104 protein-coding genes (2 of these 104 only partly in view) are annotated in these 115,343 nt (G+C 57.9%); 64 read left to right on the top strand and 40 right to left on the bottom strand.

Annotated elements, in window-relative coordinates; translation table 11 throughout:
- From ACR0B0_RS03605 to pyrH, 4 genes are all read right to left on the bottom strand, one after another.
- Positions 1–90: the 5' end (the start) of a cryptochrome/photolyase family protein gene (locus ACR0B0_RS03605; protein ID WP_480646448.1), read on the bottom strand. Its footprint begins 1,332 nt before the window's first position; only the first 90 of its 1,422 coding nucleotides appear in the window; its start codon is at positions 88–90; its stop codon lies beyond the left edge, outside the window.
- Positions 91–138: 48 nt separating this feature from the next.
- Positions 139–1,365 (bottom strand): aminotransferase class V-fold PLP-dependent enzyme, encoded by a 1,227-nt coding sequence (locus tag ACR0B0_RS03600; RefSeq protein WP_170348478.1) that lies wholly within the window; start codon positions 1,363–1,365, stop codon positions 139–141.
- Positions 1,366–1,623: 258 nt separating this feature from the next.
- A complete protein-coding gene (locus ACR0B0_RS03595; RefSeq protein ID WP_170348477.1) occupies positions 1,624–3,210 on the bottom strand; it encodes a BCCT family transporter in 1,587 nt (528 codons plus the stop codon).
- A 210-nt stretch (positions 3,211–3,420) separates the two neighbouring features.
- On the bottom strand, positions 3,421–4,173 hold the full coding sequence (gene pyrH / locus ACR0B0_RS03590; RefSeq protein ID WP_170348476.1) for a UMP kinase: 753 nt from the start codon (positions 4,171–4,173) through the stop codon (positions 3,421–3,423).
- Between the two features lie 96 nt (positions 4,174–4,269).
- Between pyrH and miaA the strand changes: the two genes are divergently transcribed.
- From miaA to ACR0B0_RS03565, 5 genes are all read left to right on the top strand, one after another.
- Complete coding sequence (gene miaA / locus ACR0B0_RS03585; RefSeq protein WP_480643718.1) at positions 4,270–5,175, top strand: tRNA (adenosine(37)-N6)-dimethylallyltransferase MiaA; 906 nt, start codon at positions 4,270–4,272, stop codon at positions 5,173–5,175.
- Positions 5,176–5,487: 312 nt separating this feature from the next.
- Entirely contained in the window at positions 5,488–7,158 is a 1,671-nt protein-coding gene (locus ACR0B0_RS03580; protein WP_170348474.1) for an ABC transporter substrate-binding protein, read from the top strand.
- Between the two features lie 136 nt (positions 7,159–7,294).
- Complete coding sequence (locus tag ACR0B0_RS03575; protein WP_170348473.1) at positions 7,295–8,341, top strand: ABC transporter permease; 1,047 nt, start codon at positions 7,295–7,297, stop codon at positions 8,339–8,341.
- 13 nt (positions 8,342–8,354) lie between these two features.
- Entirely contained in the window at positions 8,355–9,818 is a 1,464-nt protein-coding gene (locus tag ACR0B0_RS03570) for an ABC transporter permease (protein WP_170348472.1), read from the top strand.
- Positions 9,819–9,915: 97 nt separating this feature from the next.
- Positions 9,916–12,003, top strand: a complete 2,088-nt coding sequence (locus ACR0B0_RS03565; RefSeq protein WP_480646446.1) for a dipeptide ABC transporter ATP-binding protein — start codon at positions 9,916–9,918, stop codon at positions 12,001–12,003.
- Between the two features lie 127 nt (positions 12,004–12,130).
- Here ACR0B0_RS03565 and ACR0B0_RS03560 read toward each other — a convergent pair whose 3' ends face one another.
- Entirely contained in the window at positions 12,131–12,709 is a 579-nt protein-coding gene (locus ACR0B0_RS03560; protein WP_480646444.1) for a lytic transglycosylase domain-containing protein, read from the bottom strand.
- 206 nt (positions 12,710–12,915) lie between these two features.
- Between ACR0B0_RS03560 and ssb the strand changes: the two genes are divergently transcribed.
- Positions 12,916–13,410, top strand: a complete 495-nt coding sequence (gene ssb, locus ACR0B0_RS03555) for a single-stranded DNA-binding protein (RefSeq protein ID WP_170348469.1) — start codon at positions 12,916–12,918, stop codon at positions 13,408–13,410.
- Positions 13,411–13,428: 18 nt separating this feature from the next.
- Positions 13,429–14,499: a site-2 protease family protein gene (locus ACR0B0_RS03550; protein ID WP_170358112.1), complete on the top strand. Its 1,071-nt coding sequence runs from the start codon at positions 13,429–13,431 to the stop codon at positions 14,497–14,499.
- On the opposite strand, the gene aroB is transcribed toward ACR0B0_RS03550, so the two are convergent.
- Both aroB and ACR0B0_RS03540 read right to left on the bottom strand, forming a co-directional pair.
- Complete coding sequence (gene aroB, locus ACR0B0_RS03545; RefSeq protein ID WP_480646441.1) at positions 14,500–15,612, bottom strand: 3-dehydroquinate synthase; 1,113 nt, start codon at positions 15,610–15,612, stop codon at positions 14,500–14,502.
- Complete coding sequence (locus ACR0B0_RS03540) at positions 15,612–16,199, bottom strand: shikimate kinase (protein WP_170348466.1); 588 nt, start codon at positions 16,197–16,199, stop codon at positions 15,612–15,614. Before ACR0B0_RS03540 ends, aroB begins: the two co-directional genes overlap by 1 nt.
- 79 nt (positions 16,200–16,278) lie before the next feature.
- Between ACR0B0_RS03540 and ACR0B0_RS03535 the strand changes: the two genes are divergently transcribed.
- The 4 genes from ACR0B0_RS03535 (at position 16,279) to ACR0B0_RS03520 (ending at position 20,268) form a co-directional block, all read left to right on the top strand.
- On the top strand, positions 16,279–16,428 hold the full coding sequence (locus ACR0B0_RS03535; RefSeq protein ID WP_170348465.1) for a hypothetical protein: 150 nt from the start codon (positions 16,279–16,281) through the stop codon (positions 16,426–16,428).
- The gene (locus ACR0B0_RS03530; RefSeq protein WP_480646439.1) at positions 16,418–17,941 is read left to right on the top strand and encodes a hypothetical protein; all 1,524 of its coding nucleotides are present in this window, start codon (positions 16,418–16,420) and stop codon (positions 17,939–17,941) included. Before ACR0B0_RS03535 ends, ACR0B0_RS03530 begins: the two co-directional genes overlap by 11 nt.
- 2 nt (positions 17,942–17,943) lie before the next feature.
- Positions 17,944–18,897 (top strand): tyrosine recombinase, encoded by a 954-nt coding sequence (locus ACR0B0_RS03525; RefSeq protein WP_170374983.1) that lies wholly within the window; start codon positions 17,944–17,946, stop codon positions 18,895–18,897.
- 63 nt (positions 18,898–18,960) lie between these two features.
- Positions 18,961–20,268, top strand: coding sequence for an HlyC/CorC family transporter (locus ACR0B0_RS03520; protein ID WP_170358106.1), 1,308 nt, complete (start codon positions 18,961–18,963; stop codon positions 20,266–20,268).
- Between the two features lie 55 nt (positions 20,269–20,323).
- Here ACR0B0_RS03520 and ACR0B0_RS03515 read toward each other — a convergent pair whose 3' ends face one another.
- Complete coding sequence (locus ACR0B0_RS03515) at positions 20,324–21,892, bottom strand: ABC transporter substrate-binding protein (RefSeq protein ID WP_480646437.1); 1,569 nt, start codon at positions 21,890–21,892, stop codon at positions 20,324–20,326.
- A gap of 194 nt (positions 21,893–22,086) precedes the next feature.
- Between ACR0B0_RS03515 and ACR0B0_RS03510 the strand changes: the two genes are divergently transcribed.
- From ACR0B0_RS03510 to ACR0B0_RS03490, 5 genes are all read left to right on the top strand, one after another.
- Positions 22,087–24,504 carry a GcvT family protein gene (locus tag ACR0B0_RS03510; protein ID WP_170348460.1) on the top strand — a complete coding sequence of 806 codons (2,418 nt, stop codon included), beginning with the start codon at positions 22,087–22,089 and terminating at the stop codon, positions 24,502–24,504.
- A 31-nt stretch (positions 24,505–24,535) separates the two neighbouring features.
- On the top strand, positions 24,536–25,135 hold the full coding sequence (locus tag ACR0B0_RS03505) for a nucleotidyltransferase family protein (protein ID WP_170348459.1): 600 nt from the start codon (positions 24,536–24,538) through the stop codon (positions 25,133–25,135).
- Positions 25,136–25,902: 767 nt separating this feature from the next.
- The gene (locus ACR0B0_RS03500; protein ID WP_170348458.1) at positions 25,903–27,339 is read left to right on the top strand and encodes a DegQ family serine endoprotease; all 1,437 of its coding nucleotides are present in this window, start codon (positions 25,903–25,905) and stop codon (positions 27,337–27,339) included.
- 181 nt (positions 27,340–27,520) lie between these two features.
- On the top strand, positions 27,521–28,201 hold the full coding sequence (locus tag ACR0B0_RS03495) for a response regulator transcription factor (RefSeq protein WP_170348457.1): 681 nt from the start codon (positions 27,521–27,523) through the stop codon (positions 28,199–28,201).
- Positions 28,194–29,564: a sensor histidine kinase gene (locus ACR0B0_RS03490; protein WP_480646434.1), complete on the top strand. Its 1,371-nt coding sequence runs from the start codon at positions 28,194–28,196 to the stop codon at positions 29,562–29,564. The genes ACR0B0_RS03495 and ACR0B0_RS03490 overlap by 8 nt, the downstream gene beginning before the upstream one ends.
- Here ACR0B0_RS03490 and ACR0B0_RS03485 read toward each other — a convergent pair.
- The 3 genes from ACR0B0_RS03485 to ACR0B0_RS03475 are packed head-to-tail and all read right to left on the bottom strand — an operon-like array spanning position 29,561 to position 32,280.
- Complete coding sequence (locus ACR0B0_RS03485; RefSeq protein WP_425080781.1) at positions 29,561–30,022, bottom strand: CYTH domain-containing protein; 462 nt, start codon at positions 30,020–30,022, stop codon at positions 29,561–29,563. The genes ACR0B0_RS03490 and ACR0B0_RS03485 overlap by 4 nt on opposite strands.
- A 2-nt stretch (positions 30,023–30,024) precedes the next feature.
- Positions 30,025–30,780, bottom strand: coding sequence for a ParA family protein (locus tag ACR0B0_RS03480; protein WP_480646432.1), 756 nt, complete (start codon positions 30,778–30,780; stop codon positions 30,025–30,027).
- A 3-nt stretch (positions 30,781–30,783) separates the two neighbouring features.
- The gene (locus ACR0B0_RS03475; protein WP_480646430.1) at positions 30,784–32,280 is read right to left on the bottom strand and encodes a CHAD domain-containing protein; all 1,497 of its coding nucleotides are present in this window, start codon (positions 32,278–32,280) and stop codon (positions 30,784–30,786) included.
- A 244-nt stretch (positions 32,281–32,524) separates the two neighbouring features.
- Between ACR0B0_RS03475 and ACR0B0_RS03470 the strand changes: the two genes are divergently transcribed.
- Entirely contained in the window at positions 32,525–32,872 is a 348-nt protein-coding gene (locus ACR0B0_RS03470; protein ID WP_170505042.1) for a TfoX/Sxy family protein, read from the top strand.
- A gap of 53 nt (positions 32,873–32,925) precedes the next feature.
- Here the strand turns inward: ACR0B0_RS03470 and ndk are convergent, their stop codons facing one another.
- A complete protein-coding gene (gene ndk, locus ACR0B0_RS03465; protein WP_008757405.1) occupies positions 32,926–33,348 on the bottom strand; it encodes a nucleoside-diphosphate kinase in 423 nt (140 codons plus the stop codon).
- A gap of 102 nt (positions 33,349–33,450) precedes the next feature.
- Positions 33,451–34,653 carry a multidrug effflux MFS transporter gene (locus ACR0B0_RS03460; protein WP_480646427.1) on the bottom strand — a complete coding sequence of 401 codons (1,203 nt, stop codon included), beginning with the start codon at positions 34,651–34,653 and terminating at the stop codon, positions 33,451–33,453.
- A 104-nt stretch (positions 34,654–34,757) separates the two neighbouring features.
- On the opposite strand from ACR0B0_RS03460, the gene ACR0B0_RS03455 reads away from it, so the two are divergent.
- The 7 genes from ACR0B0_RS03455 to ACR0B0_RS03425 all read left to right on the top strand — a co-directional run bounded on the left by ACR0B0_RS03455 (position 34,758) and on the right by ACR0B0_RS03425 (position 41,694).
- The gene (locus ACR0B0_RS03455) at positions 34,758–36,611 is read left to right on the top strand and encodes an ABC-F family ATP-binding cassette domain-containing protein (protein WP_480646425.1); all 1,854 of its coding nucleotides are present in this window, start codon (positions 34,758–34,760) and stop codon (positions 36,609–36,611) included.
- On the top strand, positions 36,608–37,228 hold the full coding sequence (locus ACR0B0_RS03450; RefSeq protein WP_170348449.1) for a MarC family protein: 621 nt from the start codon (positions 36,608–36,610) through the stop codon (positions 37,226–37,228). The genes ACR0B0_RS03455 and ACR0B0_RS03450 overlap by 4 nt, the downstream gene beginning before the upstream one ends.
- 41 nt (positions 37,229–37,269) lie before the next feature.
- Positions 37,270–37,851 carry a retropepsin-like aspartic protease family protein gene (locus ACR0B0_RS03445; protein ID WP_170348448.1) on the top strand — a complete coding sequence of 194 codons (582 nt, stop codon included), beginning with the start codon at positions 37,270–37,272 and terminating at the stop codon, positions 37,849–37,851.
- Positions 37,852–37,910: 59 nt separating this feature from the next.
- The gene (locus tag ACR0B0_RS03440; RefSeq protein ID WP_170348447.1) at positions 37,911–38,531 is read left to right on the top strand and encodes an ImuA family protein; all 621 of its coding nucleotides are present in this window, start codon (positions 37,911–37,913) and stop codon (positions 38,529–38,531) included.
- Positions 38,532–38,595: 64 nt separating this feature from the next.
- Positions 38,596–39,810, top strand: a complete 1,215-nt coding sequence (locus ACR0B0_RS03435; RefSeq protein ID WP_170348446.1) for an MFS transporter — start codon at positions 38,596–38,598, stop codon at positions 39,808–39,810.
- Positions 39,807–40,403, top strand: coding sequence for a YceI family protein (locus ACR0B0_RS03430; protein ID WP_480646423.1), 597 nt, complete (start codon positions 39,807–39,809; stop codon positions 40,401–40,403). Before ACR0B0_RS03435 ends, ACR0B0_RS03430 begins: the two co-directional genes overlap by 4 nt.
- Before the next feature lie 70 nt (positions 40,404–40,473).
- A complete protein-coding gene (locus ACR0B0_RS03425; RefSeq protein WP_170348444.1) occupies positions 40,474–41,694 on the top strand; it encodes an MFS transporter in 1,221 nt (406 codons plus the stop codon).
- A gap of 30 nt (positions 41,695–41,724) precedes the next feature.
- On the opposite strand, the gene ACR0B0_RS03420 is transcribed toward ACR0B0_RS03425, so the two are convergent.
- Both ACR0B0_RS03420 and ACR0B0_RS03415 read right to left on the bottom strand, forming a co-directional pair.
- Positions 41,725–43,398 (bottom strand): flotillin family protein, encoded by a 1,674-nt coding sequence (locus ACR0B0_RS03420; RefSeq protein ID WP_480646421.1) that lies wholly within the window; start codon positions 43,396–43,398, stop codon positions 41,725–41,727.
- Positions 43,399–43,430: 32 nt separating this feature from the next.
- Positions 43,431–44,147 (bottom strand): OB-fold-containig protein, encoded by a 717-nt coding sequence (locus tag ACR0B0_RS03415; RefSeq protein WP_480646419.1) that lies wholly within the window; start codon positions 44,145–44,147, stop codon positions 43,431–43,433.
- Between the two features lie 254 nt (positions 44,148–44,401).
- Here ACR0B0_RS03415 and metG point away from each other — a divergent pair, with 254 nt between their 5' ends.
- The 3 genes from metG to ACR0B0_RS03400 all read left to right on the top strand — a co-directional run bounded on the left by metG (position 44,402) and on the right by ACR0B0_RS03400 (position 50,694).
- Positions 44,402–46,120 carry a methionine--tRNA ligase gene (gene metG / locus ACR0B0_RS03410; RefSeq protein ID WP_480646418.1) on the top strand — a complete coding sequence of 573 codons (1,719 nt, stop codon included), beginning with the start codon at positions 44,402–44,404 and terminating at the stop codon, positions 46,118–46,120.
- A 266-nt stretch (positions 46,121–46,386) separates the two neighbouring features.
- A complete protein-coding gene (locus ACR0B0_RS03405; protein WP_480646417.1) occupies positions 46,387–47,553 on the top strand; it encodes an efflux RND transporter periplasmic adaptor subunit in 1,167 nt (388 codons plus the stop codon).
- Between the two features lie 3 nt (positions 47,554–47,556).
- A complete protein-coding gene (locus ACR0B0_RS03400; protein WP_480646416.1) occupies positions 47,557–50,694 on the top strand; it encodes an efflux RND transporter permease subunit in 3,138 nt (1,045 codons plus the stop codon).
- Between the two features lie 35 nt (positions 50,695–50,729).
- On the opposite strand, the gene glpD is transcribed toward ACR0B0_RS03400, so the two are convergent.
- Positions 50,730–52,316, bottom strand: a complete 1,587-nt coding sequence (glpD, locus tag ACR0B0_RS03395) for a glycerol-3-phosphate dehydrogenase (protein ID WP_480646415.1) — start codon at positions 52,314–52,316, stop codon at positions 50,730–50,732.
- Positions 52,317–52,504: 188 nt separating this feature from the next.
- Here glpD and ACR0B0_RS03390 point away from each other — a divergent pair, with 188 nt between their 5' ends.
- From ACR0B0_RS03390 to ACR0B0_RS03365, 6 genes are all read left to right on the top strand, one after another.
- Positions 52,505–53,266, top strand: a complete 762-nt coding sequence (locus ACR0B0_RS03390; RefSeq protein ID WP_170348437.1) for a DeoR/GlpR family DNA-binding transcription regulator — start codon at positions 52,505–52,507, stop codon at positions 53,264–53,266.
- Between the two features lie 114 nt (positions 53,267–53,380).
- Positions 53,381–53,536 (top strand): DUF5993 family protein, encoded by a 156-nt coding sequence (locus ACR0B0_RS03385; RefSeq protein ID WP_170331252.1) that lies wholly within the window; start codon positions 53,381–53,383, stop codon positions 53,534–53,536.
- A 10-nt stretch (positions 53,537–53,546) separates the two neighbouring features.
- Positions 53,547–54,113 carry a disulfide bond formation protein B gene (locus ACR0B0_RS03380; protein WP_170348436.1) on the top strand — a complete coding sequence of 189 codons (567 nt, stop codon included), beginning with the start codon at positions 53,547–53,549 and terminating at the stop codon, positions 54,111–54,113.
- Between the two features lie 34 nt (positions 54,114–54,147).
- On the top strand, positions 54,148–54,510 hold the full coding sequence (locus ACR0B0_RS03375; RefSeq protein ID WP_170348435.1) for a DUF3302 domain-containing protein: 363 nt from the start codon (positions 54,148–54,150) through the stop codon (positions 54,508–54,510).
- Between the two features lie 21 nt (positions 54,511–54,531).
- The gene (locus ACR0B0_RS03370; RefSeq protein WP_480646413.1) at positions 54,532–55,677 is read left to right on the top strand and encodes an HlyD family secretion protein; all 1,146 of its coding nucleotides are present in this window, start codon (positions 54,532–54,534) and stop codon (positions 55,675–55,677) included.
- An 11-nt stretch (positions 55,678–55,688) separates the two neighbouring features.
- Entirely contained in the window at positions 55,689–57,251 is a 1,563-nt protein-coding gene (locus ACR0B0_RS03365; RefSeq protein ID WP_480646411.1) for an efflux transporter outer membrane subunit, read from the top strand.
- Positions 57,252–57,254: 3 nt separating this feature from the next.
- Here the strand turns inward: ACR0B0_RS03365 and mprF are convergent, their stop codons facing one another.
- Positions 57,255–59,864: a bifunctional lysylphosphatidylglycerol flippase/synthetase MprF gene (mprF, locus tag ACR0B0_RS03360; RefSeq protein WP_170374940.1), complete on the bottom strand. Its 2,610-nt coding sequence runs from the start codon at positions 59,862–59,864 to the stop codon at positions 57,255–57,257.
- 102 nt (positions 59,865–59,966) lie between these two features.
- Positions 59,967–60,395: an Lrp/AsnC family transcriptional regulator gene (locus ACR0B0_RS03355; RefSeq protein WP_058280995.1), complete on the bottom strand. Its 429-nt coding sequence runs from the start codon at positions 60,393–60,395 to the stop codon at positions 59,967–59,969.
- Between the two features lie 86 nt (positions 60,396–60,481).
- Here ACR0B0_RS03355 and rocF point away from each other — a divergent pair, with 86 nt between their 5' ends.
- Genes rocF through ACR0B0_RS03340 form a run of 3 tightly spaced genes read left to right on the top strand, consistent with a single transcriptional unit; the run spans position 60,482 to position 63,372 of the window.
- Positions 60,482–61,402 (top strand): arginase, encoded by a 921-nt coding sequence (rocF, locus tag ACR0B0_RS03350; protein ID WP_480646409.1) that lies wholly within the window; start codon positions 60,482–60,484, stop codon positions 61,400–61,402.
- A complete protein-coding gene (gene ctlX / locus ACR0B0_RS03345; RefSeq protein ID WP_480646407.1) occupies positions 61,402–62,322 on the top strand; it encodes a citrulline utilization hydrolase CtlX in 921 nt (306 codons plus the stop codon). Before rocF ends, ctlX begins: the two co-directional genes overlap by 1 nt.
- 9 nt (positions 62,323–62,331) lie before the next feature.
- Positions 62,332–63,372 (top strand): ornithine cyclodeaminase, encoded by a 1,041-nt coding sequence (locus ACR0B0_RS03340; RefSeq protein ID WP_480646405.1) that lies wholly within the window; start codon positions 62,332–62,334, stop codon positions 63,370–63,372.
- A 52-nt stretch (positions 63,373–63,424) separates the two neighbouring features.
- On the opposite strand, the gene ACR0B0_RS03335 is transcribed toward ACR0B0_RS03340, so the two are convergent.
- The 3 genes from ACR0B0_RS03335 to ACR0B0_RS03325 form a co-directional block, all read right to left on the bottom strand.
- Positions 63,425–64,828 carry a TRAP transporter large permease gene (locus tag ACR0B0_RS03335; RefSeq protein WP_170358051.1) on the bottom strand — a complete coding sequence of 468 codons (1,404 nt, stop codon included), beginning with the start codon at positions 64,826–64,828 and terminating at the stop codon, positions 63,425–63,427.
- A 3-nt stretch (positions 64,829–64,831) separates the two neighbouring features.
- On the bottom strand, positions 64,832–65,461 hold the full coding sequence (locus tag ACR0B0_RS03330) for a TRAP transporter small permease (protein WP_170358049.1): 630 nt from the start codon (positions 65,459–65,461) through the stop codon (positions 64,832–64,834).
- A 63-nt stretch (positions 65,462–65,524) separates the two neighbouring features.
- Positions 65,525–66,541 carry a C4-dicarboxylate TRAP transporter substrate-binding protein gene (locus ACR0B0_RS03325; protein ID WP_170374932.1) on the bottom strand — a complete coding sequence of 339 codons (1,017 nt, stop codon included), beginning with the start codon at positions 66,539–66,541 and terminating at the stop codon, positions 65,525–65,527.
- A gap of 417 nt (positions 66,542–66,958) precedes the next feature.
- Here ACR0B0_RS03325 and acs point away from each other — a divergent pair, with 417 nt between their 5' ends.
- From acs to ACR0B0_RS03285, 8 genes are all read left to right on the top strand, one after another.
- Positions 66,959–68,923, top strand: a complete 1,965-nt coding sequence (gene acs / locus ACR0B0_RS03320; RefSeq protein ID WP_170348426.1) for an acetate--CoA ligase — start codon at positions 66,959–66,961, stop codon at positions 68,921–68,923.
- 7 nt (positions 68,924–68,930) lie between these two features.
- The gene (locus tag ACR0B0_RS03315; protein WP_480646403.1) at positions 68,931–69,614 is read left to right on the top strand and encodes an adenylate kinase; all 684 of its coding nucleotides are present in this window, start codon (positions 68,931–68,933) and stop codon (positions 69,612–69,614) included.
- A gap of 184 nt (positions 69,615–69,798) precedes the next feature.
- Positions 69,799–70,083 carry a DUF4212 domain-containing protein gene (locus ACR0B0_RS03310; RefSeq protein WP_170348424.1) on the top strand — a complete coding sequence of 95 codons (285 nt, stop codon included), beginning with the start codon at positions 69,799–69,801 and terminating at the stop codon, positions 70,081–70,083.
- A gap of 5 nt (positions 70,084–70,088) precedes the next feature.
- The gene (locus tag ACR0B0_RS03305) at positions 70,089–71,873 is read left to right on the top strand and encodes a sodium:solute symporter family protein (protein ID WP_170358045.1); all 1,785 of its coding nucleotides are present in this window, start codon (positions 70,089–70,091) and stop codon (positions 71,871–71,873) included.
- A 109-nt stretch (positions 71,874–71,982) separates the two neighbouring features.
- Complete coding sequence (locus ACR0B0_RS03300; protein ID WP_480646401.1) at positions 71,983–73,806, top strand: DUF294 nucleotidyltransferase-like domain-containing protein; 1,824 nt, start codon at positions 71,983–71,985, stop codon at positions 73,804–73,806.
- A 43-nt stretch (positions 73,807–73,849) separates the two neighbouring features.
- Positions 73,850–74,368, top strand: coding sequence for a hypothetical protein (locus ACR0B0_RS03295; RefSeq protein WP_480646399.1), 519 nt, complete (start codon positions 73,850–73,852; stop codon positions 74,366–74,368).
- Between the two features lies 1 nt (position 74,369).
- The gene (locus ACR0B0_RS03290) at positions 74,370–75,782 is read left to right on the top strand and encodes a 3'-5' exonuclease (protein ID WP_170348420.1); all 1,413 of its coding nucleotides are present in this window, start codon (positions 74,370–74,372) and stop codon (positions 75,780–75,782) included.
- 89 nt (positions 75,783–75,871) lie between these two features.
- Positions 75,872–76,372, top strand: a complete 501-nt coding sequence (locus ACR0B0_RS03285) for a flavin reductase family protein (protein ID WP_480646397.1) — start codon at positions 75,872–75,874, stop codon at positions 76,370–76,372.
- Positions 76,373–76,375: 3 nt separating this feature from the next.
- Here the strand turns inward: ACR0B0_RS03285 and ACR0B0_RS03280 are convergent, their stop codons facing one another.
- The 3 genes from ACR0B0_RS03280 to ACR0B0_RS03270 are packed head-to-tail and all read right to left on the bottom strand — an operon-like array spanning position 76,376 to position 78,608.
- Positions 76,376–76,855, bottom strand: a complete 480-nt coding sequence (locus ACR0B0_RS03280; RefSeq protein WP_480646759.1) for a DUF6505 family protein — start codon at positions 76,853–76,855, stop codon at positions 76,376–76,378.
- A complete protein-coding gene (locus ACR0B0_RS03275; protein ID WP_480646395.1) occupies positions 76,855–77,550 on the bottom strand; it encodes a biotin/lipoate--protein ligase family protein in 696 nt (231 codons plus the stop codon). Before ACR0B0_RS03275 ends, ACR0B0_RS03280 begins: the two co-directional genes overlap by 1 nt.
- The gene (locus ACR0B0_RS03270; protein ID WP_170393693.1) at positions 77,547–78,608 is read right to left on the bottom strand and encodes an Mrp/NBP35 family ATP-binding protein; all 1,062 of its coding nucleotides are present in this window, start codon (positions 78,606–78,608) and stop codon (positions 77,547–77,549) included. The genes ACR0B0_RS03275 and ACR0B0_RS03270 overlap by 4 nt, the downstream gene beginning before the upstream one ends.
- A gap of 108 nt (positions 78,609–78,716) precedes the next feature.
- On the opposite strand from ACR0B0_RS03270, the gene ACR0B0_RS03265 reads away from it, so the two are divergent.
- Positions 78,717–79,445, top strand: coding sequence for a c-type cytochrome (locus ACR0B0_RS03265; protein ID WP_480646393.1), 729 nt, complete (start codon positions 78,717–78,719; stop codon positions 79,443–79,445).
- On the opposite strand, the gene ACR0B0_RS03260 is transcribed toward ACR0B0_RS03265, so the two are convergent.
- Complete coding sequence (locus tag ACR0B0_RS03260) at positions 79,439–81,391, bottom strand: 4Fe-4S binding protein (protein WP_480646391.1); 1,953 nt, start codon at positions 81,389–81,391, stop codon at positions 79,439–79,441. The two genes, ACR0B0_RS03265 and ACR0B0_RS03260, sit on opposite strands and share 7 nt — an antisense overlap.
- A 221-nt stretch (positions 81,392–81,612) precedes the next feature.
- On the opposite strand from ACR0B0_RS03260, the gene ACR0B0_RS03255 reads away from it, so the two are divergent.
- The 11 genes from ACR0B0_RS03255 to ACR0B0_RS03205 all read left to right on the top strand — a co-directional run bounded on the left by ACR0B0_RS03255 (position 81,613) and on the right by ACR0B0_RS03205 (position 91,211).
- Entirely contained in the window at positions 81,613–82,167 is a 555-nt protein-coding gene (locus ACR0B0_RS03255) for a DUF3305 domain-containing protein (protein ID WP_170348414.1), read from the top strand.
- Positions 82,164–82,751 carry a DUF3306 domain-containing protein gene (locus ACR0B0_RS03250; RefSeq protein WP_480646389.1) on the top strand — a complete coding sequence of 196 codons (588 nt, stop codon included), beginning with the start codon at positions 82,164–82,166 and terminating at the stop codon, positions 82,749–82,751. Before ACR0B0_RS03255 ends, ACR0B0_RS03250 begins: the two co-directional genes overlap by 4 nt.
- Positions 82,752–82,755: 4 nt before the next feature.
- Positions 82,756–83,367, top strand: coding sequence for a TorD/DmsD family molecular chaperone (locus ACR0B0_RS03245; RefSeq protein ID WP_170358029.1), 612 nt, complete (start codon positions 82,756–82,758; stop codon positions 83,365–83,367).
- Positions 83,368–83,428: 61 nt separating this feature from the next.
- Positions 83,429–83,617, top strand: coding sequence for a twin-arginine translocation signal domain-containing protein (locus ACR0B0_RS03240; RefSeq protein ID WP_170348411.1), 189 nt, complete (start codon positions 83,429–83,431; stop codon positions 83,615–83,617).
- 132 nt (positions 83,618–83,749) lie between these two features.
- Positions 83,750–86,644: a formate dehydrogenase subunit alpha gene (locus ACR0B0_RS03235; protein WP_170348410.1), complete on the top strand. Its 2,895-nt coding sequence runs from the start codon at positions 83,750–83,752 to the stop codon at positions 86,642–86,644.
- 12 nt (positions 86,645–86,656) lie between these two features.
- Entirely contained in the window at positions 86,657–87,250 is a 594-nt protein-coding gene (gene fdh3B, locus ACR0B0_RS03230; RefSeq protein WP_037307340.1) for a formate dehydrogenase FDH3 subunit beta, read from the top strand.
- Positions 87,251–87,360: 110 nt separating this feature from the next.
- Entirely contained in the window at positions 87,361–87,711 is a 351-nt protein-coding gene (locus ACR0B0_RS03225; RefSeq protein ID WP_170348409.1) for a putative quinol monooxygenase, read from the top strand.
- 27 nt (positions 87,712–87,738) lie between these two features.
- Positions 87,739–88,938 (top strand): formate dehydrogenase subunit gamma, encoded by a 1,200-nt coding sequence (locus tag ACR0B0_RS03220; protein ID WP_170348408.1) that lies wholly within the window; start codon positions 87,739–87,741, stop codon positions 88,936–88,938.
- The gene (locus ACR0B0_RS03215) at positions 88,939–90,216 is read left to right on the top strand and encodes a c-type cytochrome (protein WP_480646386.1); all 1,278 of its coding nucleotides are present in this window, start codon (positions 88,939–88,941) and stop codon (positions 90,214–90,216) included. It abuts the gene before it with no gap.
- Entirely contained in the window at positions 90,213–90,338 is a 126-nt protein-coding gene (locus tag ACR0B0_RS03210) for a hypothetical protein (protein WP_480646384.1), read from the top strand. Before ACR0B0_RS03215 ends, ACR0B0_RS03210 begins: the two co-directional genes overlap by 4 nt.
- Positions 90,339–91,211, top strand: a complete 873-nt coding sequence (locus tag ACR0B0_RS03205; RefSeq protein ID WP_480646382.1) for a substrate-binding domain-containing protein — start codon at positions 90,339–90,341, stop codon at positions 91,209–91,211. It abuts the gene before it with no gap.
- A gap of 6 nt (positions 91,212–91,217) precedes the next feature.
- Here the strand turns inward: ACR0B0_RS03205 and ACR0B0_RS03200 are convergent, their stop codons facing one another.
- The 9 genes from ACR0B0_RS03200 to ACR0B0_RS03160 all read right to left on the bottom strand — a co-directional run bounded on the left by ACR0B0_RS03200 (position 91,218) and on the right by ACR0B0_RS03160 (position 100,107).
- The gene (locus tag ACR0B0_RS03200) at positions 91,218–92,033 is read right to left on the bottom strand and encodes an ABC transporter substrate-binding protein (RefSeq protein ID WP_170374910.1); all 816 of its coding nucleotides are present in this window, start codon (positions 92,031–92,033) and stop codon (positions 91,218–91,220) included.
- An 18-nt stretch (positions 92,034–92,051) separates the two neighbouring features.
- Entirely contained in the window at positions 92,052–92,786 is a 735-nt protein-coding gene (locus ACR0B0_RS03195) for an ATP-binding cassette domain-containing protein (RefSeq protein WP_170409477.1), read from the bottom strand.
- The gene (locus ACR0B0_RS03190; RefSeq protein ID WP_170374906.1) at positions 92,779–93,492 is read right to left on the bottom strand and encodes an ABC transporter permease; all 714 of its coding nucleotides are present in this window, start codon (positions 93,490–93,492) and stop codon (positions 92,779–92,781) included. Before ACR0B0_RS03190 ends, ACR0B0_RS03195 begins: the two co-directional genes overlap by 8 nt.
- A 154-nt stretch (positions 93,493–93,646) precedes the next feature.
- Entirely contained in the window at positions 93,647–94,636 is a 990-nt protein-coding gene (locus ACR0B0_RS03185) for an ABC transporter substrate-binding protein (RefSeq protein ID WP_170374904.1), read from the bottom strand.
- Between the two features lie 56 nt (positions 94,637–94,692).
- A complete protein-coding gene (locus ACR0B0_RS03180) occupies positions 94,693–95,538 on the bottom strand; it encodes an ABC transporter permease (RefSeq protein ID WP_480646379.1) in 846 nt (281 codons plus the stop codon).
- Complete coding sequence (locus tag ACR0B0_RS03175; protein WP_170376093.1) at positions 95,535–96,452, bottom strand: ABC transporter permease; 918 nt, start codon at positions 96,450–96,452, stop codon at positions 95,535–95,537. Before ACR0B0_RS03175 ends, ACR0B0_RS03180 begins: the two co-directional genes overlap by 4 nt.
- Positions 96,453–96,459: 7 nt before the next feature.
- A complete protein-coding gene (locus ACR0B0_RS03170) occupies positions 96,460–97,254 on the bottom strand; it encodes an ABC transporter ATP-binding protein (RefSeq protein WP_480646377.1) in 795 nt (264 codons plus the stop codon).
- 56 nt (positions 97,255–97,310) lie between these two features.
- Positions 97,311–98,765, bottom strand: coding sequence for a dihydropyrimidinase (gene hydA / locus ACR0B0_RS03165; protein WP_170409471.1), 1,455 nt, complete (start codon positions 98,763–98,765; stop codon positions 97,311–97,313).
- A 91-nt stretch (positions 98,766–98,856) separates the two neighbouring features.
- Positions 98,857–100,107: a Zn-dependent hydrolase gene (locus tag ACR0B0_RS03160; RefSeq protein ID WP_170409469.1), complete on the bottom strand. Its 1,251-nt coding sequence runs from the start codon at positions 100,105–100,107 to the stop codon at positions 98,857–98,859.
- A gap of 171 nt (positions 100,108–100,278) precedes the next feature.
- Here ACR0B0_RS03160 and ACR0B0_RS03155 point away from each other — a divergent pair, with 171 nt between their 5' ends.
- Both ACR0B0_RS03155 and ACR0B0_RS03150 read left to right on the top strand, forming a co-directional pair.
- Entirely contained in the window at positions 100,279–100,887 is a 609-nt protein-coding gene (locus tag ACR0B0_RS03155) for a TetR family transcriptional regulator C-terminal domain-containing protein (RefSeq protein ID WP_170374896.1), read from the top strand.
- Between the two features lie 108 nt (positions 100,888–100,995).
- Entirely contained in the window at positions 100,996–101,292 is a 297-nt protein-coding gene (locus tag ACR0B0_RS03150; protein ID WP_480646374.1) for a putative quinol monooxygenase, read from the top strand.
- 213 nt (positions 101,293–101,505) lie between these two features.
- On the opposite strand, the gene preA is transcribed toward ACR0B0_RS03150, so the two are convergent.
- From preA to ACR0B0_RS03135, 3 genes are read right to left on the bottom strand one after another with little or no spacing between them, the layout of a single operon-like run.
- Positions 101,506–102,810 carry an NAD-dependent dihydropyrimidine dehydrogenase subunit PreA gene (preA, locus tag ACR0B0_RS03145; protein WP_480646372.1) on the bottom strand — a complete coding sequence of 435 codons (1,305 nt, stop codon included), beginning with the start codon at positions 102,808–102,810 and terminating at the stop codon, positions 101,506–101,508.
- A gap of 18 nt (positions 102,811–102,828) precedes the next feature.
- The gene (locus tag ACR0B0_RS03140) at positions 102,829–103,665 is read right to left on the bottom strand and encodes a methyltransferase domain-containing protein (RefSeq protein ID WP_480646370.1); all 837 of its coding nucleotides are present in this window, start codon (positions 103,663–103,665) and stop codon (positions 102,829–102,831) included.
- A 46-nt stretch (positions 103,666–103,711) separates the two neighbouring features.
- The gene (locus ACR0B0_RS03135) at positions 103,712–105,046 is read right to left on the bottom strand and encodes an NAD(P)-dependent oxidoreductase (RefSeq protein WP_480646368.1); all 1,335 of its coding nucleotides are present in this window, start codon (positions 105,044–105,046) and stop codon (positions 103,712–103,714) included.
- A 312-nt stretch (positions 105,047–105,358) separates the two neighbouring features.
- Between ACR0B0_RS03135 and ACR0B0_RS03130 the strand changes: the two genes are divergently transcribed.
- The 3 genes from ACR0B0_RS03130 to ACR0B0_RS03120 all read left to right on the top strand — a co-directional run bounded on the left by ACR0B0_RS03130 (position 105,359) and on the right by ACR0B0_RS03120 (position 108,481).
- Positions 105,359–106,354, top strand: coding sequence for a hypothetical protein (locus ACR0B0_RS03130; protein WP_480646366.1), 996 nt, complete (start codon positions 105,359–105,361; stop codon positions 106,352–106,354).
- A 72-nt stretch (positions 106,355–106,426) separates the two neighbouring features.
- Positions 106,427–107,719 carry an O-acetylhomoserine aminocarboxypropyltransferase/cysteine synthase family protein gene (locus ACR0B0_RS03125; RefSeq protein ID WP_170357970.1) on the top strand — a complete coding sequence of 431 codons (1,293 nt, stop codon included), beginning with the start codon at positions 106,427–106,429 and terminating at the stop codon, positions 107,717–107,719.
- Positions 107,720–107,722: 3 nt separating this feature from the next.
- Complete coding sequence (locus ACR0B0_RS03120; protein ID WP_480646364.1) at positions 107,723–108,481, top strand: GNAT family N-acetyltransferase; 759 nt, start codon at positions 107,723–107,725, stop codon at positions 108,479–108,481.
- Here ACR0B0_RS03120 and ACR0B0_RS03115 read toward each other — a convergent pair.
- Positions 108,437–109,132 (bottom strand): SIMPL domain-containing protein, encoded by a 696-nt coding sequence (locus tag ACR0B0_RS03115; RefSeq protein WP_170348389.1) that lies wholly within the window; start codon positions 109,130–109,132, stop codon positions 108,437–108,439. The two genes, ACR0B0_RS03120 and ACR0B0_RS03115, sit on opposite strands and share 45 nt — an antisense overlap.
- Before the next feature lie 209 nt (positions 109,133–109,341).
- On the opposite strand from ACR0B0_RS03115, the gene ACR0B0_RS03110 reads away from it, so the two are divergent.
- Positions 109,342–111,189 (top strand): hypothetical protein, encoded by a 1,848-nt coding sequence (locus ACR0B0_RS03110; protein WP_480646362.1) that lies wholly within the window; start codon positions 109,342–109,344, stop codon positions 111,187–111,189.
- Between the two features lie 40 nt (positions 111,190–111,229).
- Here the strand turns inward: ACR0B0_RS03110 and hppD are convergent, their stop codons facing one another.
- A complete protein-coding gene (gene hppD, locus ACR0B0_RS03105) occupies positions 111,230–112,327 on the bottom strand; it encodes a 4-hydroxyphenylpyruvate dioxygenase (RefSeq protein ID WP_170348387.1) in 1,098 nt (365 codons plus the stop codon).
- 145 nt (positions 112,328–112,472) lie between these two features.
- Here hppD and ACR0B0_RS03100 point away from each other — a divergent pair, with 145 nt between their 5' ends.
- Positions 112,473–112,928 carry an Lrp/AsnC family transcriptional regulator gene (locus ACR0B0_RS03100; protein WP_058281113.1) on the top strand — a complete coding sequence of 152 codons (456 nt, stop codon included), beginning with the start codon at positions 112,473–112,475 and terminating at the stop codon, positions 112,926–112,928.
- A 19-nt stretch (positions 112,929–112,947) separates the two neighbouring features.
- Positions 112,948–114,828, top strand: a complete 1,881-nt coding sequence (locus tag ACR0B0_RS03095; RefSeq protein WP_170348386.1) for a monovalent cation:proton antiporter-2 (CPA2) family protein — start codon at positions 112,948–112,950, stop codon at positions 114,826–114,828.
- A gap of 28 nt (positions 114,829–114,856) precedes the next feature.
- On the opposite strand, the gene cobT is transcribed toward ACR0B0_RS03095, so the two are convergent.
- Positions 114,857–115,343: the final stretch of a nicotinate-nucleotide--dimethylbenzimidazole phosphoribosyltransferase gene (cobT, locus tag ACR0B0_RS03090; protein ID WP_170374879.1), read on the bottom strand. 527 nt of this gene lie beyond the right edge of the window; 487 of the gene's 1,014 nt are visible here — the last part of the coding sequence; its start codon lies beyond the right edge, outside the window — the gene reads right to left on this strand; it ends in the stop codon at positions 114,857–114,859.

Below are 115,343 nucleotides of genomic sequence, written 5' to 3'. Positions count from 1 at the left end.
CGTTTGGGCCGCAGCACTTAGCGCGGGATGGTCCGACAGGCGTAAATCCCGTCGGAACCACATGATGATCGGTGATTGTTGGTTTTCCATGACCGCCCGGCTGTTTTCTTCGCATTACGAAGCCGAGCAGAAACCGGATCACAAAACGGCGTCAAGTGCGCCCAATAACTGATCAATTTCCTGTTGCGAGGTATAGTGCGTAAAGCTGACCCGCAGCACGCCCTGATCCAAATCCACACCCATCGCCTGCAACGGGCGCACGGCGTAAAAATCGCCGCCTCCTGCCATGATCCCGTGTTCAACCAGATCGGTGGCCACGGCTTCGGCATTCCGGCTCAGCGATAACGCTACGGTCGGAGCGCGACGTGTAGCATCTGAGGTACCGATCAAGCGTACGGCATTTCGATCCTTGACCGCGTCCAATACGGGCTGCAGCAGCGCAACCTCCTGCCCGCGCATCAGGTCATGCACAAAGGCTCCACGTTCGGTTGCGTTACCCTTGGGGCCATTATGGTGGTCGCACAACAGATCAACGTAATCCGCCATACCTGCACTGGCCGCGATCTGAGCGTGATCCGGGCCCGCCGGGGTGAAACGCTTGTACAGCGCGTCTGCATTAAAATAGTGCGCCTGGTTTGGCAGCAGCTCACCAAGCGCACGCCTGATCACCATGCAACCCTGATGAGGACCGTAGGTTTTATAGGCCGAGAACAGATAGATATCCGGCCCCAGATCGCCGACATTTGGGAACCCATGTGGCGCGTATGAAACGCCATCTACACAGACAAACGCTCCCGCCGCATGGGCAATGGCGGTGATTTCGGTGACCGGGTTGATCTCTCCGATCACGTTGGAACAATGCGGGAAACAGACCAGACGCACCTTCTCGTCCAGCAAGTTCTCAAGATCCTGCGGGTTGAGCGAACCGGTTTCCGGGTCGATCTGCCATTCGCGGATTTCAAACCCGTCCTCGACCAGACGCCGCCACGGTCCCGAGTTGGCCTCGTGATCCTGATTGGTGACAACGATGGCATCGCCCGGCTGCATCCATTGGCGAAATGCCTGCGCCAAAACATAGGTGTTCTGAGTGGTCGAGGGGCCAAAGCTCAGCTCATCTGTGTTCACGCCCAGAATCGCAGCCATGCGTGCGCGGGCTTCATCCATCTCTTCGCCTGCCAGACGGCTGGCGTCATAGGGGCCGTAGGGCTGCACTTTGCGTTGAGTATAGTAGCGCGTCAGCCGGTCCAGCACCGGCTTACAAGTGTATGACCCGCCTGCATTTTCAAAGAACGCCTGACCTTGCAGGCAGGGCTCGGAAAAAGCCGGGAACTGCGCCCTAACGAAATCGATATCAAGAGTGCCCATGGCACGTCGCTCCTTGCTCATGCTGCTTGTTCCGATGACGTGCCCGCGCATGATTTCGGACAACTCGGAAATCACGGCAGGTCTTCCAGCCCAGCCACAGCCCCAGTCAAACAAACAGAAGCACAGGCAGTCTTTCGGGACCAGATCTGGCAATCAAAAGACGCGGATACATAGCCAGCGGCCCTGAGCTCGGTCAACCCGGCATGAAACAAAAAAGCCCCGACGCTTGTCCGGGGCTTTCGAAGGGCTGAATTGGATTCAGCGGCGTCGCTTTTCGTTCGCAAGACCGATGAAGATCGACACGCACATCAGCACCAGAACGATCGCAAACGGGAAGCCTGTTGCAATCGCAGCAGCCTGCAGCGCACCCAGGCCGCCACCCAGCAATAGAACGATCGCGATTGCGCCCTCCAGAATGCACCAGAACACACGCTGCGCCGTCGGCGCATCGGTTTTGCCACCTGCCGTGATCGTATCAATCACCAACGAGCCGGAATCCGAGCTGGTGACGAAGAATACAACCACCAGAACGATGCCAACGAAGGACAGCAAACCTGTCATCGGGAATTGTTCAAACATGGAGAACATCTTGAGTTCTAGCGCAGCATCCGACAGGGCCTGCCCCGAACCGGACATAACCTGATCCAACGCGGCACCGCCAAAAACGCTCATCCACAAGGCGCCAACGACGGTTGGAATCAGGATCACGCAAGTCACGAATTCGCGCACGGTTCGGCCGCGCGAGATTCGGGCGATGAACATGCCGACGAATGGTGACCAGGAGATCCACCACGCCCAGTAGAAGGTGGTCCAGCCCTGCATAAAGTTGGTATCTTCGCGACCGACCCAGTTCGACAGTGCAGGCAATGCGACGACGTATTCAATCAGGCTGTCGAAGAAGCCGGTCAGAATCGCCACGGTAGGCCCAAGGATCAGCACCAGCAGCAACAAGGCCGCGGCCAGGATCATGTTGGCCTCGGACAACCGCTTTACGCCCTTATCGAGGCCAGCAACCACTGAGATCAATGCGAATGCCGTGATCAGACCGATCAGCAGAACTTTCATCCCGTCCGTGATCGGAACATCGAACAGATAATTCAGACCAGCCAGCGCTTGCGTTGCACCCAAGCCCAGCGATGTCGCCAAACCGAAGATCGTGGCGAACACGGCTAGAACGTCAATGATGTGACCCAACGGACCCCATGTCGCCTCACCAAACAGCGGGTAGAACACCGACCGCATGGTCAGCGGCAGACCGCGGTTAAAGCTGAAGAACGCCAGCGCCAGTGCCACTACCGCATACACGGCCCAAGGGTGCATACCCCAGTGAAAAATGGTGGCTGCCATCGCCAACTTCTTCGAGGCTTCGGGGTCCTCTAGACCGGCACCTAACGGTGCCCAGTCGGTGCGAAGACCATCCTCGCCAGCGGCAACCCCGCCCAGCGACGACCCGTAATGCGAGATTGGCTCGGCCACGCCCCAGAACACCAGACCGATGCCCATACCCGCGGCAAACAGCATCGAGAACCATCCGGCATAGCTGTAATCCGGCTTGGCATCATCCCCGCCCAGACGGATCGAACCATACGGCGTGACGATCAGCAGTAGTGAAAACACGACAAAGATGTTCGCCGCAATCATGAACACCCAGTCGAAATTGCTGGTCAAAGCCGGTCGAAGCCACCCAAAGAACTCGCTCGCCTGCTCGCGGAACACCAGCGAGAAGAACACGAATGCAATGATGGTTAGCCCCGAAACGGCAAAGACCGGATTGTGGACGTCCAGACCCATGATCTGAACGTTGTCCTGACCGACTTCATAGTCGGTTTCCGTATTGTCGGACATTATCTTTCCTTCCCCTTATCGATGCGCAGGACATCCAATATCCGGATCGGCAAGGGCGTAACTGAGAAGACCACCTATTACTTAAAAGCGACAAAATACGTAAAAGTGACAGGCTTGCTTCATATGACCGCCATGACGAAAATCGGTCGCTGTAAATGAAAACAGGCCGGGCAATCGCCCCGGCCTGCACACAAAAAGCTGTCGAAGGATTTAGCCCTGAACCTTGGTATAGGTCCCCTCACCCGCCAGAATTCCGCGGAACCCGCCCGGCTCATCCAAGCCAAATACGATCAGCGGCAGGTTGTTGTCACGTGCCAGTGCAATGGCCGAGGCATCCATGACGCGCAACCGCTTGGCCAGCACGTCATCATAAGTAACCGTGTCATAGCGCACTGCGTCCGCGTGTTCTTTGGGGTCTTTGTCATAAACCCCATCCACACCGTTTTTGCCCATGAAAATCGCCTCACACGCCATTTCATTGGCACGCAGAGTCGCGGCGGTGTCGGTGGTAAAATACGGGTTGCCAGTTCCCGCAGCAAAAATGCAAACCCGCTTTTTCTCAAGGTGGCGCACGGCGCGACGGCGGATATAGGGCTCGCACACCTCATCCATGCGAATGGCCGAGATGACACGAGTGAACACACCTATTTCCTCAAGCGCCGACTGCATCCCCAGCGCGTTCATCACCGTGGCCAGCATGCCCATATAATCGGCTGTTGTGCGCTCCATCCCCTGTGCTGAACCGCTGAGGCCGCGGAAAATGTTGCCACCGCCGATGACCATGCAAATCTCGACCCCCAGATCATGCACCGACTTGACCTCTTGTGCGATGCGCTGAACGGTGGGGGGGTGCAAGCCAAACCCCTGATCGCCCATCAACGCCTCGCCCGAGATTTTCAGCATCACGCGATTGTACTTTGTTTTGGCGGTCTCGGTGGATTCGAGGGTCGGGGAAAGGCTCATGTTGCGCTCCGGGCTGGCACGGGTTTATTTTCCGGCGCAAAATGAAGCAAAACCTCCGCAGGTTCAATGCGATTGGTGACGATTGAGGCAGCCCGAATGGACAATAACGACAGATCGCAGATTTGGGACCGCCTGCCCCCCATCCCCGACGACAAACCGGTGTTGATTGCGGGGCCGACCGCCTCGGGCAAATCGGCCCTGGCCCTGCAGATTGCCGAGACGTTCGGCGGCGTGATCGTCAATGCGGATGCGAGCCAAGTCTATGACTGCTGGCGTGTAATTTCGGCCCGCCCTTCGATCGAAGAAGAGGCCCGCGCGCCGCATCTGCTTTACGGCCACATCGCGTATGATCAGGAGTATTCGACGGGTCATTGGCTGCGCGAGGTAACGCCACTGCTGACCGGGGGGCAGCGCCCGATCATCGTGGGCGGCACCGGCTTGTATTTCTCGGCGTTAACCGAAGGGATGGCCGACATCCCCGCCACGCCGCTGGAAATCCGCGCCGAGGCAGACCAACTGGACCTGACCGCATTAATTGCTGGTGTCGATACGCGGACACAGGAACGGATCGACACGCAGAACCGCGCCCGTGTTCAGCGAGCTTGGGAGGTGCAGCGGGCCACCGGACGAAGCCTGAGCGACTGGCAGGCTGAGACACCGCCGCCCGTTCTGAATTTGACTGACACGGTTCCGATCGTTTTTGACGTGGATAAACAATGGCTTCTTGATCGCATCACCCGGCGGTTCGATCTGATGCTAGACTCTGGCGCGCTGCAAGAGGTCGAAGCGATGCGAGACCTCTATGATCCGACGTTGCCCGCCTTCAAAGCCATCGGCGTTCCCGAATTGCTGGCCTATCTTGACGGTCATCTTACGCTGGACGCCGCCAAAGAGCGGGCAACGATTGCCACCCGCCGATTCGCCAAACGTCAGCGCACCTGGTTTCGCGCACGGATGGAGAATTGGAATCAGATAGATTTCTCAAAACGATACAAGCCGTAGTTCAAACTTCATCTCCGAGAATCCTTTCCAGCGATTCCCAAAAACGCCAATTGTTTCGGTTCACGACAGTATACATCGCTTGAAATAAGACGCTGCGGGCCCGAGACAACAGCAAACACTCCCAGCCATGTCGTTTTTGTGCTATCTACGTCGATTTCGAACATTGACCTCATTTGAATTCTAGGGCGGAATAGCCCCATGGGGATGATGAAAATCCAACGAGTATTCCGAGAACCTGCTGTTCACCTCAATATGGTCTGAACGGTTCCAACCTTCTTCAATAAAAAGAACATGTCACAGGGAGAGACATCGATGAATAAGCAAACCTTTACCGGAGCACCGATTCACTGGGCGGCAGAGATGCATGCTCAGGAATATCGGGACGGCAAATTAAGCCGGCGCGAGTTTCTGACCCGCGCCACGGGTCTGGGTGTTACTGCTGTAGGTGCTTACGGCATGATTGGCTTGGCAGCCCCTGTCCGCGCCGAGGGCGAAGATACCAGACAAGAAGGCGGCACCCTGCGCGTCCAGATGAGCGTTCGTGCCCTGAAAGACCCACGCACGTATGACTGGTCGGAAATGGGCAACCAAACCCGCGGCACAATGGAATACCTGGTCGAATACAACTCGGACGGTACATTCCGCGGAATGTTGCTGGAAGGTTGGGAAATCAATGATGACGCGACTGTCTACACACTGAAACTGCGCCCAGGTGTGAAGTGGACCAACGGCGATGATTTCACTGCAGATGATGTGGCACGCAATATTGCGCGTTGGTGTGACAAAAGCTCGGAAACCAATTCGATGGCAGGTCGCTTTGCGACACTGATCGACGCGGACACCGGTCAGGCTATCGAAGGCTCGATCGAAGTTGTTGATCCGACGACGGTGAAACTGAACCTGCCAAGCTCGGATATTTCATTGATTGCCGGCATGTCCGACTATCCGTCGGCCATCGTGCATAGTTCGTTCAATGAAAACGACCTACTCAACAACGTCGGAACCGGTCCCTACATCCTTGAAGAGCTGGAAGTCGGGGTCAAATGCACATTGGTGCGCGCACCTGACCACACATGGTGGGGTGAAGAAGTGTTTGGTCCTGCGACATTGGATCGTATCGAATATATCGACTACGGTACCGATCCGTCGGCATGGCTGGCAGCCCTGGAATCGGACGAAGTCGATATGCTGCACGAGTCCGTGGGTGAATTCATCGATGTGATGGACGGCCTCGGCTATGAGAAATCCGAAGTGATCACCATGGGAACCCTCGTGATCCGTCCCAATCAGCTGGCCGAAGTTGACGGCAAACAAGTTTATGCCGACAAACGCGTGCGCAAAGCTCTGCAAATGGCGGTGGACAACAGCGTTCTGCTTGAATTGGGCTATGGCGGCCGCGGCACGCTGGCTGAAAACCACCATGTCGGGCCTATCCATCCGGACTATGCAGAACTGCCCAAGCAAACGGTCGATCCGGCTGGGGCGAAAAAGCTCATGGAAGAAGCTGGCATGGCTGATTTCGAGCACGAACTGCTGTCGATTGACGACGACTGGCGCCGTAACACAACCGACGCTGTTGCCGCGCAGCTGCGGGACGCGGGCATCAATGTAAAACGCACGGTTCTGCCGGGGAACACCTTCTGGAACGACTGGACGAAATACCCCTACAGTTCAACCAACTGGAACCACCGCCCTCTGGGCGTACAGATCTGGGCATTGGCGTATAAATCCGGTGAAGCTTGGAACGAGTTCGGTTGGGCCAACTCCGAATTCGACGCCATCCTGACCGAAGCCCTGGCCATTGCCGACGCCGACAAACGGCGCGAAGTGGTCGCCAAAGGCGAGGCGCTGATTCAGGAAGAAGGCGTGACCATTCAACCCTACTGGCGCGCGCTGTATCGCCATATGAAAGATGGTCTGGTCGGAACCGATATGCATATCGCTTTCGAACATCACCACTACAAGTGGGGCTGGTCGGCCTAAAACCTGTCAGACAATCAACGGGGGCGCCTGATCCAGGCGCCCCTTTCCAGCCGCAGACAACCCGGCGTCAAGTCGGAAGTCCGAGGCCAGAAAATGGTCCAAAGATCTGCGGAACACCCGAAAAACAGGGGCCATCATGGGACTATTCATCCTCCGACGGTTTGGCGTCATGCTGTTGACAGCATTGTGCCTGACGTTCGTGGTCTTCTTTCTGACCAACCTATACCCAAACTTGGAAAAGCTGGCCAAAACCCAGGGCAACCAACGGATGTCCGACGAACAGGTCGAGGCCTGGCTGGGTAATCGTGGCTACCTGCAACCCACGCTGGTCAAATATGGCCAATGGCTGGGCGTGGCACCGGGGTTTTCCAAAACTCTGGATGACGGCACATTCGTGGGCACCTGCACCCGACCCGGATTGACCGAGGAAACCACGCCCCGGTTTTGCGGAATCCTTCAGGGGGACTGGGGCTATTCCACTGTTTTCAAGGATGAGGTCGGCACCATTGTCGCCAAGCGATTGGGCAATACCGGCTACTTGATGATGTGGGTTTTGATCCTGATGGTCCCATCAGCCCTGTTGGTGGGCGTACTGGCCGGGATGCGCGAAGGCTCAGCGCTGGATCGGTCTCTGTCCACGTTCTCAATCATAACGACGGCGACGCCAGAATATGTGTCGGGCGTGATCTTCATTGCCATCTTCACCTCATCCACCGTTGGTCTAAAATGGTTCAAAGGCACTGCAACGCAGGCGATGGACAATCCGACCTTCGAGAACTTTTTCCTGCCGGTACTGACCATTGCGTTGTATGGCATGGGTTATATCGCCCGAATGACCCGCGCCTCGATGACCGAGGTGATGACAGCGCAGTACATTCGCACCGCGCGGCTGAAAGGCGTATCCTTCCCCAACATCGTCATGAAACACGCGCTGCGCAATGCGCTGATCGCGCCCTTTACCGTCATTATGCTGCAGTTCCCATGGCTGCTGAACGGCGTAGTGATTGTTGAGACGCTGTTCAACTACAAGGGCTTCGGTTGGGCACTGGTGCAGGCGGCGGGCAACAACGACATCCAGTTGCTGTTGGCGATTTCGGTCGTGTCGGTCTTTGTGGTGCTGTTGACCCAGCTGATCTCGGATATCGGCTATGTCTACCTCAACCCGCGCATTCGCATTTCTTAAGGAGGGTTAGAACATGGAACCACTTACCTGGACCGGCTCTATCGCCTTCCTGAACCCGCTGCTGATGATCGCAATCGCAGCCCTTCTGGTCTCCATCGTGACTTGGATAGTTGGCAGTATCGTACTGCCCGAGGCGCCGATGAGTGTGAATCTGGACGGCACGCTCAGCTCAGGATCGGGCATGCGTGGGTTGACGCAAAAGGCGCTGCGCTACAGCTTTGCTGCCTGTGTCGCGCTTGCCGTGGCCTATATCGTGCTGGGCATCGTGTTGGGTACCAGCGCGGGGATCATCGGTGCGATCTCACAGCAGTTTCTACCTGTCTGGCTGTCGCTGATCATCCTGTACGCCATGTCGATCGCGTTTAAGCGGCGTCTGGGCCTTTATGGCAAACTGTTCGACAGCCCCATCGGCATGATCGGCTTCGGCCTTGTGATGTTCTGGGTTTTCACCGGCATCTTTGGGGCATTGGACCTGATCGTTACCCATGACCCGCTGTCACAGATTTCTGGGATGAAAAACAAAGTTCCCGGAACACCTCTGCCCAGCCCGGAAGAGGGGGAATACACCTGGTATCTGTTGGGGGGTGACAACCTTGCCCGCGACGTCTTCAGCCGCATGGTCAAAGGTGCCTGGATCGTGGTGCAGATTGCGCCGCTGGCAACGTTGTTTGCCTTTATGGTCGGGATCACTCTGGGTCTGCCCGCGGGGTACTATGGCGGTCGGTTGGATACGTTCCTGTCCTTCCTGGCCAACCTTATCCTGGCCTTCCCGGTGATCTTGCTGTTCTACCTGCTGGTGACACCGGAAATCGTAGCGACGGGCGTGCCGAACTATATGGCTGCTGTGTTGTTCGTCTTTCCGATCCTATTCATAGGCGTTCTGCTGAATTCACGCTATTACACGCGACCGAATTTCCGCACACCGCTGCTGATCGGGGTTTTGGGCGTTGCGATCTGGTTCTACCTGTCGCTGATCTCGACCGGTGGTTACATCATCAATACCGATAGCTATCGCATCTGGGGACTGCCGACTTATCTGGACCTGTTCGATATTCCTGGCGGCATCCTGGTGGTGTTCGTATCCGTTGTGTTCGTGAATTCACCCACCGTGTTCCGCATCGTGCGTGGTTTGGCGTTGGACATTAAGACGCGAGATTATGTGGCGGCGGCGCAAACCCGTGGAGAAGGTCCATGGTACATCATGCTGTGGGAAATTCTGCCAAACGCGCGCGGTCCGCTGATCGTCGATTTCTGCCTGCGGATTGGCTACACCACCATCCTTTTGGGAACCTTGGGTTTCTTCGGACTGGGGCTGCCACCGGAAAGCCCAGACTGGGGTTCGACGATCAACGAGGGGCGCAAGCTGTTGTCGATCTATCTGCACCCTGCCCTTCCGCCTGCGCTGGCCCTGTTGTCACTGGTTCTTGGATTGAACCTGCTGGCGGACGGCCTGCGTGAGGAAAGTCTGAAGGACTGATGTGATCGAGGCCGGGGGCCCTGCCCCCGGACCCCCGAAGTATTTTCGAAAAGATGAAAATGGTCGTTTGATCAATTTCATCAGGGAGTAGGAAACGATGAACAAACTGGCGGATTATGACGGTCCGATCCTCGAGATCGACAAGCTGTCGATTTCCTTCTTTACCCGTCTGCGGGAAATTCCGGCCGTGATGGATTTCTCGGTCAGTGTGCAACCGGGCGAAGCTGTAGGATTGGTCGGTGAGTCAGGCTGCGGCAAATCCACAGTGGCATTGGGTGTCATGCAGGACTTGGGCAAAAACGGTCGGATCGTCGGCGGCACCATCAAGTTCAAGGGGCGTGATCTGTCCGAGATGACCTCGGACGAGTTGCGCGACATTCGTGGCAATGAGATCGCGATGATCTATCAGGAGCCGATGGCCTCGCTGAACCCGGCGATGAAGATCGGCAAGCAGCTGATGGAAGTGCCCATGATCCACGAAGGCGTCGGCGCAGAAGAGGCCTATGCCCGCGCGCTTGAGGTGGTCACCGATGTACGCTTGCCCGACCCCGAGCGTATGCTGAATTCCTTCCCCCATCAGTTGTCGGGTGGTCAACAGCAGCGGATCGTCATCGCCATGGCGTTGATGTCAAAACCAGCGCTGCTGATCCTGGACGAACCAACCACCGCGTTGGATGTGACGGTTGAGGCCGCCGTGGTAGAATTGGTCAAGGATCTTGGAAAGAAATACGGCACATCGATGCTTTTCATCTCGCACAATCTGGGTCTAGTGCTTGAGACCTGTGACCGGCTGTGCGTGATGTATTCGGGTGAAGCGGTCGAGCGTGGCTCGATTCATGATGTGTTCGACGAGATGCAGCATCCTTACACGCAGGCGCTGTTCCGCTCGATCCCCTTGCCGGGCGCTGACAAGAACGCACGCCCGCTGGTGGCCATTCCGGGGAACTTCCCTCTGCCGCATGAACGCCCGTCGGGCTGTAACTTTGGTCCGCGCTGCGACTATTTTGAGGAAGGCCGTTGCGACACGCAAAACATTCTGATGGAGCCGGTACCGGGCAATGATCGGCACCACACGCGCTGTCTGAAGTTCCAGGAAATCGATTGGAACGCACCGATCACGATGGCTGAACAGAAGGAAAAGGGCGAAATCGGGCGCACAATTCTGAAGATGGACAACCTCAAGAAATACTATGAGGTGGCCGCAAATGCCCTGTTCGGGGGGGGAGAAACCAAGGTTGTAAAGGCCAATGAAACGTTAAGTTTTGAGGCTCATGAATCCGAAACACTGGCCATTGTGGGTGAATCCGGTTGCGGCAAATCCACGTTCGCGAAGGTACTGATGGGGCTGGAAACCGCCACCGACGGTCAGATCCTGCTGGACAACCGCAACATCGAGGCTGTCCCGATTGAGGAACGCGACACCAAGACCGTGGGCGAGGTTCAGATGGTGTTCCAGAACCCGTTCGATACGCTGAACCCATCGATGACTGTGGGCCGTCAGATCATTCGCGCGTTGGAAATTTTTGGCGTCGGCAATTCTGAATCCGAACGTAAGCAACGTATGTTGGAACTGCTTGATCTGGTGAAGCTACCCCGCGCCTTTGCGGATCGGATGCCACGCCAGTTGTCAGGCGGACAAAAGCAACGCGTCGGTATCGCCCGCGCCTTTGCAGGGGACGCGCGCATTGTGGTGGCGGATGAGCCCGTCTCGGCCCTGGATGTGTCCGTTCAGGCGGCGGTGACTGATCTGCTGATGGAGATTCAGCGCGAGCACAAGACCACGCTGCTGTTCATCAGCCACGACCTGTCCATTGTGCGTTACCTCAGCGACCGGGTGATGGTGATGTATCTGGGTCATGTGGTCGAACTGGGCACCACCGATCAGGTCTTTGCGCCGCCCTACCACCCCTATACCGAAGCCCTGCTGAGCGCTGTTCCCATTGCGGATACGTCGATCGAGAAGCAGCACATCGTGCTTGAGGGGGATATTCCGTCAGCCATGAATCCACCGCCGGGTTGCCCGTTCCAGACCCGGTGCCGTTGGAAATCCGAAGTTTCGGGCGGGTTGTGTGAACGCGACGTACCGCCAGTGAAAACTCTGGCCGATGGTCATCAGGTGAAATGTCATCTGGCCGAAGATATTCTGGCCCGTATGGAGCCGGTCATCAAAATCGCCGCGGAATAGGCTTCAAAATTGGTGCAAAGGGCGTCGGTTTCTGATCGGCGCCCATTGGCATTACTTGAACAAATTTTCTCATAAGCATTTTAGCTAAATGTACCTGGTCAAAAGAGACCTAAGCATCGAATTTAGCTCAACCGCCCCAGATAACCTTCACGTAGTTCTGGGTTTCCTTGTAAGGTGGTACGCCGCCATGTTTCTCAACCGCCTGAGGTCCGGCATTGTAGGCCGCCAGCGCCAGACGCCAGGATTTGAACTTGCGGTATTGCCAGGATAGATACCGCGCGCCACCTTCCAGATTCTGCTGTGGATCATGCGGATTCACACCCAAAAGCTGGGCCGTACCGGGCATCAACTGTGCCAATCCCAAAGCACCCTTGTGTGATACTGCATGTGGATTCCAACCGCTTTCTTGCTGAACCAGACGCAAGAACAACTCCTCCGGGACGCTATGTTTGCGCGCGGCCTGACGCGCCAGTGTCATATACTGACCGCGATACTTCCCGGTATAGCGTTTGTTGAACTTCGGCTGAGCCGTCTTGGGTTTAAGCCGCTCGGAATCCCGATACTGGGTTGCGGCGCGCGTGTCCAAAATCTTGGATTGTTTAAGGAAAATGTCCTTCCGGCTTTTGGTCGACAACGTTTGTGCGGCCACCGGAACCGAGACCAGAGCAACACATAAACCAACAAAACAACCAACCAGAAAACGCATTAAAGCCAATCTCGCTTAGTCAGGAACCTTATGGAGTATAGATATCTCAGTTTATAATGAAAGCATGGTTAACCGAACCTGAGTAATTTCTTGCTCAGTGTTGCATGCAGTAACTGTGTTTCAACCAAGACGCAGGCCGTATAGGGTCGCTGGGAAACACTGCGCCAGATTCGGCGCGCATACGTCAATTCAAAACGGGGAAATACATGGCGGGTTCAGTCAACAAGGTCATTCTGGTCGGAAATCTTGGCCGCGATCCCGAAGTCCGGACATTCCAGAACGGTGGCAAGGTTTGCAATCTGCGCATCGCTACATCCGAGACCTGGAAAGACCGCAACACAGGTGAGCGTCGCGAACGTACCGAGTGGCACTCGGTCGCGATCTTCAACGAGGGGCTTGTCCGCGTGGCCGAGCAATACCTGCGCAAAGGGTCTAAGGTTTATCTTGAAGGCCAACTGCAGACCCGCAAATGGCAGGATCAATCCGGACAGGATCGGTATTCGACCGAGGTTGTTCTACAGGGCTTTGGCTCTACCCTTGTGATGTTGGATGGCCGCGGCGAAGGCGGCGGCGGTGGCGGCCAATCGGGCGGTTACGGCGGCGGTCAGGCCGGGGGTGGATACGGCGATCCTTATGGCGCACCGTCCAGCGCCCCTGCCCCGGCATCCGGTGGAATCGACGACGACGAGATTCCGTTCTAAGCGTAGCGGAGGCAAATCATGACATGGTCCTTCTCACTCGGCCGGTTTCTGGGGTCCGAGTTGAGGGTCCATGTCACCTTTTTCCTGCTGCTGGCTTGGGTCGGTTTCGCCGCCTATTCCCGCGGCGGGCTGCCAGCCGCCATCGAAAACCTGATCTTTGTGCTGGCTTTGTTTGCCTGCGTCGTCGCGCATGAATTCGGCCATGCGCTGATGGCACGGCGATACGGCATCAAAACCCCAGACATAACCTTGCTGCCAATTGGCGGTCTGGCGCGGTTGGAACGGATGCCCGAAAAGCCGATGCAAGAGGTTTGGGTGGCCCTTGCCGGTCCGGCGGTGAATATCGTCATCTGGATCATTCTGGTCGCACTGGGGGCCGGTATGCCACTTGAGACAATGGCGCAGATCGACACCACTGTTCCGGGTTTGTTGAACCGTCTGGCATATGTGAATTTGCTGCTGGCCGCCTTCAATATGATACCAGCTTTCCCAATGGACGGCGGGCGGGTGTTCCGCGCCTTGTTATGTCTCAAAATGGATCGGGTGAAAGCAACCAGGATCGCGGCAATCGCAGGACAGATCGTGGCTGTCGCCTTTGGCTTTTGGGGGCTGAGCACCGGCAACGCCATTCTGGTACTGATTGCGGTTTTCGTTTTTGTCGCCGCCAATTCCGAAAGTCAGGACGTGGCCATGCGTTCGGTCGCGCGGCGGGTTCTGGCGCGTGATGCGATGATCACTGAATTCCACGCTCTGTCCCCGTCCGATACGCTGGCGACGGCAGCGCAGGCAGTCATCCACACCACTCAGCACGAATTTCCCGTTTTGGATGATGACGGCGCATTGCTTGGGTTTGTCACCCGCGGTCGTCTTTTTGCAGCCCTAGCCGGGGAAACTCCGCGGTCCGACCCCGCCACGTCGGTCATGGAAACCAATATCCCAAGGGTGCAACTGACCAGCGGGCTTGAGATGGTTCTGGAAACGCTCCACAAGGGCGCACCGGCTATCGCCGTCTGCACGCAGACTGGTAAAATGGTCGGCTATATCACCCGGGAAAACATTGGTGAGCTGATGGTGATCCGGGGGCGCTGATCAGGCCGTCGCCAGGGCGTCTTCCAGCACGGATATCACCGCCTCACGCGGGACGTCCGATGTCACGAAAGCTTCACCGATCCCACGCGCCAGGATGAACCGCAATTGACCGTCGATGACCTTTTTGTCCTGCGCCATTAGATCGACCAAGGCTTCGGCCCCATGCAGGTCGCCGGGGATGTCATTCAAATCGGTTTTCATGCCCATAGCGCGCAAATGTGCCCGCACGCGGCTGGGGTCTTCCTGTGAACACAGACCCAGGCGCGACGACAGCTCGAACGCCAGCGCGCAGCCAATGGCGACGCCCTCGCCATGCAGCAGACGGTCGGAATAACCAGTGGCAGCCTCAAGCGCGTGACAGAAGGTATGGCCAAGGTTCAGCAGCGCGCGGTCGCCCTGCTCGGTCTCATCCCGCGCCACGATATCGGCCTTCATCTGCACCGAACGGGTTACGGCCCGCACCCGTGCGGCCATATCACCGCCTGAGACATCCGTTCCGTTGGTTTCCAGCCACTCAAAGAACGCTGCGTCTCCCAGCAGGCCGTATTTCACCACCTCGCCATAGCCTGAAAGGAAATCGCGCTGGGTCATCGACCCCAACACCGAAGTATCTGCCAGCACCAGCGACGGCTGATGGAATGCCCCGATCAAATTTTTGCCCTGCGGTGCGTTGATCCCGGTTTTGCCCCCCACCGAACTGTCGACCTGCGCCAGCAGCGAGGTCGGGATTTGCACAAACCGTACTCCGCGTCGCAAAGCCGCAGCGGCGAACCCCACCAGATCGCCAATCACACCGCCACCAAAGGCAACGACAATATCGCGGCGTTCAATTTTCTCAGCCAGCAACCACTCTACAGTGCGTTCGAAATGCGGCCAGCTTTTGGTCGCCTCACCAGCGGGCAATGTCAGCGACGTCATCTCGATCCCGGCGTGGGTTAAACCGTCACGCAAAGCGTCCAGATGCAGCGCGCCCACGTTTTCGTCCGTCACAACCGCCACTTTGGGCCGGTGCAAAAACGGCGCGATCCGTGTACCGGCCTGAGCCAGCAATTCCGGGCCGATTTCTACATCATACGAGCGCTCGCCCAGCTCTACATGTACGGTTTGATGCATTACTTCCGTTCCAAAACATCGGGGCGTGTTGCCAGCGCATCCACCACCCGGTTCACCATATTCTCGATCGAGGTCTCGCCGTCGGACTCGGCGATCAAATCCGCCTTCGCATAAACCGGGACACGCTGTTCATACAAGCCGCGCAAAGTCGCATAAGGATCAGAGGTACGCAGCAAGGGGCGCGTGTCTTTGTGTTTGACGCGATTCCACAAAACCTCGAGTTCGGCCCGCAGCCAGACCGAGACCCCGCGTTCCGTGATCATTGTGCGGTTCTGTTCCGCCAGAAACGCGCCGCCACCGGTCGATAGGATGCCTTTTTCCTCATCCAGCAAACGCCCGATAACCTGAGATTCCTTAGCGCGGAAAAACGGTTCTCCGTCACGTTCGAAAATCTCGGGGATGGTCATATTGGCTGCCGATTCGATCTCGGCGTCGCTGTCGAGAAAGGGAACGCCCAGCCGCGCGGCCAGCGCACGGCCCACCGCCGTCTTTCCCGCCCCCATCATGCCTACAAGTACAACCGTTTTGTGCAGTGCAAAGCCCGCATCTGTGTCCGAGCTGTGGGTGTTATGCTTAATTTCGCTCATTTCACTGTGAATGACGTGATCTTAGGAAAAATGCTAGCTATAACTATGACAAAAGAGAAAATTGGGGCAGCGTTGAGCAATGGGCCGTCTAATCAAGTTCCTGTTATATCTGATTTGCCTGGGTTTTATCGGGCTGGTGGCATATGCCTATCTTGGGCCGTTTTTCGGTGCGGATTTCTCGGCGCCGCAAGACGAGATACGAGAGCCGGTAATCCTGAATGTCGAATAAGGCCGCAGTGTTCGCACTGTGTTTGGCCGGTTCGGCGCAAGCGCAGCAGGAACCTCTTTCTGTCATTGATTGGTTGAGCAACCCGCCAGAAAACCTGCCGGGAACCGTTTTGCTGGAACCGCCCGTGACACAGACCGGTGTGCGGCCAGATATCGAAGTCACACCGCTTGAGGCGCTGTCGCAACCGCTGGGGTTGGTGTCGTCCTCTGTAACGGGCCTGCCTGTGAGCCTATGGCAGAACAGTGATCCCGAACGGTTGGCGCAGCTGATCGCTCGGGTTCCTGTTAAGTACAACCCAGCAATGCAGCGGCTGTTATTCACGCTGCTATTGTCCGAAGCGCGGGCCCCTGCCGGGCCGAGTGCGGAGGAAACCCTCTTGTTAGCTCGCCTCGACCGCTTGATGCAGCTGGGCGCCGCCGATCCGACGCAATCGCTGGTGCAACTGGCCGGACCCACCGACAGCCGCTCGCGGTTTCAGCGTTGGTTCGATGCAACGCTACTGACCGGGGATGAGGATCGCAGCTGCACAGCGCTCATCGCGCAACCGCACCTATCGCTGGATTATGCAGCCCAGATTTTTTGCAAGGCGCGCCGAGGCGATTGGAACTCTGCCGCGCTAACGCTTGAGGCGGCCCATGCGCTGCAAGTCTTGCCCCCCGAGGATCTGGATGTGCTGGACCGCTTCCTGAGCCCCGAGCTGTTTGAGGATGCCGATTACCTTCCCCAGCCCGACAATCCCGATCCGCTGACTTTTCGATTGTTTGAAGCGATTGGCGAACGTTTGCCCTCGGCCCCTCTGCCGCGGGCTTTTGCCAACGCTGACCTGCGCGATGTGGCGGGCTGGAAAGCCCAGATCGAAGCGGCCGAACGCCTGACGCGGATTGGCGCGCTGACCCCTAACCAGCTATTGGGCTTGTATACCGAGCGTGCCCCGGCGGCGTCGGGTGCGGTCTGGGACCGGGTGTCAGCCATTCAGAAATTCGAAAACGCGCTGGAAACTGGTAAACCCGAAGCCATCGCCATGGCATTGCCCCTTGTGTGGGAACAGATGCGCAGTGTCGGGCTTGAGGTTCCCTTCGCCGATTTATTTGCTGGTCGCCTGTCACAAGTCTCTCTGCCGGATGACAAAGCCGAAAACCTGCGGTGGCGTATCCTGCTGCTGTCCGATCTCTATGAAACCGCAGCCGAGTCTCCGCCGGACAAATCAGAAGATGCGCTTTTTCTTACCGCTTTGGCGCAAGGTGATCCGGGGCGTGCGCGCAGCCCTTCACCTTTGGCCGATGCGGTGGCTCAAGGCTTTGCCTGGGCGGCGCCGATCCCATCGGACATTCAGGCGATGCTGAACAACAACCAGCTGGGCGAAGCTGTTCTTGAAACGATGGAAATGTTTGCTCATGGCGCCAGGGGCAATCTGGTCGATCTGACGGCTGCCATTGCGACCCTACGCCAGGTGGGCCTTGAAGATACGGCGCGGCGTGCGGCCCTGAACCTTTTGATCCTGCAGGGCACATGATCATGGCGTCCCCGGCAACTTCTGAACTTTGGATTTCCTCCTTCCTGCAAGCGCAGGCGGCCGAGCTTGGGGCAGCCAACAATACCCTGTTGGCCTATGGCCGCGACCTAAAGGATTTCGCCGCCTGGCTGCAGCGCCGCAAAACCAACTTTGCCGAGGCAGAGCGGGATCAGATCGAGGCATATCTGATCGACTGCGACACCCAAGGTCTGGCGCAGTCCACCCGTGCCCGACGATTGTCAGCGATCAAACAAATCTACCGTTTCGCGTTCGAGGAAGGCTGGCGCGACACCAACCCCGCCATTCAGATCAAAGGGCCTGGACGCCAAAAACGCCTGCCCAAAACGCTGGACGTACCCGAGGTGGACCGGCTGCTGCAAGCTGCCCGCCAGACCGGGCGCACTAAGGCCGACCGGGTGCGGAATACCTGCCTGATGGAAGTTCTCTATGCCACCGGTATGCGGGTGACCGAACTGGTCTCATTACCTGTGTCGTCAGCACGCGGCGATCCGCGCATGTTGCTGGTGCTGGGCAAAGGCGGAAAAGAGCGGATGGTACCCCTATCTCCGCCTGCACGCGACGCACTGGCGGTCTGGCTAAAGGTGCGGGATGAAGCCGAGGATCAAGTGGTTGCCGATGGCGGCCAGCGATCCAAGTTCCTGTTCCCCTCACGCGGCAAATCCGGGCATCTAACTCGGCATATGTTCTTTCTGCTGGTCAAGGAATTGGCTGTTCAGGGCGGCGTGTCACCGGAAAAAGTCACGCCGCACACGCTGCGCCACGCATTTGCGACGCATCTACTGGCCAACGGTGCCGATTTGCGGTCGATCCAGACCCTGCTGGGGCACGCGGATGTGGCGACTACCGAGATTTACACTCATGTTCTCGACGAACGTCTGGCCGAGCTGGTGTTAGAGCATCACCCACTGGCGAAAGACCCCGACAACAAGGGCTAACCCCTTGATCCGCAGGGGGCGCGCCCCCATAACGGATGCAGCAACACCAACAACCAAGGACCAATGGAACCCTCTTCTTCTCTGATCGACGGCGCATTCTGGTTTACCACAGGCGCCATTCTGCTTTTGCTCGTCCTGTCGGGCTTTTTCTCGGGTTCTGAAACGGCATTGACCGCATCGTCACGCGGCAAGTTGCGGGCGCAGGCCGACAAAGGCTCACGCGGGGCGCAAAAGGCGCTGGACATCACCGATGACAATGAACGCCTGATCGGCTCGGTCCTGCTGGGCAATAACCTTGTGAATATCCTTGCCGCCTCGCTGGCCACGGCCTTGTTCACCCGGTTGTTTGGCGAAAGCGGCGTGGCGCTGGCAACGCTTGTCATGACTTTGCTGGTACTGGTTTTCGCCGAAGTTCTGCCCAAGACCTATGCCATTACCAACGCGGAAAAAGCGGCAGCATTGGTCGCGCCGATCATCAGTATTGTGGTGACGGTTTTCTCGCCCATGGTCGCAGCCGTACGCCTGCTGGTGCGCGGTGTCTTGCGTTTGTTCGGTGTTCGGATCGACCCGGACAGCAACATTCTTGCCGTACGCGAAGAGATCGCGGGCGCGCTGCAGCTGGGCCATTCCGAAGGTGTGGTAGAAAAAGAAGACCGCGACCGCATCCTTGGCGCGCTGGATCTGGGTGATCGGACGGTGGAAGAGATCATGCTTCACCGCTCGAACATCGAGATGATCGATGCCGACGACGCGCCCGAGGCCATTCTGCAACAATGTCTGAAAAGCCCGCACACCCGTCTGCCCGTCTTCCGGGATGAGCCGGAGAACATTGTGGGAGTCGTGCACGCTAAGGACCTGTTTCGCGCCATGTATGCCCACGCAGGTGCCAGTGAAAGTGACACCAACCGGCTAAAAGAATTCGATATCTCCAAAGTGGCAAACGACCCGTACTTTGTGCCGGAAACCACGACGCTGGACGACCAAATGCGGGAATTCCTGCGGATGCACAGCCATTTTGCACTGGTGGTCGACGAATACGGATCATTGCGCGGTTTGATCACGCTGGAAGATATCCTGGAAGAAATCGTGGGGGAAATCGCCGACGAGTTCGATATCGAAGAAGATGTTCCGGTGACCCGCACCGAAGACGGGCAATTTCTGGTCGAAGGCGCAATGACAATCCGCGACGCGAACCGCGCGATGGACTGGTCATTGCCGGATGACGAGGCGAACACAGTCGCCGGGCTTGTCATACATGAGGCACAGATGATCCCGGTGGTAGGTCAGGTCTTCTCATTCCACGGGTTTCGGTTCGAAGTCACCGCGAAGGACGGCAACCGGGTGACCGAGTTGAAAATCCGACCGCTGTAACTCGGCTAAAGAAAAAACCGGTGCCCACCATCGGGCGCCGGTTTCATTTCCGGGGTTACGCGAACCAGGTACGGCTAGCGACATAGCCATCCATCAGGTCTCCGTTCGCATGTGCGGACCAACCCGTCACCTTGTCCGAATATCCGTCGATGAACTGATTGAACATCGGGTTGATCAGACCGCCCTCTTCCCAGACGATGCGCGCCATCTGGGCGTAGATGTCTTTGCGTTTAGCGGTGTCCAACTCGGCACGGGCTTTCAATACCAGCGCGTCGAACTCTTCGTTCTTAAAGTTGGTGTCGTTCCAGTCTGCGGTCGACAGATAGCCAACCGACCACATCTGATCCTGCACCGGACGCCCACCCCAGTAGGATGCACAGAACGGTTTGTTGTTCCACACTTCCGACCAGTAGCCGTCCGCCGGCTCACGCTGAATCTCAAGCGGGATACCAGCCGCTTGTGCCGACAGTTGGAACAATTGCGCCGCGTCAAGTGCACCGGCAAACGCGGCGTCAGACACATGCAGAACGATGGGCGTGCCGTCATGACCCGACGCTTTGTAATGCTCAGCTGCCTTGGCCAGATCGAACTGGCGCTGCTCCATCGACGCATCGAACAGCGGATAGGCTTCGTTGATCGGAATATCGTTCCCGACCGAACCAAAACCGCGCAGAACCTTGTCGACCAGCTCCTCGCGATTGATGGCGTATTTCAGCGCCAGACGCAGGTCTTTGTTGTCAAACGGTGCGGTGTCGGTGTGCATGACAAAGATGTAATGCCCCCGGCCCGAGGTCGCGTTGATGGTGACCCCCGGCGCGCGGCCAAACAGCTTGGCGGTACGCGGTGGCACCACGTTAATGGCGTGTACCTGACCGGCCTGCAATGCTGCCGAGCGTGCAGTGTCATCGTTCAGAACAAGAATCTCGTGGCTGTCATAATGGCCAACGTTTTCATCCCAGTGGTTGGCGAACTTCTCGAACGCATAGCGCACTCCAGGTTCATCTGCGGTCACCTTGTAAGCACCGGTCGAAACCCCCTCGCCGGGGTTATCGATCCCGCCACCCGGCTGCATGACCAGGTGATAATCCGACATCAGATACGGCAGGTCTGCGTTGGGTGTGGTCAGCGTGATCACCACATAGTCACCGTCGACCCGCACATCCTCGATCCCGCGCATGATGCCCAAAGCACCCGACTGCGAATCTTCGTTCGAGTGGCGCGCCAGGGTCTGCTGTACATCTTCAGGCGTCAGTGTCTTGCCATTGTGGAATTCGACGCCTTTGCGGATCAGGAAAGTCCAGATCTTACCGTCCTCATTCGCTTCCCAGCTTTCCGCCAGGCTGGGTGCGATCCCACCATCAGTAGTCACCACGGTCAGGGTGTTTCCATAGGCCCGCAGCGCCTTGGCCGTCACATGCGACGCCGACAATGCTGGGTCCAGTGAGTTGGTGCTTTCACCGCCCGTCAGCCCCAAAACGAAATGGCCCCCTTTTTTGGGCGTCTCGGCCAGACCGGCCTCGGCCCAGATCAGGTTCGCAGCAGTGGCTGTCAGGCCAAGTGCTGCGGCTTTGGCCATGAATTCACGGCGGCTCAACGCTTGGGGTTGGGGATCAAACTTGCTCATCTTATGTCCTTGTAGAGTAGTTACACAGGGTCCTTCCCGGATGCCTGGTAGATCGATTCCGTAACAGAACCACGACACCGTTTAGTTGATGTTTTCCGCAGATGCGATTTGCTGCGGCGACACGTTTTGTCGCATTCGGAATTGCATCCTGTTCCCCACTGATCAGACTGGCAAAAACACTGACGGAGGCCTTCATGAAACTTGAAACCCGCGTAGCAGTTATTGGCGGTGGCGTCGTCGGTTGTTCCGTGCTGTACCACCTGACCAAACTGGGGTGGTCCGACGTCATGCTGCTGGAACGCTCAGAACTCACCAGCGGCTCAACCTGGCACGCGGCGGGCGGGTTCCACACGTTGAACGGTGACACCAACATGGCCGCGCTGCAGGGGTACACGATCCGCCTGTATAAAGAGCTGGAAGAGATCACCGGTATGTCTTGCGGTTTGCACCACGTAGGTGGCGTGACTTTAGCCGACAACCAGGACCGGTTCGACATGTTACTGGCCGAGCGCGCCAAGCATCGGTTCATGGGATTGGAGACCGAGATCGTCGGGCCGGACGAGATCAAGAAGATCGCGCCCATCACCAATACAGACGGCATCATCGGTGCACTGTATGATCCGCTGGACGGGCATCTGGACCCATCGGGCACCACTCATGCTTATGCCAAGGCAGCTCGGATGGGTGGGGCCACAATCGAAACGCATTGCATGGTGCGCGAGACCAAGCAGCGCCCCGATGGCACCTGGGATGTGGTCACCGACAAGGGCACCATTCACGCCGAACATGTGGTCAACGCCGGTGGCCTCTGGGCGCGCGAGGTTGGCGCGATGGCCGGCGTCTATTTCCCGCTGCACCCAATGGAACATCAGTATCTGGTGACAGATTCGATTCCGCAGATCGAAGCGATCATCGACGCTGGCGGAGAACACCCGCATGTCATGGACCCTGCCGGCGAAAGCTATTTGCGGCAAGAAGGGCGCGGGCTGTGCATCGGGTTCTATGAACAGCCCTGCAAGCCGTGGGCCGTCGACGGCACCCCGTGGGAGTTCGGGCATGAACTGCTGCCAGACGACTATGACAAGATCACGGACAGTATCGAATTCGCCTATCGTCGCTTTCCTGTTCTGGCCGAAGCCGGGGTGAAATCGGTGATCCACGGACCGTTTACCTTTGCACCGGACGGGAACCCTCTGGTCGGGCCGGTACCGGGCATGCGAAACTATTGGTCGGCCTGCGGCGTGATGGCCGGATTCAGCCAGGGTGGCGGAGTTGGCCTGACGTTAGCGCAATGGATGATCGAGGGCGAACCGGAACGTGATGTCTTTGCGATGGACGTGGCCCGGTTCGGAGATTGGATCAGCCCCGGGTACACCCGCCCGAAAGTGATCGAAAATTATCAAAAGCGCTTCAGCGTCGCCTACCCGAATGAGGAACTGCCCGCCGCGCGCCCGAACCGAACAACCCCGATGTACGATATTTTCAGCGATCTGGGCGCTGTCTGGGGTCAGCAATACGGATTGGAAGTCCCGAACTATTTTGCCCAAGGAGACGAGCCGGACTATGAAACTCCCTCATTCCGTCGCTCGGACGCGTTTGACGCGACGGGGCGCGAAGTGCGCGCCGTTCGCAACAGTGTCGGCATCAACGAGGTCCACAATTTCGGCAAGTACCGCATTGCCGGCCCTACGGCCCGCGCGTGGCTGGATCGGATTATGGCCGGACGCATTCCACAACCTGGCCGAGTGTCTCTGACACCGATGCTATCACCCAGGGGTAAACTGATCGGAGACTTTACCGTTTCGTGCCTGGCTGAAGGCGAGTTTCAACTGACCGCATCATACGGCAGTCAGGCGTTCCACATGCGCTGGTTCCTGACACATCAGCAGAACGGCGTACAAATCGATAACATCAGCGACCGGTTGAACGGGTTTCAGATCGCGGGTCCAAAAGCAAAGCAAGTCCTGGACGCCTGCACCCGCGACAATGTTTCGGACCTCAGCTTTCTAGACGTGCGGCGTATGACCGTTGGCATGACCGACTGCATCGTGCAGCGGGTCAGCTATACCGGCGATCTGGGGTACGAGATTTATTGCGATCCGATGGCACAAAGACAGCTCTGGTGGGTTCTATGGCAGGCTGGGCAACCGCACGGGATGGTGCCGTTTGGAATGCGTGCGATGATGAGCCTGCGTCTGGACAAGTTCTTTGGCTCATGGATGAGGGAATTCTCACCTGACTATACCGCCGCGGAAACAGGTCTGGATCGGTTCATATCATTCTCGACAAACGCCGATTTCATCGGCCGAACCGCCGCCGAGCAAGACCGATCGCAGGGCCCGGCGCGCAAATTGGTGGCATTTGAGGTGGACGCCGACGACGCCGATGTGAATGCGTATGAACCGATCTGGTTGGACGGTAAGGTTGTTGGCTTCTGCACGTCTGGCGGATACTCGCACCATGCCCAAAGATCGGTTGCAATGGGGTTCTTGCCCGTGGACCGGGTGATTGACGGACTGCAGGTCGAAATCGAAATCCTTGGTCAACTGTGTAAGGCTAGGGTGATCTCGGAACCACTATTTGACGCAGATGGCGCACGCATGCGGGGATGACTCTGCCCTGTTGCGGCGGCATGGTGGTGGTATGACACAAATACCCATAATTCTATTGGCCGCTGGGCAATCCAGCCGCATGGGCGGCCAAGACAAGCTGTTGCAGATCATCGACGGCCAACCCTTGCTACGTCGCGCGGCATTGATTGCCGGGCTAGCGGCACCAGTCATCGTCGCATTGCCCTCCGCCCCGCATCTCCGTTACCAAGCCCTTGATGGATTGGATCTGCATCAGGTCGAAATTCCGGATGCCCAAGAAGGTATGAATGCCAGCCTGCGCGGCGCACTTGCGCACGTGTCTCCCGAAGCGAGCGGCGCAATGATCTTGCTGGCAGATTTGCCGGACATCACAACCGAAGATTTGCTTGCAGTGCTATCCGCGGTCCAGGCCCACCCGGACAACCTGATATGGCGCGGCGCCACAGAGAACGGCAAACCAGGTCATCCGGTCATCTTTGATCGCAGCCTGTTTGATCAGCTCAGCCGTCTGACAGGAGACGAAGGTGCGCAATCCGTGGTGCGCGCGCATGCGGACAAGGTGCATCTGCACGCCCTGCCCGGCCAACACGCGTTGCTGGATTTGGATACGCCCGCGGATTGGGCGACATGGCGCGCAAAGCGGACCATCTAAAATCGACAGGTCTGAAAGTAAGTCGGCCCGGTCGATAACGACCGGGCCGGTACCCAAAACAGGACTACCACTTTTCATCAATCCCAGAAACGCGGCCAATAATGTCTGTCGACACTCTGGCTATTCCGCCGCCGAACCTAAACAAGACCCCCTCGTTAACATGCCGCTCAGCGTTTCCAGTGACTGTGACAAGCCTTGGGCACCCCCTAGTGCCTTTGGCTCCCCCTCGCTTGGGCACGTTCATCGTCACCCATCCGTTGGATTCAAACAACGTAAAATTGGAAAGAACGGTTAATTTTGCCGATATCAGGATGGTTTTTCCGCAACATTTATTAAGCGTGAATCAACCATAAGATGAGTGCCATTTTTGCTCGAAACACTACATTTCACCATTAAGCATAAACCTAATGTGCTATCTGGTCTAAATGTTATAAATTGTTTTCGATAACCGCATTAACACTTGAAGGTCGACACAACCAAGACGGTATCACCTGAAAATCGGAGTTTGCGACGGCTGACTTGTTAACGATTTTGATTCAATTCAACCTTTTTCGCGCTTTGGCGTCCAAACCGGCAACAATCCACCGATTCGTGCTCAGTGATTCGCACAAATCCTCCGACTCCAGTCCTCGAACGTCGCGATAGAACCGCTAGTTTGTGGCAAAATTAAGATATCTTAACAATTCGCTCAGGAAACACACAGAGTGAAGGCGCATCTCCTGTTTCAACGCGCGGCCGCACCCGCGTGATATAAACAGGAGATAAAAATGAGCATCCGCAAGTCCTCACTTCTTTTGCCCGGGACAGCCAGTTGGGTTGGCGCTGGCGCACTGAGCGCCGCATTGCTGGCGACCACCGCCCTGCCCTCGATGGCCGACGAAGCACTGGCCGATCTTGTTGAAAATGTATCGCCCTCGGTCGTCACCATCATCGCCGAACAAGGTGCCACACCGGTTCCCACGCAGGGACAGGAGTTTGACTTTGACCAACACCCGTTCGGAGAATTTTTCAAACGCTTCGGCGCGCCCGAAGGGTTTAACGCCCCGCAGCGTGGACCGGCACAAGGTCTGGGTTCGGGTTTCGTTTTGGATGAAGCGGGTTACATCGTTACCAATCACCATGTCGTAGACAATGCCGAGTCCGTAACGGTTCGCATGTCGGACGACCGTACGTTTGACGCCGAGGTTATTGGCACCGACCCGCTGACCGACATCGCAGTTCTGAAGATCGACGCAGATGAAACCCTGCAGGCGGTTGAACTGGGTGACAGCGACGCCATCCGCGTGGGCGAAGACGTCGTAGCCATCGGCAACCCGTTCGGGCTGCATTCAACCGTGACGACCGGTATCGTATCGGCCAAAGGGCGCAACATCTCGCAAGGGCCGTATGCTGAATTCATTCAAACCGACGCAGCTATCAACAAAGGCAACTCGGGTGGTCCGCTGTTCAACATGGAAGGTGAAGTCGTCGGCGTAAATTCGGCGATCTACTCGCCCACCGGTGGCTCAGTGGGTCTGGGGTTTGCGGTGACATCGAACATTGTGGAACACATCGCGGCCGACCTGCGCGATGACGGCCAGGTCAGCCGGGGTTGGCTGGGTGTGTCGATCCAGAATGTCAGCCCCGAGCTTGCGGCAGCCATGGGCATCGATAGCTCAATCGGCGCGCTGGTTGCGGACGTTGTTGCCGACAGCCCGGCCGAGGGCGTTCTGCAACAGGGTGATGTCATTCTGACCTTCAACGATGAAGTGGTCGATTCCAGCAGCGATCTTCCGGTCCTTGTCGGCACCACCAAAGTGGGCACTGACAGCGTTCTGACCGTTCTGCGCGATGGCAAGGAACAACAGATCGAGTTGACCGTCGGCCAGCATCAAAGCGCATCGGCCCAGATCGATAAGTCAGTGGACGAAACCGTCTCGGGCACTGCTTTGGGCGTAACTATTGCACCGCTGACCGACACCAACCGCGCCGAGATGGGTGTGGCTGATAATGTCGATGGTGTGATCGTCACTGACCTGAAACCCGATAGCCCGGCAGCCAAAGCCGGTCTGCAACGGGGCGATGTGATCGTGAAACTGGGCGGCCAGGAAACCGCAACACCGGACGCGTTGAAGGCCGCTCTGGACAGCGAAAAAACCGACCCCGCGCTTGTTCTTATCAATCGCGGTGGAAACCAGATCTTTGTAGCGGTGGAAATCGCCTGATCTGACACCAGCGCGCGCCACGTGATGGGGAAATCTGGCGGGCGCCTCCTCGGTGGTTTGAATTGTCCGCAAACCTCCGAGACTGCCGGGTGCGATACACCGCACCCGGCAGATTGATTAGCCAACCCATGTGCTTTGCCCAAAAATTGTGTTTAAATCCCGGTAGAAAGGAACTCGCATCATGAGCCGTCGCTTGCTGATCGTCGAAGATGATGAAGACACACGAGAGTTCATCGCCAAGGGATTTGGCGAAGAAGGTTATGTCATCGAGCAGGCCGAGGACGGCCGGGAAGGTCTTTACCATGCCACCGACGGCGGGTTTGACGCGGTTGTTCTGGACCGGATGTTGCCGGGTTTGGATGGCCTGTCGCTGATCAAATCGATGCGTGCGGCGGGCGTTAAAACGCCGGTTCTGATGCTAACCGCCATGAGCGCCGTTGATGAACGTGTCAAAGGGCTGCGTGCCGGTGCGGATGACTATCTGGTCAAACCGTTCTCGTTCCAGGAATTGCACGCCCGGATCGAGGCCCTTCTGCGCCGACCGCAAGAGGCCGAGGAAAGCCCGACCCTGAATTGCCGCGACCTTGAGATGGACCTGCTGACCCGCAAGGTCACCCGCAACGGGCGCGAGATCACCCTCACCCCGCGTGAGTTTCAGATCCTCGAGTTTTTCCTGCGCCGGAAGAACCGCGTGGTATCGCGCACCATGCTGCTTGAGGGGGTTTGGGACTATCACTTCGACCCCAATACCAATGTGGTCGATGTCCATATCTCGAAACTGCGGCGTCAACTGGACGAAGGCGGCGAGCCGCCGTTGATTGAAACCGTCCGGGGCGCCGGTTACATGATATCTGATGGATAACCTGCGACTTTCCTTTAACAATTCACGCACACGCCTCGTACTGGCCAGCATGGTCCTCAGTACCTTGCTGACCGCGACCGTGCTGGCGTTGGTCTATGTAACGGCGAACCGCAGCATTGAAAGCGAGACACGCTCGGTCGTGTCGGCAGAGCTGACAGGGTTGGCGGATGAATACGAACGCCGAGGCCTGATCGGGTTGATGCGGGCGATTGAGCGGCGTCTTCCAACCGCCGCAGACCGCGATGCGTTATATCTTCTGACCGATCGCTTTGGCGTCAACCTGGCTGGCAACCTCAAACAATGGCCCGAGAATATCGCAGCCGGAAGCGGCTGGGTCGATCTGGAACTGCGCCGGGCCGAAAATGATGAATTGGTGCCCGTCTCGGCCGCCTCGGTTAGCCTGCCCGGCGGTGAACGCCTGCTGGTAGGACGCGACGCACTGGCGCGGCAGCAATTCGACCGGGTTCTGCTGCGGTCGGTCGGCATCGCGCTGGCAATTGCCCTGGCGCTGAGTGTACTCACCGGTTGGCTATTCACCCGCCTGGTCTTTTCTCGCTTGTCCGATATCGCCAACACGGCAGAGAACATCGTATCGGGCGACCTAACCCGGCGCATGCCCCTGCGCGGCACTGGGGACGAATTCGATCAGGTATCCGGGACACTCAACACCATGCTGGACCGGATTGAGGAACTGGTTAGCAATCTGCGTACAACGTCAAACTCAATCGCCCACGATCTGCGCTCGCCCCTGTCGCGGTTGAAGCAACGAGTAGAAACGCTGTCTGACCCTTCGAAAACGGATCAAGAGCGCGAGATTGATATCGCGCGGGCCAGTGTGGAAATCGACCATGTGTTGCGAGTATTGGGGCAACTGACCGAAATCTCACGCGCCGAAGCTGGTGTTGGTCGGGAACAATTCGAACCGGTCGATCTTCAGCAACTGGTGGCGGATGTAGTGGAGCTTTACGATCCCGTGGCAGTCGATCAGGGTATCCAGCTTGAGGTCACGGGTACAGCAGCGCCAATACCGGGGCATCGCCCGCTGTTGTCCCAGGCCCTGTCGAACCTGCTGGAAAACGCGATGCGCTATGCGCCGCAGGACACCACTGTCACGATCCACCTGTCCGAAGATGGTGCCTATACAAATCTGAGCGTTCGCGATCGTGGTCCCGGCGTTCCGCAAGAAGACCTGCCGCGCCTACAAATGCCGTTTGTCACACTGGACCCGGCCCGAACCGAGCGGAATGCCGGTCTGGGCCTGGCCCTTGTCGCTGCGATTTCCCACATGCATGGCGGCGCGTTTGAAGCCAGCAATTGCAATCCGGGGCTTGAAGCGAAAATCAAATTGGCACGCAAACCCTAAGTGGGCACACCGTTGATTGCCATTGTCTTGTTTTTATAGCGTTTATCAGCGGTAACATCCTCACCGAACCAATCCGGCGGAGTGTAGGCCATAGCCTCGGCTTCGGTCTCAAATTCCACCTCGACCAATTGCAGCGGGGCCAGATCGCCCTGAAACACGTCCAACTCAAACGCGCGCCCGTCGGACAACTGGCCTGTGAAACGTTCCTTTTCCACCCGGCGCCCATCGGTTTCCGGCCAGAACGTTTCGAATTGCTCGGCCGTAATTTCAGCCTCACGCTCGACCCGCACCATCGAGCCGCCACCTTTGAGGGTTAGGAAGAACCGGTCGTTCTTTTGACGCAGGCGCAGTTCGGTGGAATCGTCGGGCGCAGTCAAATATCCCTGCCGCACGACAGCTTTCTCAGCGCCGCTGAGGTCCGGCAGGTCCGCGACCAAAAACTTGCGTTCAATTTCCATGCTCATTTGCTTGAAATCACTCCGTTTTCCAATTCATCGAACAAGGACTGATAGGCAGCGCTGGCGTCACTGCGACCAGCAAAGATACTGACCGGGGCGCGGTTTTGGCCCATACGTTCGATATCGGTGGCAAAAGGTATTTCGGTTTGCAGGAACCGTTTTTTGTACTGTTTACGCATCTTCTCCATCGTTTCCAGATGCAAGATTTTGCGCCGCTGCACCATCGAAAAGAACGCCCTAATCTTTTTCTTGGGCAGCTTCTGTTGGTCAAAGAAGGCCACCAACTGCGCAAGCGTTCGCTCGGACAAAGTGGTCGGAATGACCGGCACTACGATCTGATCCGCCGCCTTAAAAACGTTCTCGGACAGGGTCGAAAAATTCGGGGGGCAATCCAGAATGATCACGTCGTAGTCACTGCCGGCGGCGGCCAGAGCCTTTTTCAACCGGGATCGCTTGTTTCGCATACGCGATAGGAACACGTCAAAGTCGCGGAAGGTCAGGTTCGCTGGCAACACGTCCAGCCCTTCGAAATCACTGGCCTTGATAGATTTGGTGAACCGGGAAATATCCTCGAAAAACCGCGCGTCGGTCAGCTTTTTTGAAGGTTTTACCCGAAAATAGAACCCCGCCGCACCCTGCGGATCAAGGTCGCACAACAACACGGTGTACCCTGCTTGCGCATAGGCATAGGCCAAGTTTACCGAGGTTGCGGTTTTACCCACACCGCCCTTGTTGCTGTAGCAGGCAATGATCTTCACCAGTCAATCCTCCTTTTGGCGAAACAGGGCTCGGAACAGGTTCTGAATCTCGGGGCTATCGAAATGCCGAAAATTGGCAATCACGTGGTCGCGCTCAGCTTTTTGGCGCTGATCGAGTACGGCGATCAACCCTCCGACGGCCATGGCAAGCGGCGCACTTGTCCGATTTCGGGCATCACTTTGAGTGGAAACAAAATTAAGCAGCGCCTCTTGTTGCACCGAATAGTCATTGAACAAACCCAAATTATCTTGCATTTTTTTCAATGGCTTAATGAGCGTTCTGAAATTACTCTTGTCGAACAAAGGTGCAAAGAACTCCATCAGATAGCGCAGCTTCTTGCAGTCTATCCGCAGTTCATGCACCGCCTCGTCTGGAGTTTTCGGGGTAATCCCACGGGCAAGCTTGCATACTTTTCGGTAGCGTTTCCAGATCAACGAACGGGCATAGTCATAAGCTCTGAGCTCGGCGTTGGGTCCGGGTTCCAACCGTTTAGTATCAGCAAACAGTGCTAGAAGTTGCTTCATCTGTCTGCCATAGGCGGCACTGCGCAAACGCCGACTCAGCACAGCAAGTTCGCGGGTACGTTCTTTTTTAAACTGCGCGAACATCGCCTCGACACCGGGATGAAGGTTAGGCGGTATCAATTTGAAATAAATGTCTTTTTCCAAAAGATAGACATCCAAATCCCGCACCCGCCCCGTAGACGCCATCAGGTCCGAGAATTCGCGTTTTAGTGCGCTTGTCTGATCTGGCGAAAACACGCCTTTGAACAGGCTCAGCACGGACCGCACGCGCCTGAGCGAGACGCGATAATCATGCAAAAATTCCGTGTCTATATCCGCGACGATCCCTGCCTCATTCCGGCGCGCGACCTCCAGATAGGTGCGGATGATATCCACCGCCACTTCGATCGAGGGTTCCTGTTTGCCCAACTCGATATCGGGTTTGGCATTGTAGGCAGGGAAATCTGCAAAAAGGCCTTGCATGACCACCTCTGCACCTGACGCGCCAGCCGCCAATTCCCCTAGCGCCAAACAGACCTTTTGAAAGGCGCGTTTATACCCGCGCAGGGGTTGAACGGTCAGGATCGTCACCTGCCCGTGGTGTGTGCCCAAAGTCAGGGCGCGGCCGCGAACTTGTGTTTTTTGCAGATCGTCCAATACGGCAAAGGTGCTGCTTTTGATGGTGCCAGAGCCGATACACATAAGCGCGCGCAACTTTGGGAAATCTTTCAACGCCGCGCGGACAGGTCCATCCGGCAAGTCCTGTACGAACATGCCTGTGCCGCCGCCATCCTGAAACAAAAAGTCCCTGTCGTTCAGCAGCTGCAACGAGCCGCCTGTTTCGATCAATAACCGGCCTTTGGCCCGTAGCGACTGATCATGGCTGTCTAGCAGGTCAAAGGAGCGGGCAGCGGAAGGCGGTTCAAACGCGATCGTCAACCCCTTAACTAATCCTGAGAATTCGTCCTGGTCGAACTTGCCTGAAAGGACGAACACCCTGCGTTTCCGCCCCATCACCCGCGCCTCGTTTTCAAGGCATCAAGGCTTCGTAGTGCCGTGCCATCGAACTGCCAGCGCGGGTTCTTGCCGTGTCTCTTAGCGGTCTCCCGGTTCTTGAACATCGGCACCCTCATGACAGCATGGTGCCATGAAATCGTATACTATTCCGTCTGGCAAGCTTGATGTCTTACTGACCGTGCGTCAGGTCGACAGCCCCTAAACACCCCGCTAAAAGTGGCGCATGTCCGACCCTATCTCCTCAATCCGCAACCTCGGCCCGGCTTACGAACAAGCCTGCGCCCGCGCAGGTATTCATTCGGCGCAGGAATTGCGTGAATTAGGTCCCGATAAAGCCTATTCCCGGCTTTTGCAGACAGGAACCAAGCCGCATTTCATCGGCTATTACGTGCTGGTCATGGGGTTGCAGGGCCGACCGTGGAACGATTGCAAGGGCGATGAGAAAAAGGCCCTGCGGCAGCGGTTCGATGCCATTAAGGCCAGCGTCACCGCGATGCCTGAAACCCAGATGATCTCGGATCTGGATGCAATCGGTGTGCGGGTGTCTGCCGACGACCTCAAGCCGAAATAAAAAGAGCCGCACCCGTAAACGGGAGCGGCTCAAGAATCCGATCTGACGGCGGCTTAGCCGACCAGTTCGATGCCCGAGAAGAAGTAAGCGATTTCAACCGCTGCAGTTTCCGGAGCGTCCGAACCGTGGACCGAGTTTTCACCAACCGATTCAGCAAACTCGGCGCGGATGGTGCCGGGGGCTGCGTCTGCAGGGTTGGTTGCGCCCATGACTTCGCGGTTCTTTGCAATGGCGCCTTCGCCTTCCAGAACCTGAACAACAACCGGAGCCGACGACATGAATTCGCACAGTTCGTCATAGAACGGACGCTCGGCATGCACGTCATAGAACTTGCCAGCCTGAGCTTTGGTCATGTGGATGCGCTTTTGCGCAACGATGCGCAGGCCGGCTTCTTCGAACTTGGCGTTGATCTTGCCAGTCAGGTTGCGGCGGGTTGCATCAGGTTTGATGATCGAGAATGTGCGTTCCAGTGCCATGTCGGCCTCTCCTTAACATAAGGCGCGGGGTCGCGCCGAAATCCATCGCGCGCCGCGTAGCACGGTCTGTCTGATATGAAAAGGACTATGATGCGCAGCGGCTCAGATCGTCTCGGGCAGTGGGTCCTGACGGTCAACCCAGCGCACATAAACCACGGCCAACAGTCCGGCAAAGCTGCATGCCCACATCATACCCAAAACCAGAAACGGCCCGTTGTCGGGGCTGACCCATAACCCGGTCAGCGAGGTCAGTACCGCCCCAAGCGCCACGATCATCGCACCTGACAAGCCAGCGGCGCTGCCTGCCAGTTTGGGCCGGACAGACATCAGCCCGGCCGAGGCATTGGCGTTGGTCAATCCGTTGCCAAAGCCAACAAAAATAGCCGACCCGAAGAACACCCAGACCGAGCCCAGATCCGCAAGAAACAGAAGAAGACCCAAAAGCGGCCCGGTTGACGCGACCATGCGTCCGATCAGGATCATGGTTGTCAGTGGTGTTCTGGCGGCGATCCGACCCGTGATGAAATTCCCCACCATGAAGCCACCGGTGATGATGCCGATCCCCAATCCCAACATCGCGGGGCTTAGATCGAACCAAGCAGCGGCGACAAGGGGCGCGCCGGTGATGAAACTGTAGAACCCGCCGATCGAAAACGATGCACACAAGGCATAACCCCAGAACCGGCGAGCACGAAAAAGGTGGGGGTATTCACGCAACTGCGCCGCGAAGGTTGAAGAACGGTTGGTATTGGTCTCACCCATATCGACCCACAGCAACAGCAGCATCCCCGCCCCTAAGCCGGAGTACAGAACAAAGCCTGCCCGCCAGCCGAACAGGCCGTCCAGCGCACCGCCTAGCATTGGCCCAAGCATCGGGGCCAGCGCCATCGCCATGGCCACATAGCCCAGTTTGCTGGCGGCCTCGTTCGGCGGGTATATGTCCCGGATTGCGGCGCTCGACAGCACAGGCCCGGCAACCACAGCCGCCTGCAACAGACGAAAGCCCAGAAAGGCCCAGATTGATTCAGCTAAAACGCAACCAACCGAGGCCACAACAAAGACCGACATACAGATCAGCAAAACGGGCCTGCGACCAAATCGGTCGGACAGCGGCCCCATGATCAGTTGCAATACTGCTGACACCGCCAGATATCCGGCCACCGACAGGTTCACCAATGCATAGTCGACCTGAAAATCCCCGGCCATTCGGGCCAGCGACGGCAGGAACATATTCAGCGTCAGCACGGAAATCGCCGTGGCGAACACCAAAGTGATCAGAGAGGGAGGCGAAGAAGCCGCGCGCATGTTAAAACCGTCAAAATCCAACCGGACCAGCGCTAGCACATAGGCTGATCGATGAACATGCCAACCCGCTGGCGGCGTCTGACATGCTCTGTTATGAGCGGCTCATGTTACGGATCGAAGACATCACCTATGCGGTCGAAGGCCGCCCCCTGTTTGACGGTGCCAGCGCCACCATTCCCGATGGACACAAGGTTGGTCTGGTTGGGCGTAACGGCACCGGCAAGACCACTCTGTTCCGCTTGATCCGGGGCGAGTTGGCGCTGGAATCGGGCAATATCGTGTTGCCGAAACGCGCACGGATCGGCGGCGTGGCGCAAGAGGTCCCCTCGTCCGACGTGTCGCTGATCAACACGGTACTGGCCGCCGACACCGAACGCAGCGCCCTAATGGCCGAGGCCGATAGCGCCGAAGACCCCGCGCGCATTGCCGAGATTCAGACCCGGCTGGCGGATATCGACGCGTGGTCTGCCGAATCCCGCGCAGCCTCGATCCTCAAGGGTCTGGGGTTCGATGACGAAGACCAGCTGCGCCCCTGTTCGGATTTCTCGGGCGGTTGGCGGATGCGCGTGGCGTTGGCAGCAGTGCTGTTTTCGCAGCCCGATCTGCTGCTGCTGGACGAGCCGACCAACTATCTGGACCTAGAAGGCGCACTGTGGCTGGAAAGCTATCTGGCCAAATATCCGCATACGGTGATCATCATCAGCCACGACCGCGGGTTGCTGAACCGTGCGGTGGGCTCGATCTTGCATCTGGAAGACCGCAAACTGACCTACTACGCGGTGCCTTATGACAAATTCGCCGAACGCCGGGCGGAACGGCTGGCGCAAGCGGAATCGGAAAACGCCAAGGCCAAGGCCCGCATCGCTCACCTGCAGAGCTTCGTGGACAGGTTTCGGTACAAAGCATCCAAAGCCGTCCAGGCCCAGTCGCGCCTGAAGATGATCGAACGCATCCAGCTGGTCTCGACCCCACAAGAGGCCGCGCTGCGGGCGTTTTCATTTCCTGAGCCCGAGGAACTGTCCCCTCCGATCATCCAGATCGAAGGCGGTATGACTGGCTATGGCGAAACCGAAGTATTGCGCCGTCTGAACTTGCGCATTGATCAGGACGACCGCATCGCGTTGTTAGGTAAAAACGGTCAGGGAAAATCGACGCTGTCCAAGCTGCTATCCGACCGCCTGCCCCTGATGGCGGGGAAGATGACCCGCAGCAACAAACTCCGCATCGGGTATTTCGCACAACATCAGGTGGATGAGCTTCATGTGGACGAAACACCGCTGGACCACCTGCGCCGTCTGCGCCCAGATGAGGCACCGGGCAAATGGCGATCACGTCTGGCCGGGTTCGGGCTGAACGCGGATCAGGTGGAAACGCTGGTTGGGCGCCTTTCGGGCGGCCAAAAGGCCCGCTTGTCGTTGCTGATCGCAACCATCGACGCGCCTCATATGCTAATCCTGGACGAACCGACCAACCACCTGGATATCGAAAGCCGCGAAGCGCTGGTCGAGGCGCTGACTGAATACTCCGGCGCAGTCGTTCTGGTCAGCCACGATATGCATCTACTGTCACTGGTTGCTGACCGACTTTGGCTGGTCTCGGACGGAACGGTCAAACCCTTTGACGGAGACCTTGAGGCTTATCGCGCCATGCTGCTGGCCCGTGACAAACCGGTCAAAGAGAAACCCAAGGCGGCGAAACCCAAACGCCCTTCGCGTGATACGATGCAGGCCCTGCGCGCCGAACTGCGCAAATGCGAGGACCGGATTGAAAAGCTGACGGACATGCATGAGAAACTGTCCGCAAAACTAGCAGATCCAGCATTGTACGAAGATGACCGCATCAACGATCTGGAAACCTGGAACCGGAAATTTGCCGAAGTGGTTGAAGCCATGAAAAAGGCCGAGACTTTGTGGGTGGCAGCCGCCGAACGACTTGAACAGGCAGAAACAGCAGCATGATAGACAGCGCATTCCTTATCACCGCGTTCACGACGCTTTTCGTGGTCCTCGACCCGCCGGCCCAAACGCCTATCTTTGTGGCGTTGACCCAGGGCATGGACTGGCACACCCGTCGCTCAATCGCGATCAGGGCCTGTTTGACAGCAGGTGTGATTTTGGCCGCCTTCGCCGCCTTCGGTGAGGCCCTTCTGGGGTTTGTAGGCATCTCGATGGAAGCGTTTCGCGTCGCAGGGGGCGTTCTGTTGTTTCTGACCGCGCTCGACATGCTGTTTGAACGCCGCACCAAACGTCGGGAAAACAGTGCCGAGGAAGAGGAACATCCGGATCCATCGGTATTTCCGCTGGGTATTCCACTGATCGCTGGCCCCGGCTCGATTGCGACCATGATCCTGCTGGCAGGTCAGCAGCCCGGTATTCAGGGCTTGGCCGTGGTCGTCGGAGTAATGCTGGTCGTGTTGGCAATGGTCTTTGTGATGTATCTGACATCTGGGGCGGTGGCACGTGTATTGGGCAAAACCGGGCTGAATGTGTTGACCCGGCTGCTGGGCATGCTGCTGGCGGCGTTGTCGGTTCAGTTTATTTTGGACGGGCTTAAAGCCTTTGGTTTTGCGTCGTAAATCCCCATATAGATTAAAGTGAGCGTGGTAAGGGGTACGGCATGGACGGCGACAGCATTGGACGTTTGGTATATCTGGCCGTGCTTGGTGCGGCGGTGGTGGCGTGGTTCGTCTCGCAGAACCGTCAGTCTCTGAACAAGACCATGCAACAGGCGATGGCCTGGGTGTTCATTTTCGTCGGTGCCATTGCCGTTGTCGGACTGTGGGAAGACATCCGATCAACCGTTGGCCCTGCCCCGCAGATGACTGTCACTGGCGAAACGATCGCGGTGCCTCGGGCACGTGACGGCCATTATTACCTGCCCGTTGTGGTTAATGGAGAGCCGATAACCTTTCTTGTCGACACCGGTGCCAGCCAGATCGTGCTGAGCGATCAGGACGCCCGACGCATTGGTATTGACCCTGACCAACTGAACTATCTCGGCCGCGCCTCGACCGCAAATGGAGAGGTCCGCACCGCACCCGTTCGGCTGGATAGCCTTGAGCTGGGGCCGATCACCGATCACAACGTCTCGGCCTGGGTCAACGAAGGCGATTTGCGCCAATCGCTACTGGGCATGGATTATCTGCATCGCTTTTCGAATATCCAGTTCGCGGATGGCCGTCTGATCCTGTCTCGTTAAAGGGTCTGCGGCGGCATTTCCGAATTGAGAACAAAATAAGAACATGCTAAGCTGCGGGCATGTCTACAAACCTTCTTGGCCGCAAACCTGCGCGTGAGGCGCCGGGGCTGACCTTACACCCTCAGATCACTCTGCAGCTGGCCCGCGTGCATGAGGCCTGCGGCCCCGCCCGGCGCAGCTTTGCCATGTGGTTGGCCGGCCAGGCGCAGGGGCCGGTGCTGTGGATTTCTCCAGCTTGGGAGTCCGGCCAATTGAACCCGGACGGGATGATGCCCTTTGCCGATCCTGCCCGGTTCCTGTTCGTCCGCCCCACCCGCGCCGAAGACCTGCTGTGGTGCATGGAAGAGGCGCTGCGCAGCGGGGCCATTCCGCTGATCATCGGCGACCTGCCGGGCGCACCGGGGCTGACGCCGGTGCGGCGCATGCATCTGGCTGCTGAACAGGGTGGCACGATGGGGCGGGCGCCGCTAGGGCTGCTGCTGACGCCCGGCGACGGTGGCGCGCAGGGGGTCGAGACCCGCTGGCACATGGCCGCGAACCATCAGGGCGAGGCCCGCCGCTGGACCCTGACCCGCCGCCGCGCCCGCGCCCTGCCTCCGGTCAGCTGGCACGCCACCCAGATCAAACCGCGCGCCGGGCTGAATCTGACCCGGACCGAAGCCGAAGATGTTTTGGTGTGACACATCACGCAGTTCACGCAACTTGTGACTGGCAAAAGCCGGACCCCCGCCCTAGCGTGCCAGCATGGGCCATCCAATCCATGACAGCCGATATTCCTGGCTTCGCCTTCTGATCACGCTTGGCATCGCCATGGTGGCGAATGCCGGTATGTGGGCGGTGGTCGTGGTGATGCCCGCAATCGAGGTACAGTTCAACGCCGGAAGAGCCGAAGTGTCGATGCCCTACACGCTCGCCATGATCGGCTTTGCGTTTGGTAATATGTGGCTGGGGCAACTGGTGGATCGGCTGGGCGTGACCAAAGCGCTGATCGGGGCTTCTGTGCTAAGTGCAGTCAGCTATCTATTGGCGACATTGGCCCCGAACATGTTGATGCTCTCGGTGGCGCATCTATTGATGGGCTTGGGCGCATCCATCGGGTTTGGCCCCTTGATCGCGGACATTTCCCATTGGTTCATGCGGCGACGCGGGATCGCCGTCGCGCTGGTCGCCAGCGGAAACTACCTGTCTGGGGCCATCTGGCCCACCCTGCTGGCCGGAATTCTGGCCCGAGAAGGGTGGCAGCAAGTCTATCTGACATTGGCCATCGTGACACTGATCGTTGTTATACCTCTTTCCTTACTACTAGGTCGTAAGGTTCCGGACGAAGCCCACAGTACTGCAGCTGCTACTGCTCAAATAAATACGCGCAGCGTTGGAATACCTCCGCGCACCCTTCAATACATCCTGGGTCTGGCCGGGATCGGCTGTTGCGTAGCCATGTCCATGCCACAAGTTCATATCGTGTCCTATTGCGTCGGACTGGGCTATGGCCCTGCGGTCGGGGCCGAGATGTTGTCACTAATGCTGTTGGGTGGCGTCCTCAGCCGGATCGTTTCGGGGTTGGTCGCCGACAAGTTGGGTGGAATCAGGACCTTGCTTATCGGTTCTACACTGCAATGCATCGCCCTGTTTCTATTCCTGCCCTATGACGGGATGGTCTCGCTTTATGTCATCAGTATGCTGTTCGGGCTGGCGCAGGGTGGGATCGTGCCCAGCTATGCCTTAGTGGTGCGCGAATACATGCCCCCGAAAGAGGCCGGCGCACGGGTGGGGTTCGTCCTGATGATGACCATCATGGGTATGGCTTTGGGCGGGTGGATGTCCGGGTGGATATACGACGTGACGGGAAGCTATCAGTTGGCCTTCGTCAACGGCCTTCTTTGGAACGGGTTGAACATCGCCATCCTGCTGGTGCTGCTGCACCGCTCGCGCCCTCGCGGGCACGGGGCGTTGGCATGAGCCTGCTGTCCCGGCGCATCGTTCTGGCCGGGTTGGCCGCCTTGCCCATGGCGCGTCCAGCCCAAGCTGCGCTTACTCAATACGAGCTGGTGTCACAGGGCACATCCGTCGACTTTACCTTTGATCTGTCGGGCCTTGCACAATCCGGTACCATGCCAATCCAGTCGGCGGATATTCAGATCGACTTGAGCAATCTGATCAACAGCCGCGTCAGCGTGACCCTGAACGCGGCTGAAGCCCGCACCAAATTGCCCTTTGCCCGAACCGCAATGCTGAGCGCCGGGGTGCTGGACGTTGAGAACTTTCCAACCATTCACTTTACGTCAACCAAGGTGCAGCTTGGAGAAGGCGGTCGAATTTCGCGCGGTGCAGAGGTTACCGGAGACCTGACCCTGCGCGGTGTCACCCGCCCGATCACCCTGCAAGCCAACCTTCACCGACCGCCCGGCAGCGCCGCAAATATCCTGGATATGCTCTCGATCCAATTGACCGGCTCGCTCAACCGTCACGACTATGGGGCGTCCGGCTATGCCGATCTGGTACAGGACACCGTCGGGCTAGACATCCGGGCTGAAATCAAAAAAGCCGAATAGGCAAAAAACGACGTCCCCGCGTCGATTAGGCGCGCGCATCACCGGCAAAATTCGCCAAGGTGCCCCCATCATGCGTACGATCATTTCTTTTGCCGCCCTCTTTCTTTCAGTCATTCTGCTGCAACTTTCCACAGGTGGCGTCGGGCCGCTGGACGCCATCTCGGGCATTACACTGGAATTCACGACCGAGCAGATCGGTCTGCTGGGCTCGTCCCATTTCCTAGGCTTTTTCATTGGTTGCTGGTGGGCCCCGAGACTGATGGGGAATGTCGGCCACTCTCGCGCCTTCGCGGTCTGCACGGCTTTGGGTGCAATGGGGTTGATCGGGCATACCCTGACCGACAACCCCTATCTATGGGCCGCATTGCGGATCGCTTCGGGCACCTGTGTGGCGGGCTGCTATACCGTGATCGAGGCCTGGCTGAATGCCAAGGTCACCAACGAAACCCGTGGCCGGGCGATGGGGACCTATCGGTTCGTGGATATGGGGGCGTCACTGGGGGCACAGTTGATCATCGCCGTGCTGCCGCCCGCCTCATACGTGTCTTATAACCTGTTGGCGATTTTGTGCTGTGCCGCCCTGCTGCCGCTGACCCTGACCCGCGCCAGTCAGCCGATCACACCTAACGCCCCCCGCTTGCGGCCCAAACTGGCCTGGCGCAGTTCGCCCCTTGCTGTGGCAGGTGTGATTGTTGCGGCGCTCAGCTCAGCCTCGTTCCGAATGGTCGGTCCGGTTTATGGGCAAGAGGTCGGACTAGGCGTGGATCAGATCGCGTTCTTCCTGGCCTCATTTGTTCTGGGTGGGGCGCTGGCGCAATATCCGCTGGGATGGTTGGCCGACAAATTCGACCGGCGCTGGGTACTGATCTGGTTGTCCGGTGCTGCCGTGCTTAGCTGTGGCGTAACAATGGCCGCCAGCGGAACCGGCACCTTGGGCGTCATGCTGGCCGCTGCCATTTTTGGCCTGACAACTTTCCCGATCTTCTCGGTGTCATCGGCGCACGCAAATGACTTTGCTACCACCGAGGAACGGGTCGAATTATCAGCCGCTTTGATGTTCTGGTACGCGCTGGGGGCTATTGCTTCGCCCTACATTTCGTCCACCCTGATCCAGCAATTCGGTCCAAGTGCCCTGTTTGCCTTTGTGGCAGCCGGGCATCTGGTTTTGATCGTGTTTGGCCTGGCCCGGATGCGGTCCCGCCCAACACCGGACGAGCGGACCAACTATGTTTACGCCCCACGCACTTCGTTCACCATCGGGCGGTTGTTGAAAAAGTCGCGCGAAGATTAAAGGGCCGGGAAATCCCGGCCCCTTATTCCGTTATTGCTGTGTCGGCGGTGTTTCGTCTTCCACCACCTCGGCCACTTTGGCGGGTTCAACCGACTGCTCCAGCGCGCCGTTCACCACGCCACCGACGCCTTGCTCCATCGACAAACCAAGTTCTTCACCCAGCTTCTTGAGCGCGGGCATCTGCACCGCCATACCCATGATCGAATCCAGCGCCTGATTGACCACCGGCTTGTCGCCATTTGCAGCCCCGCCTCCATTGGCAGCGCCGATGCCGCCGACCTGATGGATCTTGATCGAGTCGATCTTTTCAGCCGGCTTCACCATTTCCGAGATGATCGACGGCATGGTTTCGATCCGGGTCAGATCAACCTTCATGCGGATCTGTTCGGGCGACAGGGCATTGTCTGCCTCAACAATCGCGCGCTTACCTTCCGCTTCGGCCAGCATGTCGTTCTTCTTGGCCTCGGCGCGGATATTCAGCGCGTCCGCTTCGGCCTGCGCTTCTTCACGGCGGGCTTCGGCGCGGTCGGCGGCGGCCTCTTTCTCGGCCTTTGCGGCCAAACGGATCGCGGTGGCCTGACGTTCGGCTTCACGCGTGGCTTCGATCAGTACGATCTGCTTTTGACGCTCGGCCTCGGCCACTTCGCGGGCAGTTGCCACGGCTTCGGTCGCCTTGGTTGCCTCGGCACGGGCAAGATCAGCAGAGGCACGCGCGCGGCTTTCCTCTTCGGATTTCTGCGCGATGATGATCTGGCGCTCTTGCTCGGCCACTTCCAGCTCCCGCTCTTTTGCGATCTCGGCATCGCGGATATTGCGCTCGCGTTCGATCTCAGCAGCACGGATGGCTTCTTCACGCGCGATCCGGGCGCGTTCGGTTTCGCGCACCGAGTCCTCGGTCCGGGCCGCAATCTCAGCCTCTTGCGCCACACGCAGGGTTTCAACCTGCTGCGTCTGCTCAATGCGTGCCTGCTCTTCGTCCTTTTCGATCAGCAGTTTCTGACGCTGAGCTTCCATCGCTGCACGACGTACTTCGACCTCAGCATCCGCATCAATCTGCGCACGCTCTTTTTTTGAGGTCGCAATGACCTCGGCCAGTTTGCGCATACCTACGGCGTTAAACGCGTTGTTCTCGTCCAACGCCTCAAACGGTGTCTGGTCCAGCGCCGTCAGCGAAACGGATTCCAGCGACAAGCCGTTCTTCAACAGGTCTTCGGACACCGCATTTTGCACCTCTTGTACAAAATCAGCGCGGTTTTCATGCAGACCATCCATGGTCATCTGTGCGGCCACAGCACGCAGACCGTCGATCAGCTTACCTTCGATCATCTCGCGCAGTTGCTCGACGTCAAAAGTGCGACCACCAAGTGTTTGAGCCGCGCGCGAAATACCTTCTTCGGTGGCCATGACCGAGACGTAGAATTCCACGCCAACGTCCACACGCATCCGGTCCTTGGTGATCAGAGCAGCCTCGCCGCTGCGCTGCACTTCAAGGCGCAAGGTCTTCATGTTGACCGGGCTGACCTCGTGCAGCAGCGGTACGATGATGACGCCGCCATCCATGATGACTTTCTTGCCACCTGCCCCGGTTTTCACCAGACTGACCTCTCGGGTCGCGCGGCGATACAGACGGCCAAGAACAAGGCCGACGAACAAAACGACTGCTAATAAGGTCACAACTGTGACGGCCAGGAATGGTAGTTCCATGCTAAATCCTCCAGGTTGGGGTTTGAATTTTGTTAGTCTGACAAGCCGACCAGAACGAACCGGTCACGCCGTCGGTCACGCAAAACCAGCACTTCGGTGCCTTGTTTCAGCGCATCCTTGTCCTGCAGCGGTTCGGCGCGAAGGTAGTGAGAGTTTCCAAAACGGTCGGTGACGCGGACCTCAGCCGGACGCCCGCGCGAGGCCGTTCCTTGCGTGATCACGCCACGACGGCGTGCAAGCATGCGTTCCGACATCGCCTCGGTCTCGGTTTTCGGCAACAGGCGGGCAAAGACACCACCAAAGCCGCGCGCAAACCACAGGGCAAAGGCACCGGCCGGAAGTGCCGCCATCCAGCTTGGCAGGTCAAAGCCCAGCAGATCGCGCAGCGCCAATTGCAGGCCAATTCCCGACAGGCCGAATCCAGCCAGCAGAACCGCCAGCCATATCATGAATGGCACCTTGCCGATCCCAAGCCACGCCAACGGACCCGAAGGGGCTGCGCCCGGTGCGTCCGCCTCAACCTCGGCCAATTCGAATTCGCCCAGATCAACATCCGCGTCGACATCGAGGTCAAAATCACCAATGTCCAGATCGGGACCGTCAACCACATCCAGGTCAACCTCGGCCTCGCCTGCCATAAGACTTCCGCCCAGAACCAATGCGATCAGTTCCAGCCCAAGAAGACCGAACAGAAGCGCAAGCGCCAGAGTAAAGGGCACAAACGCACCCTCAAGCAGAAAGTCGAACATCAGTAGACTGCCCTCATTTTGTGTATACTTTTGTATACATTAGATAGGTAGCGATAACATAAATTCAAGTAGCTGTGATTCCGTTATTCAACCTAGGGGTATTGTGGACCACCAGCCGGATGCAATCGTATTCCTCTGCTAGATGGATTTTCGGGGTTGTTGTTGTTTTAATTCGCCCCTGAGCAAAAGCCGGGCTTTTGCTGGCCTTCCACATAAGATAGACGGGCGCGCAGATAGATACGTGGAAACGCAAAATGGCTCGGATTCTCATCACCTCGGCGATCCCTTACATCAACGGGATCAAGCACCTCGGCAATCTGATCGGCTCGCAATTGCCTGCTGATCTGTACGCACGCTATCAGCGTGGCCGGGGAAATGAGGTCATGTTCCTGTGCGCCACGGATGAACACGGCACCCCCGCCGAACTGGCCGCCGCCAAGGCGGGTAAACCAGTGGCCGAATATTGCGCCGAGATGTACGGCGTTCAGGCCGACATCGCCAACCGCTTTGGTCTGAGCTTCGATCACTTTGGCCGTTCGTCCAGCGATCAGAACAAGAAGCTGACCCAGCATTTTGCAGGTAAGCTGGATGACGCCGGACTGATCCGCGAAGTCACGGAAAAGCAGGTTTATTCCAATGCCGATGGCCGCTTTCTGCCCGACCGTTATATTGAGGGCACCTGCCCCAATTGCGGCTATGAGCGCGCGCGCGGCGACCAGTGTGAAAACTGCACCAAGCAGCTGGACCCGACCGACCTGATTGAGCCGCGCAGTGCGATCAGTGGTTCGACCGATTTGGAGGTGCGCGAAACCAAGCACCTGTATCTGCGTCAGTCGGCCATGAAGGATCAACTGGACGCCTGGATTGACAGCAAGACCGACTGGCCGATCCTGACGACCTCCATCGCCAAGAAATGGCTGCACGATGGCGACGGTCTGCAAGATCGCGGCATCACCCGTGATCTGGACTGGGGCGTACCGGTCCAGAAAGGTGATCAGGACTGGCCGGGGATGGAGGGTAAAGTCTTCTATGTCTGGTTCGACGCGCCCATCGAATACATCGCCTGCGCCAAGGAATGGGCCGACGCAAACGGCAAAGCCGACGCCGATTGGCAGCGCTGGTGGCGCACCGACAAGGGAGCGGACGACGTGCGCTATGTGCAGTTCATGGGCAAGGACAACGTGCCCTTCCATACGCTGTCCTTCCCGGCCACCATTCTGGGTTCGGGTGAGCCGTGGAAGATGGTCGACCACCTGAAATCGTTCAACTACCTGAACTATGACGGCGGCCAGTTCTCGACCTCTCAGGGCCGCGGCGTCTTCATGGATCAGGCGCTTGAGATTCTGCCCGCTGATTACTGGCGCTGGTGGCTGCTGAGCCATGCGCCCGAAAGCAGCGACAGCGAGTTCACGTGGGAGAACTTCCAGCAATCTGTGAACAAAGACCTTGCGGATGTTCTGGGCAACTTTGTCAGCCGGATCACCAAATTCTGCCGGTCTAAATTCTCTGAGGCCGTGCCCGAGGGCGGTAGTTTTGGTGAACGTGAAAAGACCCTGATTGACGATCTCACAAAACGCGTTCGGGCCTATGAAGGACATATGGAGGCGATGGAGGTTCGCAAATCCGCGCAGGAATTGCGGGCGATTTGGGTCGCGGGCAACGAATATCTGCAGGCCGCTGCCCCTTGGTCAACCTTCAAAGAAGATCCAGAACAGGCCGCAGCTCAGGTACGTCTGGGGTTGAACCTGATCCGCCTGTATGCCGTTCTCAGCGCCCCTTTCATCCCCGAAACGTCGGCCCGGATGCTGAGCGCGATGAATACTCTGGACACCAGCTGGCCCGACGATGTCGCGGCTGCGCTGAACGCACTGCCCGCTGGGCATGCCTTTACGGTACCAGACGTGCTGTTCGCCAAAATCACTGACGAACAGCGCGAAGATTGGGAAAACCGGTTCGCCGGCGCGCGCGAATGATCCGATGCAACATCTGAATTTGGAAACGGGGGCCAAACGGTCCCCGTTTTCCGTTGTCTCAACTGAATCCAGCCATGCGACCGCAGGCAAATCGGCCTAAGTCGGCCTGTTGACGAGAAAATTCCCGCAAGTCTCTGCCCGTTCGTCGTATTCAAGAAGCTTGAGATATAATCCTAAAACGGTCATCCTGACCTGAATTCAGTCGACTCGCCGGGGCGACCAACCTGCCCGGGCGCAAAATCCTTATAATGAACGAGGCGCCTGCCATGTCCCTTGCATTGAAGAACTTGAATATCCGTTACAGCGGACCGGTCCAGGCCTTTGCTGTCTTGGTTTATCTGGGCATGGCACACACAGCCACAGCACAAGACCAAAGCGACGCCCCGCCGCCCAAAGTTTCGATCGCGGCTGCGTATACTGAGGAAATCACCGAAGAGGCCAGCTTTATCGGCCGCGCCGAGGCCCTGAACAAGGCCGACATCGTGGCGCGCGTCAGCGGGTTTCTGGAAAGTCAGAATGTCGAAGACGGCGCGCTGGTGAAACAGGGCGATTTGCTGTTCACTATTGAACCCGACCTCTATGAGGCGACGGTAGAGGCACGCAACGCCGACCTGGACAAGGCTGAGGCCAATCTGGAACTCGCCAAGGTCGAGCTGGCCCGCAAACAAGAGCTGTACGAACGAGACGCCACCCCTGAATCCGAACGCGATATCGCACGCGCAAATGAACTGGTGGCCGAAGCACAAGTCAAAGCTGCCAAAGCCGCGATCCAGCAGGCCGAACTTGATCTGAGCTACACCAAAATCCACGCCCCGTTTGACGGGCGCATTGGTCGGGTTGCAATCAGCGTCGGAGACGTGGTCGGTCCGAACAACCCGCCGCTGGTCAATATCGTCAGCGAGGCACCGATCTATGTGAATTTTTCACTGAATGAAAAGCAGTTTACCTCGGTTCTTGAAACCGTGGGTGAGAACCCCGCATCCCTAAGCGAAAGCGACAAAAGCCCGAATGTTCATATAGATCTGCCAAACGGCTCAGAACTAGACGAAACGGGCAAAATCGTGTTTGTCGACAACCGGATCGACCCTCTGACCGGTGCCATTACGATGCGTGCCGAATTCTCGAACGCCGACCGGTTGATCGTGGACGGTGCATTTCTGAACGTGCGGATCGAGGCCCTGCAACCTACGCTTGAGGTTCTGGTGCCACAGGCCGCACTGCAACGCGATCAGAGGGGTGAATTCGTTCTGGTCGTCAATGACCAGCAAATGGTCGAACAGCGTTATATCACCACCGGCGACAACGAAGGCACGGCGGTGATCGTCAAGGACGGCCTGCGCGAAGGCGAAAGCGTCATTGTCGAGGGCCTGCAAAGGGTTCGTCCCGGGGTTGCCGTCGATGCCGTCGTGGCATCTGAGCAGCCGGGAGAGTAACAGATGTTCTCAGCCCTGTTCATCAGCCGGCCCAAGCTGGCGCTTGTTATTTCGCTTGTCCTGACCATCATGGGCGCCATCGGCTATCTGGTTCTGCCAGTGGCCCAGTTCCCCGACATCACGCCACCGGTGGTCAGCGTAACGACCACCTATACCGGTGCCAACGCCGAGACCGTTGAAAACACCGTTGCCGCACCCATTGAGGCGCAGGTGAACGGTGTGGATGACATGATCTACATGACGTCCACGTCGGCCGATAACGGCTCGTATTCATTGAATGTCACCTTCGAGGTCGGCACCGATCCCGATATCGCCTCGGTGAACGTGCAAAACCGCGTGGCACAAGCGATGTCCTCGTTACCGGCCGAAGTGACATCTTCGGGCGTGGTGACGCAGAAGGCGTCCACCAACATGCTGCTGCTGGTGACGCTGACCTCGCCCGAGGGAACGTATGACAGCGTGTTTCTGTCGAATTATGCCTCGATCAACCTGAAAGACGCACTGGCGCGCGTTCAGGGCGTTGGTAAGGCGGACGTTCTGACCAATCTGGAATACGCCATGCGGATCTGGATGGACCCGGATCAAATGGCCGCGTTGTCCATTACTCCGGGCGACGTGATCAACGCCATCCGCGAGCAGAACGTCGAAGTATCGGCAGGTTCGATCGGTGCCCCACCAGTGCCCGAGGGGCAGACATTTCAGTACACAATCAAGACCAAGGGCCGCCTGACCTCGGCCGAGGAATTCGGCGAAATTGTCATCCGCACCGGCGATGCAGGATCTATCGTGCGGGTCAAAGATATCGCACGGGTGGAACTGGGTGCAGAATACTATGCGGCGTCCGGCTATTTCGATAGCGTTCCGGCCACCGTCATTGGTATATATCAGGCCCCTGGCGCAAACGCGCTGGCGGTTTCTGAACGTGTCGAGGCCGAATTGCAGCGGCTGTCTCGCAGCTTCCCCAACGATGTGGAATATGACGTTCCCTTCAACACCACCGACTTTGTCGAGCAATCACTGAACGACGTGGTGACGACCCTGATCTTGACGTTCACTTTGGTAATCTCGGTTGTGTTTGTCTTTCTGGGCAGTTGGCGGGCGACGATCATCCCGGCTGTTGCGATCCCGGTCTCTCTGATCGGTACATTCGCGTTTTTGCTGCTGTTCGGAATGTCACTGAACACGATCTCGCTGTTTGCGTTGGTTCTGGCCATCGGCATCGTGGTGGATGACGCGATTGTTGTGGTTGAAAACGTCGAACGGATCATCGCGGACGAAGGATTGCCCCCAGCAGAAGCAACCCGAAAGGCCATGGGACAGATCACCGGCCCAGTTATTGCTACCACGCTGGTTCTGCTGGCCGTGTTCGTACCGGTGACTTTCATGCCCGGTATCTCGGGGCGTCTGTATTCACAGTTCGCGGTAACCATCTCAACCGCCGTTGTGATTTCCTCGATCAACGCGCTGACCCTGTCGCCAGCCTTGTGCGGCCTTGTTCTGAAGGCGCGTTCGGGGCCACCCAAGGGGTTGCTGGCCGTGTTTGAACGCTTCATCGGCACAATCCGCAGCGGCTATGTCGCCATCGTGCGCAAACTGTTGATCCTACCGGTCGTCGGTCTGGGCGTTATCGTTGCGCTGGCGATGGGCACCGGGACCATCATGTCCAACACATCCAGCGGCTTCCTGCCGCTTGAGGATAACGGTTACCTGTTTGTCGACATTCAGCTGCCAGACGCGGCAACGCTGGAACGGACCGAAGTCGTCTCGGCCCGTGTGGATGATCAAATTCAGCAGATCCCCGGCGTTTCAAGTACCGTTCTGATCAACGGATTTTCGATCCTGAATGGCACCACCACAAATGGCGCGGCGATCTTTGTGAACCTCGAAAACTGGGATGATCGTCAGGACGATGACCTGAGTGCGGATGCTATTCTGCAAAAGGTTCTGGCGATTGCGTATGGGGAATCCGCCGCCTCGATCGTGGCCTTTAACCCGCCGCCTATTCAAGGCCTTGGCAATTCGGCCGGTGTCGAGATGGAGGTGCAACAAACCGGGGGCGGCACGCCTCAGGATCTGGCCTCGGCCGTGGGGTCGTTCGTCTACGCAGCGAACCAGCGGCCCGAAATCGGGCAGTCCTATACGACCTTCCGCGCAAACGTGCCGCAGTTATTCGTCGATCTGGACCGCGAAAAAGCCAAAACACTGCAAGTGTCCGTGGCCGAAGTGTTCCAGACCATGCAGGCGCAGTTGGGGTCGTACTACGTCAACGACTTCAACCTGTTCGGACGGGTGTATCGCGTGATGATCCAGGCCGATGGCAGCTATCGCGACAATGTCGAAGATATCTCGAACCTCTATGTCCGCTCGGAACAAGGTGAGATGGTGCCACTGGGCACGCTGATCGACGTGGAAAACGTGCTGGGACCAGTGCTGCTTAAACGGCACAACCTGTTCCGGTCGGCGACCGTTACAGCTGTGCCTGCGCCGGGTCTATCCACTGGCGATGCGATAAACGTGATGACCGAGGAATCGGCAACCGCCCTGCCCCCGGGATACGCGTTCGAATGGACTGGTACAGCGCAACAGCAGTTGGCCTCGGGCAGTCTGGTGATTGTGATCCTGGGGCTGGCGATCTTGTTTGGCTATCTGTTCCTTGTGGGGCAATACGAAAGCTGGTCGATGCCGGTGTCGATTCTGCTGTCGGTGATTGTGGCCCTGTTCGGGGCGGTGGCCGCCGTGGCCATCGTGGGCAGTGATATCAACCTCTACACACAGATCGGGATGATCATGCTTGTGGGGTTGGCATCGAAAAACGGCATTCTGATCGTTGAGTTCGCGATGGAGCAACGGGCCAATGGCCTTTCGATCCGGGATGCCGCCGCCGAGGCAGCCTATCAGCGTTTTCGCGCGGTGATGATGACCGCCCTGTCCTTCCTGCTAGGCGTTGTACCGCTGCTAGCAGCGAGTGGCGCGGGTGCGGCCAGCCAGAAAGCGATCGGTGTTGCCGTCTTTGGCGGGATGCTGGCAGCCACGCTGGTTGGTGTCATTCTGGTGCCGGTTCTTTATGCCCTGATGCAGAGTCTCAGGGAATGGGTCAAGGGCACCAAGAACGACCCCGATCCCTCGGAAGAAACAGCGTAATAATAAAAGCCCCGCCAAATCGGCGGGGCTTTTTCTTAGGCAGCAGCCTGAGCGCTGCGATGGTCCATCCAATCCTGTATCCGGGCGACCTGCTCAGCGCTCAGACGCAAGCCCAGCTTGTTTCGACGCCAGACGACATCCTCGGCCGTGCGGGCATATTCTTTATCCATCAGCCATTCCAACTCGCGCGCAGTCAGTGTGGCACCGAAGTCCTCTCCCAAGTCTTGGGCGGATTTCGCATCCCCTAGAATGATCCTGGCCTCGGTGCCGTAGGCGCTCACAAGACGCTCGGCCCAGGCGCGCTCCAAAAAGGCAAAGTCAGCTTCCAACCCAGCCACCAGATTTTGCACCCCGTCGACAGGGAAATCTCCGCCAGGCAAAGCCACACCAGCCGTCCAGGGACCGGGTAAGTCCGGAAAATGCTCGGCTGCTTTCTCCAACGCACTCTCGGCCAGACGTCGGTAGGTTGTGATCTTGCCGCCGAAGACATTCAGCACCGGTGCCCCGCCTTGCGCGTCCACTTTCAACGTATAGTCCCGAGTCGCGGCGGTGGCGCTACTGGCACCGTCATCGTACAGCGGGCGGACACCTGAGTATGTCCAGACGATTTCATCTCGCGTCACTGGCGTCTTGAAATATTTGGTCGCAAACGCGCACAGATATTCCTGTTCCGCCTCGGTACACACCGGAGATTCAGATGGATTCGGATGATCCTGATCTGTCGTGCCGATCAAGGTGAAATCACGCTCGTACGGGATGGCGAAAATGATGCGCCCATCCTCGCCCTGAAAAAAGTAACACTTGTCGTGGTCAAACAGCCTGCGGGTCACGATATGACTGCCCCGCACCAACCGGACGCCCTCGCGCGAATTCACGTGGATTTTCGATTGAATGATATCCCCAACCCAGGGACCACCAGCATTGATCAGCATTCTAGCCTTGATCACGCGTGTCTCGTCACTGTCGCGGTCCCGAACCGTCACCTCCCATAGGTCGTCTACGCGCTTCGCCGCCAGAACCTCGGTGCGAACCATAATATTAGCACCGCGTGCCGCGGCATCACGGGCGTTGAGAACGACAAGGCGCGAATCCTCGACCCAGCAATCGGAATACTCGTAGGCGGTCTCAAACTTGTCCTGCAGCGGTCGCCCTTCGGGTGCTGTTTTCAGGTTCAGAGACGCCGTGCCCGGTAGAATTTTACGCCCACCCAGGTGGTCGTACATGAACAACCCCAACCGGATCAGCCAGGCCGGACGACGACCCTTCATCCAAGGCATCACGGTGCTCAACAGGCGCGAGGTCGGCGTTTCGGAATCGAACCGCATGTCTGCGTGGTACGGCAGCACAAATCGCATCGGCCAGCTGATATGCGGCATCGCCTGCAGCAAGGTTTCACGTTCGATCAGGGCCTCGCGGACAAGGCGGAATTCAAAGAACTCCAGGTACCGCAATCCGCCGTGAAACAGTTTGGTCGACGCCGACGAGGTTGCCGAGGCCAGATCGTTCATCTCGGCCAGAGTCACCGACAGCCCGCGCCCCGCTGCATCGCGTGCGATGCCGCATCCATTGATGCCGCCGCCAATGATAAAAAGGTCTGAGATCTGGTCGTGTGACTGTTCCATATCTGGATGATTCCCGTTTGCCGAAAACGCGCGCTCATTAACCGTACAGGCCCGCGCTTCGTCAATGTTTGTTTTCGTTTTTGTTCGTTTTGCCACACAATATTCGCATTTTTGCGCATTCGCCCAGCAAATTATTGCAATTCAACAAAAACAGAACAAAAACGAACCCATCACAATTGGAGCCAACCGTGTCCCTTTCCTTTCGCCAGTCAGACATTCTGAACATCGCTAAACAAGATGGCCGCGTGATGGTCGAAGACCTGGCGCTGCGGTTTGATGTGACGGTTCAGACCATCCGCCGCGATCTTTCGGAACTTGCTGACATGGGCAAACTGGACCGCGTGCATGGTGGTGCTGTCCTTCGTTCGGGGGTGTCGAATATCGGGTATGAGGATCGCCGGGCGCTTCACGCAGACGCCAAGACGAGCATCGCGCAACTTTGCGCGCAGGATATTCCCGATGGCGCATCTGTGTTCCTGAACATCGGCACCTCGACCGAGGCTGTTGCCCGGCAATTACTGAACCACAAAGACTTGATGGTGGTGACCAATAACATGAACGTCGCCAATATTCTGGTCGACAACCCAAACTGTCAGATTGTTGTGGCGGGCGGTGTGCTGCGCCGTTCGGATGGGGGACTGGTCGGCAACCTGACGATTGCTACCATCGAACAGTTCAAGTTCGACTATGCCATCATCGGATGTTCGGCGTTGGATGCCGAAGGCGATCTGATGGATTTTGACTTTCAAGAAGTCCGGGTCAGTCAGACCATCATTGCCCAAGCCCGCCGAACCTGCGTGGTGGCCGATCACTCCAAATTCCAACGTTCAGCCCCCGCCCGAATTGCCTCATTGTCCGATGTCGATGTGTTCTATACCGACAAAGCCCTTCCCAATTCTCTGACCAAGAAATGTTCCGAATGGCGAACACAATTAAAGCTGTGCGCCTGACCCCAAGTAATTCGCATTAAACGGGAATTTCCTTCGCGACTTCTTGCCAGAACCAAATTCACCTGACACACTCCCCCATATTGCAATCGTCGCACGGGAGGGGAGAACCGAGCCATGATAGCGCTTTTATTTGCGTTACTTACAGCCACGATGGGACTGAATTACTTTAATCGGACAACAGCGGCCAATGTGCTGTTCTTTTTCACGCTGGCGTTGAGTGTGTATTGGCTGAAATTCCATGCCACCAGCCAACTGACGATCCAATTGTAAGGGGGCCGCGATGACACCGGAACTTTCACGCAATCTCAACGCTCTTGGTATGCTGGCTGTCAGTCTGGTGTTGGTGCTGGCCTATTTCTACCAGCTTAAACTCGATGAACTGCCCTGCCCTCTGTGCCTGTTGCAAAGGGTTGGACTGGTGGCCGTGGGCGTTGGTCTAGGCCTGAACCTGCTGTACGGAGCGCGGCCGCAGCACTATGCGATCATGCTGCTTGCGGCGCTGTTCGGCGGCAGCGTCGCCGTACGCCAGATTCTGCTGCATATCGTACCGGGCACAGGTCACTATGGGTCACCGGTTCTGGGGTTGCACTATTATACCTGGTCCGCGATCTGCTTTTTCCTGATCTTGCTGGGTACGGCCTGTATGCTGCTGTTTGACCGGCAATACGCCGAAAACACCCAACAGCCGCGTTTTGGTGGCAGCGTACTGGCCAAAAGCGCATTCTTTATCATGCTGGGGCTGGCGGCGCTGAATGCGGTCTCGACACTGGTGGAATGCGGGCCTGGAATCTGCGCAGACCCACCCACCAGCTACAAATTGATTGACGAACTGGGCACCGACGGCTGAGGATAGGACAACCTGCCCAAAAGGAGGCACGAGCATGGGACTATTGGGGCAGCCACTTGGCTACTATGACTACCTGACTTTCGTGGCATTGATCCTGCTTCTTGCGGCTGTGATGGCGCTGATCCTGTTCATCATGGGGTTACCGGGGCGGATCGCGATCAAACGCAATCACCCCCATGCCGAAGCCGTCAAGATCATGGGGTGGATGGGTTTTCTGGCTGTTGTGCCGTGGGTGCATGCCTTTATGTGGGCCTTCCACGATGGCGTCACAGTCGACATTCGGCGCACACCCGATGACGAAAAAGATGCGATCCGCAAGGAAATCAAGCGGTTGGGCGGAACGGTGAACGAAGAATACAGCGATCCGCTAGACCCTGACGAGACGCAGAAAAGCTAAGGCCAAAGGAAGTCACAGAATATGTTTGTCGCCCTCGGCATTACGCTGTTCTACATCATTTTCGTCTGGTTCATTTTCTTCAAAGCGAAGTTACTGAAGTTCAACATCACCTGGGGTGTCGTTTCATTCTGGGTCGGCGCGCATCTGCTGCTGATTTTCCTTGTCGCACTGCGCTTTTTTCAACCGTTTTCGCTCGACAGCCACGTAGTACGTTCGACCATCCAAATCGTGCCGCGACTGACTGAGCCGACGATCCTGACCGAGGTGCTGGTCGAGCCGAATACCGAAGTGAAAAAGGGCGATCCCCTCTATCGCTTTGACGACACGGTATTCGCTTTGGAAGTTGAAGAGGCGACCGCTCAGCTGGTGGCAGCCGAGCAGAATGCCAAAATCCTGGAACAGGACGTGATCGCGGCGTCCGAGGCCATCGAGCGCGCAAATGCGCAGCTGGCCTACGCGCTGACCCAACAGGCACGGTACGAGAACCTCGTGCCTGCTGGTGGCGCAAGGCAGGACGAACTGGATCGCTGGGATGAGCAGGTCACCGAGGATCAGGCACAGGTCAAAGAGGCCGAGGCCAATCTCGAAAAGGCCCAACTGGCGCTGGATTCCCAGATTGACGGGGTCAATACCGGCATTCTTCAGGCGCAGGCACAGCTAGATAAAGCCCAGTATTTTCTTGATAACACGACGATCTATGCACCCGAAGACGGCATGATCGTCTCGCAACAGGCGCGTCCCGGTCTGGTTGTTGGCGATATCCGGCTGGGTGCAATTGCCAGTTTCGTGACCAAGGACAATCCTTACATTCTGGCCACCTATCGTCAGCAGAACCTGAAATTTGTCGAGCCCGGTCAGGAGGTAGAAGTCGCGCTGGACCTTTATCCCGGCGAGATTCTAACCGGCAAGGTCGAAGCAATCTGGTGGGCTACGCGTCAAGGTCAGTACCTGCCCTCAGGCCGCCTGCCCGGCTTTGAGTTTCCAAAACTACCGGGTCGCATCGCGGTGCAGATCTCGGTCGACATCCCAGACAGTCACACATTTCCCGCCGGCGGCCACGCGGCGGTCGCCATCTACACCGGTCAGGGCAAAAGCTTTGAATTCCTGCGCCGCATCAATATCCGCCTGTATTCCTTCGCCAACTTCATCCGACCACTGGATATCTGAGGACACATGACATGACCCGGGCCAGACTTCACCGCAGATTGATCGGCACCGCCCTATGCGCGGCCCTGCTGGTCGGCTGCACGCCAGTTGGCCCGGATTTCGTGCGCCCGAACTCTCCGGTCGTGAAAGAATGGATCGAGGTGAACAGCCCCAGCGCCGGACCCAGCGGCCTAACCTCGCGCAGCGCGCCGGTGGTGAAATGGTGGGAGACGTTTAACGACCCCATCCTGAACAAACTGGTGGCCGAGGCTTATGCCCAAAACCTTGATCTACAGGTGGCAGGTGCCCGTGTCCTGCAGGCTCGCGCGCAGTTGGGGATTGCGTTCGGCGAGCTGTATCCGCAATCGCAAGCCATCGGCGGATCAATCGAGCGGCGCCAAATCAGTGACAATCTTGGGCCGATTTCGGATGTAAATCGGATCATCCCCTTAGATACCGAGTTTTCGACATCTCAGGTCGGGTTCGATGCGCAATGGGAGCTGGACGTCTGGGGTCAGCAAAGGCGCGGCGTTCAGGCGGCGCGGTCCAATCTGGCGCTGCAGGTGGCGAATTACGACGACGCCCTGGTGACGCTGACCGGCGACGTCGCCGCCTTGTACGTGAACATCCGCGCTTTGCAGGAATCTCTGGCGGTCGCGCGTGAGAACATTCAGCTGCAACAGGCGTCTGCTGATCTGACGCAATTGCGCTTTGACAACGGTGTGACGACCGAGCTGGACGTGCAGGAATCCACTGCCCTGCTGAACAACACCAAGGCGCTGGTCCCAGAGATTGAAAGCGACTTGCAGCAAGCCAAAAATGCGCTGGCTGTGTTGCTGGGGGCAACGCCCTCGCGAATGACCAGTCTGCTGGGTAATTCGGGGCGCATCCCTTCAGCCCGGTCGAATGTTGCCGTGGGTGTTCCGGCCGAGCTGCTGCGTCGCCGTCCCGATGTCCGCGCGGCCGAGTTGGCGGCGGCAACGCAATCGGCCGAGGTCGGCATTGCGATGGCTGATCTGTACCCGCAATTCATTCTGTCAGGGTCCATCGGCCTGCAAGCCTCGGGCGGGCGGGATTTGTTTTCCGCAGCCAGCACGACCAGTCTGGCCAATGCAGGTGTGGTCTGGAACGTGCTGAACTACGGCCGGATCAAGAACAACGTCCGTGCGCAAGACGCGGCTTATCAAGCGCTGATCGCCAACTACCAAAACACTGTTCTAACCGCCTATTCCGAGGTGGAAAGCGCGATGGTCGCCTACGCCCAATCGCGCAAGCAGGTGGGCTTTTACGAAAACAGCGTCACAGCGTCTCGCAAGGCCGCCCAGATTTCGGTGGACCAATATCGCGATGGAATTGCCGATTATTCCCGCATCCTGAACACTCAGACCGCGTTGCTGCGGTCGCAGGCCAATCTGATCGAGGCGCGGCAACAGGTCTCAAGCAATCTGGTTGCCGTGTACAAGGGGCTGGGTGGCGGCTGGCAGATTCGCCAAAATCAGGAATTCCTGCCTGAAACCGTGCTGGCCGAGATGGCATACCGCACCGATTGGGGCGACCTGCTGCAACAAGACCCAACGCGGGCAAGCCTCAACTAATCGCTATTTGGTCAATCCGCGCAGCCCGCCGGAAATCAGGATGTTCACTTCATACAGGATGCGCGGCGCTGCAAAACCGCCCGGGCTGGCCAGATAATTCGGGCTCCATTCCGGGTCGAACTTCTGCTTGAAGGATCGCAATCCTTCAAAGTGATAAAACTGTTCGCCATGCTCATAGACGAACCCGCCGACACGGTTCCAGAACGAAGCCAGTTGCCGGTTCTCGATCCCCGAAAACGGCGCCGCGCCCAGCGAGAACCAGTGGAACCCCTGCTCTGCTCCCCACGACATCATCTCGGCAAACAGCGCGTCCATAATGAAGTTCGAGCCGTCAGGTTCGTAACGCATCAAATCCAGCGACAGTTCAGATTTATGGCCGCCTTGGAACAGATTGGCAAAAGCCACGATCTTGCCTGTGTCCCCATTTCGCAGCACGGCAAAATCGAAATAGGACAGGTAGTCATCGTCGAACCCGCCAAGGGCAAATCCCTTTTCCTCACCCGCTTTATGCTCGAGCCAGTCATCGGAAATTTTGCGTAGCTCCGGCAGGACCGGAGTCAGTTCTTCCTTCGGGATGATCTCGAACACATACCCTTCACGCTCGGCCCGGTTTTTGGCCTGACGGAACCGTTTCCGGGATTTGCCATCCAGCGAGAAATCTTGCAGCGGCACCCGCGCGACCTCACCGATTTTCAAGATGGACAGACCCAGATCCAGAAAGGTTGGCAGATATTTGGTAGAAACGCTGTAAAACGCACAGAGCTTGCCCTCGCGATCCGCCATTTCGCGCAGCTGCCAGATCAGTTGTTGACCGGCTTTTTCATCGCCAACCGGCTCTCCCTTGGTGATTAAAGCGTTGCCGGTGTCGGCATAAGCAAGAAACGCGGATTCATCGGGCGCGATCAGAAACTGCTTGTCACCGGTCAGTGAAATCTGCGCTTCGGTATCTTCGCTTTCCAATGCCAACCGTTCGACGGCAGGCGGTATTTCTGTGCGTACCGGTTCAGGGATTTCACGCCCGAATAGTGAGTTCACAGCCACCACACCAAGTATGACCGCTACCACCAGGCTGGAACGCAGGAACCGTGAGGCGTCGCCGCTCCACGCGAAATCCCACCACAGGGCGTTCTGGTATTCGACATGCGAATAGGCAAACAGCCCGATCCAGAAAATGACCGCCAACAGGGCCACTACGCTGACCAGCCACGGGATGTTCAGCCGAAAAATCGACGCGCCGCTGACCCGGTAAAACGCACCCCGGAATGTGGCCAGCACCGCGATTGAGGCCAGCATGCCGATCGCCTCGTGCGTATCCAACCCCTTGGTCAACGAGGCAACGAAACCGGCCACCATCAGCAACATCGCCACGATCCAGGCACGATAAAGTTTGCGGAACAAACCGCGCGAAATCAGGATCAGAAGAACACCTATTGCACTGCCTGCCAGATGTGAGGCTTCGACAAAGGACAAAGGCAGAAAATCTCGCAAAACACCAAGGCTTTGACTGCTGGACGGTAAGGCCCCGGACACCAACAGGATGATCCCGGCAACCGCCGTCACGCCTGCGGCAACCATCGGCACAATCGGCCGGATCGCGCGATAGACCCACGTGGCCGCGCCACTGATATGGTGGCGATGCGTCAGCGCCGAGGCCACAGCAATCGACACGCTGGCAATGACAAAAGGCAGAAATGTGTAGACCAGACGATACAGCAGCAAGGCCGCGATTACGTCAGACCGGCCAGAGGCACCCAAACCTGCGATCAATGTCGCCTCGAACGCGCCAATGCCGCCCGGCGCGTGACTTACGATCCCAACGGCAATAGCCCCAATAAAGATCGTGAAGAAATAGGGGTAGCCGACCCCAAGGTCATCGGGCATCAGGGTATAAAGCACCATCGAAGCGCCAAACAGGTCCCCGATCGCGGCCAGCGTTAGCAAGCCTGCCAGTTTGCCGCCAGGCAGGTTGAACCCAAATCCGCCATAGGCCAGTTTGCGCCCGCCCCGCGCGAGCCAGAGGAACAAGGCCACCAGCGCGGCCAGCAGGCACAGACCGATTATCGTCTCAGTCGTGTCGCTGATCGGCAGAACATTTGAAATACCATCGGGATGCAGGGTAAGCAGTATGCCCAGCAACAGCACCAGCCCGGACCAGAACGCGATCCAAGAGGTCGCGATGACCCCGGCAACCCGGCTTAGGTCCAACCCAAGCGAGGCGTATATGCGATAGCGGATCGCCGTTCCGGTAATGTAGGAAAAGCCAAGGCAGTTCGATACGGCATAGCCACTGGCTCCGGCCATGCCAGCTACGGTCAGGGGAACCTCTCCGTCCGCCACGCTTTGCACGGCCAGCACGTCGTACATGGACAAGGACAAAAAGCTGAAACAGGTCCAGCACAGGGCGATGAACATCAGTTTCCAGGATGTATTTGCCACATCCACCTGAACATCGGCCCATTTCACGTGCTGGGACAGTTCGTGCAGTACGACCAGCGCAATCAACGTCACCAGGATCGGAACCGCAATTCTGACCGCGGGCTTTTCAAGGAACCCGGTGACCCGCTCGGCCAGACGAACGGCCCAAAGCTCTTTGTCAGTCTCCTGCGTGGTCATGGTTCCCCCCTGCTCCGAGGCACTGCAACGATCCTGTGCGTGGATCGGCGACGCAGGGCAACCTTGGCACAATTTCCTTGAACGTCAAAGCACTACAAGGGATCAGACCCGCCCTTTACGCGTGGACAGCAACAGATTGGTCTCGGACCGCGTTATCCCCTCCATCCGCCGGATCTGAAACAAGACCTCGTCCAGTTCCGCCAAAGTTTCGGTGCCGATCTCAGCAATCAGATCCCAACTGCCGTTGGTCGTATGCACGGCGCGCACTTGGCGCAGGGCCGCGATTCTGGCCATCGTGCGTTCGGTCCCGCGGCCTTCGATCTCAAGCATCATAAGGCCCCGCACCGGGCTTTCCGCCACATCCAAACGGGTCAGGACGGTAAAGCCCACAATCTCACCCGATTGTTTCAGACGCTGCAGGCGGCTGCGCACCGTAGTGCGGGTGACACCCAGCGTCTCGGCCAGTTCAGACAGCGAGGCCCGCGCGTCCCGGTGCAGCGCATTCAGCAACCTACTGTCCAAATCGTCCATAGTCATTTCTCATTTCGCTTATTGAGGTTTCATTTTGAACATTTTGCTCTCTTTTCGCAACCCACCCTGCGGAACTAAACAAACATATGGACAACAAACACGTAATATTGGTCGGCGCCCCGATGGACGCTGGCAAGCGTCGTCAGGGCTGCCGAATGGGGCCTGACGCCTATCGAGTGGCCGGTCTGGATCAGGCTTTGGCCAATCTGGGTCATCAGGTTTCAGACATTGGCGATGTCCAGCCGGACAGCACGGATGTGGCTGAGGACACACTTCTGTTCGCCCTGCCCGAGGTTATCGGCTGGACCAACGCGCTAAGCCGTGCGGCGCAGGAAACTGCCCCCAAGGGTCTGCCGATCTTTATGGGCGGCGACCACGCGCTGTCGATGGGAACCGTTGCAGGGATGGCCGCCCATGCCCAGCAGATCGGACGCCCTCTGTTCGTGCTTTGGCTGGATGCCCATAGCGACTTTCACACCCCCGACAGCACTGGCAGCGGCAACCTGCACGGTACTCCTGTCGCCTATTTCACAGGCCAGGCGGGTTTTGATAATTTCCCAACCGTACCCGCCCCGGTTCCAACAGATCGCGTGGGCATGATTGGCTTGCGCTCGGTCGATCCTGCCGAGCGCGCACGGCTTGAGGAAGATCACGCCATGCTGGCCGATATGCGCAGTATTGACGAACACGGAATCAAAGCCCCATTGAACGCGTTTCTTGATCGGGTCCGGGCGGAGAATGGCATCCTGCATGTCTCGCTGGATGTCGACTTTCTTGATCCATCGATCGCCCCTGCCGTCGGCACCACCGTCCCCGGCGGCGCGACCGAACGCGAGGCGCATCTGGTGATGGAGTTGCTGCACGAAAGCGGCCATGTCTGCTCTTTGGACCTGGTCGAGCTGAATCCGTTTCTGGACGAACGCGGCCGTACCGCAAAACTGATGGTCGATCTGGCCGCCTCCTTGCTGGGCCGCCGCATTTTTGACCGCCCAACACGGAGCTTCTGATGCACTCTCTGCAGGCCCCCCCTGCCGTCGTGATGATCCGGCCCCACGCGTTTGCTTCTAACCCTGAGACGCGCGACGACAATGCGTTCCAGACTTTGGCCAACCGCTCGGCCGCGGCCACATCTGCTCAGGCGCGCGATGAACATGACCAGGTGGTCGCATTGCTGCGCGATGCGGGTGTAAAGGTTCATGTCTTCGACGATCACGGGGACTTCGACACACCCGACAGCGTATTTCCGAACAACTGGTTCTCGACCCATCCCGGCGGGCATGTGGCGATCTATCCGATGTTTGTACCGTCGCGCAGGCGGGAACGCCGCGCGGACGTCATTGAAATGCTGAAACAGGAATACCGTGTTCAGGACGTGATCGACTATTCCGGGCTTGAACAGGACAAACTGGCGCTGGAAGGCACCGGAGCAATGGTTCTGGACCACGTCGGCCGCGTCGCTTACACAGTCAAATCCAACCGTGCCGATCCCGTTTTGTTGGAGCGTTTCTGCACCCATTTCAATTATGAGCCTATTGTGTTCGAAGCACATGATGCCGAAGGGCGAGATGTCTATCACACCAATGTTCTGATGGGCATCGGCAGCGAGTACGCGCTGATCTGTCTGGACATGATCACCGATCCGGAACGGCGCGCGACCGTAAAAGCCCGGTTGGAAGAATCCGGTCGCACGGTCATTGACCTGACCCACGAACAGATCGCCGAATTTGCGGGCAATGCCATCGAACTCAGCGGTCGGGATGGCCTGGTTTTGGCGCTGTCGAGCCGGGCGCTTGCCGCCCTGACCCCGGCTCAACTCGCAACAATCGAAGCCAGCGCAACGCCGCTGCCGCTGTCGGTTCCCACAATTGAAACTGCCGGTGGATCCGTGCGCTGCATGATTGCAGGCATCCACCTGTCCCGTCGATAGGAGACCCCAATGCAACCATCTGAAAAGGCGCTTGTGCCCTTTGTATCCGTCGACAACATGATGCGTCTGGTGCATCACGTCGGGCTTGAGAAGATGATCACCCAAATCGCGGCCCAGATCGAAGCCGATTTCAAGCGTTGGGAGAGCTTCGACAAAACCCCGCGCATCCCGGCCCACTCGCCGCATGGCGTGATCGAATTGATGCCCACCTCGGATGGTGAGGCCTACGGATTCAAATACGTGAACGGTCACCCCAAGAACACCTCCGAAGGGCTGCAGACCGTGACCGCTTTTGGCCTGCTGGCTGATGTCTACACCGGTTACCCCACCCTGCTGACTGAGATGACGATGCTGACGGCACTGCGTACGGCGGCGACCTCGGCCCTTGTGGGCAGCTATCTGGCGCCGAAGTCTTCGTCGGTGATGGCTATGATCGGCAACGGTGCTCAGTCGGAATTCCAATGTCTGGCTTTCAAGGCCATGTGCGGGATTGATACGGTTCGTTTGTATGACACCGATCCGAATGCCACCAAGAAATGTGCCGCAAACCTTCAAGGCAAAGGACTGACAGTAGTGCCCTGCAAAACGGCCGAAGAGGCCATCGAAGGCGCACACATCATCACGACCTGCACCGCCGACAAGAAATACGCCACGATCCTGACTGACAACATGGTCGGCCCCGGCGTTCACATCAACGCCATCGGCGGAGACTGTCCCGGCAAAACCGAATTGCATCGTGATATCCTGTTGCGGTCGGAAATCTTCGTGGAATACCCCGAGCAGACCCGTATCGAAGGTGAGATTCAGGCGCTGGACGACACCCATCCGGTGACCGAAATGTGGCAGGTCATGACCGGCCAGGCCAAAGGGCGCAGCGATGATCGTCAAATCACTCTGTTCGACAGCGTCGGCTTTGCGATCGAGGATTTCTCGGCCCTCCGCTACATCAAGTCCGCGATCAAGGACACTGATTTCTTTGAACCTTTGGACATGCTGGCCGATCCTGATGATCCGCGCGACCTGTTTGGAATGCTGATGCGGGCAAGCTAAAGAACCCGCAAATGGCATTACCTCGCCCCCGGTTCATCACCGGGGGCTTTTTCTATCCGGCCAGTGACGGCAGGTAGAGGACGATGGCCGGGAACGCCACAAGCAACGCGATGGTAATCGCGTCGGCGATGAAGAACGGTGTCACGCCTTTGAAGACGTCTTGAACGCTCAGGTCCGGGCGCACGCCAGCGACGACAAAGCAGTTCAGGCCAATCGGCGGCGTGATCAGGCAGAATTCGGCCATTTTCACAACCAGAATACCGAACCAGATCGCACACATCGGCCCCGACATGCCAAAGGCGCTTTCAGCGGCGCTGACGGCTTCCCCACCGTTCAGAGCCATGACGGCCGGGTACACGACCGGTAGCGTCAGCAGCAGCATTCCGATGGCATCCATGAACATGCCCAACACCGCATAGGCCAGCAGGATGCAAATCAGGATCAGCATCGGCGACATCTCAAGCGAGGTGATCCAGTCCGAAAACGCGCCCGGCAGGTCGGCGAAACCAAGGAACCGCACGTAGATCAGCACGCCCCAGATGATCGAAAAGATCATCGCGGTCAGTTTGGCGGTTTCAAGCAACGCGGATTTCAGCTCGGTCCAGCGCATGCCGTGGAACAGGGCAAAGCAGAAGACAATGAAGGCACCGATAGCACCACCCTCGGTTGGTGTGCCCCAGGCCTTTTCTCCGAACGGGTTATAGACAAAGCAGATGATGATCAGGATCACAGCCACAATCGGCAAGGCACCGGGCAAGGACGCAAAGCGCTGTTTCCATGTAAACCCCGTGACCGGAGGCCCAACGGATTTGAAAATCACCGCTATTCCTACAATAAGCAGGCCATAGATAACTGCCGAAAACGCCCCGGGGATGAACCCGGCCAACAGTAGCTTACCCACGTCCTGTTCAACGATGATGGCATAGATCACAAGAATGGCCGAAGGCGGGATCAGAGAGGCCAGCGTACCCCCGGCAGCAACGACTCCGGCAGCGAATTGCTTGTTGTAACCGACTTTCAGCATCTCGGGGATGGCGATGCGGGCGAAAACCGCGGATGTGGCGACCGACGCGCCCGACACGGCGGCAAACCCGGCTGTCGCGAACACGGTCGAAACTGCCAGCCCACCCGGCACCCACGCCACCCAACGTTTGGCCGCCTCGAACAATGCCTTGGTCAGGCCCGCGTAATAGGCCAAGTATCCGATCAGGATAAAGGTTGGGATCAGGCTGAGCGTATGGGCGGCCACCTTGGAATGCGGCACCTGCCCGGCCGTTTTCACGGCAACTGTTAAGGCTTTGCCAAACCGGTCGGGGTCATATCCGAATTTGGCCCAGAAGATCCACACCAGCCCGACCAACCCGGCCAGCCCAGCAGCAAAGGCGACCCGCATCCCTGTGACGACCAATACAAGCAGGCCACCCGTGACCCACAGACCAATATCTATTGTGTCCATGCGTTAGTCCTGCCCTTCGAATTGCTCGGCCTCGGCAGCGGCCTGCGCCGCCGCATCCTGGATCAACGGCACGGCCACCGGATGTTCGAGCCCCAGCACAAAAGCACGCCCATATCCCCAGACCTGCAACACCAGCCGCGCGCACAGGACCGAAAACGCCACTGGCGCCAGCAGCTTGGCAGGCCAAAGCGGAATGCCGATGTCAATTGAACTGTCACGGCTCCAGAGCGGTGCGCCAAAATCAAAAGAGCGGTCGAAATGGGACCAACTGCCCCAGACCAGTGCCAGCATAAGCACAAGGATCAAAACTACCGAGATCAGTTCGAACAGCCACAGCGCCCGCCCGTGCAGACGCGCGATTACGATATCCATTCGGATATGACCGCCTTCACGCTGCACGTATGAGATTCCAAGGAAGGCAATTAGCGGCATGGCCTGTTCGATCCAGTCCACATAGCCGGGCAAAGGCGCGTTAATCGCGTTGCGGCCACTGACCGAAACCACCGCAAGCACCATAAGGCCAAAAACGGCCAGCCCGCTGATCAATGCCAAAAACTGCTCTAACCTCAAGAGCTGACGATCAAGCCAACTGAGCCGACTGCCGTCCTCAAGCACCGTGGCTTGTCCTGCCATTCCGGTGATCCCCTGTTTTTTGATGAGTGTCCGGGTGCCCGGTCAGGCACCCGGAAAAGGAACTCAGTTTCCGCCGCGCTGTTGCTTCAGCGTAGCTTGAACCAGATCATAGAGGTCCTGCGCTGGCAGACCCTGTGCGGACATATCCGCAATCCACTGTTCACGGATCGGATCGGCTGCCTTAGCACGGAATTCTTCAAGAACGGCATCGTCGATCTCAACTTTTTCAACGCCCTTCTCAGACAAAACGCTATCCCACTGCTCAAGCAGCCCGCCGTAGTTCGCTAGGTAATGGTCAATCGCCTCGTCGATCGAACTGTTCAGCGCCTCCTTGTGCTCCGCAGGCAGCGCTTCATAGGCTTCGATATTCACCACCACCGGGCAGTTGACCGTGCCGGGGTTCAGGTTCGCGGTCCACCAGTCGGCTTCATTGATGGTGCCGAAAGACAGGTGAGCGTGTTGGGCAAAGGCAACCGTGTCGACCACACCCGATTCCATCGCGTTGAACGCTTCTGTTGCCGGGACAGAGGTTGGCACACCGCCCACAGCCTCGAACGCCTGCCCCAGGCCACCAGTGGCACGTACACGCATCCCGTCAAAATCCGCCAATTCGTCGCGCGGATCACCGGTGCCGACCAGGTTGTACTGCGGCATTGGTGAGGTCATGATGATGCGCGCGTTCCATTGCGCCATCTCATCCTTAACGGCCGGGTGATCGTAGACCGCGTGGCTGACAGCCACTTCTTCGTCCAGATTGTTCACACCTAGGAACGGCAGCTCAAGCACGGTGATCGCGCGGTTCTTGTCGCGGTGATACCCGGCGCAGAATTGAGCCATTTCAAAAGCACCGATTTCAATCCCGTCCAGATTTTCCTTGGGCTTTGACAGGCCACCATAACTGACGTTGATGGTGAACTCTCCATCTGTCTTTTCACTCACCAGTTCGGACAACTTTTCAACATGTTCAGTAAAGGCGCGCCGCTTGCCCCAAACCGAAGCATTCCATTCGGTTGCCGCAGCCTCCGAGACGAATGCAACACCCAAGGCGGCGACGGCCGCGCCGCTCAACATCTTTTTCATCGTGATTTCTCCCTTTGTTGCGCTTCTTTTGCAAGCGCTTGCGTTCAAAGCTAGCGCCAACATTGATGTGTGCCAACCCCGGACAAATTCACCAAACACCAGAAGACAGCGCTAACAACCAATAGGTGTATCCAAGATTCAAAAATTGCGGTTGATCATCTGCATCCACCAATCAAAATTTCATGACACTTACTATTTTGGTTTTATTTGCTTTTTTGAAATTTTTAGTAGTTTTATTTACTATTATCTGCGCCCTAACAAAATTTCTTTACAAACAAATCTAAAGATATCGGTAATTTATTTAATTGTTTTCATTTTCGCTTATTATTTGACGTGGGGAGGAAACGGGTCGACATCGCCCGTTCCGCGGGCAAGATTTGGCCCAGTGAAATAAAGTCCAGAGGGAGGAGCCTCAGAATGACAACCGCTGCTCAAGCAGATGCCAAGGTCTATCCGCCATCCGCAGAAACCGTTGCCCGCGCCCATGTCGATGCCGACGCATACACCCAGATGTACAACGCCTCGATCGAAAATCCTGTGGCGTTCTGGGATGAGCAAGGCAAGCGAGTAGATTGGATCAAACCGTATACACAAGTCAAAGATGTCAGCTATGATTTCGGCTCGGTTGGAATAAACTGGTATGCCGACGGCACACTGAATGTGGCAGCCAACTGTCTGGATCGCCATCTGAAAACACGCGGCGACCAGACCGCGATCATCTGGGAGCCGGATGACCCGAACGACGACGCCCAGCACATAACCTATGCCGAGCTGCACCGCCGCACCTGCCGAATGGCCAATATTCTGGAATCTCTGGGCGTTCGCAAAGGTGACCGGGTGGTGATCTATCTGCCGATGATCCCCGAGGCAGCCTATGCGATGCTGGCCTGTGCGCGTATTGGCGCGATCCATTCCATCGTATTCGCGGGCTTTTCGCCCGACGCGCTGGCAGCGCGGATCAACGGCTGCGATGCCAAGGTGGTTATCACGGCGGATGAGGCCCCGCGCGGCGGTCGCAAGACCCCTCTTAAGTCCAATGCGGATGCCGCTCTGCTGCACTGTAAAGACACCGTGAAATGTCTGGTGGTCAAGCGCACCGGCGGCCAGACCACATGGGTTGACGGCCGCGATTTCGATTACAACGAAATGGCGCTTGAAGCGGATGACTATTGCGCGCCCGCCGAGATGAACGCCGAAGACCCTTTGTTCATCCTGTATACTTCCGGATCAACCGGTCAGCCCAAAGGCGTGGTGCATACCACTGGTGGCTATCTGGTCTACGCAGCCATGACGCATCAGATCACCTTCGATTACCACGATGGCGACATCTATTGGTGTACCGCAGACGTAGGCTGGGTCACCGGCCACAGCTATATCGTCTATGGCCCGCTGGCCAATGGTGCGACGACCCTGATGTTCGAAGGCGTGCCGACCTACCCCGACGCTGGCCGTTTTTGGGAAGTCTGCGCCAAGCACAAGGTAAACCAGTTCTATACCGCCCCCACGGCGATCCGCGCATTGATGGGTCAGGGTACCGAATGGGTCGAAAAGCACGATCTGAGCGATCTGAAAGTGCTGGGCACCGTGGGTGAACCGATCAACCCCGAAGCGTGGAACTGGTATAACGAGGTTGTCGGCCAGGGCAATTGCCCCATCGTCGACACATGGTGGCAGACCGAAACCGGCGGTCACCTGATGACCCCCCTGCCCGGCGCACATGCGATGAAGCCCGGCTCGGCGATGAAGCCGTTCTTTGGAATTCAGCCTGTCGTTCTTGACCCGCAATCGGGTGTCGAAATCACAGGAAACGGGGTCGAGGGTGTGCTGTGCATCAAAGACAGCTGGCCCGGACAGATGCGCACCGTCTGGGGCGATCACGAGCGGTTCGAGAAAACCTATTTTGCCGACTACAAAGGCTATTACTTCACGGGCGACGGTTGCCGCCGGGATGAGGATGGCGACTACTGGATCACTGGCCGCGTCGATGACGTGATCAACGTCTCGGGCCACCGTATGGGTACGGCCGAGGTAGAAAGCGCGCTGGTGGCGCACGCCGCCGTGGCCGAAGCTGCTGTTGTCGGTTATCCCCATGATATCAAAGGGCAAGGCATTTATTGCTATGTTACTCTGATGAACGATCGCGAGCCTTCGGATGAGCTTCTGAAAGAGCTGCGCACTTGGGTTCGCACAGAAATTGGCCCGATTGCCAGCCCCGATGTGATCCAATGGGCCCCCGGCCTGCCCAAGACCCGTTCCGGCAAAATCATGCGCCGTATCCTGCGCAAAATCGCCGAAAACGACTTTGGCTCGCTGGGTGATACTTCGACCTTGGCCGATCCGTCGGTGGTCGAAGATCTGATCGAAAACCGCGCAAGTAAGTGAGGATGTGATGGACGCTGCCACGACCACCACCCCCGCCGTTCTGATCCTTCTCGGCCCTCCGGGCGCCGGGAAGGGCACGCAGGCGCGGATGCTCGAAGACACGTTCGGGCTTATACAACTCAGCACCGGCGACCTGTTGCGCGCCGCCGTTGCCGCCGAGACCGAGGCCGGACTTGCTGCAAAGGCCGTTATGGAAGCTGGCGATCTGGTCAGCGACGAGATCGTCATCGCTATCTTGCGCGATCGGCTGGATGAACCGGACTGCGCCAAAGGCGTCATTCTGGACGGCTTCCCGCGTACGACCGTGCAGGCCGAGGCGCTGGACGGTTTGCTGTCGGAGAACGGCCAGAAAATCAGCGCCGCAATCAGCCTTGAGGTCGAGGACGCCGAAATGGTCACCCGCATCTCGGGCCGTTATACCTGCGCAGGCTGTGGTGAAGGGTTTCATGACACGTTCAAGGTCCCCGCGGTCGAGGGCAAATGCGACAAATGCGGCCATACCGAGTTCAAACGCCGCGCCGACGACAACGCCGAAACCGTTGCCTCGCGCCTTGCTGCCTATCACGCCCAAACCGCGCCGCTGATCACTTACTATGAATCCCACGGTGTTCTGCAACGCACTAACGCAATGGGCAAGATCGAAGACATCGCGAGCGACCTCAAGGATATCGTGGGTGGCGCGATGAGTTAAGGGGAGGAGAAAAGCCCCCCAAGGCTTTGATCCAACAAGAGAATACTTCAATGGACCCGCCTTGGCGGACCAGAGGAGTCTTGCCTGACATCATGCTGGTGCCAGGCACAATCGAGAAGCGGCCCACGTCACTGGAGGAGTTGGGCACGGGCCGCCCAACGAGGAAGCGAAGGAGGAACCCGCAATGGCGGATCAATCAACAAACTCCGCGCAGGCTGCCGAGGCCGACAAGGGCTATTGGCAGGCCAACCTGCGTCTCATCTACATCAGCCTCGTGATCTGGGCGCTGGTGTCTTTTGGATTCGGCATTCTGCTGCGTCCGCTGCTGTCCGGTATCGCCGTTGGCGGCACCGATCTGGGCTTTTGGTTCGCTCAGCAGGGATCAATCCTGGTCTTTCTGGTGCTGATCTTCAACTACGCCTGGCGCATGAACAAGCTGGACGCCGAATACGGCGTGGATGAGGAGTAAACCCCATGGACCAGTTTACTATCAACCTGCTGTTTGTCGGCGCGTCCTTTGCGCTGTACATCGGTATCGCGATCTGGGCCCGGGCGGGTTCCACATCGGAATTTTACGCCGCCGGTCGCGGCGTTCACCCGGTCACCAACGGTATGGCAACAGCGGCCGACTGGATGTCGGCGGCTTCGTTCATCTCGATGGCGGGTCTGATTGCCTTTACCGGCTATGACAACTCGACCTTCCTGATGGGGTGGACCGGTGGCTACGTGCTGCTGGCACTGTTGCTTGCGCCTTACTTGCGTAAATTCGGCAAATACACCGTATCGGAATTCATCGGCGACCGCTTCTACAGCCAGACCGCACGTATCGTAGCGGTGATCTGTCTGATCGTGGCCTCTGTGACTTACGTAATCGGTCAGATGACCGGCGTTGGCGTGGCCTTTGGCCGCTTCCTCGAGGTGTCCAACACATCCGGTCTGCTGATCGGTGCCTGTGTCGTGTTTGCTTACGCGGTGTTCGGAGGGATGAAGGGTGTGACCTATACTCAGGTCGCTCAGTACTGCGTGCTGATCACAGCCTATACCATCCCGGCAATCTTTATCTCGCTGCAGCTGACCGGCACGCCGATTCCAGCGCTGGGTCTTTTCAGTGATACCGCCAGTGGTGAGCCTCTGCTGACCAAGCTGGACGCAATCGTGACCGAGCTGGGCTTTGCCGACTACACAGCGCACCATTCGAACACGTTGAACATGGTGTTGTTCACGTTGTCGCTGATGATCGGTACTGCTGGTCTGCCGCACGTGATCATGCGCTTCTTCACCGTGCCTCGCGTGGCTGACGCCCGTTGGTCGGCTGGCTGGACGCTGGTCTTCATCGCGCTGCTGTATCTGACCGCCCCTGCGGTTGGCGCAATGGCCCGCCTGAACATCACCGACATGATGTGGCCCAATGGTGGCATCGAAGGTGGTGCCGTTTCGGTCGAGGAAATCGACACGGATCCGCGTTATGACTGGATGCAGACATGGCAGAAAACCGGGCTGCTGGATTGGGAAGACAAGAACGGCGACGGTAAAATCCAGTACTACAACGATCAGAATGCAGACATGCAGGTGCTTGCCGAAGAAAAAGGCTGGGTGGGTAACGAGTTGACAAAGTTCAACCGCGACATCCTGGTTTTGGCCAACCCCGAGATCGCCAACCTGCCAGGTTGGGTGATCGGTCTGGTCGCGGCCGGTGGTCTTGCAGCTGCTCTGTCGACCGCTGCGGGTCTGTTGCTGGCGATCTCGTCGGCTGTGTCCCACGACCTTGTCAAAGGCGCGATCAACCCGCAGATCTCGGAAAAAGGAGAGCTTATGGCGGCGCGGATCGCAATGGCCGTGGCCATCGTTGTTGCAACCTATCTGGGTCTGAACCCACCGGGCTTTGCAGCGCAAACTGTGGCCTTGGCCTTCGGTCTGGCGGCAGCCTCGATCTTCCCGGCGCTGATGATGGGGATCTTCTCGACCCGCATCAACAACACCGGCGCGGTTGCTGGTATGCTGGCTGGTCTGACCGTGACCCTGGTCTACATCTTCCTGCATAAGGGCTGGCTGTTCATTCCGGGCACCAACTCTTTCACCGATGCTGATCCGCTGCTGGGTCCGATCAAGTCGACCTCGTTCGGTGCAATCGGTGCGATGATCAACTTCGGTGTCGCCTACGTGGTCGCTGGTATGACCAAAGAGACCCCGCAGGAGATCGTGGAATTGGTCGAAAGCGTTCGCATTCCCCGTGGCGCTGGCGCAGCTCAGAATAAATGAGCATGATACGGTAAATGGATAAATTCCATGTGCCGCGTCTTTCGACCAACTGTTCCCGCCCGGCATTTCACCGGGCGGGATTTTTCAAACGGAAACTAAGGAGTGTCTGATGCCCCTGTCCCATGACCAGATCACCCGGTTTCTGAAATCCGTACACCCTTATGACGCCCTGCCGCCCGAGACGCTGGACGATCTCGCCAACCAGATCGAGGTGTGGGAGGTCGACGAAGGGCTACCCGTGTACGAGCTTGGCAACACTCTGCCCGGCATCTTTGTAATCTATGAAGGACAGGTTGAGATCACGGATGAAAACGGCGCTGTCGTTTCGCATCTGGGACTGCGCAATTCCTTTGGCGAGCGCGGACTGCTGAAAGACGGCAAGGCCGCGACCCATGCACACGCGCATACGCCGTCCGTTCTGATGGTTCTGCCCCCCAATGTGGTGCGCGGGCTGATCGACGGCCATGACGTTGTTGCCAATTTCTTCAACCGTACGCGGGGGGAACGGGCCGGCCCACAAAGCCTGGCCACCAGTGCGATTGACGTTCTGATGGCCCACAACCCGGCCACCTGTCCTCCGGACATGCAAGTTCAAAAAGCCGCGCGGGTGATGCGCGATCGCCATATCTCGTCTCTGTGCGTGACCCACGACGACACGCTGCTGGGCATCGCAACGCTGCGGGACGTAGCCGGAAAATACGTGGCGGACAACATGCCCGAAACAACGCCCGTTTCAGCGATCATGACACCTGATCCCGTCACTCTTTCACCCTCCGATATCGGATCGGACGTGTTGCATGTGATGATGGAGCGCGGGATCGGCCATATCCCGATCTGTGAAGGCGGCAAGCTGGTCGGTATCGTCACGCAGACCGATCTGACCCACTATCAGGCCGTAAACTCGGCCGAACTGGTTCGGCGGATCGCTCATGCCAACTCTGCGGGTGAAATGGCACTGGTCACGGCTGAAATTCCTCAACTTCTGGTGCAGCTGGTGGCCAGCGGTAACCGGCATGAGATCGTTACCCGTCTGATCACCGACATCGCCGATACTGTGACCCGCCGTCTGCTGGCGCTGGCAGAAAAGAAATTAGGCCCGCCGCCCGTGCCCTATCTGTGGCTAGCCTGTGGTTCGCAAGGGCGGCAAGAGCAGACCGGCGTATCGGATCAGGACAATTGCCTGATGCTGGACGACAACATGTCTGACGGCGACATGGCCTATTTCAGCGAACTGGCAAAATATGTTTCGGACGGGTTGGACACTTGCGGGTATTTCTATTGCCCGGGCGACATGATGGCGACTAACCCCCGCTGGTGTCAGCCGGTGCGGGTATGGCGGGAATATTTCAACGGCTGGATCGCCAAACCGAACCCCGAGGCGCAAATGCTGGCCTCGGTCATGTTCGACCTGCGCCCCATCGGCGGCGCGTTCGAACTGTTCGAGGATCTGCAAGCCGACACGCTGGCTGCAGCCAACGCGAATTCGATCTTCGTGGCGCACATGATTTCCAATTCATTAAAGCACACGCCCCCGCTCGGCCTGTTACGAGGTTTTGCCACCATCCGCTCGGGCGAACATCGCAACACGCTTGATCTGAAACATAACGGCGTTGTGCCGGTGGTTGATCTGGCCCGCATCTACAGCCTTCAGGGTCAGTTGCCCGAGGCCAACACCCGCGCCCGCTTGAAAGCCGCCGAAGCGGCCCAAGTTCTTAGCCCTTCGGGCGCGCGGGATATTCTGGACGCCTATGACTTGATCGCTGAAACACGGTTGGAACATCAGGTGAGGCTGGTCAAATCCGGCAAAAACCCCGACAACTATCTTCCACCATCGACTTTGTCTGACTTTGAGCGAAGTCATCTGCGAGACGCCTTTGTCGTCGTAAAAACAATGCAGTCGGCGGTGGGCCATGGCAAAGGTATGCTGAACTAGGCAGACCCAAACGGGCGCAAAAGCGTTAAACCAGGAGAAAAACATGTTTCTGGAACTGATCGGCACCATCTTTGCAGGGATCGCCTTTGCTGGAGTGGTGATGGGAGTGAACAAACTGACGGGTGGTCGCCTGCCCCGCTGGGCCGCTCCGGTCGCGGCTGGGTTGGGTATGATCGGCATGACCATCGCCAGCGAGTATTCCTGGTACAACCGAACCACTGAAACGCTGCCGGAAGAAATGGAAATCGTGCAAGAGGTTGAAAGCCGGGCCTTCTATCGCCCGTGGACCTACGCCGTACCGTTCGTCAATCGCTTTGCCGCGATCGACACCGCCTCGGTCCGCACCAACGAGCAGGTGCCGGATCAACGCCTTGTGGACATGTATTTCTTTGGTCGCTGGTCCCCGATCTCGAAACTGCCGGTGGCCGTCGACTGCGCCACCAACAGCCGTGCCAGCCTGGCCGATGGAGCCGAGTTCGGTGACGACGGCCAATTGCTCAATGCCGACTGGCTGACCGTCAACGCCGAGGACCCCATCGTCGAGGCCACCTGCGGAGTGTAACATGCTGACCCGGCTTAGCCTGCGCGTCCGAATTTTTCTGTTCTTCTGCTTGATGGCAGTGGGCGCGCTGGCCGTTAGCTCTGTGGCACTTTGGGTAAGCTATCTGCGTGTCGCTGATCCTGCGTTAGCAAGTGCTTTTATCCTGGCTGAAATCCTTATGGGTTTCGGCTTCATCGCCTTGATCATTGCCGTCTGGCTGCTGTTTGACGACAACGTGGCAAAGCCCATCGAACGTCTATCGGCCCAGCTGCGCGCCCGCGCACATGCGGGCGTAAGCACGGATATGGACATGCAGGCCGCGCGTTATCTGGGCGACCTGGCCCCAGCGGCAGCCGGGTTGGCGGATCAGCTGTCAGGCAAGACCATGGATGTGGCTCAGGCCGTGGCTGCTGAGACTGCGCATCTGTCTGCTGAAAAACAAAGACTGACGGCCCTGCTGACCGAGATTCCGGTGGCGATGGTGCTGGCCAGCCCCACCCACAAAATCGTGCTGTACGATGGGCAGGCCGCCGGAGTGCTGGCCCAAATCGCCCATCCCCGCTTGAACGCCTCGCTTTACGAATACCTACAGCCCGTGCCACTGCAACAAGCCTATGAGAAACTGTCAAAATCCGGGCTTGAGGTCGATTGCACCCTGACCAGCATCGACGGCGCGCAAACCTATTCCGCCCGCATGAAGCCGCTGGGCGACGCGCCCGGCTATCTGCTGATATTCGACGAAAGCGCCGCTAATATCGCACCCGAGGCTGCGCGCCCACTGGTATACGACTTTGACTTGCTGAACAGCGCGGTCGCGGGCGAGTTCGAATCTCTCGCCCTTCGCGATCTGTGTTTTGTGGTGTTTGACACCGAAACCACGGGACTACTGCCGCACAAAGACGAAATCGTCCAAATCGGCGCGGTCAGGGTTGTGAATGGACGCATCGTTCAGGGCGAGCGGTTTGATATGTTGGTTGATCCGGGCATGCCGATCCCGCCGGCTTCGACCAAAGTTCATCATATCAGCGACCACATGGTTCAGGGCGCGCCGGATATTGCTGCGGCGGGGCGCACGTTCCACCAATTCGCGCGGGATGCGGTGATCGTGGCCCATAACGCGCCTTTCGATATGGCCTTTCTGCGGCGCCATGCAAAACGCATGGATGTCGACTGGGATCACCCCATCCTCGACACTGTTTTGCTATCCGCCGTCCTGTTCGGCGCCAGCGACAAGCACACCCTGGATGCGTTGTGTGACAGGTTAGAGATTGCCATTCCGCACGACCTGCGCCACACCGCCCTTGGCGACGCTGTCGCCACAGCGCAAGCACTGGTCAAGATGCTGCCGATGCTGCAAGCCCGTGGCATGACAACCTTTGGCGCAGTCATCGAGGCAACCCGTCAGCATGGCCGCCTGCTGGAAGATTTGAACTGAACGTCAAAATATTCGCTCAAGATTCAGCTTTTCATGGACAATTCCGGCAGACCGTGGCACCTGATGCGCGGCCACTGCACGAGCGGACAATGACTGAAAAGACCTTCACCCCAACTCCTGACCAAAGTACCGCTTTTCGCGAAGCGCTGGGGTGTTTCGGAACAGGTGTCACCGTCATCACGACGAACACCGAAAACGGACCGCGTGCGATAACCGTCAACTCGTTTTCATCGGTCTCGCTGGACCCGCCGTTGGTGCTGTGGTGCCTGGCAAAGGACTCGTTCCGGTTCAATTCCTTTAATGCCTGCCAACACTATTCCATTCACGTTATGGCACAGGAACAGCAGGATCAGGCGCTGCGGTTCGCGCGTGATGGGTTGGATTTCTCGCACGTGGATTGGGACGCGGATCACAAAGGCAGACCGCAACTGAACGAGTGTCTGGCCCGGTTCGATTGCCAGTTACATGCCAAGCACGAGGCTGGAGATCACTTGATCCTGGTTGGTGAGGTTGAACAGGTGATGTATCGCACGGGCAAAGGGCTGATCTTCAAACGCGGTCAGTTCGGCGGCTTCGCGGACCTGCTGTAACCTTCATTCATCAAGCGAGCCGTGAACGGCCAGCGCCTCAAGCTGTGTTTCTTGTGGGGTGATAATTCGAAACGCTTCGTGTACGCCCGTGTCGGACAACTCACGCGCTACCGTCAACAGTGTGTTCGGGGCGTGTTCTTCGCAAAGCTCACTCATATGGACGAATTCGGCCTGTGCCACACCCAAGGCCGCTTCGACTGAAGGCGCACCGTAGAATTGCACAAAATGCTCGGCCAGAGTTTGCACGATCTGGTCCAACTCGGCCTGTTCGATCTGGGTCACGGCGACAAATGTCACGCGCCCAAAGGTTTCGACGCCCAACCAACCGTTTGAAAACGCCTGCCGCGACTTACCTTCCAGATCGGCCTCACCCCAGTTCGAGAATTCAAACCCGCCTGATATGCACCATTCCCCCGTCCGCGCCGGGGAATGGAACACGTTCATGTCGCTTTCATCGAAATGGATCGCACGGGCCAGTTTCATCATCGGTTCTCCAATAGTTCGGTCAGCGGGCGTAAACGTGTTTCATCGCCGTCACGGATCAGCATACCGAACCGCTCATCGGTGCCCAGAAACACGCCCGTCTGTCCGTAGGGCTCTCCGACGCCGCGCAGCAGCCCCATCCATTCGCCGTGCAAAGGGGCGTTGCCGTCCTCTTGCCAGCGATTGAGCCAGGTCAGCATATGCCGCGACCAGCTTTCAACCAGTTGTGCTGCTGAGACATCGGCGCACCCTTCGTCATACAGTGCGGTGACATCCGGCGTTTTCCCCGGATCATCCCCGGTTTGCAGCAACGCCAGTTCCCAACTGACCACCAGCCAATCGGGTTCTTGCCCGGGATCGCGGCCTGAGGCGGCGGTGCGGAACATTCCACACTTCGCCCCGTTCACGCAAATCAGTCCATCCCAGCCCAAATGCACGGCAACCTCGGGCGGCGCCAGCGCGCCCAGCGCGTTCTGAAACCCCACGGCGCACAAGGGCAGCATCGCCATAGCGTCCTGCAAAGGCACCTCGGGCGCAAAAACGATGGCAACGCGCAAGCGGTCGGCCTGAATGTTATAAACCACCGTCCCCGCGTCGCAGCCCAGCGCGGCCATGGCTTGGGCGCGGTCGAACGGGTCTTCCCCGCCCTGCACAGGATGGCCCGTCAGCAATGGCGGAAAGACCGGTTGGTTCATGCGTTACCCTTGGCGATCATATCGCGGGCGACTTTGCGGAATGCCTCAGCCTGCGGGCTGTCGGGTTTGCTGACCACGATGGGCGCGCCCCCGTCCGCAGCGACCCGGATATCCAGATGCAGGGGGATTTCACCCAGCAGCGGAACACCCAGCGCTTCGGCCTCGGATTTCACACCGCCGTGGCCGAACACGTGTTCCTCATGCCCGCAGTTGGAGCAGATATGGGTCGACATGTTTTCGATCATGCCGACGATAGGAGTCTTGAGCTGGTTGAACATGTCGATCCCTTTGCGGGCATCGATCAAGGCCACGTCCTGCGGGGTAGATACAACAATGGCACCGTCCACCTTGAACTTTTGGCTCAGCGTCAGTTGCACGTCACCGGTGCCTGGCGGCAAGTCCACGATCAGCACGTCCAAAGCGCCCCACTGAACCTGGCTCATCATCTGTTGCAGCGCGCCCATCAGCATTGGGCCGCGCCAGACAACCGCTTGCCCTTCATTGGTCATCAGACCCATCGACATCATGGTGACACCGTGATTGCGCAGCGGCAGGATCGTCTTGCCATCGGGGCTGGCTGGACGGCCCGAGACACCCAGCATCCGGGGCTGCGACGGGCCATAGACATCTGCGTCCAACAGGCCGACACGACGACCCTCGGCCGCCAGCGCACAGGCGAGGTTGGCAGACACGGTGGATTTGCCCACTCCGCCCTTACCCGAGGCAATGGCAATTATTCGATCCACCCCCGGTACGGCCTGCGGGCCAGTTTGCGATGGCTTGGGTTTCGGTTTCAGATCTGGCGGAGCCTTTTCCGAATGCGCGGTCAGCAGAGCAGACACATTGGCCACACCGTCTGCCAACTTTGCGGCCTGCTCGGCGGCGGCACGAACGGGCTCCATTCGCTCGGCCTGTTTCGGATCAATCTCAAGTACGAACCGAACGGTGTCACCTTCGACATTCAGCGCGCGCACCACTCCGGCGCTGACGATATCCTGCCCGGATACAGGGTCAGTGATCTTTTTCAGGTTTGCCAGAACCGCGTCACGAACACTCATGCCATTACCCCTTTAGTTCCACCCACGATGAGGTTGCGTTTCATTGCATGTGTCTCCGTCTCATTCAGTTCATTTGACGCAATCGGGACCAGACCGTTAGGTTGGGCCATGCGCTTTGTCCTTTTGTGCCTGAGCCTGACGCTCTCTGCCAGTCCCTCTTGGTCGCAGGAGGCCATTGGCCTTGCCGCCCCGACGGAAGTAACAGACTCTGGTCTGCTGCAACATATCCTTCCTCGCTTCTCTCTCAAGACCGGGATACGCGTAATTGCGGATGACGGGGGCATTTTGGTGCTGCAAACATCCCCGCCGGGCGATCCAGTCTTTGCACGCGGCGGAGTGGTGTACCATCTACGGATCGAAGACAACGCCCGGCACGAACGGTTCCGCGACTGGCTGCTGTCCGATATCGGCAAGAATACGGTCGAAAGCTTTGTCCCTGACCAAGGGGCACCCTTCTCTGCGAGTTTCGAAGTAACGGCCGCGCAGGAGGAAACTGTGGTCGATGGCGACGCTGCCCGGGGCGCGGAACTGTCGATGACCCATTGCGGTCGGTGTCATGTGATTGGGCCGCAGAACCGGATGAACGGTCTGGGTTCAACCCCCTCGTTCGCGGTATTGCGCGCCATGCCGGACTGGTCTGAGCGGTTTGAGGCATTCTTTGCCCTCAACCCCCATCCCGCCTTTACACAGATCGACGGGCTAACACCGCCGTTTGACCCAGAACGCCCCTCGCCCATTTACCCGGTCGAGATGACGCTGGAAGAACTGGAGGCCATTCTGGCGTTTGTTTCTGCCATCCAGGCTGCTGATTTGGGCGCACCGCTACAGCTTCAATGATCCTTTCGCTTTGAGAAATAATCCTCGGTCGTGACAACCTTGGGTCTTGGATTGGACTGGAACGGATTGTCTGATTGTTGAAACTGCGCGTTCACCCGGCAATTGTCGCACATCTGGATCATCCGGGCCTTGTCCGAGGTGGCAAACATCGGATGCGTGCCCGACAGCTTTTCCATGATCCGTTCGACCGTAGATTTCACACCGAACAACGCACCGCATTCAACGCAGGCAAAGGGTTCTTCCTCATTCAGCACCTGCTGAGACAAGGCTGCGTCGCTCAGGTCCAGTTGTGGGACAAGGGTAATCGCATCCTCGGGGCAAACGCCCTTGCACAAGCCACATTGCAAACAGGCGTCCTGCTGAAAGTTCAGCTGCGGTTTGTCTGGGTTGTCAGCCAACGCACCTGACGGGCACAGCGACACGCAGCTGAGGCACAATGTACAGGCGTCCGTATTCACCGCCACCGCCCCGTACGGAGCATTTTCGGGTAATGATAAAGGTGTATCCGCCTGCGGATTCAACGCCTGTGCGGACAAGCGCGCGATTTGTCTGCGGTTGCCCAGCGGCAGCACCGGATCGGACAGCGGTGACGGAACATCCTGCGCATATAGCAAATCTGCCATCGCATCGGGGTCGGCCTGATCAATCAAGGACAAACCATCCGGTCCTGCAATTGCCTGCGCCAGAACCAATTCGCGATCCAGCGCGTCGCGTTCGGTGGTTGGGGCCAGAAGGATATCGACACGTGCGAACCCATGCGCCAATGCGGCCAGCATTTCGGCGTGGCCGAACCCCGAAATCACGTTTAACTCAAGCGGGATGACATCTGCGGGCAAGCCGCGCCCGAACCGGGCGGCCAGCCGGATCATCTCAGCCCCGTGGGCATCGTGGACCAACAAACGGGGCGACGTCCCCCCTGCCCGCCGATAGGTCCGCGCCAGAATGTGCATGCGTGACAACAGGGCAGAAACTGGCGGGTCCTCGTATGTGATTGCGGTCGATGGGCACACCGCCGCACATTCCCCGCATCCGGCGCAGACCATTGGGTCAATGGACACATGTTCCTTCGCCGGTACGATCGCACCCGTCGGGCAGATATCCAGACAGTTAGTACAGGCGACCTGCTCGGCACGGGAATGGGCACACAGCGTTTCTTCGAGCCGCACGTAAAGCGGCTTTTCAAACGTGCCAACCAGTTGCACTGCCTCATAGGCCAACCGTTCCACAGCAAGCGGGTCTTTGGGATCGGCGCGCAAATAGCCTTCGCGTTTGGCCGGGGCCTGAACGAAGGCAGTGCCGCCGGACAGGTCTATTATAATATCGCAGGCCGAGTGCGCCCCATCGCGGGCCTCAGTCCAGGTAAACGCCCCACGACCGCCCGGTTTCAGCTGTTGCAAAGCGTCCAGCCGCAACGTAAACCCGCCCAGCGCGCCGTTCAGCGACTGAAGTTGGCCGCGCACCACGTCAAATGACCGCGAAACCGGCGACGCGTCATCGGTCACCAGCACCGTCACAGCCAAAGTGTCCGACAGCCGGGCCGCCAGATCAAAACTCACCTCACCTGCCCCGACAATGAAACAGGTGCCTTCGCTAAAGACGTCAACGCTGGGCGTGATGGGCTGAGGCAGCAGCGCCTCAGCCGCCAAAGCGGCCATCTTGGGGGTCGCATCGCTGCTCTGCTCTGACCAACCGGCGCGGTCACGCAAGTCGACAAACCCCGGCATGTCTATATTCAATTCGTCTGCAAGGTCCCGGAACACATCTTGCTCCTGCCCGCAGGCAATCACCGTATCCCCGTCCTGCATCAGGGATGCAGCGGTCTCCAACTCAGCCGTACACAGGGCCGTATGAACCTTTGAGCAGGCGATCCCACAAGCGGATGCGATTTTCTCGGCCTCCAGATCCTGCGTTCCGGCGCAATCGCATAGTATTAGTTTTGTGCCCATGGCATCCCCTCCCCATCCTGGTTTCAGCTTAGGGTGTCTTGGAAAAGTGGCAATGCCCCATGGCAAATCTTTCGGCATGGCCGGGTCTTCAATGCCTCTCGGGTTCGTAAACAATCGGTGATCAGATCATTAGCCCAGCAATTCAGACTTGGCACATGGTTGCTTTGTGTACCATAGTAGACCCAGGGGAAGGCAGGGGAGAGCCTTCCGGGGAGGACTAAGTGGCCAAGGCCGCAAGCCAGATTGAAATGCCAATCGGCGTCGTCGTGCGCAAAACACCCGGTGTAACCCGCTGGGCGAAATGGAACTGGCGCGCCGTTGCCGTGCTACCCGGTGCCGGGCCAGCGGATTGGCTTGAGATGCGCCGCGAGGGTGAAGCCGTGGAGTACCACGCCGCCACCCTTCCCTTGACGCTTTGGGCTGATGAAACTGAGGCCTACATGGTCAACCTGTCCGACGGACAACCTTCGATCTACCTTGTTCTTCGCGATGCGCTGGATGGCGAACGCCCGATGGATGCGGTGCTGGTCACGGCGTCCCCGTTCGAAGGGCAGGATTATGCAGATACCGGCGAAGAGATTGTCGAAAAAATCCCGATGACTGAAGGGCTGATTGCCTGGGTTCGGGATTTCGCGCTGGAACACCACCGTGATGAGGTTTTCGTTAAACGCCGCCGCGACAAGAAACGGACGGACCTTGTAGAGGACGGCAAGGGGGATGCGCGTATCCGGCAGACCTCGGACGTTTACCGCGCACCGCGGAGGCTGTTGCAATGACCCAAGCTCGCGATTTCTGGACACGCCGCAAAGCTGCCGTTCAGGCCGAAGCCGAGGCCGAGGTCATCGCGAGTGAAGAACAGGTCATCGCCAGGCAATACGCCGAGTTGGAAGAAAAGAGCGACGCCGAGATTTTGGCACAGTTCAACTTGCCCGACCCCGATCAGTTGCAGGCTGGGGATGATGTCTCGGGGTTTATGGCAAAGGCCGTCCCTGACAGGTTGCGCCGCCGTGCCTTGCGGCGGCTGTGGCGGCTGAACCCGGTATTGGCCAACGTGGACGGGCTTGTCGACTATGGCGAGGACTATACCGACGCGGCCTGTGTGATCGAGAACATCCAGACCGCCTATCAAGTTGGCAAAGGAATGCTGAGCCACATCGAAGCATTGGCTGCAGAGGCCGAAGAGGATGCCCCCGAAATCGAACCCTTGGTGGATGAAAGTGAAACCCTGGCAGCCGAAGAGGAACCGGAAGTGGTTCCATCCCCAGCTCCTGCCCAGGTGGCCGTGGCATTTACCGATGAGGTGGACGAGGCAGCGCCGCAGGTTGCCCCGCGCCGCATGAAATTTGAATTCGAAGGATGACGAAATGACCGCAGGCAATGCGCAAAATCTGGAAGTCTCGGCCGAAGATCGCCTGCGCGCGGATTTCTACAATTTTCTGGGTCTGCTTCTGTCAGGCCCACCAGATCAAATGCTGCTAGATCAGGTCGCGGGTCTGACCGGGGATGGCACAGACCTGGGTCAAGCCATTCAAGCCATGGCGCGTGTGGCCAAAGTCACCAAACCCGCCGCCGCGGAACGGGAATTCAATGCGCTGTTCATCGGACTGGGCCGGGGTGAGCTGCTGCCTTATGGCAGCTATTACCTGACCGGTTTTTTGAACGAGAAACCTCTGGCGCAGTTGCGCAATGACATGGCCGTCCGCGGGATCACCAGAGCGCAGAACGTATTCGAGCCTGAAGACAACATTGCCTCGCTGATGGAAATGATGGCAGGCATGATCGTTGGCCGTTTTGGCGCACCCGCCACGGTCGAGGATCAAAAGGCGTTCTGGAACAAACATATCGGCCCCTGGGCCACACATTTCTATTCTGATTTGGAAGCAGCCGAAGCGTCGGTTCTCTATGCCTCGGTCGGCACAGCCGGTCGGGTGTTTATGGAAATCGAACGCGAGGCCTTCCGAATGACGGCGGTGTGAACCACCGCAACTCGCCAGCGCCCGAATTGGCGCTAGATCGCAAATGGGAAAGGAGAAGCCCATGAGCAAGACCAAGGAAGAAGGCGCCTCGCGCCGCGACTTCCTCAAACTGGCCGGAACCGCAGCGCCCGCTGCTGTTGCCGCAGCCACACTAAGCGGAAAAGCCGAAGCAGCCGAGCTGCCCACGGACGAAACCCGCATGCAGGACACAGCGCACACCCGCGCTTACCTGGACAGCGCGCGCTTCTAAGCCGCCTCGACTGCGCCCGGTTCACCGACCGGACGATGTCACCAACCGACTGACGGTTGCGATTGGCCCTGACGTCGGCATCAGCAGTACCAAGCCAGCCGTGGCTTACACGGCGCGCAAGGGAGGAAAACAATGCTAAGGAAAAAGACCAACGGGGTTGCGAGACGCCCCCAGCGGACAAGTATCCTGTCCCAGGTCGGCGAGAAAACCGTCGATCGCCGCGCATTCCTGCGTGGATCGGGCCTGACGATCGGCGGCCTTGCCGCGATCAGCGCCACGGGTGGAACCGTGACGCCAGCCAGCGCCCAGACAGCGGCCAATCAGGCCGTTGAAAACATCAAATCCGTATGCACCCATTGTTCGGTCGGCTGTACAGTCGTCGCCGAAGTGCAGGACGGCGTCTGGATCGGGCAGGAACCCGGTTGGGACAGTCCGTTTAACCTGGGTGCGCACTGCGCCAAGGGGGCCTCGGTTCGCGAGCACGCCCATGGCGAACGCCGGCTGAAATACCCGATGAAAAAGGAAGGTGGCGAGTGGAAACGCATCAGCTGGGAAGAAGCGATCAACGAGATCGGCGACGGCATGATGAGCATCCGCGAAGAGTCGGGGCCAGACAGTGTTTATTGGCTGGGTTCCGCGAAGCACAATAACGAACAGGCCTATCTGTTCCGCAAGTTCGCCGCCTACTGGGGCACGAACAACGTGGACCATCAGGCGCGTATCTGCCACTCGACCACTGTTGCGGGTGTTGCGAATACATGGGGCTACGGCGCCATGACCAATTCGTATAACGACATGCACAACAGTAAGGCGATCTTCATCATCGGCGGTAACCCGGCTGAGGCGCACCCTGTCTCGCTGCTGCATATATTGCGCGCGAAGGAGCAGAACAACGCACCGCTGATTGTCTGCGACCCGCGTTTTACGCGCACCGCAGCCCATGCAGATGAATATGTTCGCTTCCGCCCCGGCACAGACGTTGCGCTAATCTGGGGCATCCTGTGGCACATCTTCGACAACGGCTGGGAGGACAAAGAGTTCATCCGCACCCGTGTCTGGGGCATGGACCAAATCCAGGAAGAGGTTGCCAAGTGGAACCCGGAAGAGGTCGAGCGCGTCACCGGCACGCCCGGTTCGCAGCTGAAGCGCGTTGCCCGCACCATGGCCAACAACCGGCCCGGCACAGTCGTCTGGTGTATGGGGGGGACCCAGCACACCAACGGCAACAACAACACCCGCGCCTACTGCGTGTTGCAGCTTGCGCTTGGCAACATGGGCACCTCGGGTGGTGGCACCAACATCTTCCGCGGTCACGACAATGTGCAGGGCGCGACGGACCTTGGTGTTCTGTCTCATACCCTGCCCGGCTATTACGGCCTGTCCGCAGGTGCATGGGGCCACTGGGCACGTGTCTGGGGTGAGGAACCCGAATGGCTGGCTGGTCAGTTCGCCACGATCAAGGACAAGGAAGGCAAGGACAAACCGCTGCAGAACGAGCGCGGCATCCCTGTCTCTCGCTGGATCGACGGTGTTCTGGAAGACCCGGCAAATATGGATCAGGACAACAACGTCCGCGCCATGGTCTTGTGGGGTCACGCGCCGAACTCGCAAACGCGTGGGCCGGAAATGAAGACGGCGATGGAGAAGCTGGACATGCTGGTCGTGATCGACCCGTACCCCACCGTCTCGGCCGTTCTGCATGACCGCACCGATGGCGTTTACCTGTTGCCTGCCTGTACGCAGTTCGAAACCCGTGGCTCGGTCACGGCCTCGAACCGCTCGCTGCAGTGGCGCGACAAGGTGGTTGATCCGCTGTTCGAAAGCTTGCCGGACGAGGTCATCATGGCCAAGTTTGCCAACAAGTTCGGCTGGGCGGATCGGTTCTTCCGCAATATCGAAATGGAAGACGCCGAAACCCCGAATGTTGAAAGCATCACGCGTGAGTTCAACTCGGGCCTCTGGACCATCGGCTATACCGGTCAGTCGCCGGAACGTCTGAAAAGCCATATGGCCAACCAGCACACGTTCGACAGAACGACGCTGCAGGCTGTTGGCGGACCAAACGACGGCGAATACTATGGTCTGCCATGGCCCTGCTGGGGCACGGCCGAGATGGGTCATACGGGGACTCCAAACCTCTATGACATGTCCAAACCGGTGGCCGAGGGTGGCCTGACCTTCCGCGCCCGTTTCGGGGTGGAACGCGATGGCGACAACCTGCTGGCCGAAGGGGTCTATAGCGTTGGGTCGGAAATTCAGGATGGATATCCCGAATTCACGATGCAGATGCTGATGGATCTTGGCTGGGATGGCGATCTGACGGATGAGGAACGCGCAGCAATCGACGCCGTTGCGGGTCCGAAGACCAACTGGAAAACCGACCTTAGCGGCGGCATCCAACGGGTCGCGATCGAGCATGGTTGTGCGCCCTTCGGGAACGCCAAAGCCCGTGCGGTCGTCTGGACCTTCCCGGACCCGATCCCACTGCATCGCGAACCGCTATATACCAACCGGCGCGATCTGGTGGAGGATTATCCGACCTACGAAGACCGTCAGGCCTATCGCCTGCCTACCCTTTACGCTTCGATCCAGAAGAACGACTTTTCAAAGGATTACCCGCTAATCCTGACGTCTGGTCGTCTGGTCGAATATGAGGGTGGCGGCGAGGAAAGCCGATCGAACCCGTGGCTGGCCGAACTGCAACAGGACATGTTCGTCGAGATCAACCCGCGCGATGCCAACAACCTTGGTATTCGTGATGGGTCTCAGGTCTGGGTCGAAGGTCCCGAGGGCGGCAAAGTCAAGGTGATGGCGATGCTGACCAACAGGGTCGGTGCCGGCGTGGCATTCATGCCATTCCATTTCGGCGGCCATTTCCAGGGACAGGACTTGCGGGACAAATACCCCGCTGGCGCTGATCCCTACGTTCTGGGTGAAAGCTCCAACACCGCCCAGACCTATGGCTACGATTCAGTGACCCAGATGCAGGAGACGAAATGTACTCTCTGCAAAATCTCGGCAGCGTAAGGAGGACGATTTATGGCTAGAGCAAAGTTTCTCTGCGACGCTGAACGCTGCATCGAGTGCAACGCCTGCGTCACCGCGTGCAAGAACGAGCACGAGGTCCCATGGGGCATCAACCGCCGCAGGGTGGTGACGATCAATGACGGCAACCCGGGCGAACGCTCAATCTCGGTGGCCTGCATGCATTGCTCGGATGCGCCTTGCATGGCGGTGTGCCCGGTCGACTGCTTCTATCAGAACGAAGAAGGCGTCGTCCTGCACTCCAAGGACCTGTGCATCGGTTGCGGCTATTGCTTCTATGCGTGCCCCTTCGGCGCGCCGCAGTATCCGCAGGCCGGAAACTTTGGATCGCGCGGCAAGATGGACAAATGTACCTTCTGCGCCGGTGGTCCCGAGGAAACGCACTCGACCGCAGAGTTCGCCAAATACGGTCGCAATCGGATCGCCGAGGGCAAACTGCCCATCTGCGCCGAGATGTGTTCCACCAAGGCCCTGCTCGCCGGTGATGGCGACGTGGTTTCGGCCATCTACCGCGAACGCGTCGTGGCGCGCGGGTTTGGCTCGGGCGCCTGGGGTTGGGGCACGGCCTACGACCAGAAAGACGGTTAGTCCCGTTTTGAAATTGGCGGTCCCGTAGTGTCAACTACGGGACCGTCCCAGCCCGGCCAAACCACTTGGCCGGGCATAAGTTGGCTCGACCAACCTGAACGGAGTAATTCATGACCGAAGATGTTTATTGGCTGCTGAAACTTGACCTGCAAGCAGATCAGGATGACATATTCGATGCGCTAATGGCTGAAATGGTGGATGCAACACTGAATGAAAGCGGTGCGAAGTCCTATGAATGGCACCGCAGCGGATCGGCAGTTCACATATTTGAACGATACGCCAGTTCTGATGATGCGATGATCCACATGCAAAACTTCGGGGCAAATTTCGCAGATCGTTTTCTGGCAATTCTGACGCCAACTCAGCTGGACGTTTACGGCCCCGCTAAAGAAGACCTGCACGCGGCGCTTACGCCGGTTGGAGCGGTCTTTCACAAACAAGTCAGCGGCTTTGACCGATAGACACGAACGACACAGGAGATTCGACAGATGCGCCTGATCTTAATGCTGCTGATCCCCCTATTCCTCACCAGTGTCGCCTTGGCTCAAGAAAGTGCGGATGTCCCGACTGATTCCGAACGCAGCACCACTGGCGGCGCCACGACACTGGAAGACATTCTGGCCCGTCAGCGCGGTGAAAAGGTCGACAATCGCTATCGCTCGGACAACACCGGTCAAGGCAATGCCGAAGGTCTGCTGGGCCAGTTGGGAACACGCGGCGTTGCCTCAGACAGTGATGTCTATCGCGCGATCCGGTATGGCTCAGCCGATACAACAGTTTCATCCAAGGGGCCTGCGGCTGGCGTTCTAATCCAGGACGGTGGCATGTGGTGGCTGAACTTCCGCACAGGCCCCTTGCGCGAATACGGAACGTATATCCTGGGCGGAATGGCGGCCATCATCGTGTTGTTTTTCCTGATCCGCGGAAAAATCCGCATCGACGGGGAAAAAACCGGCCGCACCGTAACCCGCTTTAACAGCTTTGAGCGGTTCGGGCACTGGCTGTTCGCCGGGTCTTTCCTTGTACTTGGCCTGACCGGCCTGCTGACCCTTTATGGCCGTGATTTCCTGATCCCGCTTTTCGGGAAAGAAGGGTTTGCCACCATCGCGCAAGGCTGCAAGTGGTTACACAACAATCTCGCATGGGCCTTTATGCTGGGTCTGGTCATCGTCACCGTGAACTGGATCGCCCACAACATCCCCAACCGGGTGGACCTGAAATGGCTGGCCGCCGGTGGGGGCCTTTTCACCAAAGGCAGCCATCCGCCTGCCAGGAAGTTTAACGCAGGACAAAAGGTCATCTTCTGGGCCTGTATCCTGCTGGGCGTTTCGATCAGCCTGTCCGGGCTGTCGCTGCTGTTCCCGTTCGAACTGCCGATGTTTGCCAAGACCTTCTCGGTCGCCAATTCCACCGGTATTCCACAGATGTTTGGCCTGAATTTGCCAACTCAGATGTCACCGCAGGAGGAGATGCAATACGCGCAGGTTTGGCACGTGATGATCGCCTATGTGTTCATCGCCATCATTATCGCCCATATCTATTTGGGTTCAGTGGGCATGGAAGGTGCCTTTGACGCAATGGGTACCGGCGAAGTCGAAGAGCAATGGGCACGCGAGCATCACTCGCTGTGGTTGGAAGAGGTACAAGAAAAAGAGGCCGGTAAGGCAGCGGCCTCACCCGCAGAATAGATGCGTGGGCTGGTCCTGGCCGTGGCGCTGGTCCCCCTGCCCGCCATGGCCGAGTTTTTTACGCTCAAGGGTCACGGCGGGCCGATCATGGGGATCGCCACAGCACCGGACGGACGGATCGCCACGGCAAGTTTCGACAACTCGGTTGGCTTGTGGTCGAACCGTACGCCCGAATGGCTGGAAGGGCACGAGGCTGCGGTCAACTCGGTCGCGTTTAACGGGCGCGCGATCTATTCGGCAGGCGATGATTTCACCCTGCGCCGCTGGCCGGGCGGAGAGGTTGTTGGCCAGCACAAGGGCAAGATCGTGGGGGTCGCGGCCTCGAAAACGCATGTCGCCACTGCCAGTTGGGACGGCACCATTGGACTCTGGCCCGAAGATGGATCAGCCGCACAAACGCTTACGGCGGGCAGCGGTGTGAACGCCGTAACTTTTTCACCAGATGGTGCAACGCTGTACTCGGCTGGCATAGATGGAACACTGCGAGTTTGGGATGTAGCCAGTGGACAGGAAATCCGGCGACTGGTGGAACACGGGTTCGGGATCAATGAATTGGTTCTGAACGCCGCCGACAACTGGATTGCCTATGGTGCAGTCGACGGTGTGACCCGCATTTTGGACCTGACCACCGGCGAAGAACGCGACTTTACCCTGGATCGCCGTCCTATACTGGCGCTGGCACTCAGCCCGGATCGTAGCCTTTTGGCCGTGGGTGATGGTGAGGGCTACATCATGGTGATCGATACGGCTGAATGGCACATCGCGCAGGATTTCCGCGCCACTCTGCGCGGGCCGGTTTGGGCGCTGGCCTTTTCTACGGACGGTCAGAACATCCATGCGGGCGGCATTGACGAAGCTATGTATAGCTGGCCGGTTTCATCCCTCGGCGATCGCGCACAGATGGCAGCCACCGAGCCCAGTTTCCTGAAGAACCCCGAAGAAATGAGCAACGGGGAACGGCAGTTTTCACGCAAATGTTCGATCTGCCACAGCCTGACACCCGACGGGCAAAGGCGTGCCGGGCCAACTTTGTATGGAGTCTTCGGACGCAAGGCCGGTACGCTGGCGGGATATTTCTACTCGGATACGCTGCAAGACTCTGATATCGTTTGGAATGACGAAACGATTAATGCCCTTTTCGACGAGGGGCCAGACCACTACATACCGGGATCGAAGATGCCGATGCAGCGGATCACTCAGGCCCAGGATCGCGATGACCTGATTGCCTTTTTGCGCCGCGCAACGGCACCGGAGAATAAGACCGGAGGAGACCAATGAAAGCCTTTCTTGCCGCTGTGGCCGCAATGGTCGTCATCACCGTCGCCGCGCCTTATGTGCTGCAACAGGTCGGGTTCAGCGCTGCCGATGCGGGAACCGGTTCGGCTGTGCGTCTCGACTGAATGTCCGAATACCTGACCACCAAAGAGCTGGCCGACCTGCTGCGCATTGGCGAGCGCAAGGCCTATAATCTGGCCTCATCCGGTGCGGTCCCCTGCGTGCGCGCCATGGGCAAGCTGCTGTTTCCTCGGGCCGAGGTCATCGCCTGGCTGAACGCATCCCGGTCGGGTCCGCAAGTGGCGGAACCGGCCCTGCCCCCGATCATTGCTGGCAGCCATGATCCGCTGCTTGATTGGGCTTTGCGCGAAAGCGGCTCGGGTCTGGCCACGTATTACGACGGTTCCTTTGACGGGCTGATCCGCCTGAAGAACCGCAGTGCGCAGGCTGCGGCGCTGCATATTCATGAGGATCAGGGGTTCAATACGCAATCCCTGCGCGCAAATCTGGGTGAAGCCCCGGTGGTTTTGTTTGAAGTCGCGCAGCGGCAACGCGGATTGCTATTGGCACCGGGCGTCACCGGTATCACTGACTTTTCCGATCTGAAAGGACGGCGGGTGATCCTGCGGCAGGACAGCGCCGCCAGCCAACGGCTGTTCGACGCACAGCTAGAAGCCCACGATCTGACACGCGACGATCTGGACGCCCTACCCGCCTGCGCCCGGACCGAAGAAGAACTGGCCATTGCCCTGCATGACAGCAAGGCCGAAGCCGGGTTTGGGTTGGGTGCCCTGGCCAGCCTATACAATCTGGGCTTCGCGCCCACCCATTCCGAACGGCTGGATCTGGCCATCTGGCGCCGCGCTTATTTCGATGACCCGATGCTGAAACTTCTCAGCTTTTTTCAGTCTGAAAGTTTCGCCAACCGTGCTGCCGAATTCGGTGGTTATGACTTGTCCGAGTTGGGCACGATCCACCACAACGGCGCAAGCGGCTGACCCCGATCACTCGGCGTTGGGAAAGAACAACTGCTCACCATCCAGCTTGTAAGACGCAATGGCCGCCTGCCCGTCGGGGCCGATCAGCCAGTCAATGAATCGTTGACCCGCTGCGGCCCGGACCTGCGGATGCTTATCCGGGTTCACAAGGATGATACCGTACTGATTGAATAGACGCGGGTCACCCTCGACCAGAACCTCTAGATCCCCCCTGTTGCCAAAGGATTGCCACGTGGCGCGATCCGTCAGCACATAGGCCCCCATCCCGCTGGCCACGTTCAAAGTCGCCCCCATGCCCGAGCCGGTCTCGCGGTACCACGTCCCCGATGCGGCGGTCGGATCGGCACCCGCCCAATCCCAGAGGCGCATCTCGGCCTTGTGCGTTCCGCTGTCATCTCCGCGCGAGGCAAAAGGCGCTTCGGCTTCGGACACCGCAACCAGCGCCTCAACGATATCCATGCCACCCCGCACCTTGGCCGGATCGGATTTTGGCCCGACCAGAACAAAATCGTTGTACATCACGTCAAACCGCTCGACCCCCCAACCGTCGTCAACGAATTGTTCCTCGGCTGGTCTGGAATGCACCAGCAACACGTCCCCATCCCCGTTGATGGCATTGCGGATCGCCTGACCGGTGCCCACGGCAACAACACGTACGTCAATACCCGTCTCGGCCTCGAACCCCGGCAGGATGTAATCCAGCAAACCCGAATTCTGAGTGGACGTCGTCGATTGCACCACGATAAAGGGTTCCTCGGCGTTGGCGGACGCAGCGGTCAAACCAACGGCGAAAAGAGCTGCTCGAAAAAAAGTTCGGATCATTTAGATCTCCGTTATTGTTTAAGTGACTAGCCCGCCAGCCAGATATCGGCGTGCGGCGTCGCTTTTGGGGGCATCCAGTACCTGTTTGGCCGCCCCATGTTCAACCACGTGACCGCCCTGCATCATCACGATATCGGCGGCTAACCGCCGGGCCTGCCCGATGTCATGCGTCACCATAACGATGCGGACACCCCGGGTTGAGGCGCGCAGGATCATCCTTTCGATCATCTGCGTGGCATTGGGATCAAGCGCGCTGGTGGGTTCATCCAGAAACAACGTCTCTGGGTCCAGCGCGAGGGCGCGTAGAATGGCCAGCCGCTGTGCTTCTCCCCCTGACAGGGACCGGGCGGATTGGCGGGCTTTGCCATCCAGGCCGCCTTCGGTCAGCAATTCCTCGATCCGGGACTTGCGCGTGCTACGGGGTATACCCTGGCGCTTCAGCACAAAATCCAGGTTGGAAGCAACGGTCCGGCGCAACAGCACGGGCTGCTGAAACACCATCGCCTGCCGCGCCTTGTGGTCAGCATTCAGCTCGACACCATCCTGCCGGACCTGCCCGCGATCCGGCACAATTAGCCCATGCAGACAGCGCAGCAGCAGGCTTTTGCCCGATCCATTCGGCCCAAGGATCAAGGTTGGCCCCGGACCATCAAGGATAAGCTGCGGCACATCCAACAAGGCCTTGCCTTTACGGGTGATCCGCATCCCATCAACCGACAAACAACTGGCCAACTGCAAAGTCAAATCACGCATGGCGCAACCCCTCCTGCTCGGCTCGCAGGCTGAGCGTGCTGACCATGGCGTTCACCGCCACCGCGATACCGATCAGGATCGCCCCCAGTGCCAACGCCAGCGCCAGATTGCCCTTAGAGGTCTCCAAAGCAATGGTCGTCGTCATAACACGCGTCACGTGATTGATGTTGCCGCCAACTATGATCACCGCACCGACCTCGGCAATGGCCCGACCAAACCCAGCTAGCAGTGCGGTCACCAGCGCCAATCGCGCATCCCACAACAGCACCGGAACCGATGCCAGCCGGGACACCCCCAGTGAGCGGAGCTGTTCCGAATACTCCTCGGCCAGCAATTCGACCACTTGCCGGGTCAACGCTGCGATGATGGGGGTAACTAGAACCACCTGCGCAATGATCATCGCGGTCGGTGTATACAGTAACTCAAGCACACCCAACGGCCCTGAACGCGACAGCATCAGATAGACCAGCAGCCCGACAACGACCGGTGGGAACCCCATCAAAGCATTCATCAGCACGATCAGAATTCGACGTCCCGGAAACCGAGCGACCGCCAAAGCCGCACCAACGGGCATGCCAATCAACGCAGAAATCAGCACGGCAAAGATGGAAACTTCCAGGGACAGCAACACAATCGCCCACAACTCTGCATCCCCATTGAGGATCAGAGTCATTGCCGAGTTGAATTCTGATGCAAATCCCTGCATTTTCTACCACATATCGAACATTTCGTACAAAATGCGCATAATTTCATAAAGATACTAGACCATTTACTCACCAAGTACAGACACGATTCCGACATCCCCAAACGAAAACGCGGCCCCAATTGGAGCCGCGCGTGTTCAGGCAATTGAACTGGGATCAGTTCAGCGCCGCATCTGTGATCTGATGTGTCCAGGCCCCGTCGGGCTGCTTGGTGATCACTGGGTCAGACCCACCTGCCAGCAAGGTACCCACGGTACGTTCAAAATCGGCCGGATCCAACGCGCCATTCGAACCCGCGGTCAGTTTGGCAATCTCGCCCATCATGCGCTTCTGATGCTCTTCGGTCTGGGCACCGGTCGCGTCATTCTCAAGCACGATGTCGGCTGCCTCATCAGGGTGTTCTTCAGCGTATTTCCAGCCTTTCATCGAAGCACGAACAAAACGCTCCATTTTTTCAACAAAGGCCGCGTCACCCAAGTTTTCCTCAAGCACATACAAACCGTCCTCCAGCGTCGCCACGCCCTGGTCTTCGTACTTAAAAGTGACCAGCTCATCCGGGCTGACGCCAGCATCGATGACCTGCCAATATTCATTATAGGTCATGGTGCTAATGCAATCGGCCTGACGCTGCAGCAAAGGATCAACGTTGAAGCCCTGTTTCAGAACCTCGACGCCGTTTTCACTTTTGCCACCGGTGTCGATACCCAACTGGCTCATCCAGCTCATGAACGGGAATTCATTACCAAAAAACCAAACACCCAGCGTGCGGTTCTTTAGATCCTCGGGCGAGGAAATCCCGGCATCTTTCCAGCAGGTCAACATCATGCCTGAGCTTTTGAACGGCTGCGCGATATTCACGAGGGGCAGACCCTTTTCGCGTGCGGCCAGTGCGGCGGGCATCCATTCGACGGTCACATCCGCACCACCGCCGGCAATGACCTGAGTCGGTGCGATATCCGGGCCGCCAGGCAAAATGGTGACGTCCAGTCCCTCTTCCTCGTAGAACCCTTTGTCTTTGGCCACATAATAACCCGCGAACTGCGCCTGAGTGACCCACTTGAGTTGCAAAGTCACCTCATCTGCGGCCAGCGCTGCGCCGGCAGTCAGGCTAAAGGCAGCGATCACCCCGCTGAGTAGCTTGTTCATCTTCATATCTCCTAGTTGTTGTTGGCGCCCCATTTTGGGGGTCTGTTAATTTCCATTTATCCGCGTTGCGACGGGTGCCAGAATGTCACCCCCTTTTCGATCATGGCGACCAGCCCATAAAACGCCGTCCCGGCCAAAGCAGCCACGACAATCTCGGCCCAGACCATATCCAGTGACAGTTGCCCGACACTGGTCGATATCCGAAAGCCCATGCCCAGAGTTGGAGAGCCAAAGAACTCGGCCACGATAGCGCCGATCAGCGCCAGAGTGGTAGAAATCTTTAGCCCATTGAAAACAAACGGCATCGCCGCGGGCAAGCGCAGTTTCAGAAAGCTCTGCCAATAGGTCGCGGCATAGGTCTCCATCAGGTCGCGTTGCATGGTGGTCGCTTCGCGCAGACCTGCTACGGTGTTCACCAGCATCGGAAAGAACACCATCACCACGACCACCGCCGCCTTGGAATGCCAGTCGAACCCGAACCACATCACCAGAATGGGGGCCGTCCCGACAATAGGCAGGGCCGCCACAAAGTTCCCGACCGGCAACAATCCGAGGCGCAGGAAATCCCAGCGATCCACGGCGATCGCCATCAGGAAGGCCGATCCGCAACCGATAATGTAACCGCTCAGCGCGCCTTTGATGATGGTTTGCACGAAATCCGCCCACAGGATTGGAAGGCTGTAAGCAAAGCGCACAGCGATCACTGACGGTGCAGGCAAAATGACCAACGGCACATCAAGCCCGCGCACCAGCAGTTCCCAAATTGCAATCACGGTCAGTCCAAAGATCAGCGGCGCCAAAAACCGCACCGTCTTTGTATCGGCATAGGGGCCACTGGCCAGGCGGCTGTTCAACCACCAGCCAAACAGCCAGACGCCAATTGCACCAAGAACAGATATCATTGCGCCATCCCCATCCGTTTCAGGACCGTCCGCTCGATCAGACCCAACAGCCCGACCAGACAGGCCGCCAGGATGGCCGCCGCAAACAACGCCGACCAGATTTGTACGGTCTGACCGTAATAGCTGCCGGCCAGCAGTCGCGCACCCAAACCAGCCACGGCCCCTGTCGGCAGCTCTCCGACGATAGCCCCGACCAGTGAGGCCGCGATTCCGATTTTCAGCGAAGTAAACAGATACGGCATCGACGCTGGTAAGCGCAGCTTCCAGAACCCCTGAGACCGACTGGCGTTATACGTGCGCAACAGGTCCAATTGCATCGCATCGGGGCTGCGCAGCCCCTTCACCATACCGACCACGACGGGGAAAAAGCTAAGGTAGGCCGAGATGATCGCCTTGGGGATGATCCCCTGAATACCTATCGAATACAGCACCACAATGATCATCGGGGCCAGCGCGATGATTGGAATGGTTTGGCTAACAATGGCCCAGGGCATGACCGACAGGTCCATCACTCGGCTGTGTACAATTCCCACTGCCAGCAGAATGCCCAACCCGGTGCCAATCGCAAAACCCAGAATAGTGGCGCTGAGTGTCACCCAGGAATGATAGATCAATGATCTTTTCGAGGTGATTTTCTTCTCGACCGTGGTGTCCCACAGCTCTTCGGCCACCTGATGCGGTGCGGGCAAACGCGGTCGGTCCTGTTCCCAAGTCTCATCAATGGCATAGGGGTTGTCGATGACCAACTCGAACTCGCTCATGTCGCGGCGGTCAACAGCTTTGGGCGGATCGACCTGTTCCCCGGCTCGTTCGAATTCAGTCAGAACACCTTTGATGTTCATCGGCACGCTGGCGGCATACCAGAACAGGATAATGACGCCCACAACAGTCAAGACGGCCCAGACAGCTTTGATCCCTGCACTAGTCATCCGTATGCCCCGCCCGCAGCCCCTCGCGCACACGATGGGCTACTTCGATGAATTCCGGCGTGTCGCGGATATCCAGCGGCCGTTCCTTTGGCAGAGGGCTGTCGATCACATCAGTGATCCGCCCCGGTCGCGGGCTCATCACCACGATCTTTGTGCTGAGATACACCGCCTCGGGGATCGAGTGCGTCACGAAACCGATGGTCTTTTCAGTGCGCGCCCAAAGTGCCAGAAGCTGTTCGTTCAGGTGATCGCGCACGATCTCATCCAGTGCGCCAAAGGGCTCATCCATCAAAAGGATATCGGCGTCAAAAGCCAGGGCCCGCGCAATGCTGGCGCGTTGCTGCATGCCTCCAGAAAGCTGCCAGGGGAATTTCCCGCCAAACCCTTCCAGATCAACAAGTTCCAGAACTTTTTTAACCCTCTCTTCCTGCTCGCTGGCGGAATAACCCATGATTTCCAAGGGTAGTTTAATGTTCTTGGCAATGGTCCGCCAAGGATATAGCCCCGCCGCCTGAAACACATAGCCATAGGCCCGGCTCCGCCGCGCCTCATCCGGGGTCATTCCGTTGACGGTTAACGTTCCCCCTGTCGGTGTTTCCAGCGCCGCGATACAGCGCAGAAAGGTGGTTTTTCCACAGCCCGAGGGGCCGATGAAGCTGACGAAATCGCCTTTGTCGACTGTCAGGTTCACATCCTTGAGCGCATGGATTGGCCCGTCGTTTGTTTGGAAGGTAAGGTCCAACTGCCTTGCCTCGATTACGGGCTGGGTAGTGCTTTCAGTATTCATTCCATTGCCTTGAAAAGGTTTGGCTTTAGGGTGCCTTGGTGACAATCCCTGCGCAATCAGACACCCGTCGCCGGAATGCCCGTCCGCTCAACCGGGCGCGGCGCAGTCAGCTCTTTCCACGTACTCAGTGCCTTGTTCACGTGACCATTGGGCTCGCGCGCTACAAACTCTCCATGTCCTTCCTGCGTGCGGATTTCACCGTCATGCACGGCCACCTGTCCACGGGTCAGCGTAAAGCGCGGCAGACCTTTGACTTCTTTACCCTCGAACACGTTGTAGTCGATCGAGGATTGCTGGGAATCAGCGCTGATCGTTTTGGCTTTCTCAGGGTCCCATACAACGATATCGGCATCCGCCCCCACAAGGATCGCACCCTTTTTAGGATAGCAATTCAATATTTTGGCGATGTTTGTTGAAGTTACGGCCACAAACTCATTCATCGTCAAACGCCCCGTATTCACACCATGGGTCCACAGCATCGGCATCCGATCCTCCAGCCCACCGGTCCCATTCGGAATCTTGGTAAAGTCACCGACGCCAAAACGCTTTTGGTCGGTGGTAAAGGCGCAATGGTCAGTGGCCACAACGCTCAATGTCCCGGAATGCAACCCGTTCCACAGACTATCCTGATGCTGTTTGTTCCGGAACGGGGGGCTCATGACGCGCCGCGCCGCGTGATCCCAATCTTGGTGGAAATATTCGCTTTCATCCAACGTCAGATGCTGGATCAGAGGCTCACCCCACACCCGTTTTCCATTCATCTTGGCCCGGCGAATGGCTTCATGCGCCTCTTCACAGGATGTATGCACCACGTAAAGCGGCACGCCCGCCATATCGGCAATCATAATGGCCCGGTTGGTTGCCTCGCCTTCAACCTGTGGCGGTCGCGAATACGCATGCGCTTCGGGGCCTGTATTTCCTTCGGCCAGCAGCTTGGCGCTTAACTCAGCCACGACATCGCCGTTTTCAGCATGCACCATCGCGATGCCACCCAACTCAGCCAATCGCTTGAACGAGGCAAACAACTCATCGTCATTCACCATCAGTGCGCCCTTGTAGGCCATGAAGTGCTTGAACGTATTGATGCCGCGCGTCTCGATCACCGTTTTGATGTCGTCAAACACCTGTTCACCCCACCAGGTCACCGCCATATGGAAGGAGTAATCGCAGTTTGCACGGGTCGACTTGTTATCCCAGCGCTTCAAGGCGTCAAGCAGACCCTCACCGGGGTTTGGCAGCGCGAAATCGACCACCATCGTGGTGCCCCCGGCCAGCGCCGCTCGCGTCCCGCTTTCGAAATCATCGCTGGAATAGGTTCCCATGAACGGCATCTCAAGATGCGTGTGCGGGTCAATCCCACCGGGCATCACGTAACACCCCGTCGCATCAAGCACTTTGTCGCCCTTAAGATCCATTCCGATCTCGGTGATCACACCGCCTTCGACCAGCACATCCGCCTTATAGGAAAGATCGGCAGTCACGACGGTTCCGTTTTTGATAACAGTGCTCATTTTAATCTCCCTGACGCGGTCTGCGCCGCTTGCTTCATCTGGCCAAAATACCTCGGGTGAGTCGCTTTTCGGGCGACAGGGGCAGCGTCCCTTACTCCACAATCTCTGCGGTTTCGACGACCGCATGAAACAGAACATCCGCCCCGGCGGCCGCCCAGTCTTTACTGATCTCTTCGGCCTCGTTGTGGCTCAGCCCATCAACGCACGGGCACATTACCATCGCGGTTGGTGCCACTCGGTTAATCCAGCACGCATCATGTCCTGCGCCCGAGATGATGTCGGTGTGCGAATACCCCAACCTCTCGGCCGCATCGCGAACCGCCTTTACGCACCCCTCGTCGAACGTCACAGGGTCAAAGCCGCCAACTTTCTCGAATTCGATCTGCAGGCCCATCTCTTCGACGATATCTTCGGCAGCAACACGCAGGCGGTTAACCATGTCGGTGATCACGTCCAATTCGGGTGAGCGGAAATCGACCGTGAAAACAGCCTTGCCGGGGATCACGTTGCGAGAGTTCGGATAGACATCGATATGCCCTGCTGCACCAACCGCATGGGGCGCATGCGACCAGGCGATTTCATCCACTTTCTCAAGGATGCGTGCCATCGCAAGGCCAGCATTCTTGCGCATTGGCATCGGGGTCGACCCAGTATGGGAGTCCTTGCCCGTCACGGTGATCTGTGTCCAGCTCAGGCCCTGCCCATGAGTAACAACGCCGATGTCCTTACCCTCGGCCTCAAGGATCGGCCCTTGTTCGATATGCAGCTCAAAGAAAGCGTGCATCTTGCGTGCGCCGACCTCTTCGTGGCCCCGCCAGCCGATGCGATTCAATTCATCGCCAAACTTTTTGCCCTCGGCATCCTCGCGGTCATAGGCCCAATCCTGCGTGTGCATTCCAGCAAAAACGCCCGAAGACAACATAGCCGGCGCGTAACGTGTGCCCTCTTCGTTGGTCCAGTTGGTCGCCACGATGGGATGTTTGGTTTTGATGTCCAGATCATTCAGCGTCCGTATGATCTCTAACCCGCCCAGCACGCCCAGCACGCCGTCATATTTCCCGCCGGTCGGCTGCGTATCCAGATGCGAACCTACATAAACCGGCAGAGCCTCGGGGTCAGTCCCCTCTCGGCGAGCAAACATATTGCCCATTTGATCCAGGCCCATTGTACAGCCCGCGTCCGTGCACCATTTCTGGAACAAGGCGCGCCCTTCAGCATCCTCATCCGTCAGGGTCTGGCGGTTGTTGCCCCCTGCAACACCGGGGCCAATCTTTGCCATCTCCATCAGGCTATCCCAAAGTCTGTCGCCATTGATCCTGAGGTTTTGCGCCGGAGCTGCCATTGGTGTCTTCCCTGTTGCTTGCGAGTTGGCTCGCTTTTGGTGTCTTGATTTGACCATCTGGTCAAACTCACGCTATCACGGGTTCGAGATCAGTCAAGAAATTGCATGGTGCCGCCGGAATTTTCGGCATAATTGGCCCTCGCATGGCAAAAAAAGAGACACGCTGGAAACATGCCCAAGGATCGCGCCCCGACCCGAATACAGAAAAAGAACCGCGCTGCGATTCTCGAGGCCGCACTGAACGTGTTTTCCGCCCACGGATTTCGCGGCGCAACTGTTGATCAGATTGCTGCCGAAGCTGGGCTAAGCAAGCCGAATTTACTGTATTATTTCCCGTCGAAAGAGGCGATCCATACTGCCCTGCTTTCGGGGCTGTTGGACACATGGTTGGCCCCCTTACACGAGTTGGATGCCGACGGAGACCCGATGGAGGAAATCCTGTCCTACATCCGCCGCAAATTGCAGATGAGCCGTGAGTTGCCGCGTGAAAGCCGCCTGTTCGCGAACGAGCTTGTTCAGGGCGCGCCGCGCATTCACGAGGCTTTGTCGAATGATCTTAAGGCGCTGGTGGACGATAAAACCACGATCCTGACGCAATGGATGGATGAGGGCAAAATTGCGCGCCTGCATCCCTATCACCTGATCTTTTCAATCTGGGCTCTGACGCAGCACTACGCCGATTTCGATGTGCAGGTCCGTGCCATTCTGGGCAACGAGGATCCGTTCGCAGGTGCTGAACCGTTTATTGATACGCTTTATCGCAAACTTCTGACACCCTAGAAAAACAGTCTCACAGATCCCTTGGCAGACCATTCCATCTTGCCATGATATACTGGGTCAATTGAGGTGACTTTCATGCGGCAGCAACACCGAAAGGAAGGTGACTGCATGATCATTCGCATATTTCAGGTCGTTACACGCCCCGGCAAAGAAGAAGAGTTCGGGAAGTTCTTTCACAAGACGGCGATCCCGCTCATGAAGGGAACGAAAGGGATAGTTCAGGTCATACCCGGGGCGCCGCGTGCCGATACACCCAGAGAGTTTAGTTTTGTTATGGTTTGGGAAGACCTTAAGTCTTTGAAGGCTTTTGTAGGTGACGATATTTCCAGCCCTCATATTGATCCTATGGAAGCTGAACTGGTCGAGTCGCGCTCAATCAGACATTATGAGCTTGTCGACAGTTAGCTTACGGCGATTTTCCATCTAGTTCGCGATTCCCAATGGATAGCTTTGGCTTTACGAGCGGGCGCGTTTCAGAAGGGCTTCGGTCGTTTTTTGATTCCCGATAGCCTATCGAGAGCGAACATTGACCAGACCTGCAGGATCGCTCAAATTTTCTGAGCCATTTGAAAAGGGCTGGCCTATACCAGCCCCTTGTCTTTGTTTCAGTTAACCAATCTACTCGGCCGCTTTCGCCATTGGATTATTGGGATGCGTCGTCCAGTTGGCATAGCCAGGCTGCACTTCATCTCCGGTACGCGGGTCGACCTCACCGGCTGTCATCGGCTCCATTGAGATACACCCGTCCACCGGGCAGACATCCACGCACAGATTACAGGCGACGCATTCGTCATCCATGACCTCAAAAACCCGATCTTCGGACATTGAAATCGCCTGATGGCTGGTGTCTTCACACGCGGCATAGCAGCGACCGCATTTGATGCACTGATCTTGGTCGATCTTGGCCTTGGCAACGTAGTTCAGATTCAGATACTGCCAGTCGGTCACATTCGGCACAGCAAGACCTACGACTTGCGATACGTCTGTATAGCCCTTTTCATCCATCCACTTGGACAGTCCGGCAGTCAGTTCGTCGATAATCTTGAACCCATAGGTCATTGCGGCGGTACACACCTGCACGGTCCCACATCCCAACGCCATGAATTCAGCCGCATCGCGCCACGTGGTCACGCCACCGATACCGGATATCGGCAGGCCTTGCGTGGCTTGGGCACGGGCAATTTCGGACACCATCGACAGGGCAATCGGCTTTACCGCCGGGCCACAATACCCGCCGTGGCTGCCCTTGCCATCAATCGACGGCTCGGGGCTGAATGTGTCCAGATTTACGCTGGTGATCGAGTTGATCGTGTTGATCAACGACACCGCGTCCGCGCCGCCATTTCTAGCCGCCTCAGCTGGCTTGCGGATATCGGTGATGTTCGGCGTCAACTTTACGATAACCGGGCGGTCGTAATACTGCTTACACCAGCGGGTCACCATTTCGATATATTCCGGCACCTGCCCCACGGCCGAGCCCATACCGCGCTCGCTCATCCCATGCGGGCAACCGAAGTTCAACTCGATCCCGTCTGCGCCGGTTTCTGCCACACGCGGCAAGATGGCTTTCCATGCCTCTTCTTCGCACGGCACCATGATCGAAGCGATCAGCGCACGGTCCGGGTAATCTGCCTTGACCCGCGCCATTTCTTCAAGGTTCACCTCAAGCGGGCGATCGGTGATCAGTTCGATGTTGTTCAGGCCCAAAAGCCGACGATCAGCGCCATAAATCGCGCCGTAGCGCGGCCCGTTGACGTTTACGACCGGAGGTCCCTCGGCCCCGAGCGTTTTCCACACAACTCCGCCCCATCCGGCCTCAAAAGCACGGCGGACGTTATATTCCTTATCCGTCGGTGGCGCCGAGGCCAACCAGTAAGGGTTGGGGCTGGAAATACCCAGAAAGTTTGTTGTCAGATCGGCCATGGCTTCTCCCTTCCCGGCTCAGCCGGATTTCTTGAATATCATTTCGGTCGGGCGAATGCGCCCGGCCTTGAGGTTCATGACGTAGTTTTGAAACTTTTCGGGCGCCGTCTCGCCCATCATAAGGTGGATGCCCAATGGGGGCGGGCCGCTCTCGGCGATGCGCGCGAAAACTTCTTCGAAAAAAGCAAGCGCGAACTCGGTCCGGTCTGTCTCGGCTACCAGCTCAAGACCCGCCGAGGCCGCCGCGTTCTTGTAAACCTCTGGTGAATCTACAAAAGAGGTCTCGGCAACAGTTGACCAGGGCAGAGGAAAGGCCAGCGGTTCGTCCACGTCCCCTCCCATCACATCAAACAGGGCAAAGGAACCATCCCAGGCCAAAGCGCGCGACACTTCTGCAAAAAGACCCGACTTGTCTTCGATGTTCATCCCAACGTGCATCATAACGGCAAGATCAAAACCCGCATCGGGCACGGGCATATCCAGTGCGCTACCCACCAGAAAACTTGTTTTGTCGGAATGCCCGACAAGTTCACTCAAAGCAGTGGCCGTTTCGACAAATTCAGGCGTCAGGTCGACCCCGGTCACTGTCGAGTCATAGCGATCCACGATGTAGCGCGACGTCCCGCCGATGCCGCTCCCGACATCCAGCACACGGGTCGCATGGGTCGGCGAAAGCTGGGCAAACAGGTTGTCCGTTGCCAGAACCCCGCCTGTGTGGAACTCATCACCAGCCTTGAGGTCTGCAACCGTGGCCGCGTTTGGGTCAATGCCACTTGCCTTAAGCGCCTCACGCATACGCTCTGTGAGGGCGCCAGTGGTATAGTGTTGTGCAACAGCTTTTTCGATCTGGGACATGAGAATACCTCAGCAGCGAATGGGATGGGGTGAATGCCCCATCCTATCACGAAACAAGCGTTGCGTGGATGTCCATCGCCGCATCGCGGCCTTCGGCCACGGCGGTTACGGTCAGGTCTTCGCCACCAGCTGCGCAATCGCCCCCGGCCCAGACGCCATCCATCGAGGTACGCCCAGCGCCCGTCACAGCGATCTTGTTGCCGTCCAGCGTCAATCCATCCGGTGCGCCATCCAGCGTCTGGCCAATCGCCTTGAGGACCTGATCGGCGGGCACGCGGATGATTTCTCCGGTCCCCGACAGCTGGCCGTCATGGCTGGATGTGTACTCCAGCTCGATCTCTGCCGCTGCTCCGTTTCCATGAACGGCAACGGGTTGCACATTGGTCATGATCTTGACGCCGTGGGATGAGGCGAGGTCCTGTTCATATCGGCTGGCCCCCATCGCATCGCGGCCACGCCGATAAGCGATGGTGACATGCTCGGCCCCCAGCAGTTTTGATTTCACTGCGGCGTCAACGGCCGTCATTCCGCCACCGATCACCACGACGTTGCGACCAACCGGCAAATGCGCCAGATCAGAAGCCTGGCGCACATCCGAGATGAAATCGACGGCAAAGCGCACGCCATCCAGATCAGCCCCTTGTGCGCGCAGGGCGTTCACGCCGGCCAAACCGATGGACAAAAAGACAGCGTCGTAATTTTCGACCAGACCGTCCAGCGAGATACCCTCACCCAGAACCGAGCCGGTCTCGATCGTGATACCGCCGATCTTTAGCAGCCAGTCCACCTCGGCCTGTGCGAAGTCATTGGTCGACTTATAAGCAGCGATGCCATATTCGTTCAGACCGCCCGGCTTGGGTTTGCCCTCGTGGATCACCACGTCATGCCCAAACATCGCCAACCGGTGCGCACAGGCCAGACCCGCAGGCCCTGCCCCGATCACAGCAACAGTCTTGCCAGTTGACGCGGCGCGTTCAAACGGGTGATCCCCGGAAGCCATCACGCTGTCTGTCGCATACCGCTGAAGGCGGCCAATCTCGACCGGGGCCCCTTCGGCCGTTTCACGTACGCAGGCCTCTTCGCACAATGTCTCGGTCGGACAGACACGGGCGCACATGCCGCCCAGAATGTTCTGCGCCAGAATGGTTTCACCCGCCGCCTCAGGTTGCCCTGCCTGAATCTGACGCATGAACAACGGAATATCGATATCCGTCGGACAGGCCGTCACACATGGCGCGTCATAACAGAAATAGCACCGATCTGCGGCCACTGCGGCCTCATGCGTGGCCAATGGCGGGTGCAAGTCCGTGAAATTCGATGTCAGCTCATCGCTGGAAAGCCGCCCGGAGACAATGCCGGGGGCAATCTGGCCCTGTGCCATCGCTCTACTCCCTGTAGATATGTTCGTTATGTTCTTAGCTTGCCACAATCTGATTTTTTATCAATTGGTAAAATTTAGAAAATTATCAAAAAATCAAAAAACCGGAAAATTCCGCCCGTTTTACTGAGGAAATCGCCTGTTTTATTGGCATTCGATACTCCTGTTGTGCCCAAAGACCGATTGCGCAGGGCAGACCGCAGCCACGAATTCCGGTTTTTCCGGCATCTGGTTTTGACGGAGCCAGCTGCGTAATGTAGGTCAAACTCAATCCGAGCAGCGCCGGTCAACGGCCAGATACCTGAAAGTCATTCGATGCAGGCCACCCACCCGAAGTTCAACATCGTCATCATCGGGCAAAACAACCGGCTACAGTATGAGGCACTGCTGTTTGCCGCCTCTCTGCGCCATAGCTCACCGAATTTCGAGGGTCGGCTGTTTGTGGCGGTACCACAGCCCGGCCAGCGCTGGCCGCAAGACCCAAGCATCCGGAACGAGGACGTTCTGAAAGCGTTGCGGCAACTGGATGCGGAAATCCTGCCATTCGACAACCATGTCTTCGGCAACAGCTATCCCCACGGCAACAAGATCGAGGCATTGCTGGCGCTGCCAGAAGGCGAGCCTTTCGTGTTCTTTGACAGCGATACGCTGATCACCGGTGATCTGGCTTCGGTACCGTTTGATTTTGACCGACCTGGCGCCTCGCAAACGGTCGAAGGGACGTGGCCCAAACCCACCCTGTATGGCCCTGGTTTCGATGGTATCTGGAGCGCCCTCTATCACCGGTTCGAACTGGACTTCGAAAGCTCATTGGATACCAGCCAGCCCGAGAATTACTGGCGGCGGTATTTGTACTTCAACGCGGGCTATTTCTATTATTCCTGCCCGCGCAAGTTCGGCACGCGTTTTCTGGACTTTGCCCGCACGATCCGGGATGGGAATATCCCCGAACTGGCCGGGCAGAACCTTGACCCATGGCTGGATCAGGCCGCGCTGCCGTTGGTTGTCCATTCCTTCGGTGGCGGGCGGGATACCCTGCCCCCGGGCCTGCTGGATGGATCGGTCAGCTGCCACTATCGTCTGTTCCCCCTGCTCTATGCCCGCGAAAGCGACCATGTGATTGAGGTGCTTGAAACCGTCGTGGCCCCCAACCGGGTCAAGAAGGTTCTCAAGGGATATGACCCGATCAAAAAGCTGGTTTTGCAGCGTAAGGGCCACAAGATCCGGGACCTGTTCGACCGTGATAACCTGCCCCAGCGCGAACAGGTCATTCGCAATACAATCAAGAACAAGGGCCTGTGGATGCGCTGACAGGATTGTTGTGCGCACGCGCTCAATCGCCTAGAGATTCAGCAACAAACATTCCAACAGGAGATTTTAGCAATGTCTGACGGCCCTACCTACGGTTTTGACACACTTCAGATTCACGCGGGCGCACGGCCCGATCCGGCAACGGGCGCGCGTCAGACTCCGATTTATCAAACGACAGCTTATGTGTTTCGCGATGCCGATCACGCGGCGGCGCTGTTCAACTTGCAAGAGGTTGGCTTCATCTATTCCCGCCTGACCAACCCTACTGTGGCCGTATTGCAAGAACGTATCGCCACACTGGAAGGCGGAGTGGGCGCAGTCTGCTGTTCTTCTGGTCATGCGGCACAGATCATGGCGCTGTTCCCGCTGATGGGACCGGGCTGCAACGTGGTGTCCTCGACGCGCCTTTATGGCGGCACGGTCACGCAGTTCAGCCAGACGATCAAACGCTTTGGCTGGTCGGCCAAGTTTGTCGACACCGATGATCTGGACGCCGTAAAAAATGCCATCGACGAAAACACCCGGGCGATATTCTGTGAATCAATTGCCAATCCGGGTGGGTATGTGACCGACATTCAGGCCATGGCGGATATCGCTGACGCAGCAGGTATCCCCCTGATCGTCGACAACACCTCGGCCACACCGTACCTATGCCGCCCCATCGAACAGGGCGCGACGCTGGTTGTGCATTCGACGACCAAGTACCTGACCGGCAATGGCACGGTCACCGGCGGCTGTATCGTGGATTCGGGCAAGTTCGACTGGTCGGCGAATGACAAGTTCCCTTCGCTCAGCGAACCGGAACAAGCCTATCACGGACTGAAGTTCCACGAGACCTTTGGCCCGCTGGCTTTTACCTTTCACGGTATCGCCATTGGCCTGCGCGATTTGGGCATGACCATGAACCCGCAAGCCGCGCATTACACGCTGATGGGGGTTGAAACCCTATCCCTTCGGATGGAACGCCACGTGGAAAACGCCCAAAAGATCGCTGCCTGGCTCGAAGCAGACGACCGCGTGGACTATGTGACCTATGCGGGTCTGCCCTCCTCGCCCTATCATGACCGGGTGAAAGCACACTATAAAAAGGGTGCCGGCGCATTGTTCACCTTTGCGGTCAAGGGTGGTTATGACGCCTGTGTCAAACTGGTGAACGCGCTTGAGATTTTCAGCCATGTCGCCAACCTTGGCGATGCGCGGTCGCTGATCATTCACTCAGCCTCGACCACCCACCGTCAGTTGACGCCTGAACAGCAAGAGGCCGCAGGTGCAGGCCCCGGCGTAGTCCGCGTCTCCATCGGCATCGAAGACGCAGACGACCTGATCGCCGATCTGGATCAGGCGCTGGCCAAGGCAACGGCCTGAGTCATGAGCGGCCACGATACCAACGAACTGGGTCAACCCATCGGTCTGCCGGTTTCGGGCGAATTCCCGCGTCCCACGCCGCCCTATACACCGATGGAAGGTCAGTATTGTTCCGTCGTGCCGCTGGACGTGAACCGGCATGCGCCCGGACTTTACCGGGCGTTTGCCAACGACGCGGATGGGCACAACTGGACCTATCTGCCCTACGGTCCCTTCGACAGGGAGCAGGATTTCGAGGATTGGACCCGCGCCACATGCATGGATGCCGATCCGATGTTCCACACGGTCTTAGACGAAGACGAAACGCCAATTGGCATGGCTTCATTTTTGCGGATCGAACCCGCGGCAGGTGTGATCGAGGTCGGCCACATTCACTTTTCACCCCTGCTGCAGCGCAGCCCAAAATCGACCGAGACCATGTATCTGATGATGCGCCGCGTCTTCGACGAGTTGGGCTATCGCCGCTATGAGTGGAAATGCGATGCCCTGAATGCTGCTTCCCGCCGTTCGGCTGAACGATTGGGTTTTACATTCGAAGGCATTTTTCGGCAGGCCACCCATTACAAAGGTCGGAACCGGGATACGGCCTGGTATTCGATCCTCGACAGTGAATGGCCGCGGATCAAGGCCGCGTTTGAGGCTTGGCTATCACCTGACAATTTTGACCAGACGGGCCAACAGCGACAACCGCTGCAGGCCCGCAGTCAAGGCAAAGGATCACTCGGCCATCCCGAATTCCATCGACACGTTGACCGAGACTGAAATCTCACCCCCCGCGACAGGCACACCGCCCCCTTCGGCCATGGCCATCGCACGCATCTGCGGTGCGGGGTTGATTCCTCCGACCCGCTCGCTGATCTGCTGAACCTGACCCAGAGTTACATCGGCCGCCTGTGCCAGTTGTTCCGCCTTTGCAGTTGCTTCGGCAACAGCTTTGGCTCGCGCCTGCGCCTGCAGCGGTGCGGGGTCCTGCACACCAAAACTGAGCCCACCGAAATCATTCGCACCGTCCTGAATGACCCCATCCATGATCGTGCCCAACTGTGTCAGGTCACGGACACGGACCTGCACATTGTTCGATGCCACAAAGCCGGAAATCTCGGGCCGTTCACCACTTTGATTGTTGCGCCCGGACCAAACCGGCGACAACGACAGATCGCGGGTTTGAACGTCGCGGGATTCGACGCCCATATCCTCAAGCCGTTTCAGAATCTGCGCCACCGCATCAGATGTCGCCTGCATCGCATTTGACGCCTGCGGGTCTTCGTTGGTGACACCCAATGTGATGGTTGCCATATCCGGTGCAGCCTGAACGGTGCCGGTTGCATCTACCAAGATGCGACGTTCTTCCGCATGGGCCATACCTGCGGCTGTCACGGCCAGCATTGCGGCCAGAAAAGCGATTTTCTTCAAGGTCTTCCCTCCAATATCTTCTGCACCAAGATGGGGCCGCCAGGGTTTATCAGACAAGGGGAAGCGCTGGCTTTTTCTTTCCCTCGGCGAGATCCTGCTTTAATGTCAGCCTGCGGACGAAAAGTCGTTTGCATCGATGCTGACAATTATGGTTCCTCGGGAATATGAAACCCGCCTTTGCGCTGTCTTTTTCTGCAACCGGAATATCTGTGCACCACCAATCCGATGAGGATTGGTTTTGCATTGGTAAGGTTGCATTGGACGCGTCGGACCTGAATGCGCAACTTCACGCCCTGCGGGAAAAAGCATTTGCTTTGGAAAACAACCTACGGTGCAAGGTCATAATCCCGACCGAGCAGGTGCGTTTTTTGTCGGTGGAAACTGACAATCGGCCCTTGGGAGAAGACGCAAAGGAAAAGCTGGCCGAGGCTACGCCATATACGGTCGAGGACTTAGTTTTGGACACCGCGACCGTCGGCCCCACCACCTATGTCGCCGCCGTGACGCAACAAACACTGGATGAGGCACGCGACTTTGCAACCGAACACGGTTTCATACCGGTTCATTTCACTACAGATACCGACGCCAGTTCTTTCCCTTCTGAACCATTGTTTGGGGCTTCAGAAACTGTACCCTTTGCGACCGAGGCCAAAGATGAGGTTCAATCGGACGCAGCAGAACCAAATGTACATCCCATCGCCGCAGAAGCAGCCCCGGATGTATTCCGATCTGCGCCGGCGGCCTCCGCCCCCACCAAAATACCCACTGAGGTATTTACAAAAAAGTACGTTGTACCAGCCACGGCAGCGCTGGGGATAGCGGCAGTGTTGGGCGCATGGGCGCTGATCGGATCAAACGAGACACAAACAGCCGAACCGGAAACGGCACAGGTAGAAGACGCCCTGCCCGCACCCACCCCTCAGGCCAGTGTCGAAACCGAGAACCCGACCACGCCCGGAGTGCCACCTGCCGAAACGGCTGAGCTTGATACGGACGCCACCCTTTCTGAACAGGACGCACCTGCCCAAAACGAGAATATTCAACCCGATCTTTCGCCCACGGACACAGCTATTCTCGAGGCCTTAAACATCGCCCCGACAATCGTGGAAGAGGTTGCCCGCGACCCTGTGATCCAAGCAACGTCAGCCCAACCCGGCCTTGAGATCATCGCGCCCGATCCCCTGTTACCCCCGGCTTTCCCCCCCCAGGATGAGCCGTATCTGGTTTCGGTCGACAACTCCAACCTGTCGACTGACGCCGTTGCCCTGCCTGCGGCACAAAGCTTTGACACAGATGAACCCTTTGAACAGGTTGCCCTGCCCAGCACCGCCGGCGCCCAGTTCGAGCTTGATGATCGCGGCCTGGTCACACCCAGCGCTGAGGGGACGCTGAACCCGGACGGTATTGTCGTCTATCTCGGGCGTCCTTCGAAGACACCACCCGAGCCACCTGTCCGGTTCGAAGAGGAACCCACACTTGAGGAAACTCCTGACAGGTTGGCCGGGCTGCGCCCAAAGCCCCGCCCCAGCGATCTGATCGAACAGTTCGAACGTCAGCAGCTGGGCGGACGAACACGTGAAGAACTGGCGGGACGGCGCCCCAAACTGCGCCCTGCCTCACTGCAACAACAGCCGCAGATTGACTATACGCCAACCGCACTGGCGGTGGTGCGCGTGCCGCGACCAAAATCCCGCCCGGCAGGTCTTGCACCACCTACCGGGACGCAAACCGCCAATCTGGGATCAACGGCGGCCATCGGTCAGGTCGAGGCCGGGTCATTCCAACCCAAAGCCGTTGCTCCCAAAATTCCGTCTGCCGCTTCGGTCGCGCGTCAGGCGACAATCGACAACGCGCTGAACCTGCGTAAACTGAACCTGATCGGGGTTTATGGAACACCCGCCAACCGCCGCGCTCTGGTTCGGCTGCCTAGCGGTCGTTATAAGAAGCTGAAGGTCGGTGACAGGGTGGACGGCGGCAAGGTGATCGCAATTGGTGACAGCGAATTGCGCTATCAGAAAAAAGGCAGGAACCTGACGCTGAAGATGCCGCGCAGCTAACGCGGACGCGAACGCCCGCATTTTGCTTTAACACACGAACTCAAGCCGCTGAAATTTCACCGCTTTCGATCTGTTCGCGTTCGATAGATTCGAATAGGGCCTGAAAGTTTCCCTCGCCAAACCCATCATCGCCCTTTCGCTGAATGAACTCGAAAAAGATCGGGCCGATCACGGTTTTCGAGAAGATTTGCAGCAAGATTCTGGTCTCGCCGCCATCCAGAACACCTTCGCCGTCAATCAGAATGCCGTGCTTCATCATACGGTCCAACGGCTCGTCGTGGTCGGCAACCCGTTCCTTGGACATCTCGTAATAGGATTTGTTCGGGCCAGGCATGAATTTCAAACCCTTCTCGGCAATCGCGTCGGTCGAGGCATAGATATCTTCACTACCAACTGCGATATGCTGGATCCCCTCACCTTTATACTTGTTGAGATAGGACACGATCTGCCCGGTTTCGCCCCGGTCTTCGTTGATCGGAATGCGAATGCGTCCACAAGGCGACGTCAGGGCGCGGCTGAAAAGGCCGGTAAATTTGCCCTGAATGTCAAAAAATCGGATTTCGCGGAAGTTGAACAGAGTTTCGTAGAATTCGAACCACTTATCCATATTCCCGCGATAAACATTATGCGTCAGATGATCGAGGTAATAGAAACCATCGCCACGCGGCTTGGACTGTGTGGTCCAGGTGAACTCTTGGTTATAAGGCGAAGTGTCGTGGTACTGATCGATGAAATAGATCAGCGAGCCACCGATCCCCTTAATCGCCGGAACATTCATGACCTTGTCCGCCGCATCATAGGGTTCTGCACCTTTGGCCACAGCGTGTTCATAAGCTTTTTGCGCATCCACAACGCGCCAGCCCATCGCCGAAGCACAGGGGCCATGTTCTGCAGCAAAGCGGGCCGCAAAACTTTCAGAGTCAGCGTTGAGGATATAGGTCACGTCACCCTGCTGCCACAGCTCGACCGTGGGCTTATCCTTGTGGTGACCAACTTTTTCATAACCCATTCTGGCAAACAGGTCGCGCAACTCCTGCGGTTCGGGGTGGGCGAACTCTACAAATTCAAACCCGTCCGTACCGACCGGATTTTCTTTGCTGATCACAGATTTCGGGGCGTTGTGGGGGAAAGGACCCATGGCGCGTCTCCTTAAAACAGGAATTTCTTTGCTGATTCCAAAATATGCCTTAACTGGCGCTGTTTCTGCGCATAGTTTTCGTGTAAACTAGGCAAGAGTGCGCAAATTCCGCATATTTGCGCGAAATTTTGGAGATTTTCCGCATATGTTGGATTCCACCGATATGCGCCTGTTATCCGCTTTGCAGGTGGATGCCCATCTGACTGCACATCAACTGGGTGAGATGCTGAACCTGTCGCCCAGTCAGGCCGGGCGGCGGCGGCAACGGCTGGAGGCCGAAGGATACATCACCGGATACGCGGCGCGACTGGACCCGCTGAAACTTGGGCTGCATGTTCAGGGATTCGTTCAAGTACATCTGGGCACCCACGGCCCCGAACAATCGCAAAGCTTTGCACGCATGGTGGACACGCGGCCTGAGATCACCAGCGCCTGGACGATGACAGGTGAGGCAGATTACCTGCTGCATGTCTATTGCGACGATCTAGCCGCGCTCAACCGCTTGCTTCACCAGGTGATCCTGCCGCATCCTGCCGTGGCGCGGGTTCAAAGCCAAATCGTGATGGACCAGCTCAAACGCGACGCCCCGTTGCCCACCTGACCCGACCGAAAGGACCGACATGGACGACTTCCTCTATCAGGCTTCGATCTATCTGGCAGCTGCCGTGATCGCAGTGCCGTTATCGGCGCGTCTGGGATTGGGGTCGGTGTTGGGATATCTGGCCGCCGGGATCGTCATCGGACCCATATTCGGGCTGGTTGGTGCGGAAACAGAAAGCCTGCAGCATGTGGCCGAGTTCGGCGTAGTTATGATGCTGTTCCTGATCGGACTGGAACTTGAACCGCGCGCGCTTTGGGACATGCGCGACAGGCTTTTGGGGCTAGGCGGCCTGCAGGTCGGTCTGTCAACTGCCGCCATTGCTGCTGTTGCTATTTATGCGAACCACCCATGGTCCGTGGCGTTGGCCGTTGGTCTGACCCTGTCGCTATCCTCGACGGCGATTGTACTACAGACCCTGTCCGAAAAAGGGTTGATGCAGACGAACGGAGGCCGCGCCACGTTTTCCGTGCTGCTGACGCAGGATATCGCAGTGATCCCCATTCTGGCCTTGCTGCCGCTGTTGGCGCTGCCAGCCATGCCACATATCGAAAGCGACGGATCGATTGACCGCGGCGCGAAGGACTTGCACGACACGGCGCATCACAGCTTATCTCTGGTCGAGGGCCTGCCCGGTTGGGCCGTCACGCTGGTCACCCTTGGTGCTATCGCGTTTGTGATCCTTGCCGGCGTCTACCTGACGCGCCCCCTGTTCCGTTTCATCCACGCCACCCGCCTGCGCGAGATGTATACTGCGCTGGCCCTGATGATCGTCGTTGGGATATCCTTCTTGATGACCCTTGTTGGTCTGTCCCCCGCCCTGGGCGCTTTCCTGGCAGGCGTTGTTCTGGCCAGCTCGGAATTTCGGCACGAAATGGAAAGCGACCTTGAGCCCTTTAAGGGTTTGTTCCTAGGCCTGTTCTTCATCACTGTTGGTGCCGGAATTGACGTCGCCTATTTCTTCAACGACCCGCTTGAGTTGATCGGATTGGCGCTGCTGGTCATTCTGACAAAGGGGGCCATCCTGTATTTGGTCGGGCGCGCCTTCAAGCTGCGCGGGCGCGATCACTGGCTGTTCACGCTGGGTCTGGCCCAGGCGGGTGAGTTCGGATTTGTCCTGCTGGCCTTTTCCACGCAGCAGAACGTAATCCCACCTGATTTGTCGCAGAAACTGCTGATGATTATCGCCCTGACCATGCTGATCACTCCGCTGTTGTTCATCATCTACGACCTTTTGTCCCGTCGGATCAGGGAGAATACCCCGCAGGTCGAACCTGACGAGATCGACGAGAAAGGCCCGGTGATCATCGCGGGCATTGGACGTTTTGGTCAGATCGTGAACCGGTTGGTGCGGGCCAGTGGGTTCAAGACCATCGTTCTGGATCATGATATCGAGACCATTCAACTTATGCGCCGCTTTGGCGTCAAAGGCTTCTTGGGCGATCCGACACGGCCCGAGTTGTTGCGTGCAGCGGGGCTTGATAAAGCCGCCGTTCTGGTTGCTGCAATGGACGACCGCAAGACTGTGACCCGTCTGGTCAGCTTTGCACGTCGCCAACGCCCGGATCTGCACATCATCGCGCGCGCGCATGACCGCACCCATGTGTATGAACTGTACCAGGCGGGCGCGAATGATATCGTGCGCGAGATGTTTGACAGCTCACTGCGCGCCGGTCGCTATGTGCTCGAGAATATCGGCCTCAGCGAATATGAGGCCGCACAAGCCGAGCAGACCTTTTATCACCACGACCGAGCCTCGATCCGGGATCTGGCCGAGCTTTGGATTCCCGGCATGCCGACGGCGGAAAACAAGAAATACATCGAGCGCGCCCAGCAATTCGAGAAAGACCTGGAAACCGAACTGCTGGAACTGGCTGAGAAACACGCTCAGAAATCGGCCTGATCCTTTTTGGTGGATCAAACCGTCCGGTTCAGCCGCCGGACACGCCGGCTTCAGCAAAGGTTGCCATACCTGAATGACAGGCAACCGCGCTTTTGAGGATATTGATCGCCAGCGCACCGCCCGACCCTTCGCCCAGGCGCAGCCCAAGGTTCAACAGTGGCTGTTTGCCCAGCTTCTCTAATACCGCACCGTGTGCGCCCTCGGCACTTTGATGGCCAGCTACGGCGTGATCCAAAGCCCCGGCAGACACATCGGCCAGACAGGCCGCCGCAGCCGAGCAGATGAAGCCATCCAAAATGACCGGAATACACAGAACACGGGCTGCTGCGATCGCTCCAGCCATGGCCGCAATCTCACGCCCGCCCAGACGGCGTAGGATCTCAAGCCCGTCACCCGATGCAGCGTGCAAGGCCACGCCCTCGGCCACCACGCGGGTTTTGTTCGCCAACCCGGCGTCGTCCACACCGGTGCCACGCCCTGTCCAGTCCGAGGCTTCTCCCCCGAACAGAGCGCAC

This window comes from Ruegeria sp. BA12 (genome assembly GCF_056539625.1).
This window is presented reverse-complemented; position numbering and strand designations above follow the sequence as displayed.

What these genes read in the sequence shown, in the direction of transcription:
- ACR0B0_RS03600 (WP_170348478.1), bottom strand. Translation starts at nt 1,365, where the DNA reads ATGGGCACTCTTGATATCGATTTCGTTAGGGCGCAGTTCCCGGCTTTT.
- ACR0B0_RS03595 (WP_170348477.1), bottom strand. Translation starts at nt 3,210, where the DNA reads ATGTCCGACAATACGGAAACCGACTATGAAGTCGGTCAGGACAACGTT.
- pyrH (WP_170348476.1), bottom strand. Translation starts at nt 4,173, where the DNA reads ATGAGCCTTTCCCCGACCCTCGAATCCACCGAGACCGCCAAAACAAAG.
- miaA (WP_480643718.1), top strand. Translation starts at nt 4,270, where the DNA reads ATGGACAATAACGACAGATCGCAGATTTGGGACCGCCTGCCCCCCATC.
- ACR0B0_RS03580 (WP_170348474.1), top strand. Translation starts at nt 5,488, where the DNA reads ATGAATAAGCAAACCTTTACCGGAGCACCGATTCACTGGGCGGCAGAG.
- ACR0B0_RS03575 (WP_170348473.1), top strand. Translation starts at nt 7,295, where the DNA reads ATGGGACTATTCATCCTCCGACGGTTTGGCGTCATGCTGTTGACAGCA.
- ACR0B0_RS03570 (WP_170348472.1), top strand. Translation starts at nt 8,355, where the DNA reads ATGGAACCACTTACCTGGACCGGCTCTATCGCCTTCCTGAACCCGCTG.
- ACR0B0_RS03565 (WP_480646446.1), top strand. Translation starts at nt 9,916, where the DNA reads ATGAACAAACTGGCGGATTATGACGGTCCGATCCTCGAGATCGACAAG.
- ACR0B0_RS03560 (WP_480646444.1), bottom strand. Translation starts at nt 12,709, where the DNA reads ATGCGTTTTCTGGTTGGTTGTTTTGTTGGTTTATGTGTTGCTCTGGTC.
- ssb (WP_170348469.1), top strand. Translation starts at nt 12,916, where the DNA reads ATGGCGGGTTCAGTCAACAAGGTCATTCTGGTCGGAAATCTTGGCCGC.
- ACR0B0_RS03550 (WP_170358112.1), top strand. Translation starts at nt 13,429, where the DNA reads ATGACATGGTCCTTCTCACTCGGCCGGTTTCTGGGGTCCGAGTTGAGG.
- aroB (WP_480646441.1), bottom strand. Translation starts at nt 15,612, where the DNA reads ATGCATCAAACCGTACATGTAGAGCTGGGCGAGCGCTCGTATGATGTA.
- ACR0B0_RS03540 (WP_170348466.1), bottom strand. Translation starts at nt 16,199, where the DNA reads ATGAGCGAAATTAAGCATAACACCCACAGCTCGGACACAGATGCGGGC.
- ACR0B0_RS03535 (WP_170348465.1), top strand. Translation starts at nt 16,279, where the DNA reads ATGGGCCGTCTAATCAAGTTCCTGTTATATCTGATTTGCCTGGGTTTT.
- ACR0B0_RS03530 (WP_480646439.1), top strand. Translation starts at nt 16,418, where the DNA reads ATGTCGAATAAGGCCGCAGTGTTCGCACTGTGTTTGGCCGGTTCGGCG.
- ACR0B0_RS03525 (WP_170374983.1), top strand. Translation starts at nt 17,944, where the DNA reads ATGGCGTCCCCGGCAACTTCTGAACTTTGGATTTCCTCCTTCCTGCAA.
- ACR0B0_RS03520 (WP_170358106.1), top strand. Translation starts at nt 18,961, where the DNA reads ATGGAACCCTCTTCTTCTCTGATCGACGGCGCATTCTGGTTTACCACA.
- ACR0B0_RS03515 (WP_480646437.1), bottom strand. Translation starts at nt 21,892, where the DNA reads ATGAGCAAGTTTGATCCCCAACCCCAAGCGTTGAGCCGCCGTGAATTC.
- ACR0B0_RS03510 (WP_170348460.1), top strand. Translation starts at nt 22,087, where the DNA reads ATGAAACTTGAAACCCGCGTAGCAGTTATTGGCGGTGGCGTCGTCGGT.
- ACR0B0_RS03505 (WP_170348459.1), top strand. Translation starts at nt 24,536, where the DNA reads ATGACACAAATACCCATAATTCTATTGGCCGCTGGGCAATCCAGCCGC.
- ACR0B0_RS03500 (WP_170348458.1), top strand. Translation starts at nt 25,903, where the DNA reads ATGAGCATCCGCAAGTCCTCACTTCTTTTGCCCGGGACAGCCAGTTGG.
- ACR0B0_RS03495 (WP_170348457.1), top strand. Translation starts at nt 27,521, where the DNA reads ATGAGCCGTCGCTTGCTGATCGTCGAAGATGATGAAGACACACGAGAG.
- ACR0B0_RS03490 (WP_480646434.1), top strand. Translation starts at nt 28,194, where the DNA reads ATGGATAACCTGCGACTTTCCTTTAACAATTCACGCACACGCCTCGTA.
- ACR0B0_RS03485 (WP_425080781.1), bottom strand. Translation starts at nt 30,022, where the DNA reads ATGGAAATTGAACGCAAGTTTTTGGTCGCGGACCTGCCGGACCTCAGC.
- ACR0B0_RS03470 (WP_170505042.1), top strand. Translation starts at nt 32,525, where the DNA reads ATGTCCGACCCTATCTCCTCAATCCGCAACCTCGGCCCGGCTTACGAA.
- ndk (WP_008757405.1), bottom strand. Translation starts at nt 33,348, where the DNA reads ATGGCACTGGAACGCACATTCTCGATCATCAAACCTGATGCAACCCGC.
- ACR0B0_RS03460 (WP_480646427.1), bottom strand. Translation starts at nt 34,653, where the DNA reads ATGCGCGCGGCTTCTTCGCCTCCCTCTCTGATCACTTTGGTGTTCGCC.
- ACR0B0_RS03455 (WP_480646425.1), top strand. Translation starts at nt 34,758, where the DNA reads ATGTTACGGATCGAAGACATCACCTATGCGGTCGAAGGCCGCCCCCTG.
- ACR0B0_RS03450 (WP_170348449.1), top strand. Translation starts at nt 36,608, where the DNA reads ATGATAGACAGCGCATTCCTTATCACCGCGTTCACGACGCTTTTCGTG.
- ACR0B0_RS03445 (WP_170348448.1), top strand. Translation starts at nt 37,270, where the DNA reads ATGGACGGCGACAGCATTGGACGTTTGGTATATCTGGCCGTGCTTGGT.
- ACR0B0_RS03440 (WP_170348447.1), top strand. Translation starts at nt 37,911, where the DNA reads ATGTCTACAAACCTTCTTGGCCGCAAACCTGCGCGTGAGGCGCCGGGG.
- ACR0B0_RS03435 (WP_170348446.1), top strand. Translation starts at nt 38,596, where the DNA reads ATGGGCCATCCAATCCATGACAGCCGATATTCCTGGCTTCGCCTTCTG.
- ACR0B0_RS03430 (WP_480646423.1), top strand. Translation starts at nt 39,807, where the DNA reads ATGAGCCTGCTGTCCCGGCGCATCGTTCTGGCCGGGTTGGCCGCCTTG.
- ACR0B0_RS03425 (WP_170348444.1), top strand. Translation starts at nt 40,474, where the DNA reads ATGCGTACGATCATTTCTTTTGCCGCCCTCTTTCTTTCAGTCATTCTG.
- ACR0B0_RS03420 (WP_480646421.1), bottom strand. Translation starts at nt 43,398, where the DNA reads ATGGAACTACCATTCCTGGCCGTCACAGTTGTGACCTTATTAGCAGTC.
- ACR0B0_RS03415 (WP_480646419.1), bottom strand. Translation starts at nt 44,147, where the DNA reads ATGTTCGACTTTCTGCTTGAGGGTGCGTTTGTGCCCTTTACTCTGGCG.
- metG (WP_480646418.1), top strand. Translation starts at nt 44,402, where the DNA reads ATGGCTCGGATTCTCATCACCTCGGCGATCCCTTACATCAACGGGATC.
- ACR0B0_RS03405 (WP_480646417.1), top strand. Translation starts at nt 46,387, where the DNA reads ATGTCCCTTGCATTGAAGAACTTGAATATCCGTTACAGCGGACCGGTC.
- ACR0B0_RS03400 (WP_480646416.1), top strand. Translation starts at nt 47,557, where the DNA reads ATGTTCTCAGCCCTGTTCATCAGCCGGCCCAAGCTGGCGCTTGTTATT.
- glpD (WP_480646415.1), bottom strand. Translation starts at nt 52,316, where the DNA reads ATGGAACAGTCACACGACCAGATCTCAGACCTTTTTATCATTGGCGGC.
- ACR0B0_RS03385 (WP_170331252.1), top strand. Translation starts at nt 53,381, where the DNA reads ATGATAGCGCTTTTATTTGCGTTACTTACAGCCACGATGGGACTGAAT.
- ACR0B0_RS03380 (WP_170348436.1), top strand. Translation starts at nt 53,547, where the DNA reads ATGACACCGGAACTTTCACGCAATCTCAACGCTCTTGGTATGCTGGCT.
- ACR0B0_RS03375 (WP_170348435.1), top strand. Translation starts at nt 54,148, where the DNA reads ATGGGACTATTGGGGCAGCCACTTGGCTACTATGACTACCTGACTTTC.
- ACR0B0_RS03370 (WP_480646413.1), top strand. Translation starts at nt 54,532, where the DNA reads ATGTTTGTCGCCCTCGGCATTACGCTGTTCTACATCATTTTCGTCTGG.
- ACR0B0_RS03365 (WP_480646411.1), top strand. Translation starts at nt 55,689, where the DNA reads ATGACCCGGGCCAGACTTCACCGCAGATTGATCGGCACCGCCCTATGC.
- mprF (WP_170374940.1), bottom strand. Translation starts at nt 59,864, where the DNA reads ATGACCACGCAGGAGACTGACAAAGAGCTTTGGGCCGTTCGTCTGGCC.
- ACR0B0_RS03355 (WP_058280995.1), bottom strand. Translation starts at nt 60,395, where the DNA reads ATGGACGATTTGGACAGTAGGTTGCTGAATGCGCTGCACCGGGACGCG.
- rocF (WP_480646409.1), top strand. Translation starts at nt 60,482, where the DNA reads ATGGACAACAAACACGTAATATTGGTCGGCGCCCCGATGGACGCTGGC.
- ctlX (WP_480646407.1), top strand. Translation starts at nt 61,402, where the DNA reads ATGCACTCTCTGCAGGCCCCCCCTGCCGTCGTGATGATCCGGCCCCAC.
- ACR0B0_RS03340 (WP_480646405.1), top strand. Translation starts at nt 62,332, where the DNA reads ATGCAACCATCTGAAAAGGCGCTTGTGCCCTTTGTATCCGTCGACAAC.
- ACR0B0_RS03335 (WP_170358051.1), bottom strand. Translation starts at nt 64,828, where the DNA reads ATGGACACAATAGATATTGGTCTGTGGGTCACGGGTGGCCTGCTTGTA.
- ACR0B0_RS03330 (WP_170358049.1), bottom strand. Translation starts at nt 65,461, where the DNA reads ATGGCAGGACAAGCCACGGTGCTTGAGGACGGCAGTCGGCTCAGTTGG.
- ACR0B0_RS03325 (WP_170374932.1), bottom strand. Translation starts at nt 66,541, where the DNA reads ATGAAAAAGATGTTGAGCGGCGCGGCCGTCGCCGCCTTGGGTGTTGCA.
- acs (WP_170348426.1), top strand. Translation starts at nt 66,959, where the DNA reads ATGACAACCGCTGCTCAAGCAGATGCCAAGGTCTATCCGCCATCCGCA.
- ACR0B0_RS03315 (WP_480646403.1), top strand. Translation starts at nt 68,931, where the DNA reads ATGGACGCTGCCACGACCACCACCCCCGCCGTTCTGATCCTTCTCGGC.
- ACR0B0_RS03310 (WP_170348424.1), top strand. Translation starts at nt 69,799, where the DNA reads ATGGCGGATCAATCAACAAACTCCGCGCAGGCTGCCGAGGCCGACAAG.
- ACR0B0_RS03305 (WP_170358045.1), top strand. Translation starts at nt 70,089, where the DNA reads ATGGACCAGTTTACTATCAACCTGCTGTTTGTCGGCGCGTCCTTTGCG.
- ACR0B0_RS03300 (WP_480646401.1), top strand. Translation starts at nt 71,983, where the DNA reads ATGCCCCTGTCCCATGACCAGATCACCCGGTTTCTGAAATCCGTACAC.
- ACR0B0_RS03295 (WP_480646399.1), top strand. Translation starts at nt 73,850, where the DNA reads ATGTTTCTGGAACTGATCGGCACCATCTTTGCAGGGATCGCCTTTGCT.
- ACR0B0_RS03290 (WP_170348420.1), top strand. Translation starts at nt 74,370, where the DNA reads ATGCTGACCCGGCTTAGCCTGCGCGTCCGAATTTTTCTGTTCTTCTGC.
- ACR0B0_RS03285 (WP_480646397.1), top strand. Translation starts at nt 75,872, where the DNA reads ATGACTGAAAAGACCTTCACCCCAACTCCTGACCAAAGTACCGCTTTT.
- ACR0B0_RS03280 (WP_480646759.1), bottom strand. Translation starts at nt 76,855, where the DNA reads ATGAAACTGGCCCGTGCGATCCATTTCGATGAAAGCGACATGAACGTG.
- ACR0B0_RS03275 (WP_480646395.1), bottom strand. Translation starts at nt 77,550, where the DNA reads ATGAACCAACCGGTCTTTCCGCCATTGCTGACGGGCCATCCTGTGCAG.
- ACR0B0_RS03270 (WP_170393693.1), bottom strand. Translation starts at nt 78,608, where the DNA reads ATGAGTGTTCGTGACGCGGTTCTGGCAAACCTGAAAAAGATCACTGAC.
- ACR0B0_RS03265 (WP_480646393.1), top strand. Translation starts at nt 78,717, where the DNA reads ATGCGCTTTGTCCTTTTGTGCCTGAGCCTGACGCTCTCTGCCAGTCCC.
- ACR0B0_RS03260 (WP_480646391.1), bottom strand. Translation starts at nt 81,391, where the DNA reads ATGGGCACAAAACTAATACTATGCGATTGCGCCGGAACGCAGGATCTG.
- ACR0B0_RS03250 (WP_480646389.1), top strand. Translation starts at nt 82,164, where the DNA reads ATGACCCAAGCTCGCGATTTCTGGACACGCCGCAAAGCTGCCGTTCAG.
- ACR0B0_RS03245 (WP_170358029.1), top strand. Translation starts at nt 82,756, where the DNA reads ATGACCGCAGGCAATGCGCAAAATCTGGAAGTCTCGGCCGAAGATCGC.
- ACR0B0_RS03240 (WP_170348411.1), top strand. Translation starts at nt 83,429, where the DNA reads ATGAGCAAGACCAAGGAAGAAGGCGCCTCGCGCCGCGACTTCCTCAAA.
- ACR0B0_RS03235 (WP_170348410.1), top strand. Translation starts at nt 83,750, where the DNA reads ATGCTAAGGAAAAAGACCAACGGGGTTGCGAGACGCCCCCAGCGGACA.
- fdh3B (WP_037307340.1), top strand. Translation starts at nt 86,657, where the DNA reads ATGGCTAGAGCAAAGTTTCTCTGCGACGCTGAACGCTGCATCGAGTGC.
- ACR0B0_RS03225 (WP_170348409.1), top strand. Translation starts at nt 87,361, where the DNA reads ATGACCGAAGATGTTTATTGGCTGCTGAAACTTGACCTGCAAGCAGAT.
- ACR0B0_RS03220 (WP_170348408.1), top strand. Translation starts at nt 87,739, where the DNA reads ATGCGCCTGATCTTAATGCTGCTGATCCCCCTATTCCTCACCAGTGTC.
- ACR0B0_RS03215 (WP_480646386.1), top strand. Translation starts at nt 88,939, where the DNA reads ATGCGTGGGCTGGTCCTGGCCGTGGCGCTGGTCCCCCTGCCCGCCATG.
- ACR0B0_RS03210 (WP_480646384.1), top strand. Translation starts at nt 90,213, where the DNA reads ATGAAAGCCTTTCTTGCCGCTGTGGCCGCAATGGTCGTCATCACCGTC.
- ACR0B0_RS03205 (WP_480646382.1), top strand. Translation starts at nt 90,339, where the DNA reads ATGTCCGAATACCTGACCACCAAAGAGCTGGCCGACCTGCTGCGCATT.
- ACR0B0_RS03200 (WP_170374910.1), bottom strand. Translation starts at nt 92,033, where the DNA reads ATGATCCGAACTTTTTTTCGAGCAGCTCTTTTCGCCGTTGGTTTGACC.
- ACR0B0_RS03195 (WP_170409477.1), bottom strand. Translation starts at nt 92,786, where the DNA reads ATGCGTGATTTGACTTTGCAGTTGGCCAGTTGTTTGTCGGTTGATGGG.
- ACR0B0_RS03190 (WP_170374906.1), bottom strand. Translation starts at nt 93,492, where the DNA reads ATGCAGGGATTTGCATCAGAATTCAACTCGGCAATGACTCTGATCCTC.
- ACR0B0_RS03185 (WP_170374904.1), bottom strand. Translation starts at nt 94,636, where the DNA reads ATGAACAAGCTACTCAGCGGGGTGATCGCTGCCTTTAGCCTGACTGCC.
- ACR0B0_RS03180 (WP_480646379.1), bottom strand. Translation starts at nt 95,538, where the DNA reads ATGATATCTGTTCTTGGTGCAATTGGCGTCTGGCTGTTTGGCTGGTGG.
- ACR0B0_RS03170 (WP_480646377.1), bottom strand. Translation starts at nt 97,254, where the DNA reads ATGAATACTGAAAGCACTACCCAGCCCGTAATCGAGGCAAGGCAGTTG.
- hydA (WP_170409471.1), bottom strand. Translation starts at nt 98,765, where the DNA reads ATGAGCACTGTTATCAAAAACGGAACCGTCGTGACTGCCGATCTTTCC.
- ACR0B0_RS03160 (WP_170409469.1), bottom strand. Translation starts at nt 100,107, where the DNA reads ATGGCAGCTCCGGCGCAAAACCTCAGGATCAATGGCGACAGACTTTGG.
- ACR0B0_RS03155 (WP_170374896.1), top strand. Translation starts at nt 100,279, where the DNA reads ATGCCCAAGGATCGCGCCCCGACCCGAATACAGAAAAAGAACCGCGCT.
- ACR0B0_RS03150 (WP_480646374.1), top strand. Translation starts at nt 100,996, where the DNA reads ATGATCATTCGCATATTTCAGGTCGTTACACGCCCCGGCAAAGAAGAA.
- preA (WP_480646372.1), bottom strand. Translation starts at nt 102,810, where the DNA reads ATGGCCGATCTGACAACAAACTTTCTGGGTATTTCCAGCCCCAACCCT.
- ACR0B0_RS03140 (WP_480646370.1), bottom strand. Translation starts at nt 103,665, where the DNA reads ATGTCCCAGATCGAAAAAGCTGTTGCACAACACTATACCACTGGCGCC.
- ACR0B0_RS03135 (WP_480646368.1), bottom strand. Translation starts at nt 105,046, where the DNA reads ATGGCACAGGGCCAGATTGCCCCCGGCATTGTCTCCGGGCGGCTTTCC.
- ACR0B0_RS03130 (WP_480646366.1), top strand. Translation starts at nt 105,359, where the DNA reads ATGCAGGCCACCCACCCGAAGTTCAACATCGTCATCATCGGGCAAAAC.
- ACR0B0_RS03125 (WP_170357970.1), top strand. Translation starts at nt 106,427, where the DNA reads ATGTCTGACGGCCCTACCTACGGTTTTGACACACTTCAGATTCACGCG.
- ACR0B0_RS03120 (WP_480646364.1), top strand. Translation starts at nt 107,723, where the DNA reads ATGAGCGGCCACGATACCAACGAACTGGGTCAACCCATCGGTCTGCCG.
- hppD (WP_170348387.1), bottom strand. Translation starts at nt 112,327, where the DNA reads ATGGGTCCTTTCCCCCACAACGCCCCGAAATCTGTGATCAGCAAAGAA.
- ACR0B0_RS03100 (WP_058281113.1), top strand. Translation starts at nt 112,473, where the DNA reads ATGTTGGATTCCACCGATATGCGCCTGTTATCCGCTTTGCAGGTGGAT.
- ACR0B0_RS03095 (WP_170348386.1), top strand. Translation starts at nt 112,948, where the DNA reads ATGGACGACTTCCTCTATCAGGCTTCGATCTATCTGGCAGCTGCCGTG.